We start from the raw sequence: 115,343 nt of genomic DNA on the forward strand, positions 1-115,343 counted from the left end.
CCCGCCTGTAAGAATCAATAATGGAAGTTTTTTTAACCTCAACCGTCACTGTCACACTTGCCGAAATAGGCGATAAAACCCAGCTTTTATCGCTCCTGTTAGCCGCCCGTTTTCGTAATAAAGGCGCGCTTATTCTTGGTATTTTAGCCGCAACTTTACTCAATCATGGTTTATCAGCATGGTTTGGGCAGTGGTTAACTAATAGTTTTTCTTCTGAATACTTACCTTGGCTTGTAAACATCAGTTTTATTGTCGTTGGCCTTTGGCTATTAATTCCAGACAAAGACGAAACTGTAAGTAGTAAATATGATAGCTACGGGGCTTTTTTAGTCGCTTTTGTATTATTTTTTATTGCAGAAATTGGTGATAAAACACAAATAGCCACCGTACTATTAGGCGCACAATATCAGTCTGTGTTTTGGGTAACAGTAGGAACCACGTTAGGTATGCTAATTGCTAACGTGCCTGTTATATACGCCGGAAATGCATTGCTAAAAAGAATATCACTAAACACTGTACGTGCTATTGCTGCTTGTGTGTTTGTCTCATTAGGTATTTATGGCTTAGTTACAATTTAATCAATATTAAAGCTCGCAACTATTGATTAAAGTGCGAGCTTTAGTTTATCGATACGTTATTTATGCATTATTTACACAGTAACATCCCTTGGTTTGTGTAATTAAGAGATTTGAGTTAAAACCAGCAGCTAAATTAGTGACCACAGTTTCAACAAAACCACTTCCTTGGGCGCAAGCTAGACCTTCGGAGAGCGGCCCTGCATAAACAAATTCACCCGCTTTGTTAATAATAACAGCAGCAGGAGTAGCTGGAATAACGTGTTTAAGAATTGGTGTTAATTCAACTTGCACAATCTTCATGCCTTTATTTGTAGCAAAAGAATTTAACGATGAAATATGTGGTTTAGCTTGTATAGTACACCCACAGTTTTTTTCTGTTATAATCACTAAAGACGGCTCACCAGTATCAACCCAATCTAATTGCTTTTTAAAATTACTAAACCAATGTTTTTGCAATAAAATTTTTGAGCTATCAAACGGTTTAAGCTGCTCTAATTGAAAATAAACTAACCCTGCAACAACACAAATAAGCCATGTAGCTATAAGCGAAAATACGAAAGTGTTAGATTTATTTAAACTTGGCAATGCTTTGCTCTAACAAATCAATACTTACGTCTATTAACTGCACCTTAGCAGTTAACTGCTGCACTATTTGCGTATCTTGGTACTGATTTTGGCGCATAGTATCAGTACTGCTTGCTATTAATTCAGTATTACCTGCCTGCTCAGCTACAACTTGTGCAACTGAATCAGAGCTTGAAGATACTGCAGCTATTTGCTCGCTCATTGCTGAAATATTCTCTTTCATCGCAGCACTAATACTTGTTAAATCCACTACAAAACTTACACACTGACTCATTGATTGCGTTGACGTTTTACTATTATTAACGAGATCTTTTAATGTTAAACTAATTTTATCTGTTGTTGCTTTACTATGATTAGCCAAAGATCTCACCTCATCAGCAACAACAGCAAAACCTCGACCATGCTCGCCTGCACGGGCAGCTTCAATAGCAGCATTTAAAGCAAGTAAGTTAGTTTGCTCGGCAATACCTGATATCTCATTAAGAAGACCTGAAATAACATCACCCGCAGCCACTAAGTGGTTAATTTTTTCTTCGGTATGGTTAAGTAGTGTTAGCAGCTCTCTACTTTTAGCGTCTGTTTGAAGTACTTCTTTTAATGCATCGCTCGCAGCTTGTGTAATATGGTCTACTTGACGCTTAAGCACCTCACTTTCTTCTTCTACAAGTTTAAAACCATTAGCAACTTGAGCGCCAGAATTAGCAATATCATCAGTTTGTTGTGTACGCTGTACTGCGCCACCCGCCAACTGATCATGAACATGAATAAGCTCTTGTGAGTTTTTTTGCAGTGATTCTGATTGAGTTTGTACCTGTTTAATAACATCAGATAAGTAATCTAGTAACGTGTTAAACCCTGCTACAGCCTCACTTTTAGTGTCATCAGCGCGTAGAGAGAGTTTAATGTTTTCGGGGTCTTTCATTATTTGCTCTGTCGCATAACTTAAAGATAAACCCGCACGACGTTCGCGTTGCAACGTTATAGCGATGTAGCCTGCAACTAGCACCTCAACTATTGCGTATCCAGCATGAATAAGCACCGTAGTAAAAGCAAGCCTATCAGGGTCAAATACGTAAAACCCTGTATTTTGAGTTTGTAAATAATAAAAAGATAAATGATGAACAGCTACAAATACAATTGTAGTAATAAACACTCGCCACTGTACAAAAACAATTAACATGGGCATTAAAATAAATATTTCAAAATGGACTTCAATCAACCCAAAAGTTTGTTGAATGTGCAAAAAAGAAAACATCATTATGGCGGCAGCTACCACATGCGGGGTAACAGGACTGTCCCCTTGTGTGTTTAAAAGCCATATAGGTAATAAACACAATGGCAAACCTATCATAAAGGCCTGCGCTAATGTGTCGAAATACAAGCCAATAGCGATAGATTCGACAAACAAAAGACTAAAAATAATTGTAAATAACCGGCCAATACTAGACATAAGAACCTTAAAATTGTTGTTTGCATTGTTGTTTTATAAAGCAGTTTGCAATATACGTATCAAAACGAGTTTCAGTTTACTGAACACAATAATAAACTACCGACACATTAAAAAATAATACATTTAATTTACATTACATACATGCGGTCTACTTAATTATAGGCAGTATTTTTTTAAACGTAGGTGTTGCTGCTTTTTTTGTCCATTGAAAAATAACTATTTCAGCGCATGAAATTACCGAACCAGCTTGGCGTAGCTGTTCAATCGCCAAATTTTTATGTTGCGGATTTCTCGAGCCAACTCCGTCGTGTACGATAATAACTTCAAAACCATTTTCTATTAAATCTAAGCATGTTTGTAAAACACACACATGTGCTTCAGTGCCAACAACAACAACTTGCTTTTTACCATAGCTTTTTAACTTATCAACAAAGCCAGGCTCTGCACACGCACTAAAGTACGTTTTATGAAAATACGTAGCATTAGGTAACGTATTTTTAATTTGCTGATTAGTCTCGCCCAACCCTTTGACATATTGCTCGGTTATTAAGGCCGGGACGCCGTGAATAATACCGGCCTGCACTAACTGCAATGTACTTTTTAAAATATTCGGAAAGTCTTTAATTGCAGGAGCAAGCAACGCTTGTAAGTCTATTATTAATAACACGCTGTTTTTTGCATCAATATTAGATAAAACCACTATACTCTCCTTATGAACATTAGCTGTTATCTATATAGATTAGCTCACTATTTGAAAATAGAGCTTTTAACTTTACGTATATTATTTGTAATTAAAAAATAAAAACTTATGCTATATTTACTATCTAGCTAAGTATCATCCTATCTTCCACTGAGAGTGTTTATAAGTGCGTTTGAGCAAACTTTTTTTTCATATCACCATTGTTTTTTTACTATGCATCCAAAGCACTTTTGCATCACAAAACTATGCTCAACAATTACAACGAATTTCTACTGACGAAGGTCTCTCGCATGGTTATGTTGTCAACATTCAAGAGGATGATATCGGCTTTATATGGGTAGCGACTCAGCAAGGTTTAAACCGTTTTGATGGGTATCAAGTTACCACGTTTGACGGCGGTTTTGGTTTAGATAAACATTACATATATGCATTATTAAAAACAAATGATGGTAAGTTGATAGTTTCCACCGATATTGCAGGTGCATACATTATTGATCCAATAACGCTAAAAACAGAAAAAATTTACTCTGGACAAATAGATAAAGAAAAGCAGCTTTACTCTCCTATTTCAGCAATAGCTGAACAGCATGGTCTTTATTATTTAGCCATAGATGAACAAGTATTCAGATACGATAAAGCAAGTAAGCTTTTTGTATCAATATTAAGCTTACCTAGCAAAGATGATTATATCCGAGCATTAAAAATCGACAAAAATACACTCTATGTGGGCGCTAATAGTGGTTTATTTACTGCAAACTTAGCGACTAACCAATTAGTTGAATTGCCATTTCATTCCCCTGAGAAAACAACCGCAGACAATAAAAATGTAAAGTTTTTAAACGTGGATGACGAGTTAGGTTTACTCGTCGGTACTGTTGAAGGTATGTACCAAATTGCCTTTAATGATAATAAAGAAATAGACAGTTCAAATATAACAACCATAATCCCAGACTATAATATATGGGAATACATCAATAGTATTTACGGCGAATTTGTTGCGACAGAAAAAGGTTTATATAGCTACCATCGAGAAACTGGAGAGTTTGAATTCATATTAAGCTTTGATAAAAGTAAGTTTGATGTAAGTGAAAACTCTATTAATGATATTATGATCGATAAGTCTGGTACACTTTGGCTTACCTCAAGAACCCAAGGCGTATTTACTTGGCCAATTAAATCACGCCGATTTAAACATATACTTTTACCTGGTAACAATACCATCCACAAAATTTATCAAGACAAAGATAATATCATATGGCTTGCTACCGATGATGGCATTGCCCGTTATGATCCACTCACTAAACAAACCGATATTTTTCTCAATACCACCGATCCCAAAGCTGCATTTGGTAATGCTGCTATTTACGATATATTTCCATCATCAATAGGAGACGATTACCTATGGTTATCAACTTTTAATGGTTTTCAATTTTTTGACAAGAGAAGCGGCGAAATTATTGAAAACACAGGTGCTAATAAAGGTTTATTAATACGATATGATATATTTGGTTTCGCTCAAATAAAATCGAATGAATATGCATTTTTAACTGATAAAAACTATTATGTACTCGATGAAAAAACGGGCAAATCTAGAGTTATAAAAGGTCTTAAAGAACTGTTAGACCCCATTAATGCCTACTCGTTTCATACCCCATTAGAAAGCCACCCGAATGAATTTGTTATTGGTACAAATAAAAACCTATATAGGTACAACGAGAAAACACAAAAATTAACACGTATCTTTCAAACTCTAAACCCTAAGAATGGCCTTTTTACAACGATAGAAAACTATTATTTAGATTCAAAAAGAAATATTCTCTGGTTAGCCAGTACCTATGAAGGTTTATTTGGTGTAGACCCAATAACCTACGAAATTAAGCATCACATTGGCTCAAAAAATGCTGTTAATACTGACGAAATATATTCCCTCTTACCTGACGAATATGGTTTTTTATGGATTAGCACTAAAAATGGGTTATATCAGCTAAACCTCGATACGCTTAGTTTGGCAAGTTACTCAACAAAAGACGGCTTAGTTACGAACCAATTTTCAGCTATTGCCGCAATACCACTAAATGATGGTCGGCTTATGTTTGGGACTAACAACACAGGCGCTATTGTATTTGACCCATCGGACTTTTTAAAACAAGAACAGCTTAGCCATCAAAAATTAGCCATTACAGATATTAACCTTTTTACGAGAGAGCTGAATTATATACCTAATAAATATCTCAACATGCCTCTTGAGTTAGATTATGAGGATATGGGCTTAACCGTTAATTTTTCCACCTTTGCATACCCGAATGTCGAAAAAACGTATTATAAAGTAGTTCTTGATGGACCCACTTCGCTTTCCTACGAAGACTTAAGATCTAATCATGTCTTTTTCACTAAACTCCAACCCGGTAATTACTCGCTAACAATATCGGCACATACTAAAGAAGGGCTTAGAACCAGTGATCTGATAAGCATTCGAATAAATGTAGCCTACGCACCATGGAAGTCGCCCTTTGCTATTGCCGCCTATGTAATTTTAATAATTGCCGTGTTGTTTTTCATTTTTTGGCAATACCGCAGCCGCCAAGTTGCAATAGAACAAGCGCATAGAGCCACTATTCATTCGCAAAAGCAAACAGAACTCGCGCTTAAAAATAACAAAAGCGGCGTGTGGGATTATAATTTTAAAGATGCTTCCGTAAGTACGCTCAGAGGAAGTGAATTAGGCTATACAGGCTTACCTGTACGCGTACACATAGAACAATTTTTAGCGCTAATACACAAAGATGATCGACGTCGTTTTGAAAACCAATGGGAAAACTACTTCAAGTACAAAAAACAGCAAAACTGGCAAGCAACTTATCGTTTACAGCATAAAGAAGGGCATTGGTTATGGTATCAAGATACAGGACAAGTTATATACGATCCTCAAACAAATGAGCCGCTATATGTTTCTGGCATATATACCAATATCACTGAGCAACGGGCTAATGAGCAACAAGCAAAAATTTTAGGTGAAGCGTTTAGCCAAATAAACGACTGGTTACTTATACTCGATAAACATTTAATGCCATTTTCTGCGAACAACAGTTTTATTGAAACGTTTTCAAATGAACAAGCAGCCACTAAAATTAGTCCAAAATTATTTATTAGGGCCATTGGTAAAGATAAATGTAGAGAGTTTGCAAATATTCTAAAAAAATTAAAAGCTACAGAAAACTGGCAAAGTGATGCTTATATAAAAACAGCAAAAAGTAACGAACATCCAATACATATAAGCGCCACAGCCGTAACAAAAGATACTGCAAGCTACTACGTAGTTGTTATTACAGATTTAACTGAGCAAAAACGTGCTGAAAACGAATTGCGCTATTTGGCTAATTTTGACCCTCTAACACATCTCCCAAATCGTAGTTTAATGTATCAAAACATTGAAAAAGCGATTAAACATGCCAATGAGAGTAATACACAATGCGCATTATTATTTATTGATTTAGATAAGTTCAAACCTGTTAATGACTCTTTTGGCCACGCAGTTGGCGATAAGCTGCTTTGTAATATTACCCAAAGAGTAAACGGTATGCTTGGCGCAAACGCAAAACTTGGTCGCCAAAGTGGTGATGAATTTTTAGTGCTGATTCAAAATATAAAATCGCTTCAGTCTCTTCGCGATACAGTAAGAAAAATTAGTAATGAGTTAGCTAATAAAGTAATTATTGAAGACTTCTCTATTAATATTTCAGCCAGTATTGGCGTAGCTCTATACCCATTCGATGCTGTAACCACCGATATACTTATCCGTAATGCCGATGTTGCGATGATGCACGCTAAACAAGGCGGGAGAAACGACTTTAAGTTTTTTAGCGATGAAATGAATGAGCTGATAAAACAAAAATTACTGCTCGAAAATGATTTAAAAGATGCAGTGAAAGACAACCGATTTTTTAATCACTATCAACCCATTATCGACATAGAAGAAAAAACAATAAATGGCGTGGAGTTACTCATGCGCTGGAAAAATGAAGGCCAGTTAGTATCCCCAGCACTTTTTATTCCGGTAGCAGAAGAAACCGGTTTAATAGAGCTCCTTACTGAGCAAGCATTGCAACGAGCTCTTATTGAAATTGCACCTATACTAAGCGCAAACCCATTGTTTTATATATCTTTAAACTTATCTCCTAAACACATTTTAAAAACAAACATAACCCAGCGGCTAATGTCCATATTAGCGGACTCTCAAGTTCATCCAAGACAATTAAGACTTGAAATAACAGAGAGTATTTTACTAGAAGATAAACTCAAAGCAGCCAAGCAGCTACAAAACTTAAAAGCTGCTGGGTTTAAATTACTACTTGATGATTTTGGTACTGGTTACTCGTCACTCACCTATTTGAGCCAATTTCCTATTAATGTTATTAAAATAGATCAAAGCTTTGTAAACAGTATTGGTATAGATAAAGGTGATGAGTCGATTATTAAAACCATTCTTTCGTTGGCCGAAAACCTAGATCTTTACTGTATTGCAGAAGGAGTAGAAACGCGCGAACAGATGATCTTTTTAGCCGAGGTTGGGTGTACTGTACTGCAGGGTTATTACTTTGCAAGGCCAATGGATGCTAAAGACTTACGTAAAAGCGATTGTTTTAGCAATATCTTTGATTTGATTTGATTTGATTTGATTTGATTTGATTTGATTTGAAACATTAAAAGCGTGCTAATCATTATTACACGCTTTTATATTAATTAGATGCTACTAATGGATGTGATGGCATTCGTGGCTTTCTATTTGTAATACACTATTGCGTACATTAAATTTTTCAGCTAACAGTTGTTCTACCTTCATACGACATGCTTCATCGTGTTTTTCAATAGTACAATGCTCTTTAAGTACAACGTGCGCCCCGACTACTACACCCTTATATTTACGCGTTACAGTGACGTTATGGACATTGTGAACATGCTCCATATCTGTAATCTCACTTTCAATATCTGCTACTTTAGGGAGTTTTGCCTTATTTAAGCGTAAACCTTTTATACAACTAATAATAACCTTAATACCGGTAAACAACACGAAAGAGGCGATTAACATGCTCGATAAAATATCGATAACAACCCAGCCCGTAAAATATATAAGAATACCAGCCACAAATGTCGATACGGTAGAAATCAAATCAAAGAATGAATGTAAAAATACCGCGTAAACATTAATACTCGCTTTGCGGCCTTTATATAAAACCCATGCAGCAGCACCATGAAACAAAAAACCAATAGCAGCAATAACCGACATTAAATAACTATTAATAGCCAGCTCATTTCCTTCATGCTGGTGTATATAGCGCTCACCACCTTCATACAAAATAATTAAACTGATTGCTAGGTATAAAAATCCGTTCACCAGACCACCCAAAAGCTCGGCTCTTTGATGACCATCGTTATAGGTTTTAGCAAAATGAATAGCGAGACTTGATGCAATCAGTGCGATGAATAACGAGCTATTGTGAACAAACAAATGCCCCGCATCGGCAAGTACAGCAAGCGAATTAGAATAATAAGCACCTATAACCTGAATTACCATAAACGAACACGTAATTGCTAGCGCAATAAGTAACCGACGACGAGAAGCTTGGTGTGTAGTGATTTCTGTCATGAAATGCTTGAATAACCTATACTTAAAGTGCAAATAAACCAAAGATGGCTTAGAGTAGAAAAGGGTAATGATATACAGTATCAATTATAATACGTACCGCCCTCAAACGCACTAAAAACTTAGTAAATCAAAAAAAATGTGCTAATAATTAGTAGGGCTTGTTGAACTTCGGTGGTTGAATTTGCAGTAGTATTTTTGTTTTTTAGGCAAGGCAGAGTCTATGTAGTGTGGCTATTCCCCATAAATAGGCAATAACGCAGTATAAATACAAAACATGCGCTGCCCTTTGAGCTCGATCTAAGGACGATTAACACGCCCAAGTAAAAACAATAAAAAATACAATAGATAACAATTTAATTGTGGCTTAAACACATGGAGAGTTGAGTGAGTAATAACCTATCAGATGAAATATGGCGAAACTTGGAGTTACTGCCGTTTTGTGTATTACTTTATGATGCCAATGAAAATATATTTAAAGTTAACAGCCAAGCACAGGACTTGTTTGGCTTAAAAGACCAATCACATTTTAATAAAATTGATTTTGCACACATCACTTTGACCAATCATCACAGTAAAAAAGAACTGTTAATCGAAGATCTATTCTTAGACTATTTTACAGCAAATAATCAATGCCAGTTTGCTTTATCAAAACAAACATCTAAATTACTACTCAATGTAAAATTTGCAAAATTACCTAACTCACATTCAATTATTATCATTGATATATTAAATAACAATGTCGAAGAACAATATGATTTTGATAATATCATTTCGAACATATCAACTGACTTAATTGATATTCAAAACGACGACGTTGATAAGCATATCAACTATGCATTAAAAGCTATTGGTACCGTATGCCACGCAGATAGAAGTTATTTATTTAAGTTTGCCGAGGACGGTAAAACAATAAATAACACTCACGAATGGGTAAATAACGATATACAAGCATTTAAAGACGACTTACAGGACCTTCCAAAAAGCGACCTCCCTTATTTTTTTACTTTAATGGCCCGTACTCACTTATTTAGAGTTAACGATGTAACGTTGTTACCTATCCAAGCAACGAGCGAAAAAATAATTTTTCAGCGACAAAAAATAAAATCAGTACTTTGCATCGGGTTACGTTATGACAAAGAGCTCGTTGGCTTTATAGGCTGTGATTGCGTTGTTCAAAAGCGAAACTGGACTGATTTAGACCTTATTCGCCTAAGGTTAGTAGGTGAAATGCTTGCTAATGCTTTCAAAAATTTAAATTATAAGCAAGAGCTACAACAAGCTCAACAGCAACTCATTAATGCCAATCATAAACTTAACAAACAAGTTAATACTGATGGCCTTACAAACATTGCTAACAGACGCTGTTTTGATCAAACTTTAAAATGCGAAATAAAGCGCGGCGCACGTAATAAAGAACCCATTAGTTTAATAATGTGTGATATTGATTTTTTTAAGCGTTATAACGATAACTATGGGCATCAGCTCGGAGACGAAGTGTTAAAACGAGTTGCCAAAGCGCTGCATGATCTTTGTAAACGTGAAGGTGATTTAGCCGCTCGTTTCGGTGGTGAAGAATTTGCGATAATTTTACCTGCAGTCGACACAGATCATTGTCAAAGGTTTGCTGTTCTTATTCAGGAAAAAATCGCAGAACTCGCAATTGAACATAATTTTTCAAGTGCTAGTAATTACCTCTCTTTGAGTATTGGATTTTATAGCCTTATACCCAATCAAAAAACAACACCTAAAGAAGTAATAACTAACGCCGACATAGCCCTTTATAACGCAAAAGAAACAGGCAGAAATAAAATAGCCAGTTTTTAAAAAACCGACTAAGTCGGCGCGCTACAGTGAGTTTTAGTGGTTAAAAGTTCGCTGTAGTGATAATCTATACACGCTGAAATTATAAACAATACAACCACTCAGCGTTTAATTATTATAAGGAATGTTTAAATGGATCCAGTCACACAAATTCTCGATATGGTTTTTACTGTTGAGGCTTTTTTACTTGTTTTTGTTATCGTGCTTTTAAAAAGTAGCGTTAAATTTGTACCACAAAACCGCGCCTGGTTAATCGAACGTTTTGGTAAATACCAATCAACTAAAGAAGCCGGCCTTAACTTTATTATTCCATTTATTGATAGAATCTCGGCTGATCGTAGCTTAAAAGAACAAGCTCAAGATGTACCATCGCAGTCAGCTATCACTAAAGATAACATCTCACTTATAGTTGATGGCGTACTGTACTTTAGAGTACTAGACCCATACAAAGCAACGTATGGCGTTGACGACTATACGTTTGCAGTTGTACAACTTTCACAAACAACAATGCGTTCAGAATTAGGTAAAATGGAGCTTGATAAAACATTTGAAGAGCGTGATTTACTTAATACCAACATTGTTGCAGCTATAAACCAGGCATCTGAGCCTTGGGGTATTCAAGTACTTCGCTACGAAATTAAAGATATTGTGCCGCCTAACTCTATTATGGAAGCGATGGAAGCACAAATGAAAGCTGAGCGTGTTAAACGAGCTCAAATTTTAGAGTCAGAAGGTGATCGCCAAGCAAATATCAACGTTGCTGAAGGTAAAAAACAAGCACAAGTACTTGCTGCTGAAGCCGACAAAGCCGAGCAAATTTTACGCGCTGAAGGTGAAGCAACAGCTATTACTACAGTTGCAGAAGCACAAGCAAATGCACTTATTAAAATAGGTGAAGCTGCAGATACAGAGCAAGGTCAAAAAGCAATTCAGCTAGATTTAGCAACTAAAGCAATCGCGGCTAAAGAAGCTATTGCTCGTGAATCATCAATTGTATTACTACCAGACAACGCGACAGATGCAAGCTCAATGGTTGCCCAAGGTATGGCAATCATTAATAGCTTAAATAAAAAGCATCTGGGTTAATAACTAAATAAAGAGGTTTGTATGGATTTTATTACGCAAAATTTACCGCAAACACTTATGGTACTTGGTATTGTTGCTTTAATAATAGAAGTAGCAGTACTTGGCCTTTCTACATTTATTTTGTTGTTTTTTGGATTATCGTTATTCCTTACAGGATTATTAATGAGTTTTGGTATTTTGCCTGACTCATTAACAACAGCCCTTTGGAGTAATGCAGTTGTAACAGCTGGCTTGGCCGTTGCACTTTGGAAACCATTAAAACAAATGCAAAATCGCGTAGATAAGAAGCAAGTGAATAGTGATTTTGCTGAACTTACTTTTGTACTTACTAGCGATGTAACAGAACAAGGTTTAACTACACATCAATATTCAGGTATTAGCTGGAAACTCAAAAGTGAGCAACCAATTAGCGCCGGTACTGAGGTTTTAGTAACCAAAAAAGAAGTGGGTGTTATGTGGATTAAGCCTAAAAGCTAATCATCACTTTAAAACAAGCACTGTGTATAATAAATTACAGTAAAACGGGCGGCTCAAACTGCCCGTTTTTTATGCCTGAGATTTGAAATACAGCGCCTTGTTCACTAACAGTATTATTAATCGATTCATCAAATGCCGATGTCACAAGTAACAATTCAGCATTTTCACCACCAAATGCGGTGCATGTCGGTTTTATTGCACAAAGCTTTATTGTTTTAATTAGCTCACCGCCTGGGGATAAACATATAACACACCCCATTCCCCAAACAGCTAGCCACAAATTACCTAATTGGTCGGTTACGCAGCCATCGGGGTCAACATCAGTGTTATTAAATTGATAAAAAACACGTGGCTCAGAGCAAGGTTCGCCAGTTTGCTCATCCAAATCTAATACATAAATACAACTCGTTAAAGAGTCGCAGTAATAACCGCGTAAACGTGGCTTATCAAAGCACAATCCATTTGGGATACTCAAACCACTTACAACGGCTTTAAGCTGGTGTTTATAATAACGGTATATTTTACCGTAACCTTTTTTAGCATTTACGTTCATTGTACTTAACCAAAAACCACCCCATGGATCAGCGCGGCCGTCGTTTGAACGCCTATTTAGTTGTGTATTTTCAATATTAAGAATAAGGTGGCGAGTGCTCGAATTAATATGGTATTTATATAAACCAGTGCTTGTACCTAGCAACAAGTGCTGCTCATCAATCCACGCTATTGCACTGAGCGTATCGGGCATATTAACTGTTTTTGGTTGGCTTTCGCTGTGTATTTTTTTGCTTAAAAGTAATTTTTTATTTATGTCGACCCAAAAAAAAGTATTCAGCATAGGGTGCCAAAGAGGACTTTCTGCAAGCTGATTCTGTGTGCTTTCAAAAATGGTTACGCTAGGGTCAAACATAAATACTTATTCTTTATTATTAACAAAGCCTTGTAACCCAAACCTTACCAGAAAACAGTGAATTTCGCGATGTGTACCTGGCTTTAATTTATCAACACGCCCTAGTGACTGCAAAATCAATATCATTGGACCACCGGCTAATTTTAAAGTTGGGCGTACCACTAAAAAGTTTGAAATACTTAATAGTGGTTACAACATGGGAGTTGATACTGCTAAGGCCTTTTTAGCTAAATAACTGCATTATTTAACCTAATAATTGCGGTGCTTTACCCGCAATAACTGCGGTTAGTAAACCAGCTAACATAGCTCCCACAACGGTGCATATTGCACCGCCTAAAATACCGTAAACACTCATAAAACATATCAGCGCTAAACCAAATAGCAGTGCACTTAAAAATGTTTTAGTCGCTAATGTAAGTGTGTTTTTTCGTAGGTTGAGCATCATTAATAATAAACTTACCATCGCAATTGTAATTAGTAGCTCGTTCATGCGGGTTGTACCTCAATTTGTAATTTTTGTGTGTTTTTTATTTTTAAGACAACAAACATACACACGATACCCACCACCATAAAGCTTATATCTACTACCGCGACAAGCGAGCTATTAAGGTTAATAACATTGCTAACGCCAAGTAAAATATTAAGTGGCAGCACCAAAGCAAGCGAAGCGCCGCATAGTAAAAGAGTCAGCTTAAAGTAGTTTTTATAACCTATGGGTAATACACTTAAGAGTAACCATGCCAACCACGTATAAAAGAACACGGGTCCAAAAAAGCTATTTTGCGCCACACCAACAACGCTATAATTAAGTAAAACTTGCACAGGAAATAGCACAAAGCTTGCTAATACCAAACCGCCACAACTGCCAATAATAAAACGATTCCAGCGTGCATATGCCTGCATACTCAGTGAAGGGCTACTGCCACGTGTGCGCTTTGTTAGCCACATCATCATGCCCGAAATAGGTAAAAGCGCAGTACTTAAGCCAAGCAATACCCAAAGTAATTTTACAAACACTCCTGCAAAGTTCCCAAAGTGCAGCGGAAACATCAACTCAATTACTTTTATCGAAACACCTGAAATATCACCAAAACTACTCATCGACTGCACAAACTCACCATTGCCCTGATAATGCAGTAACTGAGAAGCAACAGCCTCGCCACCTAACAAACGCAAATATACCTGCGCATTCGCATCGTTATGCGCCATTATTGTGACATCCCTAATTATTGCTTCAGGGTAACGACTATGAGCATGCTCTAAAATAGTGTCTATTTTTGTAGGTTGCTTAATGTGGCTAACTACAGGCTCAGGAATAGCGGTAAACGTTTCTATTAACTTATCTTGATCGCCACCAAAGCTCACAAACGCAGCTGCTGGTAGTAAAATAATGGTTGCGAGCCCTAAAAATGATCCTGTAAAACCAATCACAATATTAAATACGCTGCCCCAAATACCTATAACCTTATGAGCATCGCTTACTGCAATATCTAACCCTTTATCTCGCCTAAACGTAAAGAGCTCTTTTATCAATTTGCGATGAATAAACAAGCCTGTCACTGCACTTACTAAAAGCGTTAAACCTAAAAACCCAGTGAGTATTAACCCAATTGGTCGCCCTAAATGCAAATCTGCATGAAACTCACCTATATAAGTTGGCGCATCCGTTTTTTTATTGGCGTAAAACTCTTTACTAGGCCCATAGTAAGTATTTTCCAGCGCCAACGTATTGGGATGAAATTGAAATACTCTGGCCACCTCTTGGTCGTAATTTTCATCGCCATGGTGAGATTCAAATACCAACGTTAACAAATGAAAGTTATGCCCACTTGGTAAAAACACATGAATGTTTTCGCCAAATTCACTAGGTACTTTTTTATGGTATTCGTTTACTAGTCGGTTAATTTGCGCGCTGGCAACGTATTGGCTAGATTGTAGTTCTGGATTAGCCCATATTTTTAACTCAGGTCGCGACAGAACTGCTAACGCCCCACTAAATGCAACAATAAATAGCAGTACCGCAGTAATAATTCCTACCCAGCTATGTAATAAAAATAGCTTTTTTAAAGTAATCGACTTCATCCCTGCCCCTGCGTTAACGCCCAAAAACTCAATAAACCATGTAATACACACAATGCAATCATTACTACAAAAGGTTGCCATACTTTTTGCGCCAAATACGCATAAATAAACAACGCAGTCCAAATAATAGGAAAGAGTAAAATAGGCAGTAATATTTGTTCATTCATTTGAAACGGTAAATAGGTTGTCATACCCGGAATCATTATTACCGCTGTAACTAGCGCTAATACACACGCAATTAAGTGCCTTCGCCGTGTAGCTGTAAACGTTTTTTTATTATTCATTATTCGCTCAATAAATTTGCCCAAACATATACAAAACAGCACATGCAAATGATAACAATTGTCATTATATTGTGCATTTAATGCTTAATGCAATTTATTAAACAAATTAAGCCTAAAAACACTGTTGGTTTGCCTTAAGAGCTTTTATGCTACGCCTCGCAATTTAGGTACGCAGTAATGCGTCATTTCAGTTAAGCCGAGTTCGGGCTTTTTAATTTTTCAGGAAGCAGTAAACCGTGGATATAATTAACGCAATTATTTTAGGTATTATTGAAGGTATAACAGAATTTTTACCCATATCATCAACTGGGCACTTAATTGTAGCGTCAAAGTGGTTAGGCATTGAATCAACAGACGCTAACCTCGCCTTCGAAGTAATTATCCAGCTTGCCGCCATTTTAGCGGTACTAGCCAACTATAAAGACAAGTTCAGCCCTAAACATTTCAATTTATGGGTGAAAGTTGCCATTGCATTTATTCCTTTGGGTATTATTGGTTTTATATTTAGTGATGTAATAAAAACACTGTTTAGCGTACCGGTAGTAGGTGTTATGTTTATTGTAGGCGGTGTGATTTTTTTACTATTAGAGCGCAGTTATAAAGAGACTCACTGCACAACTACCGATGTAACCAAAGTTACTTATAAACAAGCTCTTTGGATTGGCGTAGCACAAGTATTTGCGTTAATTCCAGGGACTAGTCGTGCTGGAAGCTCTATTGTTGGTGCCATGTTGTGTGGTTTAAACCGAAAAGCCAGCGCTGAATTTTCATTTTTACTTGGTTTACCTGTACTTGCAGCAGCCTCAGGGTACGACTTACTTAAACATTACCAACTGTTTAGCTTAGATGACCTAACTGCCCTTGCTGTGGGTTTTTTAACGTCTTTTATAGTCGCTTACTTTACTATTAAACTATTCATACGCTTTCTAGAAAATTTCACTTTTGTTAGTTTTGGTCTTTACCGAATCGTATTTGGTGTTATTTTATTAACTAACCTGAATTCTGGTTAAGAGATTTAAAAACACTATAAATAATAACGATATTTAAGTCTGTTTCTCTCTAGCTAGAAATTTTTGGTGAAAACAAGGCGAATTTACGCGTCAATAGCTGGTCTATTGCAAGGAAATTCAACGCAGTTAGCGCTAAAAATAGCTGCTTGAGATAGATTTATTATCCAGAACTCAGGTTAGCTATAGCCTACACATAAGAGAATATTATGAGCGAAAAAATAAACGAAGAAGCACTCCACGCCCTAAAAATAGCTTTTACTTACATGCCTAAAGCGATTGAGGTGACAAAGTATGAATATGGCGAGCGCTACCAAAGCGTGCTTGATCACATTGAAGCTGTACGTGAAACACTGCTTATTAACGATGTTGACCCAGAGGAAGTAGGCGGCGATATCAACCCGCAATATACCCCAAATTCAACGTATTAAAAGTATACCGCTGAGTATTATATGCTCGGCGGCATGTTGCGCTATATACAAGGGCCTGTTTATCTTTCGAGGTTAAATTTGCAGCAGACTGTTTGGTATTTAGGCAAGGCAGAGCCTATGTAGTGTGGTTATTCCCCATAAATAGGCGATAACGTAGCATAAATGCCAAACATGCGCTGCCCTTTGGGTTCTGCCTAGGGACAATTTACTCTTTGTTGCTCGGTTTTTACTTAGCCCAACTACTATTAATAAACCACTAACTTAGTTCATAAAAACATAAGGTTATAAAATTTAATACGTATCAATTTTAGTTATTAGTAATTAAAACTGCTAAACTGGATTTTAAACTAATACCAGTGCCCTAATTGGCCTATGTATTATATAAATTGAACAAAAGCTTACGGGGTGTTTTCTTTTGAATTTTTTACGATGTTTTCACGATATAGTTTCTAATCAATCTCTTGATTTTGAAAATAAAATTAATAAGCTCTTAGTGTTTGGGTTAGAAGTATTTGACCTTGAGCTAGGTATTATTAGTAAAGTAGATGAAAACAGCTACACCGTTTTATATGCCAAAACCCCTGACAATTCACTTTTACCCGGTACCGTGTTTGAATTACAAGGCACCTATTGCGTACATACGCTCGCTGCAGGCTCTGCACTTGCCTTTCATAAAGCATCTCAAAGTGCAATTGCAAACCACCCATGTTATATAAACTTTCAGTTAGAGTCTTATATTGGCGCGCCAATAAAAATTGGTGATAAAATATTTGGCACCGTTAACTTTTCATCCGCAAAAGACTCCCTCGCTTTTAACGATGATGCTTACGACTACATCGAATTATTTGCACAATGGCTTGGATCGGAATTTGCTCGCACCCAAGCTAAAGAACAACTAATAAAAAATAGTAATACTTTATTAAAGTTAGAGCACGTTGCAAATATAGGTACGTGGGAGGTTGATCTAGTCTCCGATAAAATTACCTGGAGCGAGCAAACATATCTCATACATGAAGTGGATGAACAATTTCAACCGCAAATGAATTCTGCAATCGAGTTTTATAAAGAAGGCCCAAGTCGTGAAGGCATTACTCGCGCGGTAGAATTAGCCATAGAAAAAGGCAAAAAATGGAATCTAGAACTAGAAATAGTAACCGCTAAAAATAAACACTTATGGGTGGCTACCTTTGGTGAGGCCGAATTTGATGAAGGCCGATGTGTCCGATTATTTGGCACCTGCCAAGATGTAACCGAATCAGTAATGCTACGAGAAGAGCTTAAACAAAAGCAAGCTCAAGCAGAGCGCCTACTTGAAGACAGAAGCATGCTCTTTGCTAAAATCAGCCACGAATTAAGAACCCCACTGAATGGCATTACAGGTATGCTAACCACATTAGTTGATGAACACAGTGAAGAAGTTCGCGCTGAAAAAATTAAAATAGGACTTAGAAGCGCCGATATTTTACTTAGTATTATTAACGAAGTGCTCGATTTTTCTAAAATTAATCATGGTGAGCTAAAGCTTGAACCTACTGACTTTTTACTAAAAACAATTTTTACCGATTTAACTTCTTTATATACACCTCTATTTAAAAACACGCATGTAACGCTACAAGTAAGTAATACAATTGATGACAACTGCTGGGCGTTTAGCGACAACACACGCCTTAGCCAGATTGCTTCTAACTTACTGAGTAATGCACTTAAATTTACTGAAAATGGTTCAGTTACACTAAACACCAGCCTTTCTAAAATAAAAAATAAGCTAAGTTTAAATATTGAAGTGTCTGATACAGGTCGAGGAATGAGTAAAGGCTTTTTAGAATCACTGTTTTCTCCTTTTTCTCAAGAAGTAGATGCTAAAAATTCAAAAGGTGGAACAGGCCTTGGCCTTGCAATAGTAAAAGAGCTTGTTGAATATATGGGCGGAAAAATAAAGGTAAAAAGTACACCTAATAAAGGCACTACGTTTTTAGTAAATATTCCTATTGAGAAAGGGACAGAACAAAAACAAGAAAGCCTTAAATCAACGTTAGATATCAATGGCAGTGAACTATCAGTGCTTGTAGTCGATGATAACGATATTAATAGGTTGGTGCTTCACGCTTCTTTAGGCAAACTTAATATTAAAGCCGACTCTGCAGTTGATGGCCAAGATGCTGTATTAAAATGTCGCCAAAAGCATTATGACCTTATTTTTATGGACTGCATAATGCCCATACTCGATGGATTTGAGGCAACAAAGCAGCTTAGATCAGAAAAAATCTGCTCGCATGAAGAAACCTACATAGTGGCTATAACTGCTAATACTTCATCACAAGATAAACTTGCCTGCAAACAAGCCGGTATGGATATGTTTATATCAAAACCTTTTAAACTACCCATACTTGAAAAAGCAGTTATTAACGCGCTTGAGCATACCGCTAAAGTTAGCTAACGTTTGTAGTCAACTGATTGGTTAAATAAGGATATAAAATTAAAAACATAATTAGAACTATATTACTAACAGTGCTTATTGTTGCGGTATTTAAAGCCGTTTCCACTGGGCAATGGAGCTCATCAATAACAATAGTTATCGTATCTGGCGTATTGCTGTTAGTTACATTTATCAGTGCTAAGTCATCACGTGGATCATCCGCTTATACTGGCGGTGGGTGCGATTAAATCGTGTGCTAATTCTTAAGCATTAAAAAAGCCGCCTTTGGAGAAGGGCGGCTTGGGTTAACAAACAGCTATGGGTGTAGCCTTGCTGTTATATCAAGAGAGTTTTTACTAATTACATTAAGCAGCGCTTTGATCAGCTTCTTCAGAGTGACGAATTAAATAATCAAATGCACCTAAACTTGCTGTTGCACCGCTGCCCATTGCAATAATAATTTGTTTAAACGGAGTATTGGTTGCATCCCCCGCGCCGTAAATTCCTGGTAGTGACGTTGCGCCTTTAGCATCAATCAGTATTTCACCAAATTTACTTAATTCAAGGTCGCTGTCTTTTAACCACTCGGTATTTGGTATTAAGCCTATTTGTACAAATATACCGGCAAGTTCAAGCTCTTTGCTCTCTCCCGACACTCTATCTGTGTACATTAAGCCAGTTACTTTTTTACCATCACCAAGTACTTCGGTTGTTTGTGCACTTTTGATAATAGTAATATTAGCCATGCTTTTAGCTTTACGAATAAGCACTTCATCAGCACGTAGTGTGTCTGCAAATTCAAGTACCGTAACGCTTTGCACAATATTAGCTAAATCGATTGCCGCTTCTATACCTGAATTACCACCGCCAATTACGGCAACAGGTTTACCTTTAAATAAAGGGCCATCACAATGTGGGCAATATGCCACACCATGGCCGCGATATTCTTGCTCCCCTGGTACGTTCATTTCGCGCCAGCGTGCACCAGTGGCAAGTACGAGCGACTTAGCTTTGAGTACTGCGCCATTTTCAAGTGTAATTTCGTAGCCATTGTTATAACCAAGTGCCGCTGCACGCTGATTATGCATTACATCTACATCGTATTCTTTAACGTGCTCTTCAAGCTGGGCAACCAATTTTGGCCCTTCAGTCGCCTTAATCGAAATAAAGTTTTCTATTGCTAATGTATCTGCAACTTGTCCACCAAATCTGTCGGCAACAATACCTGTATTTAACCCTTTTCGTGCTGAGTAAATCGCAGCCGATGCGCCCGCAGGCCCGCCACCAATTACAAGTACATCAAATTTATCTTTTTTACTTAGCGATTCAGCTTGGCGCTGTGCCCCTTTGCTATCTACTTTATTGAGTATGTCGGTAAGGCTTAGTGCACCTTGGCTAAATGGTTCGCCATTTAAATATACAGCCGGTACAGCTAAAATATTTCGCTCTTCTACTTCATCTTGAAATAATGCGCCATCAATCATGGTCGCTTTAATATTGCTGTTTGTCGCTGCCATAGTATTAAGTGCTTGGACTACTTGCGGGCACGTTTGGCAACTTAAACTTATATATACTTCAAAGTTAAGTTCTTGAGTAAACGATTGTATTTGTTCAATGTCTTCGCTTTTAGCTTTACTTGCGTGTCCGCCAGTATGTAAAAGAGCTAACACTAAACTTGTGAATTCGTGGCCCATAGGTACGCCTGCAAACGTAATATGAGTGTTTTTAATAGGTGAATGTACAACCATTGACGGGCGACGCGCGCTTGTATCTGGGTTGTTCATTACCGTAAATTTATCGCTCAGTGAGGCTAAATCGTTCGCTAAGCTTTCTACTTCTGCTGATTTTTTGCTGTCATCCAAGGCAATAAGCAGCTCAACAGGTTGAGTAAGCGATTCAAAATGGCTTTTTAATTGATTTTTTATGTTGTTATCTAACATGGCTTAACCCTTTTAGGAAAATTTAAACAGCAAGCCTCCCATGCCAAATAATGCATGTGCTTAAACAAGTATATTGATATAGGAGGCACCAACAAACGGATGTTCGTTGATTTAAGGGCAGTTACCTGCCCTTATAGTAGGAATAAATCTATACTTAGATTTTACCAACTAGGTCTAGTGAAGGTGCAAGTGTGTCTTCACCTGGCTGCCAAGATGCAGGACAAACTTCACCGTCGTGAGTTGCAATGTATTGTGCAGCTTGTACTTTACGAACAAGTTCTTTAGCGCTTCGACCAATACCTAAATCGTGAGTTTCGATAATTTTAATTTCGCCTTCTGGGTTCATTACAAATGTTCCGCGAAGTGCTAAGCCTTCTTCTTCAATCATTACGCCAAAGCTACGAGTAATACGTCCTGTTGGGTCGCCAATCATTGGGTAAGTAATTTTACCAATTGTGTCTGACGTATCGTGCCATGCTTTATGAGTGAAGTGAGTGTCAGTAGATACTGAGTAAACTTCTACGCCCATTTCTTGAAGTTGTGCGTAATAATCTGCAACATCACCAAGTTCAGTAGGACATACAAATGTAAAGTCTGCTGGGTAAAAGAAGAAGATTGACCATTTACCTAGAACATCTTTTTCAGACAATTCTACAAAGTCACCGTTGTGGTAAGCGGTTGCATTGAATGGTTGTAATTTAGTATTGATTAATGAAGTGCTCATGGTATTTCCTCATCTATATTTAATGTATTTAAAAAGTAATCAACGCTCTCGTTTAAAACGACCTTCTGCGTTGGCTTGGTTAATACAATAAGGCTAATGGATAATTAAATAAAATTGATTGTTTAGATTAAAGCAATCGGTTTTTTGGATTGAACTATATAATCCCTGTTATCGTAAGCATTACTTGGATTGTAAACGCTGGCGAATTATTAAGATCGCTAATCGCAATACTGCTACAATAGCCGCGCTTCAAATAAGTCATTAAATATAAGGCACGCCGTAATGGAAAAATTTTTTAACCACATACAACTAGGTTACTTAGGCTTAATCCCGTTTTTAGGGTGTGTGGGTTGGCCGCTTATGTTTGGCAGTAATAGCCTTAACTTAGAGTTTTTTACTTTTTACAGTATCGCCATTTTAGCATTTATGGCAGGTAGCTTGTGGCGTGCCGGAGAGCAAAGCTATAGCAATGCAATTAAAGCGGTATTACCTGTTATCCCAGTTCCATTTTTATCATTTTTACCTGTAGAGTGGGCACTGGCTTGGCTAGGTGCTAGTTTTTGGTTAGTACTTATATTTGAAAAAGCCACGCCTCAATGGAAAACCTATCATAAAGATTATCAAAAAATGCGTGTAGTACTTACCTCTGTTGTGTTTGTGTGTCATATCCTTACTATTGGTATGAGTATTTACCCTAAATAGTGGCTGCAAACTTAAATATTGCGTGGTAATAAGGTAATATCCGCGCACTGCTATTTGAGGACACACCATGATTGACCAACTACGCCAACAACTCGACGAACTTGGCGAAAACTACGTAGAAAAAAACGCTGCATTTAAAATCAAAGTGATCCCATTTTTTTGTGCTATACGCATTAAAAAAGATCATAAAAGCGAAGGTCGTTTAAGCTTTTATTCAAGTCAATTACTCGAAATATTTTTAGTCGTCTTATTTTTGCTATTTGGTTTAACACTGTACGATACAGATGCAGGATTTACTCACGGCCCTATTCATATTGCCTTTGCCATTTTAATTACCTTTAATCTTATTATTAAACAAATCGCAATTGAAGGGTTAAAAACCAGACTTGCGTTTCATCGTTTACTAGCAAAAGACTCACAAACAAATAGCGATATAAATAATACTTCTACAAACATAAACGCTAAATAAAATATGTATTTAAATCCTCAATGGCGAATACTCACCGTAGGCGATGGCGATTTATCTTTTTCGAACGCTATTTACACTCATCTATCGCCAAAAGCTTTGGTTGCATCCACTTACGATGAACAGGCAACTATTGAGCAAAAGTATCAGCACAATGCACTTAGTAACCTAAAAGCGCATAACGTTGAGATACTTAATAGTTTTGATGTAACAAATCCCGCGTGTTGGCAAACTCTAAGTGAAAACCAGCACAGCTTTGACGTGGTTATTTTTCAGTTTCCGCTTATACCTGCGTTTGTTGGCCGTGAAGCATTTGAAAACAACACGCGCCAAACCAGTATGAACGTATTAAACCGCGCTTTACTGCATCAATTTATTAAATACGCTAACGAATACGCGCTTGATAAAAATGGTCCAATGCTGTGTTATATCACTTCAAAGGATGTAAAACCTTATCGAGAATGGAATATAGAAGGGAGTTTAAATAACGGTTTAAACGCTGATTATTTAGGCCAAATCCCATTTGATATTAGCCATTTTGAAGGTTATAAAATTCGTAATGTTGACCGCGATAAACACGTAAAAGACACCAGCGGCATAACTTACGTTTTCAGCCCAAAAAGTATTGATACACATACTAGCGAATTAAGCTCACGTCTTACCAAGCCTGCATACTTTACATCTAACCATTGCCCCCTTTGCCGCGTTGGACCCTATATGGCAAGCGAGGACGAAACCAAGCATCTAAACGCTAAAAAGCATCAGCAAATGCTGCACCTGGAAAGTGATTGGCAACAATGGCTAAATGAGTTTTATAGCTAATTAATAGCCATACTACAGTTTATTTAATTACACCTTTTCGTGTTTAATTAAATCAGCCGCTTTTTCAGCAATCGCAATTACCGGTGCATTTGTGTTGCCGGTAATAATGGTAGGCATAATCGACGCATCGACTACGCGTAAGTTACTTACCCCGTGTACTCGTAAATTAGTATCCACCACTGCCATTGAGTCTTGCCCCATTTTACATGTCCCTACTGGGTGATATTCGGTATCTGCAGTTTGGCGTATAAACTCAATTAGCTGATCATCATTATTTATATCAAGCGGATAGAGCATTTTACCGCGTATGTTATCAAAAGCTTTGCTTTGCATAATAGCGAGTGTTTTTTTAAGACCAGCAAGCATTACAGTTAAATCATCTGGATGGCTTAAATAATTAGGGTCTATAAGCGGTGCACTACGCGGGTTGTTATCAGCTAATGTAATAGAGCCTCGGCTTTTGGGGCGCATAATACTGCTGTGTATACTGTAACCATGCCCAGTGTGTAATTTACGACTATGATCGTCCACCAGCCCAATTACAAACTCTAGTTGCACATCGGGCGCTGGCGAGCCTTCAAATAATTTAATAAACGCGTGCGACTCTGCAAAGTTACTGGTTAATCGCCCTTCTCGTTTACTAAACCAATTAACGCACCCTTTAAAAATACTGGCAATGCCTAGCGGGCTTATACCAAATGTGCCTTTATTTGTTTTTGATTTATAAAGTGGCACCACCGTTAAGTGATCTTGTAAATTAGCGCCAACACCTTCAAGTACGTGCTGAACCTTAATGTTATGTGCGCTTAACTGCTCTTTAGGGCCAATACCTGAAAGCATTAATATTTGCGGCGAATTAATAGCGCCTGCACTAAGTATTACCTCTTTTTTAGCACGTAAATTAATAGCCTCTTTATTACGCTCTATTTGCACACCTTGCGCTATCTTATTGGTTACATTTATTTTATTAACGTGGCTATGGGTTAATACCGTTAAATTGGGGCGGTTTAAATGCGGGGTTAAATATGCTTTTGCTGCACTACAACGCTCGCCATTGTGCTGAGTTACCTGCGATAGACGTGCGCCGCTTTGCTCTTTGCCATTTATATCGTCGCTTAAATTAACGCCCTGCTCAGCACAGGCATTTAAAAAGTATTGGTTTACATCGCTTGGGTTATTTAGCTCTTGTATATGTAGCGGACCTTTTGTCCCGTGCAGCTCATTATTTGTAAATGCTTTATTGTTCTCAGCTTTAATAAAGTACGGGAGTAAACTCTCAAAATCCCATCCCGTATTGCCATTAGCAGCCCATTGGTTGTAATCGTACTTATTACCTCTTATGTAAACCATTGCATTAGTCGAGCTTGACCCACCCAGTACTTTGCCACGCGGCACAAAACCACATCGGTTATTAAGCTCTTTTTGTGGCACCGTATTGTAATGCCAGCTATTTATGCCATAAGGCACACTCGCTGCTATGCCTGCTGGCATTTGCACAAATACACTGTTATCACTGCCGCCAGCTTCAATTAAGCACACACTTACATTTTTATCCTCAGCCAAGCGCGATGCCATAACGCAGCCGCCACTACCTGCGCCAATCACAATGTAATCAAATGTTGTATTGTTCATGGTGTACCTTCATAAAAGTTTTAAACGGCTTTTGCAGTAATAGTGCATAGAAAAACTCAACAAAACTTGATATTTTTAGACATCGTTTATTTGAGGTTAACCATGAGCAGCCTAATCAGAGCCACGTCATTACAAGGTATAGATACCCTAATTAGCGAATTTGGCGGCGATCCGCATGAAATAATGCAAAACTGTAATATTAATAACGTTGACTTTAAAAATCTCGATAACCAATATTTACCTTATCGAGATTACGCTGAGCTATTAGAGTACTGTGCTTGTAAGTTCAATTGTTCTAGTTTTGGCCTTAGGCTCGCAAGTAGACAAAATTTTGATATTTTAGGGCATATTGCAATAGCAGCTAAAAGTAGTACTAATTTAGGTGATGCACTTAATTGGGTTATTAAATACCTTCACTTGCACAGCCCTGCACTTAGCTTAAACTCGCACCCTTTAGAGAATGATAAAAGCTTGTTTTTATCATTCGAAATTAATTTAAAACCATTACCGAACATCAACCAAGTGATTGAGCTAACTATTGGTTTAGCATTGGCTGTTATTAAAAAGCTGAGTAATAACCGCTGCAAACCAATTAATATATTTTTGCCAAAAAAAATAAGTACTAATACTCGTGCCTATAACACTTACTTTGGTTGTAACGTTATAGAGCATCGCAACAGCGCTGGTATTGTAATCTCAAAAAGTGATTTAACTCTTGAGCTTGATCACCCTGAACTAAATAAAGTACAAGCGGCGCTAAGCTTCTTGGCAAAAAACAAAGAACACACACAACCATTGCCCAACCAAGTTAGTGCACTAATTAGGCCTATGCTTCCTATTTATCAATGTAGTAACCAAACTATTTCAGCTGCGCTGGGTATGCACCCGCGTACTCTGCATCGAGAACTTATCAAACATAATACGAGTTTTGTAAAACTTAAAGATGCCACTCGTCGCGCTTTAGCTGCACACTATTTAGCGCAAAACCAATTTACAATCTCAACCATATCTGAGCTTTTAGGGTATCAGGAGCAAGCAACGCTAAGTGTTAATGTTAAACGCTGGTTTGGATGTTCTCCTCGAGCATATAGGACTAAAAAGATGTTAAACTAAACACTCTTATTATTTTTATTTAAGCTAAGGAGTGAGCATGAACTTTGTTATTGTTGGCACCAATTTTATTAGCGACACACTGTTAGCCGCTGCAAATACATTAAACGATTTTAATTTATATGGGGTGTGCTCGCGCGCAGTATCAAGCGGCGAAGCATTTTTAGCCAAACACCCACAAAATGCACAAGCAAAAATTTTCACCTCAATCGAGCAAGTATGCCAAGATCAAAATGTTGATGCTGTCTACGTAGCCGCCCCTAACAGCTTACATAAGCAATATGCCGTTATGTGCCTAGAAGCAGGTAAACATATCCTTGGCGAAAAACCATCAGCAGCCAATTCTAAAGAGCTTGCAAGCATTATAGCTACAGCAAAAAAACATCAGCGCCTTTACATGGAAGCCATGATGACCACTCACTTGCCTAACTTTGCACGACTGCAACAGGCAATGGTAAAAATTGGCACACCACGTAAATATATTGGCCAGTACAGTCAATATTCATCGCGTTACGATAAATATAAAAATGGCGAACGTCCAAATACGTTTTTGCCCGAGTTTGCTAATGGTGCTTTAGTTGATTTAGGGATTTACCCACTGTATTTATTAATTGCACTTTGGGGAGCACCGCAAAGCGTAAGTGCCAGTGGCGTATTACTTGATACAGGTGTAGATGGTGCGGGTGATGTATTACTAAACTACGCTGATAAACAAGCCGTTATTAGTTACTCTAAAATATCGCAAGGCGACAACATAACCGAAATACAAGGCGAACTTGGACGCATACGTATAGAAGCCGTATCGCAACTTAAAAAGGTGGAGTTTATTGCTAATAATGGTGAGGTAGAGATTATATCCCAGCCATTTGATGAGCACTTTATGAAATACGAAGTTGAACACTTTATGGCATTAGTGAAGCGAAATATCCTTGAGTCACCCGTTAATACGCACATTTTAGCCAGTAACGTAATGAGCGTTCTTGATGAAGCGCGCAAACAGCTTGGGGTTGTGTACCCTAACGACTAATTAAATAAAATATGGGCGTTAACCAACGACAGTTAACGCCCAGAAGAAAGCTTAAATAGCTCTCGTACAACTACACATTTTACAAAACACACTTTAAAAACACATTTAAATAATAGCGATCCCCATCCATGGGCAATCAAATACTTCTACAATAAAAAACTTAACACTGACAACCCAACTCGGTTTATTACCAATATTTATTACTCAATAACCTTAAATCTAACCTAACACATAAAAACATTACCAATCAAGCTGGCCAATTACATTATTTTAAACTAAATTGGTAATACAAGAATACAACCATTAGTGTATAGTAGTTTTTAACCATAACATCGCGTTAGAATTTTGACATAATAGTGAATTTTAAGGTAACCTCTGATATTAACAGTTGGTTTTGACTTTTAGGCCCCAGAGGCCATTATTCCTTAAGGTAATGAAGGTAAAGTATGGGTAATCGTCGCTTATTTTGGCGCATAGTTGATAAAATTGAGTCTTTAATAAATCAAGGCGAATTTTCTGCTGGGAGTCGTTTACCACCTGAACGTGAACTTGCAGAAATGTTTGATGTAAGTCGCCCTACCATTAGAGAAGCTATTATCGCATTAGAAGTACGTGGCCGAGTTGAAGTTAAAACCGGCTCTGGTGTTTACGTAGTAGAACAAAAAAATGCATCTATAAAATCAAAAGAGATCAGTGCATTTGAACTTACTCAAGCTCGCGCATTAATTGAAGGCGAAATTGCCGCTTTAGCTGCTCAAAGCATTACAGAAGAAGAACTAGAGCAACTAAATAAAACATTAATTGCCATGGAAAAAGGCCTTTATGTTGAGCAAGCCGACCGTGAGTTTCATGAAATTATAGCTAGAGCAACGCGCAATAAAGCACTTGAATTCGCAGTGTCTAACTTGTGGGATTTACGTTTAACAAACCCACAAATTGTTGCTGACTATGGCAGTGTGTGTAAAAACAATAACGAGTGCGTTATGGACGAACACACCGCTATTTATACAGCCCTAAAGTCGCATGATGCAAATGCAGCGCGCACCGCAATGCACAAACATTTTAACCGCTTAATTAATGCTTTATTTGACGCTGTAGAATCGCGTGCACTTGAAGAAATTAAACGCAAAAATGATGAAAAACGAGGCCTCTACTCACTTGATGGCTTAGTTAATAAAAGTGCCCACTAAGGCCTTTTAACCAACTGATTAAAGTTAGCAAACGCCTGTTTGCTAACTTTACCTCTTACTTTATTTACCCGCCCTATTTAATATACTTTTAATTGCGCTATTTTTGGTCGCAAACACTTACCTATAAATTTAAAAAAAGATACTATGCCGCCATTAATATCGGGCGGGTTTAGCTTTTATACTCCCTGCATTACAATTTAACTAATTGATAGAGTTACTCAACTCAAGGATAAAAATGCAAGCATCTTCAAAAAGTTATTTACTGGCTATCGTGTGTGTACTGCTTGCAATGATGACCATTCAAACGGGCGCGTCATTTGCAAAACAGCTTTTTCCTATTGTTGGTCCTGAAGGCACGACAGCCCTTAGGCTTGGTTTTTCTGCCTTTATACTTTGCTTAGTGTTTAAACCTTGGAAACACTTACCTACTTCGGGTAATCGTATTCCTATAATTGTGTATGGTTTAAGTTTAGGCGGCATGAACATTTTGTTTTATTACGCCATTGAACGCATTCCACTAGGCATTGGTGTAGCACTTGAATTTACAGGCCCGCTTGCTGTTGCCTTATTTTCATCACGCCGTAAACGTGACTTATTTTGGGTTGCGTGTGCTATTGCCGGTATTTTACTTCTGCTTCCTGATATGAGCGGCCAAGACAGCCTTGATCCATTGGGTGTAGCGCTTGCGCTTGGTGCCGGTGCATGTTGGGCAGGTTATATATTATTTGGTAAAAAAACGGGCACACAAAGCTCTGGTGGAGCCACTGTTGCATTGGGTATGACCGTTGCCGCTATAGTGCTAGTACCTTACGGCGGCATTATGCAAAGCGCCGCGTTTACGTGGGAAATTATCCCACTGGGTATTGGTATTGCTATTTTATCAAGCGCACTGCCTTACACACTTGAAATGGTTGCACTGCGTAACATGCCTTCACAAGGGTTTAGCGTAATGATGAGCTTAGAGCCTGCAATAGCTTCGCTCGCAGGGTTTATTATACTGGGTGAGTTACTTACTTTATGGCAGTGGCTCGCTATTTTACTTGTAATTATTGCATCTGTTGGTAGCTCGTTTTCAAACGCAAAAAAACAGGCTACTTAATTAACTACCAAATAACCTAAATAAAGTCACCACGTAACATGGTGACTTTATTGTGTTGTATCCGGTAACTTTTTAACTCACAGCCTTACTTTGCTTTTTAGTTGTAACCAAATAGCCAATCAACGAAATAAGCGGCATGCCCGTAGCAACCAGTGCAATACCTGTCCACCCGCCCGCTTCATATAATGGGCTGGCAATAAGCGAGCCTACTGCGCCACCTACAAATATACTCGTCATGTAAATAGCGTTTAAACGCGCACGGCTTTGTGGCTCTAGTGCGTACACAGCACGTTGACCCAATACCATATTGGCCTGCACAGCAAAATCAATAAACACACCGGTTAATGCCAATACTATAATGCCGTAAGGTAGCTCAAATAAGCTTGGTAAAAAGCACACTGCTGCAATTACTTTGGCCAGTAACGATACCTGATGCGTATAGCCTTTATCTGCCAAGCGACCAACAATAGGGGCAGCTACAGCACCTGCCGCACCCACTAATGCAAACAATGCTATTTCTGATTGCGATAAACCATACTCACGGGCAAGCACAACCGGTACGCTCGTCCAAAATAAACTGAATGATGCAAACATTAATGCTTGAAAAAGTGAACGTTGGCGCAGCACTGGTTGGCTTATCATTAACTGTTTAAGCGATTTTAATAACTTAAAATACGTTGTTTTATGGGTAGGTTGCCTGCTTGGAATAGCAAAATAAATTACGCCTGCAATAAACACCATACACCCTGCTGCAAAGTAAAATACAGCGCGCCAACCAAAGTGATCGGCTATTAAGCTCGATATAGGTCTTGCCAGCAAAATACCTAGCAAGAGACCCGCCATAATATTGCCAAGAACCTGCCCGCGCTTCTCGTCAGACGATAAATGCGCAGCAAGCGGAATAAGCACCTGAACAGAAACCGAGCTCATACCTATCATTAAACATAAAATAAGCATTACATTAGGTGAATCAGCAAGTGCCGTCCCCACTAAACTCAAAAACGACACAGCTAAAGTAATAAGCATTAAACGCTTATTTTCAATTAAGTCAGCTAATGGCACTAAAAAAAACAACCCCAAAGCGTAGCCTATTTGTGTAAGCGATACGATAAGGCTAGCACTGTGCGCACTTAATCCAACTTCTGGGGCAAGCAACTCAATAATAGGTTGAGCGTAGTAAATATTGGCAACAATAAGACCGCAACACAAAGCAATAATAGTAACGAGTGTATTGCTAAGTGGTTGCGCTGAAACGCCTGTTTGGGTCATGTGTATCTCTACTTTATAAAAATAATAAAACCCAACCAGCAAACGCGGGTTGGGTTTTTACAAAAAGCTTCGTTTTACTTAATTGGTGATGGCTGCCCATGTGGGCTTGAGCGTAAATACTGTTTAGGTGCAGTTACTGTAGCGCCAAGCTCTGCAGCTGCATGCCACGGCCAATGCGGGTTATATAAAATGCCACGCGCCAGCGCTACACCATCGGCTTGCTGCTCACTAATAATATCCTCGGCTTGTTGCGCCTGTGTAATTAAACCCACCGCTATAACAGGCATATTCACAGCTTCTTTTATGGCTGTTGCAAACGGTACCTGAAAATTAGGTTTTACTGGTATTTGTTGCTCAGGGCTTAAACCCGCAGTACTTACATGAATAAAGTCACAGCCGAGTTCATCAAGCGCTTTACTAAGCACTATCGATTGATCTAAATCCCAGCCGCCTTCAACCCAATCAGTTGCCGAAATACGTACACCTACCGCTTTTTCACTAGGAAATACCGCTCTTACCGCTTTAAACACATCAAGCAATAAACGCATTCTGTTTTCTAGGCTACCACCGTAGTTGTCATCGCGCTTGTTTGAAAGTGGCGACAAAAACTGGTGTAACAGGTAACCGTGCGCACCATGTAGCTCGATTAAATCAAGGCCGAGTTCATCAGCGCGTTTAGCTGCACTTACAAAATCTTTAATTAGTGAGTCAATGTCGTCTTGGCTCATTGCTTTTGGTACTGGGCTGCTATCGTCGTACGCAACTGCCGAAGGTGCCACGGTTTGCCAGCCATTAACGTCATCAGGTGCAATAGCATCGCCACCGTCCCATGGTTTTTCAGTTGATGCTTTGCGCCCAGCATGCGCCAACTGAATACCAATAGGCATAGGGCTATATTGTCTTACTGCTTTTAGGCTTTTGCCCAGGGCTTGCTGGGTTTCGTTATTCCAAAGCCCTAAATCGCCGTAGCTAATACGCCCTTCTGGGTTTACTGCTGTTGCTTCTAAAATTAGCAATCCTGCACCACTTAAACTCAATTGGCCCAAATGAATAGTGTGCCAATCGCTAGCAGCGCCATTGTTTGCTGAGTACTGGCACATGGGTGCAATAATAATACGGTTATCTAACGTTACTTGCCCAAGTGATACAGGCGAAAATAGTTGGCTCATTGTTAATCCTTAAAAACACGCACAAAAAAGTGCGGACAAAACAAAAAAGAGTATACGAAGCGGTAATCAAACACGCTCACTCAATAACTTACACAGTTACTTATAAATACGACTACCACTCTTAATGGGGATAAAAACATACTTTAATAGTGCTGATAAAAGCATAACTAATGACATTATAAACTATCAATTTTAATGTAATAATTTGTTTAACGAGCACGTCATAAAGCCATCTTTAAAAAATGAATGACTATTTACCTTTAAACAAGGGTGTGATTTTTAACCTAACTGTACCTAATAGCACTAAGCTATTGCTTATATTGCCTATTAACTAAATAAAAACCCCATACACAAACCATATTTATTCTGTAAAAGTGAATTAAAATTCAATTTAAATATTCCCAGCTACTTCACTCCCTGATAAACTGCTTAACTTAATTTACTAATGTAAAACATTTGAACTGGGGATCACTTTTTATGTTTAAACCAAGCTTGTTAACCTTGGCTATTTCGAGCGCTGTTTCTAGCGTATTTTTATTGCCTAATGCCGCACTTGCTCAAGAGGAAGTTGCAGCTAAAAACAAATCACTCGAAGTAATCGAAGTTACAGCAACAAGGCGCAGCGGCTCTGTGCAAAATGCACCGCTAAATATTACAGCCCTTGATGCAGATATTATGAAAGATCAAAATATCAATGAGCTTGCGGATGTAGCACGCTGGGTACCTGGTTTAACAATCACCGATCAAGGTGGTCGCTCTGGATCGCCTATTATTGTTCGTGGTTTAAATACTAATTCATCTGGTCCATCATCAGATGGCGGCACAGTATCTACTTACATTAACGAAATTCCAGTTTCGGTAGATATGCGCCTAGTAGATATTGAGCGCGTTGAAGTACTCATTGGGCCACAAGGCACCCTTTATGGTGCAGGCACATTAGGCGGTGCAATTCGCTACATGCTTAAACAGCCTGAGCTTGATTTTACATCGCTTGAAGTATACGGCGACCTATTTCAAACAAAAGAAAGTGACTCTTTAGGTGGCGAAGGCGGCTTTATATTTAACCTTCCTATTATCGAAGATAAATTAGCAGTTCGTGCAAGCTTAAACGTATATGAAGACCCGGGTTTTATCGATTACGGCTACGTAGTACGCGAGCCAGGCGTATCACTGCCAGATCCAGATTGGAGCGATAGCTCAGCAGTTAATAACAACCTTAAAAATGTAAAAGACGCCAACGGCGAAACCACCACAACAGGTCGTATTTCTGTTCGCTTTAAACCAAATGAGTCGTTTGAAGGTACGCTTAACTACTTTTACCAAAACCAAGACAGCGAAGGCCGCTCGATTGTTCATTACAACAGCCTTAATGCAAACAACGGTTTAAGCGACGTAATAGGTAAATACGAATCAGCTTATCGCTTTGAAGAGCCTCGCGAAAAAGAAGATCAATTACTAAGCCTTGAACTAAAAGCCGACCTAGGTTTTGCAGAGCTAGTATCGGCAACCGGTATTTCGAGCTTTGATGCCGACGGTCAACGCGACCAAACAGACTTACTTATTCGTCTTGATTACGGCTATGAAGAATTCCCTTCGTTTTCAACGTTTACCCGTGAAATAGACGAAGAAGATACCTTCACTCAAGAAATTCGCTTAGTGTCGCAAGGCGACAGCGACTTTAACTGGATTGTGGGTGGCTTTTACAACAAAACAGAAACCGAAGCGTCAAGCCGAGAGTTTACGCCTGGGTTTGACCAATTCGCTATCGATAACTTTGGTGGCGAGCAGCTAAGACCTGACTCATTAGAATACTTAGAGCTTACAAAAAGTACCGTCACTGAGTCTGCACTATTTGGTGAAGTTGGCTACCAAGTTACCGACAAATTAGATGTGACCATTGGTGCCCGTTTTTACAAATACGATATAGAGTCGCAAGCGGCTTTTGACTTCCCGCTAGCAAATACATTGTATGGTGGAGTAGATCCTGATGTAACCACCGTTGCATACGAAAAAGACGAAGCAGGCGATAACGGTAACTTATTTAAATTTAATGCTAAATACCAGTTCACTGACTCAGTAATGGGTTACGTAACAGTAAGTGAAGGCTTTAGAATTGGCGGCTCAAACGGTTTAGTGTCTTGTCCTGATCCAATTGTTGAGGATCAACAAACAGGTTGTGGTAAACCTGACGAATTATTATATGAAGCCGACACCACAACAAACTACGAGCTAGGCTTTAAAAGTACATGGTTTAGAAGCCAACTACACTTTAACGCCGCGTTATTTAACGTAGATTGGGATGATGCGCAAATCACTGGCGCTACAGATATAGGTCAATTAACGTACCTTTCAAACGCAGGCAGCGCTAATGCAAAAGGGGTAGAAATTTCGACTCGTGCAATTTTATCTGACTCGTTTTCAGTTTACGCTACGTACGCTTACACAAAAGCAGAACTAACATCAGACGCACCATTTTTGTTTAATGCCGATGGTACCGGTGGCGCAGAAGACGGCGACCGTTTACCTGGTTCACCTGAAAACCAATTTTCGATGGGTGTAAACTATCAAACAGATGTGTTTAACGACAAAACGCTTGATATTAACTACGGTTTAACCGCGCAAAGCGACGTTCTTTCAAGAGTAGGACTTCGTGATAACGGCGAAACACTACCAGGTTACAGCTTAAGTAATATATCAGCTAAATTAACGGCTGATGCATGGTCAACTACGCTATATGTTGATAACCTATTCAACAAATACGCGGTTACATCCGTTCGTCGTTCAGATGCCGATATAACATCCGCTAATGGCGCCGACATACAACGTAACTACGGCCATTACATTAATCGCCCGCTTACGGTAGGTGTTAAATTTAACTACAAATTTGAAATATAATTTATAGTAATTTTTAAACAGTCTCACTTTTTAAACACTGTTTTAAGGCTCAAATTTATTTGAGCCTTTTTATTTTCTTTTACAAAATAATAATTACCAAAACCATGCAGCCAAATTTAAAGCAACTTCATCAAAGCGCAATACACTCCCTAAACCAAGGTAAAATAGAGCAAGCACACAAAGCCCTAGTGGAGTTAGTTACACTCAAACCAGACTTTGCTGATGGGTATTTTTTGTTAGCTATGGTTAATTTAACTGTTGGGCAAATACACAAAGCAATAAAGCTCATCGAAAAAGCCCTTACCCTTGGCCAAAGTATTGAATACACCGCGCAACTTGCTAAATGTTACGCACTTACTGGCGAATTACAAAAAGCAAAAAACACCGCACTATCGGTGCCATTAAAGCAAATAACTAAAGCACTTGATGCCGACACACTCGGCGTTGCACTTACTCAAGCAAGCATTCACGAACACGCACTTAACTACTTTGAGCGCGCTATTAAACTGGCTACAGCAGCTAACAAAGCTCAACCACCGTTTTATTATAACTACGGCGTAAGCGCTAAATTTTTAGGACTATTTGATAAAGCCCAACACGCTTTTGAAAATGCCATAGCGCTTAACCCGCTGCACCATCAAAGTCATTTTGCATTAAGTGATTTAACTAAAGTAAGTAAGCAAAACAACCATATTGAACGCTTAAAAAACGTGTTTGAACAAGTAACGCACCCCGATGCAAAACTGCATATTGGCCATGCTTTAGCAAAAGAGTATCAAGATATTGGTGAATTTTCAGAGGCTTTTAACGCGTTAGAGCAAGGTAAAGTAGCAAAACGTGCTGTGCAGCCGTTTGATCATAAAAGCTCAACTGAGTTATTTGAACATATTAAACGCTTAAGTGAACAACACAAACAAGCGCTAACACAAGGTAACCCAACGGCCGAACCTATTTTTGTATTAGGTATGCCCCGCTCTGGCACCACATTAGTTGAGCGTATTTTATCGAGCCACAGCGACGTGCAATCAGCCGGTGAATTACAAGACTTTGGCCTAAGCGTTAAAAAGCTAAGCCAAACACAAACACCTCACGTGCTCGACACTCAAACGCTCAGTAAAGCCTACGAGCTTGATTTTAATCAGCTTGGGTCAACCTATTTAAACGCAACACGCGTAATAACAGGCAGCCATAAGCACTTTATAGATAAACTCCCGTTTAACTTTTTTTATATCGATTTAATAACCAAAGCACTGCCAAACGCTAAAATTATTTGTATGCTGCGCGACCCAATGGACACCTGCATTGGTAACTACCGCCAATTATTTACCATTAATAACCCCTACTACGCCTACTCGCTGGATTTACTCGACACAGCAAAATTTTACAGTCGTTTTTACAAACTAACGCAGCACTTCAGCATGCAACACAGCAATATAAAATTAGTAAAATACGAAGAGTTAGTCGCACAGCCCGAGCAACAAATTAAAGAGTTAGTCAGCTTTTGTAACCTAGAGTGGCAACCCCAGTGTATAGATTTTCACTTAAACACCGCACCAGTTTCTACTGCAAGTAAAATGCAAGTACGCCAACCACTTAACAATAAAGCAATTGGCCGTTGGAAAGCGTTTAGGCCCCATACTGATGAAATTGAAGATTACTTTTTAAAGCAAAATATCAGTTTTGAGTAAGCGTTTTATAGCTGGGAGTTAAATGGATGGACTTAGGGATAGTCCGCTTTGTGCCAATAAGCGAAGCGCCATCCGACACAGTAAAATACCTTGCCAATTATTTTCAACATTTTATGTTGTCGAGTGGTTGGAGAGTGGCCATAAGCTGACCTTCATTATTCAGTCAATTCAAGAGGAAAAGACCAGGTTATACATACAGGTACTGCCCCAGTATAAAACGTTCACTTTCGGGCAATTAAACCGTGTATTGATGTTTACACAACTCACATTTTTACCCAACGTGCTGGCCACTTTGTCCCGTCTAAGACCGCAGCGGGACAAGAGATACGCGCCAATTTTATTTAACTATTAACACTGGGCAATCAGCTTTATTGGCGATCGTTTCTGCAACGTTAATATTCAAAAAATGAGAAAGTCCGGTTCTCCCATGACTGGCAATTACCACCATGCCTATATCACCGCTATTAGTCTCATCTAAAATCTCATTAATGGCATCACCATGTCGAATAACCGTTTCAATCTTTAAATCAGTATTCAACTGACCTAATAACTCATGCATTTTACTCGCCGCAGCGTCTTCCATATTTTTAGCTAACTCTTGGGGAGTTATCGCAAGGATCATATAATTCTCATTATCTGAAGGCTGATCAACAATGTGTAAAATACGAATGCCTACTTGATATAAATTCGCCATTTCAATGGCATATTGCAAAGCATGTGATGCAGTATCAGAAAAATCTGTAGGCCATAAAATATTACCTGTTCGCATATTATTCTCCTTCACAATCTAAAATCATATTTTTCAATGATATTACCAACTCCATAAGAATAGACTCGGCTCCATCTCAGCAAGTTAAGTGTAGTGAGTATTAAAGGGTTATCTATTGATTACGATCAATAAGGCACTAAACATCAATTTATGCTTATTGATTAGGCTGTGATTGCTGGGTTTATTATTCTGGTTGTCGTTGTTGTTTCTTTTATAAAATAATCAATATTTAGAATAATTGGGGCTGACAGTCAGTTTTTCGCTCACAGTTGAACTTCACAAAAGTGCCATTTCCGGACGTTCGTAACGCCGCACTAAGCGGACTAAAACAGTGGGTTATAATGTGTAGCAAATCGAAACCTAACCCACTGTTTTAGTTGCATTTAAGTGCCTTATTAGCAGGCTTTTGCTTAGCCAACTTTAGACATAACCGATAATACAAAGATAAAGAATTAGAGGCATCAGTAGTAGATGGCGAAAAACAAGATATCGACGCTCTTAATGCCGAGATAAAGCATAGAAAGTCAATTGCACCAATTGCTTTATAAAAATTTATAGCCTCTCCATAGTCACTATCTGTAAATGCACCATGCAAAATCCCATGTCGATTAGTATTGTCACTGAATGGGTATTTTTTGGAATTTATATATAAGTTGCTATCAGTGAAATTGATAAATGCATCAAGCATAGAGATAATCCCATTAACAGCACCAATCTGCTTATCAGTTACTTCCTTTCTGCAGTCTTCCGCTAAATTGACAAAAACACTTCTAATACTGCCTACTTCTACATTTCGGCTTTTCGCAAGTTTTTTACCTGCACCTTCAATGACAGGCATAAGACCGGAAACGGCGATATGATCAAGGCCGAGAAAATGAGCCTCCACTGATTCAGATATAATTTCCTGATACTCATTTACGAAAGGGACAGTATGATAACGCTCCGAAACCATTGCGGCTAAATTTTCGGGTGAATATATCTGCGCCAAGTATGGCTCGAGAGTTTTCTCACAAACAACGTCATCATCTATCTGCTTTGCCACGCGTTCCAAAAAACCGACTTGAACGTATGCAGGCAAAAACCACCCTACTTTATTAAACGCATTTTTTAGATAATCCACTGAGCCTCCTTTGCCTGCTAACATCTACATAAGGGGCAGTAACACGTGGGCTAAAATCCGAGCGAAGCGACAGAGCCCACGTGTTACTGTCCCAGCGAGCGGCTTAATGTTTTTGTTAGCTCATGATGTTTGATATTACAGTCAGACCGGCTAATAAGGCTGTGATAACTCCTAGCAACTTCACGACCTGTTTTTTCTTTGGAATATCTTTTGTTACAAAGATTAGTAAATCAACTGTGATTATGTAAAAGAAAACCGTAAGAACAAATAATACATAAGTCGATAAGTCGATAAGTCGCTAAAATTAAACCAAGGAATGCTTTCAATCGATACTTTGGCTTTTATTGTAAAGCCCGCCAGGTACACAACCATTAGTCCAAAAGAAAAGTCAAAACTAGAATTCGATGCCCAATGAAAAAACACCTTGAGTGGGTTGAATAGCTTTGATTTTCTGGTTAACCAACTAGATAAAACAAACAAGAAAGCGAAAAACGTAAATGTTAATATTGAGAAGAAAAACAGGCTTTCATCGAAAAGTACTCTAATAATTTTGTCACTATCATATTCTTTGTAGAAAATGGTTTTAAAGTGAGCAAATCCCAACGTAAAATAACTGAGGAAAAAGAACATTTTGAGTAAATGGTATCCCCTCTTTTTTAACTCTAAGGCCATAACGTCATATTTCTTTGACCATTCTTTATATCTTTGAAACATAGCTACTTCCATTGATTATCCATATTAGTGAGCTAACGATCCTGTAGATTAACTCGTTTTTAATTTATTTTTATTGATGGTTTAACCATAGCTGAGTTCCTATTTTGGTTCAATCGATTACAGTGTTTTATGCAGAATATAAAGTGGGAGTTTGGTGTTGTTTTAATTAGTGTTTTGAAAGGGGTTATCGATATTTGAGTAATTAGAGAAGAGGATTACCATTCGAGGTGATAAGGGCTTACCACCATTATTTACTAACAGTTGTCATCGTTCTATTGGTTATGTACAACAATTACTGTTTAAGTATAAATTAATATGGGTGTCATCCTAATTTTGGCACTAGTGGTGTTTTTAGAAGTAAACCAGCACTCCCGAAAATCTCTCGATAAGATGTTTTTTTTCATAAAGTTGAGTATGATGGATTCTATAATATTCTGACATTTAAAGAATATAGGGCACAGGTACACATTTTTGATAAGCGCTTAGGGAAAGGCAATGAGTAAAAAATACGTTGATTTAACTCCTGTAAATACCGCTGATAGTGAGGGGCATTATGCTGAAGCAATAAAAATAGCATTAGATAATAATAATGTGACAAATATTGCATTGACAGGATCGTACGGTTCGGGGAAAAGCAGTATTATTAATTCCTTTGAAAAAAAATTCTCATTTCCTCTACCAAGCTTCAAAGAGAAATTAAAAACATTCCTTAGATTCAGTTCTTCCGATAACAAGGGGGATAAAAAAAGCGTATATAATTTCATGAACATTTCACTGGCGTCATTTTCTGAGAAGAAAGAAGATACTTCAGACATTCTTATTGAAAGAAGTATTTTACAACAAATGACATATGGAATATCAAGCCGAAAAATACCTTTATCTCGTTTTAAAACAATAACAAAAGATAAACTCGAAGACTGTAAAAGTTATTTTTTCATTACTTGGTTATTGACTACGATAATATTCGTGAGCACGCTATCTATTGGTCTCTTTTCAAAATTTATAGCAATCGCTTCTTTGGCTGGCTGGGGTATCACAACTTTTAGTTTATCTGGTCTTATACTTTACTCTATCAATGTTTACCGGCATATTAACCGCAAGTCTTTTAAGAAAGTCAATGTAAAAAGCGGTGAAATTGAGCTTGGAGAACAAAGCAAAAACTCCATTTTAAATCGCTATCTAGATGAAATTTTATACTTTTTCCAATGTAATACTTTTGATGTTGTCGTTTTTGAGGACTTAGATCGATTTGGCTCATCTGAAATATTTGTAAAATTAAGAGAGATAAATACATTAATAAATAAGTCGGAAGATATTAATCGACGTGTTGTATTTTTATATGCGATCAAAGATGAAATGTTTGCTCACAAAGAAAGAGCTAAGTTCTTTGATTTCATTATTCCCGTTATCCCCATAATCAATTGCTCTAACTCCTACGAGAAATTACAAGAAAGACTACCAGATACAAAATATTCAAATATGAATATTGGAAGGTTAGACCAAGACTTCTTGAAAGAAGTTTCTATCTATATTGATGATATGCGTTTGCTTAACAATATAGTCAATGAAATGAACTTGTATTATAGCGTCTTGTTTAGTGACCACATCAAGCCTAGCAAATTACTGGCTCTCATTATATATAAAAATGTTTATCCTGAAGATTTTTCTAAATTACATGAAAATAGAGGTCTGGTTTATGAGTGCTGTAATAACAGAAATAAATTAATTGAGTTTCACACTGCATCTTTGCTCAGCAATATTGAGATTGTTAATGGCAAATTACAGTTTATATACAATCAAATTCAGCAACAGAAATCTATGTCTATATTGGATTTAAATAGCATTTATATACATAAGATTATTGAGCAAGATTATGGTCATGACTACTCCGTTAATATTAACGGTAGCTTTGTCGAGTTGGAAAAATTAAAAGTGGAAGATAACTTTAATGCATTATTAGATATTGACGACATAACAGTTAAGTTTATAAGAAACAACCATTGGGTAAATCGATCCTTAAACATGTCTTTTAATGATATTGAAAATAAAGTTAACTCTGAGTTTAGTTACCTTGAACGGAAAAATTTGATACTAGGTAATAAAACAGCTCAACAGGAAAAATTAGAAGAAGAAAAAGCTAACTTAATCAAGCAAAAGTCAGAACTAGTTAAATTATCGCAATATAAATTATTACAAAAGGGTAGTGATTTCTCATTATTTTCAAAAGATGGGTATGCTGATGATAGCTCTTATAATTTACTCCGATATTTACTGCGTAATGGACATATAGATGAGTATTACCAAGATCATATATCGCACTTTTATGATGGGCGTTTATCTCATAATGATATGAATTTTATTAAAGCCGTAAGGGACTTCAGACCCTCAAGTTTAACTCTCCAACTTACTTATATTGAAGAGATAATTAAGAATAGATTAAGAGAAAATGACTTCAAAGAAAAGTATATTTTCAATATTTCATTACTAGACTATTTGGTAAAATATAAGAAAGCTCATAAGCATAAACTAACCCTCTTACTTGAAAATATTAGTAATAACATTGAAAGCTTGTGGGACTTTTTACTTGTCTTCATTGATGCTACGCGGTCTGTTGAGCGGTTTATACAACTGCTATCGCAGCAATGGCCTAATTATGCATCGACGATTACTGAATCAAATGAAATTAATGCCTCACAAAAAAGCTACCTATTGAAATTAATACTGCTACATGTTGAATCAGAATTCATTTATAAATATATGAATAGCGAGGAAACCTTCACTAACTACTTAGCGGTTAACCCTGAAAGTATTTTAGATCTCCAGCCTGCAGAGCAAATGCAGGTGTATTACAAACTCACTGATTTAAATATTAAATTTAAAGAGCTTGAAGAGTGCGCTGGTGATGACAAATTATTAAGTCATATTTTTGACCAATCTCTTTACGAAATCACTTCTGAAAATATATGTTTGATACTGAAAAAATTAAACAAACAACAAGATGAGATAGAGAAAAGTAATCTGAGCGTTATCTATAATAGCAATATTGAAAACTTCATTTGTTACATTGAAGATAATATTGAAACCTATATTAACAAAGTATTTTTAGCTCTTCCTGTCAATAGGGAGGAAAGTGAAGAAACCATTATTAAATTACTTAACAATCCAGCCATAAGTAGTGAAACTAAAGAAAAAATAATTAAGAAGCAAAACCATGTATTTGAGTCACTTTCAAATATACCAAGTGTTTTTTGGAAACTATTATTGGTTGAATCAAAATTAGAAATAAATTGGGGCAATTTAGCTGAATTTAATAATGAGTTTCCTGATGATAAAAGTCAATTATTTGAAGTGCTTAATCAAAAAGCTCAGTGTCTCTCTATTTTGAAAATAAACAAAGATTCAAAGTTTGAAGAAAGTATTTCTGAAATAATTCAAATGATATTAGTGGATGACTTAATAAATAACGCGGCTTTTGCATTGCTTATTAAAGGGCTTCCTTACAAATATAAAACGTTAAATCGTTACGATATTCCCAAAGAAAAAATGGAAGCTTTACTAACAGAAAACCTATTATCTTTATCTGAGACTAACTATAGCAGCCTTACTGAGCACCATCCTGAATTAGTAGGCCTGTTTATATTTAATAATCTTTCTGACTATTGGAATAAGTCCAATGAATATGAACTTTCACCTGATACATCATTATTTTTATTAAATGCAATTACTTCGTTGGTAGACCAAGTTGCCTTAGTAAAACTATTGAATGAGGGTAATTTGGAAGATAATCATAACTTAGCTAATAATATTTTACATATATTGTCTAAAGTCACTGATCTAAAGCAATTTGAAGAAAGTTTGTTATATATTGCAATTAAACATTCAACTGGAAAAAATCAAGCTATCACTCTATTTCTTAAACTTATTAATACTTTTAATAAAGAAGAGATAACAGATTTACTTAAGTCAATGGGGCAACCATATTCTCAAATAGCTTCTTTTAAAAATAACCCTAACTTGGTAAATAATCGCCTTCATAAAGATTTAGCAATAGCATTAGAGGACTGTGGATATATCTCTAGTCAAAAAATCAAGGACAATAAAATTGCAATATATACTAGACGATCTTAAATGAATGTTGAATTAGCTTTTCCAGTAAACATTATTAGAGGCATAGTAACCAAATGAGGGCTGTTTGCCTTTTGCTTCTAACCCGCAATAGGGGCGAAAGCGGGCTAGCCTTTATAAGTGTAAGTAAGTAGAAATTACAAATTTACGCGCACATCCTAATATTTTTGCTCATAGCTTATATATTTTTAACGTAAATAAAGCCAAGGGTATAAAGAAGGGTGTTTCGAGCTTTAAATTTAAAATACACATTGATATCAACCACTTATTTACCACTGTGCAGCATGATGTATATCGCAATAGTCTGTGGCGTGGTGTAGTGAAATAGTTAATTTTGCCACGAACTAAAAGATTAAAACAACAGTGGGTTACGCATGTGATGCCCAACGGAGTGAGGGCATATGTGAGATTCCTTCACTACCCCAACAAACCTTAATGAGTATCACTATTGACTAGTACAATAACTCTAAGAAGCTTTTGTTCAAAAACGGGTTTATCGACCGTCTGGTTATCGCTCTAATCCGACTAATAGCTACATGCAATTTGCAGATACTCAATACTTTAACAAGCCTTTGCTGTATACCAAGCTGAAGGGTAACTCCAACTGCATACTATTTTGCGATTATAAGAGCTTGTTATTCTGTTTTTAAAACTATACCTTTCGATTGGGCAAATATTACTAGCGCAAATACTATTTCGGTTATCCCGCCAATAAAGGCGCCGATTACAAAATTGGCATTTAATACAATACATGCCAGAAAACATAAGCGAAACACCTAAAATCCAGTACACTTTCATGCCATATAAAGTGTTGAAAACTAAATAGCGAACACCAATTATCATCAGCATTATTGAATAAAACCATTCAGCTTGAAGTTTTGCTACATAAAACGCTAAAAACAAACCAACAAATAAAATAATAGTGCTTTCTAAGGCCAATTTACCTAATGGATTTTTAGGATCATGATTGCCAGAGCGTTTAAGCGCTTTTGAAAGTAGCATGGCTAAAGGATGTATAAACATACCACCAAAAAACAAAGTAAGCATACTCGATTGATTTGAATGCAGTAATGCGACAAAGCCAGCTATACACCAAACCAAGCCAGACACTAATACACCGGTTCCACCACCGAAGTATGCGAGGTTCATATTTTGTTGCGCATCTTCAAACTTCATAAAAATCCTTAATTTTAGAAATATCCCTAATTTAATATTATCGCATCGTTATTAGTTACAAATCGTTACTCGAATACACACTTAAAATAGGGAATTTATAATCGGCAAACGATACAGTTACCGATTGTGTTTCGTTGCCTTTAAAACCGAGTTTAAATTCCATTGGCATGAATCGGCTGCCGTCAGCAAAAAGTGCAAGTAAGTGCTCCTCGCCTAATTCGCGATTGCCCGACGATAAGTTAGTTAGCGTTATAACAGCCCAGCGTTCGCCCTCTTCATTGCTCATTAATACATAATTAACGATTTTAAAATCCCCTTTTTTAGGGGTTATGTTGCTATCGTTTGCAAACGATAAGTGCATGCTATTTGGTACTGCACGGTCAACATTTAGCGCTTTGATAGAGTCGGCTTGGGTTGCCCACGAAAGCACCAATAAAATGATCACTAAGGCTTTATTCACTGTTAGTTCCTTTTTATTACCTAGTAAAATACCTAGTAAATTACTTAACAAATTACATAACAATAACTGTTTAAATTATATTTCGCATTCCATACCTATTATGTAAACAAACAATCATCGTTATTTACCCAGCGCTTTGGCTGCGCCATTGCAGACTAAGCGCTCATTCAGTGTGCTTGCGCTACTTTAGGGTAATAACGAGTGATAAGAGTAAATAATTCAAAGCTAACTTAAAGTAAAAAGCGCGATTAAACAGGAGTATAAACGTATGGCAAGCACACATAAAAACTCAACAATGGATTTATCTGATCCCAGTAATAGCATTCAAGTAAGAGGGGCGCGCGTTCACAACTTGAAAAATGTAGACGTTGATTTACCTCGTAACGCATTGGTTGTTTTTACAGGAATATCGGGCTCTGGAAAATCGTCGCTTGCGTTTGGAACGCTGTTTGCTGAGTCGCAGCACCGTTATCTTGATTCAGTATCGCCTTACGCCCGTAGGTTAATAGATCAAGTTGATGAGCCCGATGTTGATTCTATTGAAGGGCTACCGCCTGCCGTTGCTTTGCAGCAGCAACGCGGCGCGCCCTCGGTTCGCTCATCCGTTGGCAGCATAACAACTATTTCTAACGCGCTACGCATGCTTTACTCTCGTGCTGGCGAATACCCCAAAGGGCAAAGCATACTTTACGCCGATGCGTTTTCGCCGAATACGCCACAAGGTGCGTGCCCAGAATGCTCAGGGATAGGCCGAGTGTTTGAAGTAACCGAAAAGCTACTTGTGCCAGACGATACAAAAACTATTCGCCAGCGCGCCATTGAAGCGTGGCCACCAGCATGGCAAGGTAAAAACCTAAGCCGTATTCTTACTTCCCTTGGTTATGACATAGACACACCTTGGAACAAACTTTCTAAAAAAGCACGCGATTGGATTTTATTTACCGACGAAACACCTACTGTGCCGGTATACCCAGAATACACCTATGAGCAAACACAAAATGCGATAAAAAATAGCGAAGATCCAAGCTACATGGGAACTTTTTCAAGCGCTAAACGCTTTGTTTTACAGTCTTTTGCTACTACGCAAAGCCCGCGTACAAAAAAGCGCGTATCACAGTTTATGCAAATATCGCAGTGCCCTACTTGCCAAGGTAAAAAATTAAAACAAGCATCGTTAAGTGTTAAATTTGCAGGGCTCGATATTGGCGAGCTATCTCAACTTACCTTAAACGAACTTGCTAAAAAATTAAGTAACGCCGCCAACACCAAAGTAAATAAAAATACAAAAAATCCAGAGCAAGCCATTGTTACGCAGCGCATTGCCAGTGACATTCTCACTCGTATTGAAGCACTAACCATGCTTGGTTTAGGGTACTTGTCGCTAGAGCGTACAACGCCAACGCTCTCACCCGGAGAACTACAACGATTGCGACTTGCCACACAAATTCGCTCTAAATTATTTGGGGTAGTTTACGTGTTAGATGAACCATCTGCGGGTTTACACCCTGCCGACACACAAGCACTTTTAAAAGCGCTCGATGAGCTAATAGCGGCTGGCAATTCTGTATTTGTTGTTGAGCACGATGTTAGCGTTGTTAAACACGCCGATTGGATTGTTGATGTAGGCCCTGATGCAGGTGTGCATGGTGGCGACATTATTTACAGCGGCCCTGTTGAAGGGTTAAGAAAAATAAAAAATTCGCACACCGGTCGTCACCTTTTTGCTAAAAACGCCAGTCAAGAGTCTACTCAAAACAGCGCGCAAAAAAAGGAGCATAGGCAGCCAAAAGCGTGGTTAAAATTGGCTGATGTTGAGCGTAACAATCTTAAAAAACTCAATGCAGAATTTCCATTAGGTGTTATGACAACAGTTACTGGGGTTTCGGGCTCTGGTAAATCAAGCCTAGTAAGCCAAGCGTTAGTAGAACTTGTTTACGAAGCACTTGGGCAAAAAGTAGTAACACAAGCGCCAACCGACGAAGCCGACTTACTCGAACAAGAGCTGCAAACACACACCAGCGGAAAAATCATTGAAGGTATAAATAATATAAGCCGCCTAATTACCGTAAATCAAAAAGCGATTGGCCGTACCCCTCGTTCAAACTTAGCTACCTATACGGGTTTGTTTGATCACGTGCGTAAACTATTTGCTTCAACACAAAAAGCAAAAGAGCGCCGTTACGATGCCGGTCGTTTTTCGTTTAATGTTGCTAAAGGTCGCTGTAAAAATTGTGAAGGCGTTGGCTTTGTGAGTATAGAGCTACTGTTTTTACCTAGCGTTTATTCACCTTGCCAAGTATGTCATGGCAAACGTTATAACGAGCAAACGCTTGAGGTTACATATCGTGATAAAAACATAAGCGATATCCTCAATTTAACGGTTGAATCGGCGTATACCTTTTTTGAAAACGAACCTGCAATACTACGATCACTCGATGCACTTATGCAAGTAGGTCTTGGGTATTTGCGTTTAGGGCAACCTGCAACTGAGCTTTCTGGCGGTGAAGCGCAGCGTATTAAATTAGCAACCGAGCTGCAACGTGCACAGCGCGGCAACACGCTTTATATTCTCGATGAGCCAACTACGGGTCTGCATCCATCTGATGTATCAATGTTAATGTCGCAGTTAAATAAATTAGTTGATGCTGGCAACACCGTTATTATGGTTGAACACGATATGCAAGTAGCCCGTAATAGTGACTGGGTAATTGATGTAGGCCCAGGCGCGGGGCAACAGGGAGGCGTGATAGTCGCACAAGGTACACCGCAAAAGGTGTCTGAGTCAAAACAAAGTAAAACTGCGCCATTTTTAAAAGCGCAATTAAGCCACACACACTCTGGTTAAGCGGTTTATCGTCAGTTTGCGTGTAATAAAAAAGAGCCAGAGGCTCTTTTTTATTAATCAAGGGCCAACCAAACGCCCACAAGTATCATTAAACTGCCTGCTATACGGTTCATCCATTTAATATTATCGCCACGGGCTAAAAATAAACGTAAGCTTTTACCGCCTGTTGCATACGCTAACATACTTAAAAATTCGGTGGTCATTATAACGCCAAGCAATACTAAAAGCTGAGGAGCTACAGCATGGTCAACACTTATAAACGGCGGTAATAACGAGATCATAAACGCCCACCCTTTAGGGTTAGCAATTGCGGTTACAAAACCCTGAGTAAATAACGACTTCCTACTTACGTCACTTGGTTTTGAGGTATCGACCGACATTTTGCCTTTGGCTCGCCACATGTTAACGCCAATGTAAATTAAGTACGCACCGCCTACCCACTTTAAAATGGCAAATGCATCTGGGTAATTTAGCATTACGCTTGCAACGCCTAATACCGCAGCTATGGCAACGGTTGCTACGCCTAACAGCTCGCCTATCATCATCCATAATGTGCGGCGCACGCCAATGCTCATACCGAGTGTCATGGCAAGGGTCATACACATACCTGGGGTGATAGACACAAAAAAGAACGTAGGAATAAAAACCGCAAGTGCTGATACATCAATCATTAATTTACTCTTATATTAAAAGCAAAAACGCGGCTATAAGTAGCCGCGCTGTTGCTTACTCATGTTTATTACTATTGCCCAGTACTTACCACGGGTTCAGTAATAACCTCTACTGGCTCTGCTGTATCATTTAGCAAATACTTATCTAACCACTGTTCTTGTTCCCACAATACATGTAATAAGCTTTTACGCGCACGGTAACCATGTGCTTCGTAAGGGAGCATTACTAAGCGAGCATCTTTACCTAAACCTTTTAGCGCTGCGTACATGCGCTCACTTTGCATTGGGAAGGTTCCTGAATTAGGATCTTCTTGACCGTGGATCATTAGCATTGGCTCGTTAATTTTTTCAGCGTGAAAAAACGGCGACATATTAGCGTACACACTTTGTGCTTGCCAAAAATCACGCTCTTCTCCTTGAAAACCAAACGGCGTTAATGTGCGGTTATACGCGCCACTGCGGGCAATACCTGTTTTAAATAAATCGCTATGAGCCAATAAGTTAGCAACCATAAATGCACCGTATGAGTGCCCTGCTATGGCAATTTTGTTTTTATCGGCAATGCCTTTTTTAACCAATACATCAACAGCTGCTTGCGCACTTGATACTAACTGCTTTCTAAAGTTATCGTTTGGCTCGCTGCCATCAATACCCACTATTGGCATTTTAGGGTCGTCAAACACAGCAATCCCTTTAGCAAGGTAAGGCATTGGCCCCCAATAACCAATGTAGGTAAATGCATAAGGCGATTCGCGAACTTGCGATGCTACGGCTTTATCTTTGTATTCAAGTGGGTAAGCCCACATAAGTACCGGTAACGGCCCTTGTGTTTTATCGTACCCTGGTGGTAAATAAAGCGTGCCCGAAAGCTCAACACCGTCGTCGCGTTTATAACGTAATTGCTCTTTAGTTACGCCTTTAAATGCAGGGTACGGGTGCTCAAATGTCGTTAATTGCGTTAGCGTGTCGTTATCTAAATTGCGTATAAAAAAGTTAGGTTGCTCAGTTTTAGATTCGCGAATAGTAATAAAGCGCTCACCTTCGTCGTCAAGCAGAGCGCGTACACGCTCGTAGTATGGCGCTTCTGATTGCCATAAACGCTTGCTGCTATTTGTTTTAACATCGTATTGGTCTAAAAACGGGATATTACCTTGCTCTGAAGCTCCATTACCGCGCAGGTAAATATAACGCCCGCCTACAATTTTAATTACGTTTGCGCCTAAATCGTTGCGCTCGTAAATTGCATTACCAGGGTCTTTATACGCATCGTTGTAACTACGCTCTGAAAATAGCACGCGGTTTCTGTCGGCATTTCGTGGTTGTACTATGTAAGTACGTACTTGGCGATCGCTAAAGCGCCAGTCTGTCAGCATGGCTACGTTTTCGTTGCCCCACTCAATACCAGAATAACGGCGTTCTACTTTGGCAAATAATTTAGGCTCGCGTTTAAATGGTGCACGTAAGCTGTGAACATAATCATGATGCTCAACGTCGGTTTTCATGTCGCCGCCATCTTGTGCTTCTGCCCAAATAACTTCAGCGCCTTGATCGGCTCGCCATTCAAAATCACGGCGGCCAGTGCGTACACTGTCGTAACCTTGTGGAATGTTATCGGCAAGTGGCTGTTTTGCCAGCTCTGCTAATGCATAGCCGCGCATGCCCCATATTTGCCACGTGCTTGCAAAGCGGCTGTAAGGCACTTGATACGAAAACGGCTCATTAATACCGGCAACTAAAATATTGGTAGAATCAGGTGATACCGAAAACGATTTAAATAAAGAAGGGCTACCTATTGCTTGAGTATTGCCATCAAGCGTTACGTAAGCCAGCTGCCCTTGGCCGTAAAACTTAAATTGTGCTTCATCAAACGGGCTTGTTAATAAATTTTGGTAAGTACGTGCTGGTGCTTTTTCGCCAGTACTTTGTTGAATAACAGGCACTACATTTTGGCTGTTATTTTCAAGCCTTGGTTTACCAAAATTAACAGCAAGATTTGCAACAATGGCGCTGCTATCTGGCAGCCATTTATATGGTGAGGCAGTTAGTACCGAATTTAACGCAGCACTAGTTAACTCTTTTGCTTGTTTGGTTTCAACGCTGTAAAGCCATAAGTTGGCTTGGGTTGGTTGCTCAACAACAAAGGCTAAATATTGACTATTAGATGACCATTTAGGTGAGCGAATAATGCCATTAGGTAAGTTGTTAATACTGATAACCGACCCGCTTTGAACATGCTTTAGCTCCACGGCGCTAAATTTGGCACTCACACGAGAGCGCGAAAAATTAGCGGGGTTTAGCTTAATACCAGCAAGCTTAAGCTCTTCTTTTGCAAGTTCATCAAGGGTTACTACACGTTTGCGTTCAAAAAGCGCTAGCCACTGGCCATCGCTCGATAAGTAACTAGTGGGTGCTAACTTAGCGTCAACCAATGCTGCAAGTTCAGGTGATGGGGTTTGATAGCCCTGCTCGGCGTAACTTGTTGGTACTAATGCCGCACAACAAATAAAGGCAACTAACAGCCTAAAAGCGCTCATGTTTTTATCCTTTTGTTATTTTTACTCTTATAAGCGTATATAAACACGTTTTGCTTTGTTCATAAAGTATTAAGGTAAGTTAAACACCTCTAAAAGATGACTTAATAGTGCTGATTAAGCTAAACTACAGCGCTATTTATTCACCACTGCGGTACTTAAAAGACAATGCATAACAAAGCCAAATCAGTCACTATTTTTGATGTTGCAGAGCGTGCTGGTGTATCAAAATCAACCGTATCCTTGGTACTTACCCAAAGCGATAAAGTGGGCAATAAAAGTAAACAAAAAATACTAAAAGCGATTGATGAGCTTGGTTATGTTTATAACCGCGATGCCGCTGCTATGCGCTCAAAGCGCTCAAATTTAGTGGCCATAGTAATAAACGATTTAACTAACCCAACTATGGCGCAACTTGCTACCAGCCTACAACTTCTGTTAAACGAAAGTGGCCTACAAGCCATGATTGTAAGCAGTAATAATAGTCTTGAACTACAAGCAAACGCAGTTAAAAACTTAAAAGAATACAACGCTGCTGCATTTATTATTTGCCCCGTTGCTAATACTTGCCCCAAATGGCTTGATACGCTCAGCGCGCAACACAAAGTAATTACCGTAATGAGCGAAGTGCCTTTTAGCGCAGCTCCTTGTGTATTACCCGACTATAAAAAAGCCAGCCACGTAGCCAGTATGCATTTGCTCTCACAAGGCGTGACAGACATTGCATTTATAGGCAGTGAACTTACTTTAAGTGATTCACAAGCACTACAAAGTGGCTTTAATACCGCTTGCGCGCAGCACAGCATTACACCATTAGCACCCATTCACTGCGCAGTAAACACAGCCCTTAGCGCTAAAAATGCATTTATAGAAGCATATAAACACAACCCAACATTAAACGCAGTGGTGTGTGCAAACGATATTATTGCTCAAGGTGTTATTGCCGCTATTAACTCATTAACACATCAATGTATTAAAGTGGTGAGCTGCCACCATATTCCTAATAGCGCGGTTATAAATGATCACTTAACCACTGTGGCTATAAGTACAACTGATATAGCCAAGCGGTGTCTTTTAATACTGCAAGAGCTACTACAAAATACAGCCCCGCCAGTAAAAACACTGGTAAATGTAAACTTACAAATTAGAGATTCTAGCCAATGAAAAAAGTGCTGGTAATTGGCTACGTATGGCCAGAGCCAAATTCGTCTGCTGCGGGAACGCACATGATGTCGTTATTAAATGCCTTTAGAGCGCAAAACTGGGACGTTGAATTTGCAACGCCCGCACAGCGCACCGATCATATGGTAAACCTTGACGACTTCGGCATAACCAGTCAAAGCATTGCACTAAACTGCGACAGCTTTGACGAATACGTTAAAGCCTATAATCCAGATATAGTCATGTTTGACCGTTTTATGATGGAAGAACAATTTGGCTGGCGCGTCGATAAACATTGCCCACACGCAATTAAAATTTTAGATACCGAAGATTTACAATGTCTGCGTAACGCTCGCCACGAAGCGTTTAAAGGTGAGCGTGAGTTTACAACCAGCGATTTACACTCAGACATAGCAAAACGCGAAATTGCCGCTATTTTACGCTGCGACCTAAGCTTAATTATTTCAAGTTATGAAATGAGCCTGCTAAACAGCGTATTTAAAATAGAGCCAAGCTTATTACACCATTTACCGTTTATGGTCGATTTAAGCTCACTGCCTACAAGTACAAAAACGTTTGAGCAGCGCCAGCACTTTATGACCATAGGTAACTTTAGACACGCGCCAAACTGGGATGCTGTACTTTATTTGCAAAAAATATGGCCACTTATTCGCAAGCAACTACCAAAAGCAGAACTACATATTTATGGCTCTTACCCACCACCAAAAGCCACGGCACTAAATAACCCTAAAACAGGGTTTTTAATAAAAGGCTGGGCCGATAATGCGTTTGATGTAATGCAAAGCGCACGCGTATGTTTAGCACCACTGCGCTTTGGTGCAGGGATTAAAGGTAAATTGCTTGAAGCTATGATTATGCAAACACCCAGCGTTACCACCAATATTGGCGCAGAGGGCATGCATAACGATTTACCATGGCCGGGTAAAATAGCCAACACCGCCGATGACTTTGCCAATGCTGCCATTGAAATGTACACCAATCAAAGTGACTTTGAACAAGCGCAGCAAGATGGCAACACGCTCCTTAATACGCTCTACAACAAAGTACAATTGAGCGCTGCGTTAATTCAAAAAGTAGATTCAATAAGTAGTGATTTAAACGCTCATCGCGAAAAAAACTTCACAGGCCAAATGCTCAAACATCATACAATGCGCAGCACTCAATACATGTCCCAATGGATAGCCGAAAAAAATAAAAAATTAGATTAAAAATGACTAGACACACACCAATTAGTGTTTAAAATCGCGCCCATCAAACGTGGGCATTTTTAGCTGTATTGTCTATATTTTTAGCTTAGTTATCGCAATATTTGGTCCAAAAAGATTTGAAAACTGCAACCTTTACAGAAAAACGCAAATTTATCGTTAAATTGGGTAAGATGCTTCACAAGTATGGTACGCCTGCTTACCGCCTAGAAGCCCACCTAATGGAAGTGGCTACATATTTAGGACTTAAATCGTCGTTTGTTATGTCGCCAACTTCGGTAACGTTTGTTATTTGGACCGATGGCCACGAAGACGAGTACACCCACGTTGCACGTGTAGACCCTGGCGATCACGATTTAGGCTCACTTGCCGACACCGACGACCTTGTAAACCAAATGCTTGACGACAAGCTAAGTTTACAAGAAGTTGATGCGCAACTAGACGCTATTTTTGTAATGCCAAACCCATACAACAAACTTGTTACGGGCGTTGCGTTTGCAACTTCTGGTGGTGCGTTTGCAATGTTAATGGGTACTAGCTGGACTGATGTTATTTGGTCATCGCTACTTACTTTAGTTGTTTATGTGTTTGTGCTTTGGTCTGGGCGCTCAAAACGCGTAGCTCATATGCTTGAGCCATTAGTGGCCATAATATCAGCCATACTTGCCTGTGCAGTAAGCGTATATATAACACCTGAAATAAACATACGCTTGGTGGTACTTTCGGCCATTATTGTATTTATACCCGGTTTAGCACTTGCGCTTGGCTTAGCAGAGCTTGCAGCGCGGCATTTAGTGTCGGGTACAGCACGAGTCATGGACTCGTTTATGCTGTTATTTAAACTCTATTTTGGCGGTTTTATTGGCATAGGTATTGGCTTTGCACTCTTTGGGCAAGCTGACTTTGTACAACCTGAGCCATTACCAAAGTGGACCGCATGGCTGGCTATATTTTTACTTTGTAGCAGCTTAATCGTTATTTTTAGAACCAAACTTAAGCACGCGGTTTGGTCTATTGCATCAGGGTTTATAGCGTATGGCACCAGTATTGGCTCGGCTATGTACCTTGATTACACGTTAGGTACGTTTGTAGGTGCTTTATCGGTGGGTATATTTAGTAACTTGTTTAACCGCGTTGCTAATGCGCCGGCCTCTATTGTTGCCATGCAAGGCCTGATTGTATTAGTACCAGGAAGCAAAACGTATATTGGCTTAAACTCACTAATTGAAGGCCAAGACTTTGTATATGCAGAGCACATAGGCCAACAAACGTTTTTAATATTTATGTCGCTTGTTGCAGGACTAATATTTGCAAACGTAGCTCTTCCGCCTAAAAAGAGTTTGTAAGTGATACTGAGCACTCGCTTTACTTTGATTGAGTAAAGCGAGTGAAGCGTTGAACTAAAAACTAAAAACAACTACCAAGTAGCAATTGAGGCCAATGCTAAGTGTTTTAGCTCATTACATTGCACTTGAGTCAAACTCAAAAACCTCATAGTGATTCCAACGTAAAAACAGTTCACCGCTTTCAAAATACAGATTTATGTCATCACTTGATGAATAGCAAAAATCATCCCAGTGATCACAAAAAACTAGCCAAGGTAGGGTTAATGCTGTTTCTTGATCCCAGCAAATTGTTACTTTTTTTGAGTCATTTACTAAGCCCTTTAACCATTGGCGTGTTAATTCACTCCCTTGTGTGGAGTCGAATCTTTTTGCACCAACAGGAAAGTTAATGGGTGTGGCGGCAATTAATGCTCTTGCTTGATCTTCACTCAATGGGTTGAGTTTATCTAGGGTATCTTTAGAAAAATTACCGTGGGACGCACTAATCCAGCGCCATGCTAAAGAAAAGTCTTCAATTTTAATCAACACTCTATACCTACTTTTACAAACACGTAATTGACTCTACAATACTATTACAACGTTCTAAATACCCTATTAATTCTGGGCCTTCGGGGTAGTCAGAGCAATTGCCTATTATAAGGCCTGCAACTTTACCTGCGGGCTCTATTTCTACGTCCATGTATGATGCAAATACAGAGTTGTTTTTGGTTTTTGACCACGTAAAGTGATAGTGAGTATTGTGTGTACTAAGAAATTTACGATCTGGTTTATTAAACTTACTGGTTGTTGCTGTCAGCAAAGTATTTTTGTTCTTAACAGTAATTTCAGCGCCGCTTATAGCCCAAGATAATGGCCACCCTCTTGTAACCTCCGTAGAAATTTCACATTCGCCAAGCACACTAACCTTATCTAAATCAGAAATTATATTTGCGTATTCATTGGTGCGTAAACTGTTTTGCTGGGCTTGGATAAGCCATAAAACAACTAGCGACAGTAAAACTGATTTCCATTTCATTATTGCTCCGCTCCTCTATGAAGCAGAGGCATTTTATGCGTATTTTTATTAATTTAATGATAAACCATATATGATTTTCTATTTTTGTTCAATTACTTACAAGCAACCATCACTTATTAATGGTCGAGAATGACAGTGAGGATTATTACTTTGGCACTTCCCTATTGAGCAAAATACTCAATAGGGAAGTAACTAACTAGCGTGACCAGTTAGTTTTAGCAAGCTCTATAATTTCGTTTCCTTTGCCGTTTATCAGCGCTTTCATCATGTAAACGCTAAAGCCTTTTGCTTGCTCTAATTTGATTTGCGGTGGCATTGAAAGCTCTTGTTTTGCGGTATCGACTTCTAAAACAACAGGTCCTGAGTGGTTCATCATTTCGTTCATTGCCGATGGTAATTTTTCAGGGTCGTCCACATGAATCCCTTTTAAGCCACAGGCCTCTGCAATTTTAGCAAAACTTGGGTTTTCTAAATCGGTATCGCTTGATAAAAACCCACTGGCTTTCATTTCCATAGCCACAAAACTAAGTGAGCGATTATTATAAACAACAATCTTTATTGGTAAATTAAGCTGCTTAAGTGAGATTAAATCGCCCATTAACATCGAAAAGCCACCATCGCCACACATTGCAATAACTTGGCGATCTCTATCAACAGATTGAACCCCCATTGCCTGCGACATCGCATTTGCCATAGAGCCATGATTAAACGAGCCAATTAATCTACGCTTTCCATTCATTGATAAATAACGCGCAGCCCACACTGTTGGCGTACCTACATCGCAAGTAAAAACAGCATCGTCAGCTGCTTGCTCGTTGAGTAAACGTGTTAGGTATTGCGGGTGAATTAAATTTTGCGAGGTTTTTCCACTGGCTAATTCATCGAGATCTTGTCGAGACTCTTTGTAGTTTTTAACACTTTTTTGTAGGTGCGAACTTGTCCGTTCACCTTTAATATAATCAAGTAGTGTGGTCACTGAATTTTTTGTATCGCCTAACACGCCACAATCAATTTGCACGTGTCGCCCGAGTGACGCAGCCTGATTATCAATTTGCAATATGGTGGTATTTTCAGGATAAAAAGCACGATAAGGAAAACTAGTACCAATCATTAATAACGTATCGGCTTCTTGCATTGCATGATAGCCCGACGCAAAGCCAATAAATCCAGTCATACCAACATCGTAAGGGTTATCGTACTCAATAAATTCTTTACCGCGCATAGCATGTACTATCGGTGCTTGTAATTTTTCGGCTAGCGCAACTATTTCGTCGTGGGCATCCTTACAACCAGCACCACACAATAAGGTTACTTTTTTACTTTTATTAAGATGAGTCGCCATTGCTTCAATATCAGATAAAGCGGGGGTATAAGTTGCTAGTTTTGGCACGTTCCATTTTGGCTTGATAGCTTTAGGCATATCTTTTAATGCAATGTCGCCAGGTAGCACAAGTACACTCACGCCTTTGTTTAATATTGCTTGTCGCATTGCAGTTTCTAGCAGGTACGGCATTTGCTCGGGGCTCGAAACCATTTCACAATACACACTGCATTCTTTAAATAATTCTTGCGGATGGGTTTCTTGAAAATAGCTGCTGCCAATTTCAGATGAAGGAATATGTGCGGCAATAGCTAATACCGGTACATTATTGCGCTGACAATCAAATAAGCCGTTAATTAAATGAAGATTACCTGGCCCGCAAGAACCCGCACACACCGCAAGCTCGCCTGATAAATGCGCTTCGCCACCGGCTGCAAATGCGGCAACTTCTTCATGTCGCGTTCCTAGCCATTCAATTGTTCCCATTTTTCGCAGGCTTTCACTAATGCCGTTAAGTGAATCGCCAGTTACTCCCCAAATGCGCTTTACGCCCGCTTGTTCGAGGGTTTTAGTGATAAAACTTGCGATATTTTGACTCATAATATAGAACTCCTAAATATTCAGTTATTCTGCAAATTGATTTTTTGCCTCTGCTCTATCAAGTAAGTCATCGTTTCGAAATGCGCTCAATTGTTGAGAATCGATAGGCTTAAATATTTTGATAACGATAGATATATTACTACTGAGACTTTACTAACAAACGCCTGGGTTTGCTGCGCCCCCATACTGATACATAAAACATGAATGTCCGCTTTAAAGTGTTTATGAATATGCGGGTGCGAGATTTTTAGTGGCTTAACTATGAATATGTTATTATGCGCTCAATTATTTTACTGAATGCTTTTCTCTTACTTCTATGTCAAATTCTGCTTCGTGCTTTACATTATTTTCTCAAAATATTGATTCTCTCGCGCTTCCGGAAAAGTTTACTTTCCCTTTTTATTACGAGCCGCAACCATTAGCTGTAGCAGCCACAAAACAATTACAGCAACAACTTGAAACGTTAACGCATTTAAAAGCAGAAAATGCCGGTAAAATGTTTGGGGTTTTAGTGGTGCAAAATACTAAGCAACAATTAGGCTTTTTAAGTGCTTATTCGGGGCAAATTGAAGGTGATAAAGCCAATATTAGCTTTGTACCGCCAGTTTCTAGCATGCAGCTGCAAGACGATAGCTATTTGACTCAAAGTAAAATAATTAACGATATTAATGCTCAAATTGAGCAATTAGAAAATAGCGAACAACTGCATGAAGTTAATAGCAAACTTGATGATGCAACACAAAGCTACCAGCAAGCACTATTAGCCCAACAGGCAGTAATGCAAGCCGGTCGCCAGCAACGTAAAATACAACGTACCGAAGGCGAATTAGAGCTTAGCGAAAGTGATTTTGAGCAGTTAAAAAATAAGCTTGCAGGGCAAAGCATCGTAGAAAAAAAGCAACTGTTGGCACTTAAATCCTATTGGCAAAATATAATCGAGTCACTGCAGCAAACACACATCAATATTTCTGATGAAATTACTCATTTAAAAAAACGCCGTAAAACGCTTTCTAAAAGCTTACAAAAAAAGCTATTTGCACAGTACCAATTTCTAAATGCAAATGGTGAAACTACAGATTTAAATGCTATTTTTGCAGCATTACCTGAGCACACTCCTCCTTCGGGGGCTGGCGATTGTGCAGCGCCTAAATTATTACAATACGCCTATAAGCATGGTTTAAAACCACTTGCTATGGCAGAATTTTGGTGGGGAGCAGCGCCTAAATCAGCAATTAGGCAGCATAAAAACTACTACCCTTCTTGTTACAGTAAATGCCAACCAATACTTGGGCACATGCTAAAGGGTTTAGATGTTGAAGATAATCCGCTACTTACCAACCCAGCTCAGGGTAAAGATTTAAGTATTGTTTATAAAGATGACGACTTACTTGTGGTAAATAAGCCCGCTGAGTTTTTATCGGTACCTGGCGTTAATATTGATGACTCAGTTTATATGCGAATCAAAACGCAGTTTCCAGAGGCATCAGGCCCACTAATTGTACACAGATTAGATATGTCGACTTCTGGATTATTGATGATCGCACTTAATAAACGCGTGCACAAAGCACTGCAAAAGCAGTTTATTGAACGCACCATAGATAAACGTTATGTCGCATTAGTTAATGGTAACGTAGCTGAGGATAGCGGAGTAATTGATTTACCCTTAGTGCTCGACTTTGATGATAAACCGCGCCAAATGGTGTGTTACAAACATGGTAAGCCGTCGCTTACTACCTGGCAGGTTTTAGAGCGTAACAACAATATTACCCGACTACAGTTATACCCTAAAACAGGGCGAACTCATCAATTAAGAGTGCATTGCGCGCACAGTTTAGGTTTAAACATGCCAATTATAGGCGACACACATTACGGGCAAAAAGCCGATAGATTACATTTACATGCAGAATACTTAGCATTTACTCACCCAATTACACTTAAACGATTAGAATTTGAAGTAGCCGCAGATTTTTAACAAAAGCACATAAACCGCTACCACTAAAACGTACAAATATTGGCTTTTATTAATTAAATTGATATTGTTTATGGTCTTATTTTTCAATGATGAGTATAAGAAACTGTTCAAACCCAAGTTTATTAAGCAATGCGAAAAAGTATTTCAATAATAAAAATAAGTCAGCAAAGGATTAACATGGCTAACAATACACAAATAAAGATTTTAGGTAATACTTTATGGGCAAAGTATATTGTTCTCATTTTATTTTTACTTTTAAGTAAGCTTGCCTCAGCTAACGGCAATTCATTAAGTGCAACTTTACATGCGCTAGACTTTGACACGACTCAAACTCTCATCAATAACATAAAACAGAATGAACTAGACTATCTTCAAAATGAAGACAAACTCACTCAAGCGTTTGAAATAAGCAAAGAGCAAAATTGGGAAAACCTTCATCTAGAAGCGGCCGCTTTGTATGCGGAGTTACTTTTTAGACAAGAAAAATACGAAGCGTTAAACACACACTTATCCTATTACTTAAAGAACAAAGAGTTACCAAATCAAAAAAGTGTATATTTATTATTTCTCGAATCACAACTCAAGTCTCTAGCGAGAGAGCCAAACCCAGCTCCAGCACAAACGCTAGCCACAAAATTAGAAGAGAGCTTGCAACAGCATTCAACTAAAGAAAAAATCATTATTTTACGAGCACTTGCTTACTATTACACCGATACAGATGCATTGAAAAAGACCCTAAATGTTGCACTAGAGGGGTTAGAATTAGCATTAAAAGATGATGATTCAGCATCTCAAGGATACTTTTTTAGAAAAATAGCCGATGCATATAATTATCTAAACGAAAAAGACAAAGCCGTATATTATGCAAAAAAAGCGGTTGCGGCATATGAGCAAACACAAGATGGGCTTTTTACCTCAAAAGCATATTGGAGCTTAGGCAATGTATTGCTGGAGATTAAGAAACCTAAAGATGCCTTAATATACCTAGACAAAGCATTGCTCTATTTCAAAAAAGTTAATATGCAAAAAGGCTTAACCTTTGCTCAGTACTCAATTGCCAGTATTGAGTACTTACAAGCAAATTACGATAAAGCTTTAACTCTAACTAAAGAAAACATTGAGCTTGCTCGTTCTGCAGGTGTTCACGACATGCAACTCGCATCGCTCATTTTGTTAGCTGACATATATATAAAACTAGATTTACTTGATCAAGCAAATGAAGCAAACGATGAGGTGTTTTTTAAATTAGATAAATTCAGCCGCAGTATTTATAAAGCCGATTTTTTAAGTAAACGCTATGAGCTAAAACGACGCCTTAACTACACTGACGAGGCTTTTGAAGCAATTGAACAAAAGCTCCTTTATACAAAAAAACACTACGAAGCTACCAGTGAAAATAATATAAAAACACTACAGATACAGTTTGAAGTAAAAGAAAAAGAAGAAAAAATACAGCAACTAGAGTACGCAAAAGATATTAGTGAGCTACAAGCTAAAGAAGAATATCATCAAAAAATAATTTGGCGACTTAGCGCTGCTATTGCGTTTATTTTAGTTATTGCTTCATTATTATTATTTTATCGGCAGGCTCGACAACGTCAAAAATATCACAATATTTCATTAACAGATTACCTAACAAATTGCCCTAATCGCAGAGGAATAATGCGAGCAGCAGAAGCAAAACTTGGTGAAGGTAAAATGACTATAGCAATTGTTGACTTAGACTACTTTAAAAAAGTTAACGACCATTTTGGTCACGATGTTGGCGATTTAGTTCTTATTGCCTTTGCAAAAGCTGCAAGAGAAACACTATGTAATGATCATCAGTTTGGCCGTTACGGCGGCGAAGAATGGTTATTTGCACTAAATACGGCTGATGAACGAATAATTCGCGATATATTTAACCGACTCGCCATTAGCTTCGCCGAGCATTGCAGTAATATAGAAGACTTTCCTACAGATACAAAAATCACTTTTAGTGCAGGAGCCTCTGTAAGTAGCCCTTTAAAAAGCACACTGGATATTCTTATTAAGCATGCAGATAAATTACTTTATAAAGCAAAAGAAAACGGAAGAAACCAAGTCGTAGTTGATTAAATAAACACAGCTAAAAGTATTGGCTCATTTACTTGACTAAAGTCCGTCTAAAACCATTTGTTTAATTTTATGTGCTTTTACAAAATGATCTAATTTATGGGTGTGTATCCACCAAGTAGCAGCTTCCATAAGTAGCTCTGGGTCGTCGTTTTTATTAGCAAAAAAGGCATAAAAAGAAAGCCCTACATTTTCGCCTTTAACTGCTATTTTTTTATCGCATACGGTAATTATTTTTGCTCTTAGTTCTTCCCTCATACATACCTTATTTAGTTATATTTTTACTGTATATGTACTATTGAAATACGCCATTTAAAAAGCTAACGATTAGCTGTAAAAGACTTCTATCAACCAAACCGTGATTCTCAAGCTCTTTATTAGGCGTATTTACTTTTGCAGCTTTGCATTCATTATCTAATGTTTCATTTTTACGTGTATCGGTTTCGTATGCAATATCTGCTTGTTCCATACATTTTGCCGAACCTGCGTAAGGCTGTGCCGCACAAGCGCTTAGTAATAAAAAAAGTGGAATTACTATCAATAATTGCTTCATAACTAATCCTATTTTTACGCAACTTATTTACTTTAAATTACAGCTGCAAGTTAGCCTATTTACTTTTCTACCACCATTACAAAAAATTCAAAAAAGAACGTACCGATAGCATCAAAAAAAGTGTCATTTTTTTCATCCTTTTTAATTTGTGCGCTAATGCATTGATTATAAACTTCTGAGCTTGTTTGAGCGCCATTTCGAGCAACCGTTTCAGCCTCTTCAATGCATAAGTTAGGGTCAGAACGTGGGGCTGTACTACAGGCACTTAGTAAAGCGCACAGCAATAATGCGGCGATGGGGCTTTTTATGTTCATCCTTAAACTATCCTATTAAGTTAACGTGCTACCTGCATTTATACCGATTGGTATTATATGTGGGAGTAATACATATAGGTTGTACCTAAATAATGTTGCTACTTTATCACTGCAATAAAATAAACAACCAGTAAATATTTGTAAGGTTCTGTAGGGATTTATACTCACTTTATAATTGAACTACGTAAAAGCCTGAAATTATTGCATTCATATCACTGTAAAATTTACAGTGATAGCAGCATAAAAATAAAAAATCAAAATAAAAGCAATAAAATACATCAACTTAATATTTGGCATTTAGTTTGCTAGTTAATGGTATAAGCAAATAAATTGTAAAAGGATTAGTTATGAATATTTTTGAAGCACTACGTCATGACCATGACAAACAAAGAAAATTAGTAGATGCACTTATTCAAACGCACGGCGACACAGAGCAGCGCCACACGCTAATGGACGAGCTAAAAACAGAATTAGAACAGCACGCAAAGTTTGAAGAACGTTACTTTTACAACCCACTTATGTTTGATGACTTAACTCATGAAAAAGCGCGCCACAGCGTAGCTGAACATCACGAAATTGATGAATTAATTGAACAACTTGAAGATACCGAAATGAGCTCGTCTGCATGGTTAGTTGCAGCTAAAAAGCTGCACCATTTAGTACATCATCATTTAAGTGAAGAAGAACACGAAGTATTTCAATTAGCGGGTAAAGCACTAACCGAAGGGCAAAAACAAAGCTTAGCAAAGCAATACAACGACGCTATGCATTAACGTATAAACCGACTTCCGCACTCCCTGTGTACTTATTGGTTATAAGCCTTATGGCTTATAACCAATTTTTTTGCATGTACTTTATTACTTTACAGTAAATTTCACGTCTTGGTCGCGTAACAAGTAAAGTGCGAAACACGCAGCCCACATTGGCCATGCAGTGAAGAATAATAAGTTATTAAAGCCATCTATATACTGGTTGTACGAAGAAAGCGTTGATAAGCCATGCATTACAAAAATGATACCGTAAGTTATACGCTTTTTAATACCCGCTAAAAATGCCAATACTAATACAAGTTGTAGAGCACCGATAACATAAGCAACTATGTCAGATGAGCCACTAATACCGTAAAAATGTTCGAAAATACGTGCGCTATGACCAGGGTTTACGAATTTATCGAACGTCCACATAACCATTACAATAAATACGCCTAAACGCAAAGATAAAAGTGACCATTGCAAACGGTTTTGCACATCAGAACTCATTGAACCTGTCATAAAATTTCCTTAAATGAATATTAATAAACGTTGAAGTAACCTAGACCGTATAAGTTATTTTTTATTTCAAAAAAATTTAATTATTTTAACTAAAAAAGTAATTAAGCTTTGTAGTAATAAAAGTGAAGCTTATTTTAGGAATTAAAAAATGCTGCGTAAAAGTTAACAACTTTAAAATGTTAGCAGGTGAAAAGTAGTCTATAATTTAAAAAGCCCATTAAAAGCAAATATTTACATTCACTCTAATACAATCGCTCTATTGATATTTTATCGACTGATAAAACTATAGTACTTAATTACCACCTTTATAATACATCTGTTTTGTTATGTTCTAAAAAACAAAAAGAATCGAAATTTTACTGAAATTTATTTTTAATCCTTTCGGTCTTTATCGCCAACAACATTTTAACCGTAGAGAGAAAACGTTTGAAACACGCATATTTAGCACTTTCCCTAGCCACTATATTAAATACACCACTTAATGCTTTTGCAGCCGAAGAATCAAAAACAACAAAAGATGGCGCAATAGAGCGCATTGAGGTGGCAGGCCAAGCTATTAAATCTCAAGGTCTTTCGGTTAAAAACGCCACTGTAGACGGCCCTTTTGGCGACAACTTAGCCCTACAAGATATAGCCCGCTCAGTCACACCAATTTCAAGCGAGTTAATAGAGCAACTCAATATTACGACTTTACAAGACGTGCTCGCAGTAAGCCCTAATACCTATTCAGCCAGTGGTTTTGGCGCACCTAGTTTACCTACTATTCGTGGGCAATTAGGTGAGCTTTTTCAAGATGGCACACGCCGACAAGCCGGTAATAACGGCTTTGGTGTGCCCTTATCGTTCAACTCTATAGAACAGATAGACGTGGTAAAAGGCGCGCCGCCGGTATTATTTGGCTCAAGCCAACGCAACGGTGGTTTTGTAAACTTACATTCTAAAAAAGCATCAACTGACGAAAGTAAAGGCAAAGCAACGGTATCTGCAGGTCGATGGGATCAGTACAGTGTTTTAGTGGATTACAGTGCACCCATTGTAAAAGACAAAGTAGGCTTTAGAGTAAGCGCTGAACACATAGATAACGGCAGCTACTACGACTTTTCAGGCACAAAGAGCGACAGCTTATTTGCATCATTACGCGTATTACCCGATGACAAGAGCAGCTGGGATATTAACTTTGAGTTATACCAAGTTGAATTTACCGATAACGCAGGTATTAACCGCCCTACTCAAGCGCTAATAGATAATGGCCTTTATATTACCGGCCAAGGCGTGCAAGCAAACGGCAGTACTGTACCGGCAGCAGGTTCAATAATCTCACCAACTGGGCAAGTAAAAATAGACCGTAGTACAGTACTTACCGATCCTGATAATCAAAACGAAGCCACTACTTATTTACTACACAGCATTTATAAGCGTGAACTTTCCAACAACGCATCAATAAAAAACATTACGTATTTTCAGCACTTACAACGCGAAGAAATTGCACAAAATAGCTTTGTTGAAATTATAGATGGTGCCGATACCGCGCAAAACCGTACCGAGCTTACCTATCTTTGGAATAGCGACCAGCAAACAATTTTCGCATTTGATGTGCGTTATAACCGCGTATTAGGCTACAGCCAATTTACAACAGAAGCCGACTTACCTATTGATTTAACTGGCCCACTTTCAAACCGCCGCATTCCTTTAACTGATGCACAACAAGCACGTTTAATTGAAATTAGCTCAGGTGTATTTGTATCCCCTGGTGGTCAATATGATATTAATAATGACGGCAGTGGCGACTTTAACTTATCAGACACTACCGATTCGCGTTCATGGCAAACAGGTTTTGCTATTCAGCAAGATTCTGATTGGACAGATAAGTTTCATACAAGTGTTGGCTACCGCATTGATTTTTATGACGTAGACGCGCACGACCCAATAGCACCAGAGGGTGAAATTGCAGCTCGCGATAGCATTAACGATAAGCTACATTCTGGGCAAGTAAGCTTTAACTACCGATTAAACGGTGATTACACCACTTATGGTGCAGCAAGTTACAACGAAGCCACATCAAATAGCATGGCTGGCGGCACGTCTCTTGGTGGCGACAACACGATTAGCGCACAAAACTTTTCAACCGAAAATACCTTAGTTGAATTTGGTTTGAAATACGCACCAACCGACAGTGATTGGTACGCCGATGGTGCGGTGTTTAGCCAACGTCGTAGTTTACGTAATCGCGATGGTAGCAATACTGGCATTCGTACTACCGGCTTTGAAAGCCAAGTATTTTATGATGCTTACCCTTATTGGCTAAGTGCTGGCTACAGCTATATAGATGCTCGCTACGATAATTCTGCAAGTAGCCAAGATTCAGCACAAGTCGCTGATGCATTTGACAACTCACGTCCAGATATTATTGAAGGTACCAGTGTTGGCGCACCTAGCTTTACCGCTTTTGCACCTTCAAACACCCGTGTACAGGGCATTCCTGAGCAATCGTTCAGCTTTAACGGAAATTATTCAATTAATTCGAAATGGCAAACGGGTTTTTCAGGTCTATATACAAAGAGTTACCCATTAGACTTTTTGGCGACAGTAAAAATTCGTGATCAGTACACACTAAACGTAAATACTAGCTATGCTTTTACGCCTAGTACCAAGTTACGATTAGATGTGAACAACGTAACGAATCAAAAAAACTGGCGCCCAGTATTTGAAGGCGGTTACTTTGGTGCAACTTTAGCTTTTCCTGAGTTGCCAATTAACGCCAAGCTAACCCTTACGCATAGTTTTTAAGAGAGAGAACATGATTAAAAAAATATTTTTATTATTGATTGCAGCGGCCGCCGTCGGCCTGTTCTTTCATTTTGACTTACACCAACTACTTACGCTTGATGGCTTAAAAGGGTCAATGGATCAGTTTAGCGATTACAAAGAGCAGTCACCGTTGTTGGTTATTGGTGGGTTCTTTTTACTGTACGTAGTAGTAACAGCTCTCTCGTTACCGGGCGCGGCTATTTTGACACTTGCAGCAGGTGCATTATTTGGCTTAGTTGAAGGCTTATTGGTTGCATCTTTTGCCTCAACTATTGGCGCAACACTTGCCTTTTTAGTATCGCGTTACTTACTACGCGACACTATTAAACAACGTTTTCCTGAGCGCTTAGCCGCAATTGATGCAGGCGTTGAAAAAGAAGGTGGATTTTACTTATTTACCCTTCGTTTAGTGCCGGTGTTTCCGTTCTTTTTAATCAATTTACTAATGGGTGTTACCTCAATAAAGTCATGGACTTATTACTGGGTAAGCCAAGCAGGTATGCTAGCCGGTACATTTGTATTTGTTAACGCAGGTACGCAACTGGCGCAAATAGAGAGCTTATCTGGAATTTTATCATTCAACTTAATCTTATCATTCGCTTTATTGGGCATTTTCCCATTCATTGCTAAAGGAATCTTAAACGTGTTTAAAAAACGTCGCGTATACAAAAACTACACTAAGCCTAAAAAATTCGACCGTAACATGATTGTTATTGGTGCAGGCGCAGGTGGTTTGGTAACAAGTTATATAGCCGCTGCTGTTAAAGCAAAAGTAACCCTTATTGAAGCCGGCGAAATGGGCGGCGACTGTTTAAACTACGGTTGTGTTCCAAGTAAAGCAGTTATTAAAAGCGCTAAAATTGCAGAGCAAATTCGCCACGGTGAAAACTACGGTCTAGAAAACGCAACACCACAGTTTTCGTTCAAAAAAGTAATGGCACGTGTACACAAAGTAATTGCCGATGTAGCACCACACGACAGTGTTGAGCGTTACACCGACTTAGGCGTAGATGTTGTAAAAGGTTACGGTAAATTAATCGACCCGTGGACTGTAGAAATTAAACTTAACGATGGCGGCACGCAAACACTCACTGCCCGTACTATTGTGATTGCCACTGGCGCACGCCCATTTGTACCGCCACTACCTGGTATTGAAGAAACAGGCTATGTAACAAGCGATACATTGTGGAATAAATTTACAGAGCTAGATGAGGCACCTAAAAAACTTGTAGTACTAGGTGGCGGTCCAATTGGTAGCGAATTAGCACAAAGCTTTGCACGTTTAGGTTCAAGTGTTACGCAAATTGAAATGAGCGAACGCATCATGATCAAAGAAGACCTTGAAGTGTCTACTTTTGCTCACGAAGCGTTAACCGAAAGTGGCGTTAATATTTTAACATCGCACCAAGCACTTCGTTGTGAAACACGCGATGGTAAAAAATATATTGTTGTTAAACATAACGACAAAGAAATAGATATTGAATATGACGAGCTATTATGTGCCGTTGGTAGAAGTGCGCGCCTTAAAGGTTACGGTCTTGAAGAGCTAGGCATAGAAACAAACCGCACAGTAGTAACTAACGAGTACCTTGAAACACTGTACCCTAATATTTTTGCAGCAGGCGATATTGTAGGTCCATACCAATTTACACACGTGGCAGCCCATCAGGGTTGGTACGCAGCTGTAAATGGCTTATTTGGTCACCTTAAAAAGTTTAAAGTAGATTACCGTGTTATTCCGTGGACTACATTTATTGACCCAGAAGTAGCACGTGTTGGCTTAAACGAGCAAGACGCAAAAGACAAAGGCATAGATTACGAAATTACTCGCTTTGAATTTGAAGAGCTAGACCGTGCAATTACCGACAGCGCTACAAAAGGCTTTATTAAAGTGATTACACCCAAAGGCAAAGACAAAATACTCGGTGTTACTGTGGTGTCTGAACACGCTGGCGATTTGATTGCTGAGTTTGTACTGGCAATGAAACACGGCTTAGGTCTTAACAAAATACTCGGTACTATACACAGCTACCCTACTTGGGCTGAAGGTAACAAATACGCAGCAGGTGAGTGGAAACGCGCTCATGCACCTGAAAAAGTGCTTAACTTGCTTGAAAAATACCACACTTGGCGTCGAGGTTAATTATGTTTAAAACACCTCTAAAAGCATTGCTACTTGGTTCGGCTTTAGTTGTAACATCGTTTGCAACGTCATTTTCGGCCCAAGCCCAAAACATGCACGATAGCTGGAATGCATTGTTAAATAAGCATGTTGTTGCTATTAACCATAATCACAGTACTGAGGTTGATTACGCTGCTATAAAACGTGAGCATGCACAGCTAAAAACGTATTTAGATTCGTTAACGGCTGTAACGCAAAGCGAATTTGACGCATGGGAAAAGCCTAAGCAACTCGCTTTTTTAATCAATGCTTATAATGCGTGGACTGTTGAGCTTATTTTAACTAAGTACCCTGATCTCAAGTCAATTAAAGACTTAGGAAGCTTTTTTAGCTCACCATGGAGTAAAGAGTTTGTGCCATTACTTGGCAAAACTCGCAGCCTTGATGGTATAGAGCATGGTTTAATACGTGGCAGCGGTAAATACAACGACCCACGCATTCACTTTGCAGTAAATTGCGCGAGTATTGGTTGCCCAGCGCTTCGAGAAGAAGCGTATACAGCCACTGATTTAGAAAGCCAATTGCAAGAGCAAACGGTGCGCTTTTTATCAGATATGACACGTAATATGGCTCAAGAAAATACGCTAAGCGTGTCTTCAATATTTAAGTGGTACGGCGACGACTTTGAAAAAGGCTTTAGAGGTACAAATACGCTACAGCAGTTTTTCTTGCAATACAGCGATGCACTTAAACTGATACCCGCTCAGCAAAAAGCACTTAAAAATGATGACATGAAAGTTAAATTTTTAGACTATAACTGGGATTTAAATGTTCGCCATTAAGTTTTGGCAAACACAGGCGCGATACAGCTTTTGCTGTGTCGCGTTTTGCGTTTGTACAATCGCAAATTTAGCTGCTTTTTCGAGCACCGCGTTTGCTAATACCGTTATTAACTCAAATAGTAAAAGTAATTTAGTAATTAACACACAACAGGGATCTGGCTGGCAACAAATTCAAACACTTGGTAGCAATCAAGATGTATACTTTTATGCATGGGGCGGCGACGCGCAAATAAATGCTTATATTCAATGGGCAGCGCAGCAAGTTAAAACTAAGTACAACATTAACTTAGTGCATGTAAAATTAAGTGACACCAGCGAAGCAGTAAGTCGTGTACTTGCCGAAAAATCAGCAAACAATAACAACCAAGGCAGCGTAGATTTAATGTGGATCAACGGGGCTAACTTTGCCACCATGAGTGAGCACTCTCTGCTTTTAAAGCAATGGGCGAGTAAACTTCCCTACTTTGCATTAACCGATCCGGCTAATAACCCTGCTGTAACATTTGATTTTGGTTTACCTACCAATGGGATGGAGGCTCCATGGGGGCAAGCGTCACTTACGTTTTATTACGACAGCATTGCAATAAATGGTAAGGCAAACAATAAATTGCCGACGACATTAAACGAATTATTAAACTGGAGCGCGCAAAACCCTGGTCGCTTTAGTTACCCAAAGCCGCCTGACTTTTTAGGTATGAGCTTTTTAAAATACGCCTTAGTTGTACTGCATCAGCAAAGCAGCGAAAATATTAAAGCGCAGCTAAACCAACCAGCTACAACTAAAAATACAGCGCAAGTGTTAAACTCACTGTGGGACTTTTTAGATAAACTACACCCAACTCTTTGGCGTGGTGGCACTCATTTTATGCAAAGTGGTGCTCAAATGCGCCGCCTTGTGGACGATACAGAGTTGAGTTTAGCCTTTACTTTTTCAGCACCTGAAGTACCGGCAGCTGTAAAACGCTATGATTTACCAAACAGCATTCGCAGTTACGCAATGAGTGATGGCAGTTTAAGTAATACCCATTTTGTGGCAATCCCTTACAATGCAAGCCACCAGCAAAGTGCGCAATTAGTGGCTAATTTTTTACTCAGCCCTGAAGCGCAAGCTCAAAAGCAAAAAGCGCATATATGGGGCGATAAAAGCGTACTTATTCAATCAACGTTAACGCCTGATCAGCAAGCCTTATTTAAAACAGCTAAACCGCATCCAAGTGCACTGCCTTTAAACAGTATTAAACGCACATTGAGCGAACCTCATCCAAGCTGGGTAAACGCCATTATGCAAGGTTGGCAAACCCGTTATGGAGTAAGCCAATGAGCGTTATTTCAAAAAGTGTACCAGTAAATACCAAAGCAACAACGCAGTGCAGCACCGATATGTTTACGCGCATTGTAAAATTTAGCCCGCGATTTTTACTCGCTTTACTTATACTACCCGTACTTGGTGGCTTAATTAGCGTATTGCTGCCTGCCTTTGGTTATGCGCCCGTACTTGAGCAAACAACGTTTAGCTTGCAAGGTTTTAATGCCCTTTGGCAAACACCTGGCCTTACTCAAATGGTTACCTTAAGCGTTGCAACGGGCTTAATAAGTACTCTGCTTGCATTTATCATTACCTTAATGATTTTAGCTGCGTTTTTTAATAGCCCGTGGCTTAACCGAATTCAGCGTTTATTGAGCCCTATATTAGTGATACCTCATGCCGCCGCGGCTATTGCAGTAGGGTTTTTAATTGCCCCTTCAGGTATGATTTCACGCTTAGCGTCGCCTTGGTTAAGCGGCTGGGAACTTGCGCCAAACGGCATGTTTCCGCATGATTCGTTCGGTATTAGTATTATTTTAGGCTTAACACTAAAAGAGCTTCCCTTTTTATTATTAATGGCACTGGGCGTACTTGCTCAACCTGAGCTTGGCAAAAAATTACGCCAACAACATAAGGTTGCGCTTAACTTAGGTTATTGTCCAATGACCGCCTTTTTTAAAGTAATACTGCCAAGTCTTTATCCGCTGCTGCGCTTACCCCTTTTAGCAGTGCTTGCCTATGCAAGCGCAAGTGTAGAAATGCCTCTTATATTAGGCCCAAATACACCACCCACGTTGGCCGTTGCAATAATGCATTGGTTTAACGATGTTGATTTAAACCTGCGTATTAAAGCCTCAGCAGGTGCTTTATTACAACTGGCTGTTACAGGCGGGTTATTAGCGCTTTGGCTTGGCGGAGAAAAAGCCGTAAAAGTATTATTTAGCGACTCGCTCACTAATGGGGTGCGCGAATACGGTGGATTTTATTGGCAAAAAATAACGGTAGTACTCACCACATTAGTAATTAGCTTTATACTGTTGTCACTTATTGGTCTAGTTATGTGGTCGGTTGCAGGTTTTTGGCGTTTTCCAGATGCAATGCCTGAGCAATTTACGCTACTGCATTTTAAAAGTGCGCTAATGCAAATGGGCAGCCCGCTTTTTAATACGCTAGCAATCGGTTTAGTAACCACACTATTTGCCATTATTCTTACTTTATTGTGTTTAGAATCAGAGCAGTTGAGTGACAAACCTATTTCTCGTTTTACCAGTTTAATTATTTACTTACCGTTATTAGTACCCAGTATTGCCTTTTTGTTTGGGCTAGTATGGATACAACAATTGGTAAATAACCAAGCTGCATTTTTTAATGTAGTACTTACTCATTTACTGTTTGTGTTGCCTTATGTGTTTTTGTCACTTGCGAGCAGCTATAGGCGCTTAGATCCTCGTTTTGCTCATGTTGCAGCAAGTCTAGGCGCAGCGCCATGCAAGGTGTTTTTTAAAGTAAAACTACCTCAGTTGTTTGCCCCTATTTTAATTGCAGCCGCACTGGGCTTAGCAATTAGTTTTGGACAATACCTCCCCACGCTTTTAGCTGGCGGCGGGCGCATAGCCACAATAACAACCGAAGCTGTTACGCTTGCCAATGGCGCAAGCAGACGCACCAGTGCCGTGTACGCTATTATGCAAATGGCGTTGCCACTTATTGGATTTATACTGGCATGGGGTTTACCTAAATATTTTTTCAAAAGTGCACGTGTTTAAAAGTACGCAAGTTTAAAAGTGCACATATTTAAAGCACCCATGTTTAACACTATCAGGGTTAAGGTTTTTTAATGCAGTCATCGTTACAGATTAAAAATTGTCAGCTTTATCGCCAAAATGAGTTGCTACTTAGCTTAAACGAGCAAGTTAATGGCGGTGAAATTCTGACTATTATGGGCCCATCGGGCAGTGGTAAATCAAGCTTATTAAATTGGCTTACGGGTACTTTACCAAGTAGCTTTAAGGCCAATGGAGAGGTGTGGCTTAATGGTCAAAATATCGATAACACCCCTCCACACTTACGCCATATTGGAGTGCTTTATCAAGACGCTTTATTGTTTTCGCATTTAACTGTTGCTGGTAACATTGCCTTTGCAATGCCCAAAGGTAATAAAAAACAACGTCTTGAAAAAATAGAACATGCACTTGAGCAAGTAGGTCTTAAAGATATGGGCAATCGTCACCCCGATAACTTATCGGGCGGGCAACAAGCCCGTGTTGCATTATTACGTATGCTGCTGAGCGAACCTAAAGCCATTTTACTCGACGAACCCTTTAGCAAACTCGACACCCAATTGCGTGTTGATACACGCGAACTCGTGTTTAGCCAAATACGCGATCATAAGCTACCTGCAATTATGGTAACTCATGACCATAGCGACGCCGACGCTGCAAATGGCAAACTCATTACTTTAAGTAGCGCACTTTAATACATAGCTTTAATACGCATAAGGCAAAAAACATGCTAGACAAATTTATCACCCCTGTAATTAAGCCACTTTTAACACCTGTGGTTATGCTTATGCATAAACGCGGCATAACCGCCGATCAGCTCACTGTTGTAGGCTTTTTAGTTGGCTTATTAGCCGTGCCATTACTGGCGTTTGAAATGTGGTACGGCGCATTAGTTGCCATTGCTTTAAATCGAATTTTAGATGGACTTGATGGCGCATTAGCACGCTATGCAAACCAAAGTTCAAGCGCGGGTGGCTTTTTAGATATCACACTCGACTTTTTATTTTACGCGGCTATTCCGCTTGGCTTTATTTTGGCAAACCCTGAGCAAAACGCGATAGCGGGTTCGATATTACTTGCCACTTTTATTGGTACGGGCTCAAGCTTTTTAGCTTTTGCGATTGCCGCCGAAAAATTTAAACTCGAAAAACCGCAATTTAAATACAAAAGCTTTTACTACTTAAACGGCTTAACCGAAGGCACTGAAACAATAGCGCTATTTATTGCATTTTGTATTTGGCCGCAGCACTTTGCGGTTATGGCGAGCATTTTTGCTATTGCGTGTGGCATAACTATTTTTACCCGTATACATGGCGGTTATCACACGCTTAAGCAACAAGAAGCCGATGCTAACAAAGCAGCTGAAAACATGCCTAGCAGTGCAAATTCTGAGGTAATAAATGACTAATGAAGTATGGTGGCGACTCGGCAGCTTTTTTAGCATTTTAATTATAATGATGCTGCTTGAATGGCAAAAGCCTGCTCGCCAAGCACCTATTAAAAGCAGTACACGTTGGTTTGCTAATTTTGGGTTAGTGTTTGCTTCATCAGTTATTGCGCGCTTAGTGGTCCCTATTGGGTTAACCGCTGTTGCACTTTACACTCAAGAGCACGGCATTGGCTTATTTAATCAAATAGCCCTACCAAGCAGTTTAATTATTATATTGAGCATACTTTTACTCGATATATTAATTTATTGGCAGCATAGATTATTTCATCAAGTGCCTATTTTATGGCGTTTGCACCGTGTACACCACGCCGATGCACATGTAGATACAAGTACTGGCTTGCGCTTTCACCCTATCGAAATTGTGCTGAGCATACTTATAAAACTCATTGCAGTAACTGCTCTTGGCGTACCTGCCATTGCGGTACTTATATTTGAAATAGCACTTAATGGTTTAGCATTATTTAATCATGCAAATATACGCTTACCTAATGCCATTGAAAAACCACTGCGTTTAATATTAATGACGCAAATATTGCATCGAATTCACCATAGCCAAGTGGTTAGCGAAACTAACTCAAACTATGGTTTTAGTGTAATTTGGTGGGATAAATTATTTGGTAGCTACAAAGATAAAGCAAAAAAAGCCGACGCAGATATAAATATTGGCTTAAAAGAATACCCAAGCCAAAAGCAAAATGCCTCGCTTTGGGGATTACTTTCAATGCCTTTTAAAAACAAGTAAAAACAAGCATATTTTATCTCATACAATACCAATCCACTTAAAATTACTTTTATGTAGATTGGTATAAACAAAATACTCTTTAAATACTATAAATATACCTGTCACTAACCTTTTAATTGTTAAGTCCTTTCCTACTTTTTGACGTAAAAAATATTCCGTTCTTGCTCCCATCAAAAAACATAAATAGTATAACCCTCTATTTTAAATGATAATTTACACACCCATCCAAATTGGTAAACTGGTCTTACCGTAAACTAATTGTAAATAAAATAAACAAATATGTTGACCATTTGCGTACTCCACAATATCATTTGTAAGCGCTTACAAAACACATATCAAAATGTAAGCGCTTACAGCACGAAAAAACAAAGCTCAAAAAAACAATTAATCTGACAATAATCTGTTGAAACCGGGGTTCAGTTATGAACATTGAAACAACGCACATTACACGTTTACTTGCCGCTATCTCTTTAGTTACGTTAGCTGGCTGTGGTGGCGACTCTGCCACTAAATCAAATTTTGAAAATGTAGATGCCTCTGAACCAGTATCAGATTGGCAAATGGTTTGGAGCGACGAGTTTGAAGGCTCAGCCATTGATACAAACAAATGGAACTATGAATTAAACTGCAATGGCGGTGGTAACAACGAGAAACAGTGTTACACCGACAGCGAGCAAAATGCATTTATTGCAGACGGTGTGTTAAACATTGTTGCCCTACCCGCTGAAGAAGGTGCAGAAAAGCCTTACACTTCAGCGCGCTTAAATACGCGTTACAACGCTGACTTTACGTATGGTCGCTTTGAAGTGCGCGCCAAACTTCCATCAGGACAAGGTAGCTGGCCAGCATTTTGGATGCTGCCAACAGATGAAGTTTACGGCACTTGGCCTCGTTCTGGCGAAATAGATGTTTTAGAATCAGTAAATCTTAAAACACCGGATGAAGACGGTGGAATAGAGTCAAGCATCCACGGCACACTTCATTACGGACGCGCGTGGCCAGATAACAGCTCTACGGGCAAAGAATTTAAATTCCCTGAAAATACTAACCCGGCAGATGATTTCCACACGTATGCTGTTGAATGGCAAGAAGGTGAAATTCGCTGGTACGTAGACGGTTACCTTTATGCAACTCAGCGTCAATCTGAAGTTCGTACTAATGCAAGTGACGAGGCTGTAGGCCTAAAACATCGCGGTTGGTTTGCAGAATACTTTGAACAAGGTTCTGGCGAACTTACAACACATTGGGATAGCGCGCCATTTGATAAAGACTTTCACTTATTGCTAAACCTAGCAGTAGGCGGTGACTGGCCTGAAAACGTAAATGATTTAGGTGTAGATGCTAGCGCATTTGAAAACGGCCAAACCTTTGCTATTGATTACGTACGCGTTTATCAATGTGCATCAAACCCTGAAACAGGTAAAGGCTGTGAAACTATTCGCCCGGGTTACAATAGCCTAGACGATGCTTTGCTTGAAGGCGATGCACCAATTCCTAGCCCACCTTCGACAGGCATTGCAACACCACTGACTATTTTTGGTGAGTCATTTAATCCAAATTGGCCTGCATGGGATTGTTGTGGAGGATCTACTCCCGCTATTGTTGCAGATGAAACCCAAGGTAATGTAGTTGAATTTGTAGTAGGTGCAGAACCCACTGTAATGGGCTTTATTAGCCGTGAGATTTTTATTACTGACGAAGCAGGAAAAGCCAGCCCGTTTGATGCATCTCCAATGCTGGATGAAGGTTACGTTCGTTTTAAAATGAAAGTAACAAATGCACCAGGCACTGCTGATGCAGCTTGGCTTGTAAAACTTGAAAGTAATGAAGGTTCTAGCGCATTAGAAATGCCGATTACAGATAGCATTGAAGGCGTAAGCCCTGTTGTTGGCCAATGGCAAACTTATACATTTTTACTAAAAGATTTAGATGCTGCAAATTTAGATATTAGTGCAATTGATGTGATCATGGTGTTTCCAGCATGGGGCGCAGGTGAAGGCGCTGTTTATTTAATCGACGATGTTGAGATTACTCAAGATAACTTAGGCGTATCACCTGAGCTTACTATTTTTACTGATGAGCAAAACCTAGCATGGCCAATGTGGGATTGTTGTGGTGGCTCAACGCCTGTTGAAGCTATGGATGATGAAGAACATGGTTTAACCGCAGAGTTTAGCATTGGTGCAGAACCTACTGTAATGGGCTTTAACAGCCGCACTGATGCCAATGGCGCAGGTGAGTCATTTGATGCTAGCAGCATTTTAGACGAAGGTGTTATTCAGTTTGATTTAAAAGTAACGTCTGCACCGAGCGACCCAGCAACACCGTGGTTATTTAAAGTTGAATCAAATGGCGGCGACTCAGCAGTAGAGCTTGAACTTACGGCAAGTGTTGAAGGCGTAGCACCAGTTACTGGCGAGTGGCAAACATATACATTTAAACTGTCTGATCTTGCAGCTGCTGGCTTAGATGTAAGTACTATAGATGTACTGATGATTTTTCCAGCATGGGGTGCAGGTGAAGGCTCTGTTTACCGTGTAGATAACGTTAAAATTTATAATCCAAATGCAGCGCCAGCTGCAACGGGTGAGCTTACTGTATTTAAAGATGCAGCGGCCGAGCAATGGAGTATTTGGGATTGTTGTGGTGGCTCTACACCAACAACAGAAACCGATGATGACGCGCATGGCGCAGTAGCGCAATTTAGCATTGGTTCTACTGCTACAGTAATGGGCTTTATTGCTGATGAAGACGTATCGTTCGATGCCTCTGCAATACTTGAAAATGGTGTAGTTCAATTTGATATGAAACTAGTCTCTGCGCCTTCAGATATTGACGCACAATGGCTATTTAAAATTGAATCAATTGGTACATCGAGTGCCGTAGAGCTTGCTTTATCTAGCAGTGTTGAAGGCCAAGTACCTGTAACGGGCGAATGGCAAACATACACCTTCCCTCTTCAGCAATTATTTGATGCCGGCCTAGACATTAGCGCATTAAACGTAATTATGGTTTTTCCTAGCTGGGACATGGGCGATGGCGCGCTTTACCGTATAGACAACGTGATTATTGCAAATCCATAAAACACACACCAATAGGCGCTTAGCGCCTATTGCTACACAACAACATTTTATAAAGCAGAGCTATTATGAACACATTTAATTTTAAAAAGAGTCGACTTGCGGCTTCTGTGTCTCTCATCATTGCTGCGAGCACATTAAACACAGCTATTGCGGCAGAAGCACAAACAAGCGTTTCATCTGATGTAGAAGTTATTGAAGTAAAAGGTATTCGTGGTTCACTTATTCGTTCTATGGATATGAAACGCGACTCTTCTGGTATTGTAGATGCCATTTCGTCTGAAGAAATGGGTAAATTCCCAGATACCAACTTAGCAGAATCATTACAACGTATTACCGGTGTATCGGTTAGTCGCGCAAACGGTGAGGGTAGCCAAATTACAGTACGTGGTTTTGGTCCTGAGTTTAACTTAATTACCTTAAATGGTCGCCAAATGCCGGGCACAGGTTATACACGTTCGTACAACCTTGAAAACATCGCCTCTGAAGGCGTAAGTGCGCTTGAAGTATTTAAAACAGCACGTGCAGACGTGCCAAGCGGTGGCTTAGGTGCAACAGTTAATATTTCTACTGCGCGCCCTTTTCAAAAGCCGGGTCAAAATTTTTCAGCAACCGTTAAAGCAAATCACGACTCGTCGAACGAAGCTGGCGATGACGTAACACCAGAGTTCTCTACTGTTTACAGCAATACTTTTGTAGATGACACTTTTGGTTTTGGTTTTTCATTTTCACACCAAGAGCGTGACTTTCAAAAACAAAGTGCCAATATCCAAGGCTGGCAGGCAAATGTAGACTTACCTGATTTAGATAGCAGCAACGTAGTTGATAACCGTACAAACCCTGCAGGTAACTACTACTTCCCTAAAGACATGAACTACTCTATTGAAGATGTAGAACGTGAACGTACAAACGGACAAGTTACTTTTCAGTTTGCACCAGTAGATGGCTTTGTAGCAACACTTGATTACACTGCAAGTAAAGCTGTAACAGGTTCTCAGAGTATTGGTTGGGGTATTTGGAACGACTTTGGTAGCAATCTTAATGGCTACGAATTAGATGAAAATGGCACAGCTGTTTATGCTGATATTAGCGGTAATGACGCGTCATTCACAGCTAATAAAGGCACTTCAGAAGTAAAAGCGCGTTCTATTGGTTTAAACTTAGATTGGGAAATTAGCGACACGTGGCACGTAGAGCTTGATTACCACGACTCTAAAAACGAAACTGATAACGGCGCCGACAATGGGCTGGGAAGTGCCGGTCAAGTAATTTTAGGTTCTGATCAGCTAGCTAATAAAATTTATGATTACCGTACGGGCGAAGTACCCAGTGCACAAGTTAATTGGTTAAATGGCACAAGTGAATTAACGCCTGGCGAAATTGATTCAAACTTTAGTCAGTTTATTCATTCACCTGGTGAATCAAACATTGAACAATTACAACTGCATACGACATGGTATAACGAAAGCTATGACATTGGTTTAGTTAAAGTTAAATTTGGCGCATCACGTACAGAACAAAACACCGGTGGTTACACCGCGTGGAGTGGTTTAGTAGGTGGTCCAGGCTTTAACCCATCGTATACAGAAATATTCCCAGATAGTATGTTTACCCGCAACGATACATCAGGCCTTTTAGATCAGTTTGATGGCGGCGGCAGCGACTTACAACCTGGTTACTACTATACCTACGATTTTGACGAAGCTGTTGCACGCCAAATTGCGTATTTAACGGCTGATGTAACAGGCGGCGATGCATATACAGCTAATGCATACGCAGACGGAATAGATAGCGAGAGCTACGTAGAAGAAATCACTGATAGCTTTTATGTTCAATCAAGCTGGGAATTTGACGTAAGTAACTACTACGTAAAAGTAAATGCAGGCCTACGCTATGAGCAAACAGACGTAACCAGTACTGTGCGCCAACGCGTTGAAGATCAAGTTAATTGGATCAGCGCTTCAGAGTGGATCATGCAATACGCTGCTGGCGGCGATGATAACTTCTTAGAGCAACAAGGTGATTACGATGTTTTACTGCCTTCAATCGACGTAAGTGTTGATTTAACTGAAGACGTAGTAGCCCGCGTATCTTGGGGTAAAACAATGTCGCGTGCACCACTAGGTAATCTAGCCGGTGGTCGTAGTTTAACAGGCAGCCCAAAACCAGGTTCTCGTACAGGTGGCCAAGGTAATACAAACTTATTACCGTTTGAATCAACAAACCTTGATTTATCACTTGAGTATTACTACGCAGAAGGCAGCTACGCGTCTGTTGGTTACTTTAAAAAAGATGTTGATAACTTTATTCAAACCACCATTACGCAAATCACTATTGATGGCTTACACGACATTTTAAACGGCCCTCGTTATTTACAAGCCGTGAGTGAAATTGAATCACGTGGTGAGCAAGCAACAACCGATGCTATTTTTGCACAAATGATTGCCAGCGGTTACGGCAATGCAAATGGCGTTATTGAACCAAACAGCGACGATCCGCTAATTACATGGAATATTAGCCAACCACAAAATACCGACAGTAAATCGGTAGATGGTTTTGAAGTTGCAGTACAGCATCTAATTGGTGAAACCGGTTTTGGTATTGGTGTTAACGCAACATTTGTAGATGGCGACGTAGAATTTGATAGCGAAAGCCTTGATCAACAAGCACCGCTTACAGGCTTAAGTGACTCAGCTAACTTCCAAGGCTTTTACGAAAAAGACGGCCTATCAGTTAAAATTACTTATGCATGGCGCGACTCATACCTAATTGGTGTTGGCCAAGCGCAAGGTTCAGCTGATGCGCCTCCGCAATATGCTAAAGCGTATGGCCAATGGGATATGAGCGTTAACTACGATGTAAACGAAAACGTAACGGTATTTTTTGATGGCATAAACTTAAATAATGCCACCGAAGAAGGTTACGGACGTTACGAAGAGCAATTCTTATTTGCTAATCAATACGGTCCACGTTACTCAATTGGTGCTCGTTACACGTTCTAAACTATTTCCTAGTTAGAAGATCAAGCCGCTTGTTATAACAAGCGGCTTTTTTATAGCGTTTTTATTTGCTCAAGCAACACATTAGTTGTCCAATCAATGCCGTTATACGCAACGTCCGGCTTGTAGTAAGCCCCTGCCCCTCGCGCTCTGTTTACGTATACTTTGTTAGGTACAATCACTTTGCCTAAGCCTGAAGGTAAATCAGCTAAACGTACCTCCATATACATAGAATCAGCACTACTTGGCGCACCAAACAACGTTGTATTTTCAAAAAGCTTAAACTTATCAAGTGCATCTAAACAAGCACTCGCACATTGCGGCGGCACTATAACAAACACCTTGGTTTTAAAGTCACTCACTAAAGGTGTATGTGGTATGTTATTTAGCGTATTAGTCTTTTCTTCTACATAAAACGGGGCATCATTTTTAAGTGATAAAGCCATACCCGCTGCTACAGTTTTTACGATTTTCAGTAGTTCAGGCTTATCCTTTACGACCTCTAATAAAGACTCTACAAAGTCAGTATTATCTTTTGAAGCTCTCCACCACACTTGCTCGTTTTGAGTAGTACCAGCTGTTTTTTGTTCTACTACTTTTTGGCCCCATAATCCTTTTCCTATTTGTGAGCTCCAGTAAGATGAGCCGCCTTGGTTATGGCGCAAATCTAATACCACGGCTTTTGCAGTAAGTAGCTTGCTACGTTGCTGTTGTATTTTTTCAAACACTTTATTGTAGGCAGTAGTTTGTTTATCGGTTGATGAAAAGCTAGGCATAGCAATCCAACCAATGTTTTTTTCAGGCCAGGTTAAATCAATGGGGAGTTCATCACCGTTATAAGCATTTTCTAAATGCTTGCTTGCTGACTTAGGCCTCTCAGACCAATTTAATACGTGTGTATAGGTATCGCCATTGGCTTTAACAAATTCGCATGCTTTTAGGGGAGTTAAAAATGGATTGCCCTCGTCAATTAGTAACCGCCAACCTTGCTGCCACCAATGCCCAGGTTGTGCCACCTCACCATGAAACTTAAATATTCTCTCACGCATTAAGGTATCAGTGCTTTGCCCATCACATTGGCTTACAACATCACCTTTACTAATATTTTTGGTTTCGCTGTAATACACTTTTAGCGCATCACCTCGCCATACAGCTCTAAAGCCCGGCCAGCGGCGCGCGGGTCTATCTACGCTTGAAAACGCGCCAGCATGACCATCTTGTAACACAGTACTAAAACGTGCAATTGACGCAACATGAACCTGCGGCCCACTCGCTTGTGCCGACAATGCAAGCGCCTCTGCTTTTGCTTGTTTTAATAAATCAGGGAAAGTTGGGTTATTAACATCAAACATACCAGGGTGATTATGTGCAGTAATACTATAAGCCGCGTTAATATCGCGCTCTGTTATACTGCGCCACTGCGCTTTTGTTGTAGGTTCTGCGTGCTCTTGTGCGGCATTTATAATTGGTGATAGTAGTAAAGCGCAGAGCAATACATGATTGGTTATTTTTGTTTTTATAGTCATAAAAATCCGTTTAATTATTAACTTTTAAATATAAGCTGACAATAGTACAAAGTTTACTTTTATTTATAATTAAGAACTAGTTAGCTAACTGAAGCGTTTTTAAAAAATTAGTCGGGTAACGTGTTTTCGCTAAAAATGAAGTACTACACACTAATCAGTAATAAATTATTTTTATTGTACATCTGATTTAGCGCGTGCAATATAATCTGAATACTCAGCAGAGATAGGCATAGCTTTAAAGGGGCTGACGTTTGCCCCGCCTGTGTTACCGCTGGGAATTAATCCAAACGCAGTTTTGGTAGCAGCTCCAACAATACGAAATATTTGTCCTAAAAGCTCACGTAAATCGTTTTGCTTAAACGCCCAGCAAAACATCAATATATGCACTTTAACATGAAAATAAGTAGATTCTTGACCGAGTACATGAGCATTTTCTAAATGCTCAAATGCCTCTATAAACTTGCCATTTTTATTAGCTAAATGAGCTAAATCTAATTCGGCATTTACATATGGTTTTATATTTTTAGTGAATTGACTAAACATACTTCTATCCTTGTAAGTGTATAACGAGTATTTAAAGCAACTCGTTTATAACCTATGTTTATGAATACTCAAACAATAACCGAGTTCCTATTTTGGTTCAATCTATTGCTGTACTTTTACTCAGCATATAAAAAAGAGTTTAATGTTGTTTTAATTGGCGTTTTAAAAGGGATTACGGGTGTTTGAGTGGCTTTTATTTAGACTAAAAAAGTAAGGTTTATGATAGGTGTCTAGTTTAATTTTAAAAAATAAACATTATATTTACAAAATAAAAACCATTAGATAGTATAGAAAGCACCCAATTTAGGGTTTGCATTTTAAATGGAGATTAAAATGATAAAACACCTTCTAAAACTAGCTTTTACTGCATTACTTTTTACCCATATGAGTAGCTTTGCCAAGATACAGATCACTGAAGAAATGAAAAGCTTTACTGATAAAGCCAATAAAGTAGAACAGTGGCAACTCGGCACTACCAAGCGCTTTGACACCTTCGAACAGTTTTTTTTAAATGCTGGCGGTTACGCAACTTACCAAACCGGCTACCTTTTTGATATTCGCAACACGCATTGGCTCAGTTATGAAGAAGCAATTAAAGTCGCCCCTGATTTAAAAAGTGTCTTAAACAATGAGCAACTCAACGTTAATATCACCCGTGAAGAGTTTCTCGCTTTTACAAATATACAAGTACCTGCAAACGCCCACTATTTGTATTTATACTTTGATACACCAACTGACCCAAAAGACGGCACTTATCTGTATTCAGAAGGTGGAGCTTTTACCAAATTATTAATCGAAGCCAATAAAAGACGAAAAAGTGCTGCACTTACTCTGAAAAAGCATGCAACTATCCCGTGGTATTTAATTGAGATCCCATTAATAGGATTCAACCCGCAATAGTGTTTAATTTTTTAGCGCCATGCGTGCTTAGTAGCTAAAAGGGCAATAAATGTTAACTATTCCAAAGCAAGATTCTAACTTAATAAAATCGCGAACTGTTTTACTGTTTGCTTTGGGTGTATTGTTATTAGTGGCAACAATTTGGCTTGTGCTGACGGTATTATTTAGTGATAAAGCTTACGAAATCAAATATTCAGCGGTAGAAAAAGGTGCAGTACAGCAGCAAGTTGCCGTGTTTGGTCGGTTAAAACCCCGCGTGTCAAGTAGTTTAGTGGCACAAATTGATGGCCATGTAAGCCAATTAAATGTGCTGCCGGGTAGTCATTTAGCCAGCAATACCGTTGTACTTACGTTATCTAACCCGCAGTTATTACGCCAATACGATATAGCAAAATTAAACTGGCAAAAAGCACAAGCAATGCATGTATCAGCACTAGCTAAATTACAGCGCGAAGCAACGCAACTGGCTAACGACGTTGCTATGGCGCAAAGCGAACTAAAATTTGCAGAGCAAGAAATTGCCACTTTAGATGTATTACATAAACAGCAGCTACTAAGTGAGCTTGATTTTTTAAAAGCTAAAACGCGGCTTGAACAAATTCGCTTAAAATTAGATTTAACAAAACGCAGTGAAAAAGCTTTTTTAACGGCGCGTGAGTATGAGGAAAAAGCATTAGACCTAACCCTTGAATCTGAAAAACAACAGCTCGCCCTCACATACAGCGATGTACAAAATCTTGAAATAAAAACCTCACAAGGTGGTATTTTAACAGAGTTGCTTGATGAAATTGATGTTGGGCAAGCCGTGAGTAAAGGAACGGTACTGGCTAAACTATCAGATAAAAATAGCCTTTATGCCGAATTACTCGCCCCCGCAAGCGCAGCTGATACTATAAAAATAGGCATGCCTGTGAAGGTTGAAATTAAAGGCACTTTATATAACGCAAAAGTTGTGCGGGTGTTTCCAAGTATTGAGGCGAATCAAATAAAACTAGAAGCTGCATTTATACAGCAAGTACCTACATCTGCAATCAGTAACTTATCTATTGCTGCCAACGTATTAGTAGCAGACAAAGCAAACGCATTACGTATCGCCAAACCCATTTATTTAAACCCTCGCCAACTAACACAAAATGTATATATATACGAAGAGGGAGAAATTTTTGCTAAAGAAGTAACAATAGGCTTACAGGGTGAGCAATATATTGAAATTTTAGCTGGGTTAAATGAAGGGGATTTAGTATTAAGCACACTTCCAAATGATTTAACTGAATTATAAAAGCGATGTAAAAATAAAAATAGGTATAACAATAAAAACAACAACCCCAGCTAAGGAGCGCACAGTGGAGCAGTTAATTACGTTAGAGCAAGTATCAAAGTCATTTTCAGCCAATGCCAAGCCTGTATTGGAAGACATTAATTTAACAATTAATGATGGTGAATCAATCGCCATTTTGGGCCCTTCTGGTAGTGGTAAGTCAACTCTATTATCTATTATTGGTTTACTCGATGAACCAACGGCTGGTGACTATTTACTGCGTAGTGAAAACATTACAGCGTTGACCCGTAAACAAAAGAGTTTGGTGCGCAATGCCCACATAGGCTGGATATTTCAAAACTTTAATTTAATAGCCAGTATGACAGTGCTGGAGAATGTAGTGCAGCCTATGCGCTTTAATAAAGCCATAAAATCTAGTGAGTACATTGACCGTGCAAAAGAGGCGCTTAATGATGTGGGGTTACTAGACAAACACGCCACCACGCCAGATAAGCTTTCGGGTGGCCAACAGCAACGTGTTGCCATTGCAAGGGCTCTGGTAAATAAACCTGCGCTGATATTAGCGGATGAACCGACGGGAAACCTTGATCAAGCTACGGGTGATGAAGTAATTGCGTTATTACAGACGCTATGTGATAAAGGCAGCACACTCATAGTCGTTACACACGATGAAAGCGTTGCACAACGCTGCAAGCGCCGGATCAGAATTTTAGATGGGCGGATAGATTATGATGGTAAGTAATCTAGGCTTTGAGCTGTTGACACAATGGCGACGTTGGCGTGGGCAATATTTAAAACTGGCTATATTATTATTAGGCTTTGCTTTAACCGCCGCCCTTTTAAGTATCGCGTTGCGCTTAGGCAGTATGCTTTTTTATGAAAACCCAAGCTGGACCAATACAAATAAGCCTTTGTATACATTAGGTAGATTAAGTGAAGATAACCGTTTAAGTGCAGTTAGTAAACAAGCGCTTGATCAGCTAAAAACACTACCAATGGTTGAAGATGTGTCATGGCTCGTGTTTAAAGAGTTCAACTTTTCGGTTGATAACGCAAAGTTAAGCAATGTCAGAAGTGCTATTTTTTCACCTAATATGGCCGACAATTTAGCGATTGACGTGCTAAAAAATAACAAAGTGTCTGGTGCGTGGATCACTGAAAAGTTTTGGCGAGAAACACTCAAAAGTGATGCCAATATTAAAGGAAAAATACTTTCCTATAAACGCCTTGAGCGAGGTATACAAATTCTTGGTGTTTTAAATAAAAAATATAATCAAGTGGGAGTTAATCATGTCGATGTATGGCTACCAGAAGATATTTTGCGCTATTCCACTCCTTTTACCAATGACTCAATGGTAGACCGATTTTTACAAGCTGCACCTTTATATTATGGCGTGTTCTCTGCAAAAATGTCTTTTGATCCTGAGCAAACAAAAAAACAATTGGAGAGTATAGATTTAAGTGTTAAAGGTATGTCTTTTGGTAAATCACCATTGCCGCTAGTTATTTTTTCGGGCATAAATTTTGACCCTAAGTCATATCAGCATATGGTACTACTATGGCAGTTATTATTAGGTTTAATTGTTACACTGTTTTTTATTTTAACATTTAGTTTGTTTTCAATTTCCAGCAGTAAAGCAATTGTGTTTGCCGATGAGTATAAAACCTTACAGTTGTTAGGCGCACAATCGAACGACTTTATTCGACCTGCGCTCCTTTTTTCATGTCTGAAAATCGTGGTAATAAGTTTGCTTAGTGTATTAAGTCTATACTTACTTAGTCAGTTAATAACTAGCAGTACCAGCTACCAATTATTATTTACTGATAAATACTTGTCTGTAGATAGTGTAAGTTTTATCAGTGCAATCGCAATGATAACTGTGAGCGTAATTTTATGTTCACTCATACCCCTTGTAAATTTGCTCAAAGGATCATTGTTTACTCGTATGGCAAATACGCGAGTGTCGTTGTTTCAAAAGGCGTTAGCCGGAGGAATTTTAGTCATTCAATTAAGCGTTGCTCTAACAGCCACCTATGCGCTGAGTAATGTTGCTCTCTCTCAGTGGCAAAAATATAAACACAGCAATATTAACTTATCTGTTGCTCAGGTAAGTGTAGACTCTGGACACTTTGCGATTTCTTGGCGCCAAGCCTTAAATAAGATACAGCAAGTAGACCCGCAAGCAGTAATTTTGTCATCCCCTTTTGAAAAATTACAACAGTATACGCTTGCTGGGCAAGGTGCAAAGGAAGCTATGGATATCAAAACAAGCTATGTGAGTAGCCATTTTTTTGATTTACTTGATGTGGATGTTCAAGGGAAACAATTAGCTAATTGGCAAAATGGTGTGATCATCAACCACGCCCTTGCTAAGCATTTAAGTAGTACGCAAGAGCTGAGTTCACTCATTGGCACGACGATTAGTTACGGTTTAGAAAACCAGCAACTCACAATTATTGGGATCAGTGAGGATATCCCTCATTGGGGTCGCAGGCAAAGCATTATGCCCACTTTATATTTACCCTTGAATATATATGATGAGGAAGTGTTAAAAAATTTTTCAATTCTATCAAGCAACATTGACGCACTTAGTAACAACAGTGACTTTAATCGTTGGTTAAGCGAACAAGCCTCAAATATTAATATCCATAAAGCAGCAACATTAGCAGATATTTTGGCCAAATTTGATCAACAATCAACTGATTTACTTTGGTTTGGATTAATAATTACACTGATCATTCTTGCAGGGATCTTTAGTGGCTTATGGTATCAAGTACTCGCGCAACTTAGGCTAGATAAACAATCTATTTGTGTATTGTTAGCTATAGGGGCTACTGACGGTTTTATCGTTTTTAATCGCTGCAAACAAATACTCTTTGCTTTTATATTGGCGCTCATTACGTGTTTTATTTTTTATAAATTGATTGGATCAACTTTACTTGGCTTTGACTTACTTGCATTATTCATCGCACTTTTAACCACACTAATATTGTGTGTAACTGCAACTTTGTCGCCTTTAGTTAAATTACTTAAAACCCCTATTCAGCAAGCTTTAAGAGACTTGTAGGTGATATTAGGCTGTGTGTGGATATACATAGCCTAATGTAGCAATCACTTATTATTTAGTCCCTTTTGCTAATGGGCACAACTAGACAGCCACTCTAGTTGAATAAACAAAGCTTTACCCTAAATTTACTTTTTTAAGTTAAGCACTCGCTTTTTTATATCGTTACGCACGCGCCACACATTAAACAAGCCATTATCACTGTTAAGCCTAAATTACACGCATCGTATTGACTGCATGATGCAGTTTTAATTTTTTACTGAGTAGTTTACATTTTATGCGAGTAGCTTTTCGCAGTAACTTGCTTGTGAGATAGGCCTGCCTACTGCACCACAGAATACGCGCGTAAATTACGTAGTGAGTTTTAACCAGTTTTCGGGGGCAATGTTGACTCTTGGCAGTAAGGGTCAATGTGTACTTTCAATATACCCGCGTTTGCCTTCTCATATACAACGCCCAGTTAGTTCAAGGTACGATGTAAGCTCAAACGGAAGTCCTTTTGGCATTGTTTGATGTGGCATAGCTGAGCTCCTATTTTGGTTCAATTGCTACTTTTTTTTTTAGTTTTGCGAGCTCTCTTGATTTAATTTTTAGCACTTTAATTTTAGCGCCGTACCAATTAGCCATAGGTGCTGCTGCAATACCGTGTATTAAAGTGCTCATCCATACAGCGTTAATTGCAATAATTAAAACTGAGTGACCGTATTCGCCCAATATATCTTTAGAAATAATAAGTGCAAAAAGTGCTGTTGCAAGGCCCCTTGGACCAAAGAAGCCCATAAACACTTTTGTTAATACTTTAGCTTTAGTGCCAATTAACGATAGGTAAATAGCAAGAGGTCGTACAATAAATATACTCACTAAAATATAACCAACAACAGGGAGGGTTAAATGCTCAATAGCTGAAGGAAGTAAGCCAAGTCCAATAATAACAAACGAAGTCCATATTAATATTTGCCCTTCACTTTCAGTAAATTGGTAAATAAATCGGCAATGCCCTTTTACAATATTACCAAAGGCCAAACCTGCAACAAACGCTGATATAAATCCATTTCCGCCCAGTAAACTTGCCATTAGGTATGATGTGCCCGTTAATGCTAAAACACCAATGCCTTCATATATAGTCGATGATATTTTTTTTGACTCAGTATATAAAAATAAACGTCCGCTCAAGAACCCCATAAATGCACCAACCAAAATACCTATAAATATTTGGCTAAATCCAAACACTAACCATGACATTTCATTTTCTTGAGAGCCGGTTTCCATAGCAACTATACTGGCAAAAAATAAAATAACAGGTAATGCCAGTCCGTCATTTAAACCGCTCTCAACTGATAAACTTTGTCGCTCGTTTAAAGGTACGCTCTCATTGCTAACAACCGCTTGACCTAAAGCTGCATCAGTCGGTGCTAAAATTGCCGCAACTAGGGCTAGCATTGCCCAAGGCCACTGTGGAAAAAACAAATAAGCAAAGCCTGTACCAATCAAAATACTCAACGGCAAACCTATCAATAGCATTCTTAAAGGCCACGTATTTTGCCTTTTTAATCTACGTAGGTTTATTTGTGAAGCATCTAAAAATAATAATACAACTAGCGATATTTCTGCTATTAAGTACACGGTTTCATGTGCATCGCCTATATTAATAAGTCCAGCCTGTGATACGGCAAAACCAATACCCAAAAATACCATTGGTGCTGTGATAATAGTGGTAGAGAGTTTTTTTGCTAGCATAGAGTAAGCACTAACTGAAAAAAGAAGAATGAGTAATCCTATTTCCATTGGGAGATCCTATTAGGCATGGCTTAGTATTTTTATTAGAAAATATCAGGGCTGGGGTTAGTTATATTAAATCAGCACAATTTATTGAGTTAATTTGTATTCGTTTACCTAATCTAAAATAATAACCGGCACCTAAATAACATTAACCTGCCGGTTACGTTTAACTTTTAATATGCAAAAGCTTATTTAGCTGCTGCACGTTTTGCGTCTAAACCAAGCAACTTATCAATAGATAAAAAGCCAGGTCCACGAGCAAAAATTACTAATAATGAAACAGCCCACCACGATGCAGGATTAATCCAATGATCGAGTGTTGGAAAAACTGCAAGCTGAATAAACAGTGTCATACCAATAAGGCCTAACGCTGCAAAGCGAGAAAACAAACCGATAATCAGTAATACTGGGAGTAACACTTCAACAACACCAGCAACCACAGCAAGCGTTTCAATTGCTTTTACAAGAAATGAGCCATCAACATAATCTAAGGTTTTTGGATCACAAAGCTGCAAGGCACCTTCTCTAACAGGATCAGGACAGAAAAATTCGTATTTAAATAGGTCGTATTTATCAACATTAAATTGTAAAAAGCCATCCCATTTGCTCAACCCCGAGTCGAGGAATACCTTAGCGACCATAAAGCGAAGAAAAAACAGTGCAATAGGTTCTAAGAACCGCAATAACTGCTCTCCCATCTGCACGTACAGTTGTTGTATTTTTTTTACCATGCCCATATTTATTCCTACTCTTGTAATGTGTACTAATTGATTTGGATTTCTAATAACTCATTTTGCAAGCATGCTGTAAAAGCTTCGCTCACTTCAAAGTTTTCATCTACTGTTACTGCTGCATCAAAAGCGTCACCCAACGACCTACCTGTACCTTGTAGAGCCTGCATAAGTTTAACTTCAGCAGAGCAAAGGGAACGGGCTTGCACCGCACCTTGCAAGCGCCATAACATAACAAAATCGTCTGTAGGGGATTTTGCTTGATCAACGCCGTAATTATTTGTTTTTAGTGAAATCCATTCAAAAAAAGCAGAACCATTCACACTAAGTAATTGTACGCTGGGGCTAAGCTTTACATTAAGCTCGGTAAGCTCAATACCTTGTTCCATTAGTTGAGTAATATGCTCTATAGTTAGGGCTTCACTTGAATCAGCGCTCATCAAACTCATTAGCCACGCGTAATCTAAATGCGCAATATCAACTAAGTTCATATATAAATCTGATGCACTTTGCTGATTTACAGTGACTTCAAAAATATGCTTATTTTCAAATTCACTATCTTTAATCAAGCCTGCAATAAAGTCTGGAAAACTTAATCCGTATCCGACCAAAGTGCCCTGCTCTGGCGGAAAACGGTCAACATAAAGTCGTGCCATTTTTCGAAAGTTCTCACTACCCACTTTTTTTTCACACATAGGAAAGTTAGCTATTAATGCATCAACGCAGCCTTTATAAAACCCGTTTCGATATACAGCTAGTCTTTTAATGTGCGATGGATTTTCGCAAAAATGCTCCATTGCACTTGGATCGCCCGTTCGTAAATAACGAGTAAAAGCATCAATATATTGATTGGTACTCATTAGCGAACCACTTCTTTGTGAGATATATTTAAGCGACTTTGTAACTCACTTTGATTCAAATAGCTTTGCGCAGTTTCTCGCTCGCTCATAAGCTCTGTAAACGATGGAATATTAGCATCTCGCTCAACAAGTACTGGTCGCTGACCAAATATCTCAATTGCTTGTGCTAACAAATCCCATACAGGCGTTGCCACCGGTGCTGCATGGCTGTCTATCAATAGTGACTGACCAAGAGCGGGGTCCGGATCGTGCCCTGCAATATGAATTTCTCCAACAAGCTCAGCCGGGATCTGCTTTAAATAATCAACCGCATCAATACCCGTGTTTTTACTACTGATGTATAAGTTATTAATATCGATTAATAAGCCACAACCAGAGCGCTTAGCTGCCTCAACTAAAAACTGAGGTTCATCCATATCACTTATAAAATCTAAATAGTTACTTGGGTTTTCTACTAAGATTGACCGATCTATGCCCGTCTGGTAACAATCAATCCCATTAATTAAAGACTCAAGTGCATCTTGGGTGCGAGGTAAAGGCATTAAGTCTGCAAAATATTTTCCGTCAGACTTAGACCACACTGCATGTTCAGATACCAGTGCTGGTTGAAATTCATCAATTAACGCTTTAACTCGTTTAGTATGAGCAAGCATGGATTTATGATCAGAACCTAGTGAACCACCCACACCATGAAAACTAATATCAAAATTTTCACGTACAGCTCTCAAATAATTTAACCGAGGTCCACCTGCTACAAAATAATTTTCTGTATGCACTTCAAACCAAAGATTATTATTTGTAACTAGCTGTTCTACTGGTAAAGCTAAAATGTCGTCAAGATGTTCTGGCTTTAAACTAAGACCTGCGCCTAATTGCTCCCCAGCAACAATGTACTGGGGAAAACCTGCTTTATTAACCTTCAAGCGAGCCTTTACCATTAGGAGTTACAACTGATTCACATACACCTTTAGGTGCATATGTCCATGCGTTAGCTTGGAAGTCTGTCGTTGAAGTGCCTTCACAACTCGTTCCTGCACCTGCTTTACAATCATTTTCACCCGCTAAAGCAATACCAAAACATTTATCTTTACGACCGCGAACTTTATCACCAGCTACCCAGCCTTTAAATTGCTCTTGTACTTTTGCTGAAGCACCTTCTGCAACGGTTAATTGACTGTTTGGACCTGCCACAGCACCCGCACTTAAAACTGCTGCTGATGCGCCGATTAATAAAGCCTTAGTTAAATTTACTTTTTTCATTTTTATGCTCCGGATTAAAATATTTTTTCTTGTTTTATCAATGATTGTTAATAATACCAATCCGCAATAATACTTAATCATTTTGCGGGGCTAAACGTGTCGCTACCTGCGTTAAAAAATTCTCATTTAGAACAACTAAATAGCGAATTTTTTGCCTAGCTATCAACACGTTTTTCCATCCTCAAAATAAATCACTTAATTAAGCGAATTGGTATAAAAACACTCATATTTTGATAAACAAGCACAATGGAGATAAGCAATATCGCCGTTTTATCAATTTAATAGACCTATCGTTGTTATAAAAACTTTCAGATTATTCGCTTACAACGAAAAAACAACTGTAAACAAGAAGTAAATATAGTGGACTAAGCAGTTAATACAAACATTAGAAAAGCTAACCTAATTGTTTTGATAATGAATAAGCTTGGAAAAGTTCATATTTAGTGGATTAGATGCATTGAGGCACTTTGTTTTGGTAATGATCTACAAATAGAAATTTACTTAACTGAGGAAGGATAAAAATATTATTTAATGGCTCCTTATATTTATACCACTCTATACTCGCTAAATTAGCGTTTTTTAAGTAGGACTCGTAAACACCGCCATTATAATGTTATTTTCTGCAACGCTAAAATGTTGGACTATATGGCCATTATCAACGGTTGATTGCCTATAAAAAAAGCGCTACAAATAGGTAGCGCTGGCATTATTACTTAATGGTTGTTTATTTAAAAGAAGCCGAGCGGATCTTCGCTGTAGCTCACTAATAGGTTTTTAGTTTGTTGGTAGTGCTCCAGTGCAAGTTTGTGCGTTTCGCGCCCTATTCCTGATTTTTTATAACCACCAAACGCAGCGTGTGCTGGGTACATGTGATAACAGTTAGTCCACACTCGCCCTGCTTCTATTTTGCGACCCATACGATAAGCACGATTCATGTTTCTGCTCCACACACCTGCACCTAAACCAAACTCAGAGCTGTTGGCAAGCTTGAGTGCTTCGGCTTCATCTTTAAAGGTCGACATTGAAATAACAGGGCCAAAAATTTCTTCTTGGAACACACGCATGTCGTTTGTGCCCTTTAATAACGTAGGTTGTATGTAGTAACCACCGTTTAAGTCATCACTTAGCTGCTCTACATTACCGCCAGTGAGTACTTCAGCGCCTTCTTTTTTGCCTATTTCAATGTAGCTCAGTATTTTATCAAATTGCGCTTTTGAAGCTTGTGCGCCAACCATAGTTTCGCTATCTAGCGGGTTTCCGCGTTTAATTTTTAAGGTACGTTCGAGTATTCGCTCAATAAACTGCTCGTAAATGTCTTCTTGAATAAACAGCCTTGATGGGCACGTACACACCTCGCCTTGGTTGAAGTAAGCAAGCACGGCGCCTTCAATCGCTTTGGATAAAAACGCATCGTCTTTTTCCATTACATCATTAAAAAATATATTAGGTGATTTACCACCGAGCTCGACCGTTGAAGGAATAATATTTTCAGCAGCGCATTTCAAAATATGTGAGCCCACAGGCGTTGAACCTGTAAATGCAATTTTAGCGATACGCTTGCTTGTTGCCAGTGCTTCACCCGCTTCTTTACCAAAGCCGTTTACTATATTTAATACGCCTGCAGGGAGTAAATCGCCAATTATCTCCATTAAAACTAAAATAGAAGCTGGTGTTTGCTCAGCCGGTTTTAAAATTACACAGTTACCTGCAGCAAGTGCTGGCGCTAGTTTCCAGGCGGCCATTAAAATAGGGAAGTTCCACGGAATAATTTGCCCAACAACCCCTAGTGGCTCATGAAAATGATACGCAACGGTGGTTGCGTCTATTTCACCTATAGTGCCGTCTTGCGATCGTAGGCACCCTGCAAAGTAGCGAAAGTGATCTGCCGCTAGCGGAATATCAGCAGCGAGTGTTTCACGAATTGCTTTACCGTTATCCCATGTTTCGGCAACAGCTAGTAACTCTAGGTTTTGCTCAATTCGGTCGGCTATTTTTAGCAGTATGTTACTTCGGTCGGTCACCGACGTTGTGCCCCATTGCTCTCGCACTGCATGCGCTTTGTCGAGAGCCAGCTCTATGTCGTCTTTGTCTGAACGCGGTATTTGGCAAAATACCTTACCGTTTACTGGGCTTATATTATCAAAGTATTGGCCATTTACTGGCTTTACCCACTCTCCGCCAATGTAGTTTCCGTATTGTTGTTTAAAGTTTACGAGTGCGCTGTCGCTACCTGGATTTGCATATATCATGTGTGTGCTCTCTTTATTGTTGTTAGCTAAAGGTCGAACATTTATATAAAACAAAATGCTTTATATTTAATCGACATTAAACTAACAAGCGCCTAAAAACTTGATTAGCTGTCCACAAAAGTTGTCTGTGAGTCCAAACTAATAAAAACCTAAAGGATTGATATGCACACATCTCAGTTAAACAAAAAACGCCAACAACTTGATGTATTAATAGAAAATAAAGTCACATTCGCTGCAGATAGCAGTGAGTTGAGTATTTACGACACGTATCAAAGCGCGCAAAAGGTGGCACTGCACTCAAACGAGCTGCTGTTTTGTGCCATGCTTAGCGGCAAAAAGGTAATGCACGTAGAAAGCAGCCAATACCATAAAGCATTTTTACCACACGAGTCGTTTGTATTAGCGCCAGAGCAAGGTGTTTTAATTGATTTTCCAAAGGCATCAATGAGTACACCCACCACCTGTTTAGCGATTGAAATTAGCAAAGATAAAATAAACGCTGTGGCGAATGCACTTAACATGCAGCAAAACTTTGCACACGATGGCTTATTTGAATATGTACCTCAGTTAGTGCATACCCAACATAATATTCAAACGCAGCAATTATTAGAGCGCATGGTGCATTTATTTAGCGAACAAGGTGCACAGCGGCATTACTTGATTGACTTGTCATTAAACGAATTAATCACCCGTTTATTACAACAACAAAGCCGCGAGCTATTGCTGGCTAGCTGCGATAAGCCACGCCTTAAAACAAAAGTCAGCGATGCCCTGCTTTATATTGAAGAACACTTAAGTGAAACGCTCGATATAAACACCTTGTGCAAAATAGCCTGTATGAGTCGCAGCAAGTTTTATCAGCAGTTTAAACTTGCATTTGGCACTACCCCAGCCCTTTGGCAGCAACAGTTAAGACTAAAAAAAGCGCGTACTCAATTACTACAAGGCCATGCAATTAGTAAAGTTTGCTTTGATGTTGGATTTAATAGCGCGAGCCACTTTAGTCGCCTATTTAAACAAACCTTTGGCATTGCGCCTAAAGAGTGTCGACATTAGCCCTAAAATCTTATTTTTTTACTTTGCTAACGCCCTGAATATGTTAGTTTATTAACATGAGTATTGAGTAAAGAATTGGTATGAGTAAGCAAACCCGCTGGACCCTTAAAAGTATTGCTAAAGAGTTAGGTGTGTCTAACGCGACAGTATCTAATGCGTTTAATCGCCCTGATCAGCTATCGGCTAAACGCCGAGACGATATTCTCGCAGCGTGTAAAACTTTGGGCTATTACGGGCCTAATAAGGCCGCGCAATCATTGCGTAATGGCACATTCAATATTGTCGCTTTAGTGCTGCCCGATAGTGTGGAGTATATGGTGTCGGACCCTGTAGCTAGTAGCTTTATGCGCGGTGTTACCTCAGTGCTCGAAAAAAACGGCATTAATGTTTTATTGTTTTCAGGTAATAGCGATAACCTTAACAACGTGGTCGACTTTGTAGATGGCTTTATTTGTTATGGCCGCCCTCGTAATAACGCGTTAGTAGAACAGTTAAAAACAGTGTCTAAACATGTAGTGACAATTGATTTTGATATTGCTCGCAATGCCTCTGTAAATATTAATAACGAGCAAGCAAGTTACGAAATAGCTAAACACGTACTGCATAATCAAAACGATAAAGTGGCTATATTAGGGCTTAGATTACTTGATGAAAACGTATTATGCCGCGTGTATGAGCATCACGAATTTGAAACCGGACAATCTATTTCGCATCAACGTTTACGTGGTTATCAACGCGCTTTAAGCGAGGCAAATATTACGGTAGCTGACGATCGCATTTGGAACATTCCTGAAAGTAGCGAACGTTTTGCCAATATTGCTGCAAAAGAAGTACTTAGTGCATCACCGCGTCCTAACGTTATTATTTGTATGAGTGATTTAATTGCGCTTGCCACAATGCGAGAAGCAATAAAACAAGGCATAAAAATAGGTGAAGAACTGCGTATTGTGGGCTTTGATGGTATTGATGAAGCAGCCCGGTTTGTACCTCGCCTCACCACTATTCATCAAAACAGCCAAGAAAAAGGCGTTATAGCCGCCGAATTATTTATTTCTAAAGAAGAAAAAACTCAGGAAGTCAGTTACGAATTAGAGATTGGTGCGAGTAGTTAGCTTACAAACCTTGCAATAGTTTTATGTGTTAAAAAGCCAAGCTACTTAAGCTTGGCTTTTGCTTTACATGGCGTTTGTAAATTACTTTTATAGTATTAAGCTAAAAATGAATTTAAGTTAATCGTTGTTTCTTCATCACCGTTTACTTGCGTAATAAGCGCATGGCGTAATTTAAAATCAACAGTAAGTGAAATAGTTTGCTCATCTAGTTGCCACGATAAACAACATATACTGCCTTCACCTTGGGCACTAAATTCACCTGCAAACGCGGGGTGTGAATTGCGAATTTTAATTAATTCAATTAAACCTTTTACTACAGGCTTATTTAAGGCTTTGTCGATTATATTTGCATCTAAATATGGGCGGTTAATATCACGGCCAACATTTGTATTTGTCAGTAATTCCATGTCGTTTTCGCAAGCAAATAGGCCGCCGTAATACACTTGTGGTACACCTGGTGCAAAAAATTGAATTGCACGCGACAGTAAGTAATCAAAGTCTTTAGCGCCTAATGCGTTGTAGTACGTACAGTTAACTTGATATAAGTCGACATTACTCGCCGCAGCGCCCGTAGCTTGGCGGCTTTGGTTGTTACTGTTGGCGTGCATTGTTTCGACTAGGTTATCAATCTGCTGTGCATTTAAAAGCCCTGGCTTGTCGCCCATTGGACCTGCGTCAATAATGCCAATACCGTCGTGTGTATCAAGTACGGTTAAGCAATTGCGTGGCGAAATTTGTAACCATTTGAGCAGTGCATCTACATCGTTGTTAAATAAGCTGTGTAAAATAAGCGGTGGTAACGCAAAGTCGTAAACCATATTTACGCGTTTTGCCACTTCTACCTGAGTTTGATAATGGCTATGAATTTCTGCAATGGTTTCCATGCCTGAATCGTTTGCCTGCTTAGATAAGTTATCTAGGTAGCCAAACGTTTCATCAAGCATAAAGCAGTTAGTACCCGCTTGCTTAATGGCGTAACCCGCCGCATCTAAACGAATAATATTTACATTGTTAGCCGAAAATTTAGTAAGTACGTTACTTAAATACGCAACACCGGCTTCTACTTTTACATTTATATCGATTTGATTGTCGGTAAATGTGGTCCAAAAATCATAGGTTTTACCATCACCACATTTCATTGAGGTAAAGCAACTGCCAGGACGCGGGCGGTAAATTGCTTTTTGCTCAGCTTCGCTCATACCACCGGGAAAAACATCTTCTTTGGTTAAAAACAAATCCCAAAATTCTGATGCCTTACCTTTAGCTAATACATCTTGAAACTGAAAAGATTGCGCTGATACATGGTTAACAATTAGGTCTGCCATTAAGTCGAGATCTTTGCCTAATACTTGTATGTCTTCCCAAGTGCCTATTCTAGAATCAACTTCACTATGATCAATAGGGTCAAAGCCAGCATCGCTGCCATCAATAGGATTGTAAAATGGCAATAAGTGCACACCACCAAATACGCCTTTTAAAGGGCCGTTTAAAAGTGTGGTTAGCGCGCCTATATTTTGGCCAGTGATTCGATCAGCATATGTGATCAATTGAACTTTATTCTTCATCATTATGTGATTACCATGTTGAAACTTAATCGATTAAGATATATCTTTAACTAGCGAGTAAGAATTTACAAGTAATTTTTAATAATTTTACATACAAATTTCGTGGCTCACGTAATACTACAGTAAGCAACTGACTGACTTACGAAGTGTTAATAGAGAATTTAACGAGGAATAAACACATGACAAAATCACACACACACGTAAGCAGCGACCCACTGCAACAAATACGTTGGCTTACATACATGATGTTTTTTATGTTTGCCATGACCTCTGACGCAGTCGGCATGATAATCCCCGAACTTATAAAAGATTTCGGTTTGAGCATGACTCAAGCTAGTGCATTTCATTACGCTCCCATGGCATTAATAGCCTTTAGTGGGTTATTTTTAGGCTTTTTAGCTGACAGCCTTGGCCGTAAAAAAACCATTATGCTAGGTCTATTAATATTTTCTGCGAGTTGTTTTTTATTTGCATTTAGCACCAGTTTTACCTTCTTTTTAGTATTGCTTTGCTGCATAGGCTTGGCCATTGGTTTATTTAAAACCGGCGCACTGGCATTGCTTGGCGATATTTCACATAGTAACGACGACCATACTAAAACCATGAACAAGGTTGAGGGCTTTTTTGGCATTGGCGCTATTGTAGGCCCTGCCCTAGTTGGTGTTTTATTAGTGCAAAACGTAAGTTGGACATACCTGTATATTATTGCGGGCGTAATGTGTTTAATTCTTGCTTTATTAGCATGGCGCGCAGACTACCCTGACGTAGTTAAAACAACTGAAAAGCCAGCCTCTTTGGCCACCACCCTGAAAATGGTAAAAAACCCTTATGCACTTGGCTTTTCTTTAGCTATTGCACTTTATGTAGCGACTGAAGTGGCTATTTATGTATGGATGCCAACGCTATTAAAGGACTACACAGGCTCTTGGCCGCTCCTTGCCACTTATGCACTTACTATATTTTTTATACTACGTGCTGCAGGTCGTTTTATTGCCGTATGGTTACTAAATCGTTATAGCTGGCAAGGTGTTATGGCTTATTTAAGCTTAGGCATTGCGCTTTGTTATGTGGGTACACTTATTGGTGGCGTTGACTGGGCTGTAGGGTTACTACCTCTTTCAGGTTTATTTATGTCTATGGTTTATCCAACTTTAAACTCTAAAGGTATCTCGTGTTTTCCTGCAGAGCGCCATGGAGCCGTAGCCGGCGTTATATTATTTTTTACCGCATTATCAGCTGCTTTAGCTCCTTTATTTATGGGTATGATCAGCGATTACTTTGGCCATGTGCGCTATGGCTTTTACTTAGCCACAGGGTTTGCCGTGATTTTATTTATAGCTATGTTGTTCAATTATTTACGCGACCCATCAATGAGTGCTTTACAAGAAAGTAACCCAACAGCTTAATAAACTTGTATCTCAATACAATAAAAAAACACTTTTAAAATCAATACATGAATAATAAAAGAGCAAATTAAACACAAAATGATTTGCTTATTGTAAAATATTTGTTATTTTTACTTAATCGATTAAGTAAAGACAACAAATCCTACTGGGTTCAACACAACGAGGCGTTCACATGACAACACACAATACACCTTTATATTTAATCAGCGCTTTAGCACTTGCCGTAAGTCAAGGCGTTAACGCACAAGAAACAGACCAAGCAACACCTGAAGCATCACAAAACAAAGGTCTTGAAACAATTGTTGTAACCGGCGTACCACGTCGAACAACAATCATGGCTTCAAGCGTATCAGTTAGTAGCGTATCACTTGAACAAGTTCAAGTGTCTACTCCTCGCTCAACAGCCGAGGCTTTTAGAATAATCCCTGGTATTCGTGCAGAATCTACAGGTGGCGAAGGCAATGCAAATATTGCTGTTCGTGGCCTGCCAGTTGCTTCAGGCGGTGCAAAATTTTTACAATTACAAGAAGATGGTTTACCTGTAATGCAATACGGTGATATCGCTTTTGGTAATTCAGATATTTTTATGCGATTAGATAACACTGTGCAAACTATCGAATCGATTCGTGGTGGCTCAGCATCTACTGCAGCAAGTAATGCACCTGGTGGCATTATTAACTTTATCTCTAAAAATGGCGAAAACGAATCTGGCAGTGTGTCTACAACACTTGGCTTAGATTACGACAGCGTTCGTACAGACTTCGAATACGGCACTTACTTAACCGATAGCGTGCGTTTTCATGTTGGTGGTTTTGTTCGACAAGGCGAAGGCCCGCGCGAAACAGGTTACACGTCTAATAAAGGTGGCCAAATAAAAGCTAACCTTACTAAAGATTTCGACAACGGTTACGTGCGCCTTTATTACAAACACTTAGACGATAAGAGTGTTGGCTACCTTCCTATGCCAATGTACTCAAATGGTGACTCTATTGCTGGCTTTGATGCACAATCAGACACACCTCACTCAGCGTTATTTACTAAAACAGTACGTTTAAATGGTGAAAACCAAATCAGTAGCGGCGATATCCGCGATGGTATGAATCCAAAGGTTGACTCTGTTGGTTTTGAAGCTGTATTTGATTTAGATAACGATTGGCGTATCGAAAACCGTTTTCGTAAATCATCAATAAGCGGCAACTTTAACTCGCTTATTCCTGCTGAGGTTGGCAGCGCATCATCTATTGCACAGAGTATTGGTGGTGTAGGCGCAACACTCAGTAACGCAAACACGGGCGCTGCATTTAACGACGACCTCGCTATGCGAATTCATACGTTTGACGTAACAATGAACGACTTCGATTCGCTAGTTAACGACTTTAAACTAACTAAATCGTTTGATGATGATACCAGCATTACCTTTGGTTATTACGCGTCAACTCAAAACATTGCTATGTCGTGGTTATGGAATTCATACCTTATGGAGCTTAAAGGCGACAATGCAGCATTATTAAATGTTACTGCAGCTGACGGTACTGAATTTTCAGAAAATGGTTTATATGCATATGGCACACCTTACTGGGGAAACTGTTGCCAACGCGATTACGACACAGAGTACGACACGCGTGCACCATACGTTGCATTCTCTACTAAATTAGGCGACGTAAGCATTGATGCAAGTGCCCGTTACGACAGTGGCGAAGCTCGCGGTAACTATGCAGGTGCTGTAACATCAACTGTAGATATGAACCGCGACGGTGAAATATCAATCCCTGAGCAAAACGTTGCAGGTATTGATATTGCCAACGCCAGTCCAGTAAATTACGACTGGAACTATTCTTCTTATTCAATTGGTGCTAATTATCAAATTGATCCAAGCCTTGCTACGTTTGCACGCATAAGTAAAGGTGGGCGCGCAAATGCTGACCGTCTTTTATTTGGTAAAGTACGCGCCGACGGCTCTGTTGCAAAAGAAGACGCTGTTGATGAAGTGAACCAATTTGAGTTTGGTGTTAAAAAGCGCTTTGATTCATTATCAGTGTTTGCTACTGCGTTTTTTGCCGAAACTGAAGAGCAAAATTTTGAAGCAACATCACAAACATTTTTTGACCGTGAATACGAAGCAAAAGGGATTGAAATAGAATCTACTTACTTTATTGATGCATGGGATTTTCGCGGTAATTTAACCTGGACCGATGCAGAAATAGCAAAAGATGCGCTTAACCCAGATGTGGTAGGTAATACGCCACGTCGTCAAGCCGATTTAATTTACTCATTAATGGCACGTTACAGCTATGAAAAAGGCGCTGCAGGGGTAAGTTTCATTGGTACTACCGATGCATACGCTCAAGATAATAACGATCTACAATTTGACGGCTACACACAGGTAAATGGCTTTGTAAGCTATGACTTATCTGAAAACCTTAATATTGCGCTTAATGTGAATAACCTATTTGATACAGTAGGTATCACTGAAGCAGAAGAAGGCTCAGTACCTGAAAACAATATTATTCGTGCCCGTACTATTAACGGCCGCACAACGTCGGTAACTTTAAAATACGCTTTTAACTAAATGTGTGTATTACGCTGCGGTGAGTAATCACTGTAGCGCCTTTTAAAGTATGAATAAATAACACCCTTCACGTTTTTAGCCTAGCCTTGCTAGGCTTTTCAGGATATTCCAAATGACCAAACTTCTGTGCTTAGGCGAGCTATTAATTGATATGCTGCCACAAGATGCTAATAACTCGGCCTATTTACCTATACCAGGTGGCGCACCTGCCAATGTAGCTGTTGGCTATGCAAAACTCGGAGGTGAAGCTGCATTTTGTGGTGGTAGAGGGGACGATCATTTTGCCAATCAATTAAGTAATGCATTAGCGCAATACAATGTAAATACAGACTATTTATTTACCATTGCAGGCTCACAAACCGCCATGGTTATAGTAAGCCTTGATGAAACCGGCGAGCGTAGTTTTGGCTTTTATCGCCATAATACAGCCGATGTACTATTAACCCAGGCGCATTTAGCGCATATATATTGGCAAGAAATAAGCACACTACACTTTTGTTCAAACACATTAACCGAATCAGCAATTGCCAACACAACGGTTAAAGCGCTAAAACTTGCAAAAGCGAATAATAAGCTCGTCAGTTTTGATGTAAATTTACGCTACAGCTTGTGGGAAAACACAAACGATATAGCAAGCAATGTAAAAGCTTGTTACACCTATTGTGACATAGTAAAACTCTCGCGTGATGAGCTTAATTTTTTAGCCCAGCATAGCGATACAAGCGGTGAAAAATACATTCAAATGCTATTAAATACCGGAGTAAAACTGGTGTTTTTAACCGATGGACCAGAGCCTGCCAAGGTTTACCACAGCGCATTTATACTTAACGAATCGGCACCAAAAATAAACGCCGTAGATACAACAAGCGCGGGTGATGCATTTATAGCGGGGGTTTTATACTACTTAAATAACTTAGGAAGTGATTTACCACTAGCAGATAAACTAAATGATAAAGCGAGCGTAAAAGGCGCCCTGCACTTTGCTCTTAAATGTGGCTCTAAAGCGTGTTTAGCTAAAGGGGCATTTCCGGCATTACCTGTGCTGGCTGATGTAATTTAAATGATTAAAGCCCCATGTTACGGGGCTTCAAGTTAGAGTTATATCTATTGCTTTATAAAAGTGACACCTTTTGGTATTTCATCTTGGGGTAACCGAGTAGAGTGCATTTGCGATAACAACCATTTGTCGCCCACTTTTGATACAACGGCACTTTCTAACCAATAAATATCAATACTTCTTTCGGTGCTTTTAATATTGGCTTTATTCCAGTAATTAATAAATGCAACATCACCCACTACACGCGAATTTATAACACTAAAATAATTAGTTCTTATAAAGTCAGAAGGCTTAACAACATTTATAAAGTCATTAATAGTCCACACTTCACCGTGCTCTAAAAGTAGAAATGAATCATCAACGGCCGCACGCATTTGCGTGTGATCAACGTTAGAAACAGCCAAAAAAAGATCGCTAACCGGCGTGAATATGTTGTTATCTTTTGCATGTATTGATGTAGAAAATATCAGGAATGTAATAAAGGTAAGTACTTGTTTCATTGTTTTTATAATGTGTAGTTTGCTCAATAATAATTAGTGTATTTTAATAGAGCAGTATTAACAATTGAAATAAACCGAATGTAACTACCTAACAATGTTACTCATAGAGCAAAAAAGCACTCTATAAGAGTGCTTTAATTTAATTTTTTCAATCAAGCTATTCATCTAGCCAATCTATGGCTGCGGTAGCATTTTCAAAGTATTGAACCTCACCCGATATGAACCAGTTACCTATTTTTGCCATTCGAGCTTGCCACTCTTTATTACCGTAAATAGCTACTTTTTTAAATTCTTTAGAGTGCTTAACACCTAACTTTAAGTCATCCCACGCTGCGCGTAGTTCCCAACCTTCAAGTTCGCTACCATCTATTAAGGCGTTCACGACTGGGTGCTTAACTTCGCCAAGAGCTGAGTTTATCATTGGGGTAATTATTTTATAATCGTCGTGAGTAAGCGTACCAACGGCTTTAAGTTTTAAAAAAAACTCTCTTCCTGCACGTTCAAGACCAATCGATAAACCATGTGTTGTGTGTACCATTACTGCTCTCCTTAAATAGGCTGAGTGGTAAAGTACACCTTCTAAAATTAATTAGTCCTGAACTAAATCAATAAATAATCTCAAATAAACGACTCAATTACGCATTTTGTACGCGAGATATCTGGTTTTCTACATCAGTTAAATGGCCCGTTTTAAGCCATACTTTTGCACCATTACTTCCCGCTTTAACGTTAACAGAGCTATTAATAGGCACTCTTAACCAACTGTTTTTTACAAAGGTATCGGCTTGCTCATCAAATGAGCCTTCTAGTACTAAGAACTCTGCTCCACCTTTTGCGTTTATAACCATGCAAGCGTTAGGCTTAAAGTGCAACAAGCATACGTCTTCAAAGTCGTCTTGGTATAAAGGGGTTACGGCTACATTTTTAAAACTAGGATGCACCGTACTTTGCATCAAGTCTGTTTGCAAACGCACGTGCGTTCGATCATCTGGCTGAAACTGCCATAACTTTACAAATATAACGCAGCCATTTTCAGACCCCGGTTTATGCTTTGATTGCGGTGGATTACGGATATAAGAACCTGCCACAAAGTCACCATGTTCATCTTGAAATACCCCTTCAAGCACAACAAACTCTTCACCGCCTGTATGAACATGCGGCGAAAATTCACTGCCAGGTGCATAACGAACAATAGTCGTTGCGCGAGCAACTTCGTCGCCCACACGGTCCAGTGCTCGTCTATCAACACCCGCCATTGGCGATGCAACCCACGGTAGCGTTTCGCTATGTACAACAACTCGTTTACTAAAATCGGCAGCAATTTTCATATTTGGCTCCTAACCGTAACTCCACTTAAACTTTAAACTAACAACCTAATTAAGCCGCAACACTTGGGCGTTCTGCTACTTTTTCTTGCCATGCAACTAAATGGGTTAACTTATTCGGGATTGCTATTTGTGCAAATCCAGCAAATACCAGACCAGCATACAATGTAATATCAGCAATACTAAACTGCTCACCAGCAACAAACGCCGATTGCGCTAGTACATCATTAAAATAGCTAAACCCTTGGCGTGCTTTTTCGCCTTGTTTTTCACCCCAAGCCACATTTTGATACGTTTCAAGCTCTGGACCTAAGCCATCAGTTGCATGATGAAAGTAAGTTGCCACAGCGTCAAGCACCATAGATTCTGCGCGTTTTTGCATCATGTTAATTACTGCACGCTCTTTTGCGGTTTCACCCATTAAAGATGGGCCTTCAAATGCGGTATCAATATACTCAGTAATAGCGGTACTTTCTGATATAAACGTGCCGTCATCTAGCTCTAATACGGGCACACCTGCTAATGGGTTTTTAGCTAAGAAGGCTTCTGTTCTGTGCTCACCATTTAATAAATCAACAGGTACAAACTCAACATTTGCAGTGGCATTTTTTTCAGCTAAAGCGATACGAACACGAAGTGGGTTTGGAAAGTTTTCTACATCATAAATTTTCATAGCAATCTCTATCTTTATTGTTTAAAAGTGAATTAATGGCAGCAACCTACCTACCGGTAGGTAATTTATAATATTAAACTAAATTTAAGTCAACGTTTAAATTTTTCTGATTTATAGGATTTAACTTAATTCATAATAAAATTAGGGGGTTGCTTAAAAATAAAAACGCTTGTAAATAACTACCTACTGGTCGATAATTTTGCTATACCAATTGCATTAAATAAGTGATCTATTATTGCGCTAAGAAAATAGCGCAATAACAACAAGGCGAAAATTATGACATCTAGTTATTCTATATGAATAATTTTTAACGCAGTTAGTGAGTTGTTTAATGCGATACAATGATCATGTTTTAATAAAATTGGTATTACTGCAGATAGGAAAATATTAAAAGTGAGTAAAAAAGAAGCGTTATTAAAAGCAGCTGAAAACAAGGTGCGCCTTGGCGGATACAGTAATTTTAGTTTTAGAGAGCTCGCAAGCGAAGTTGGAATTAAGAGCGCCAGTGTGCACTATCACTTTCCGACTAAGGCCGATTTAGGTGCTGAGCTTGCTCATCAATATACTAATTCTTTTTTAGCTGCGTTAGGCGAGCCAAACGAGCTTAAAGCAAGCGGTAAAAATCCTATTGATGTGTACACTCAGCTTTTTAGAAGTGCATTAGTAACCGATCGTAAAATGTGTTTATGTGGTTTGCTAGGAGCCGAAAGCGATAGCCTTCCAGATAAAGTACGCCTTGAAGTAAAACGCTTTTTTAATCAAAATTTAACATGGCTTAGCGCTGCGCATTTAGCTAATGGTGACCTCAACCCTACTAAAGCGGCTATTCAAACAGTGAGCTTGCTTGAGGGCGCTATGATGATAAGCAAAACGCTCGACGATAACAGTTACTTTGAACTTGCAACTCAGTAATACCTTAATTTAGTACACAAAAAAAGCGAGCTATTCATTATGAATAGCTCGCTTTTTTAATGCTTGAAATAACTTATGTGATTATTATTAAACCGCTGTTGGTTTAACTTTATGCTTAGAGTGCACAATAGCTAAAACAATTAAGCCAATCACTGTTACTACAGCACCAATAGGTTTACCTAAATCACTTGATAAGTTAAGACCAATTGCGGCAGTACCAATATAAGAAACCGTTACCGCAGTTGCTATAACAGCAGGAACACTCGCAATCCAATGGAATGTACCACGGTCAAACAAGTACTTAGTGGCAAGCCATAATACGCTTGTAGAAAGCAGCATGTTTGAAAATGCAAAGTAGCGCCAAATTAATGAAAAATCGAGTTTCGTCATAAAGTAAGCAATAGTAAGTATAGGTACAGCCACTAATAAGCGATTACGTAAACTTTGCGGAATATTAAACGCATCAACAACTGTTAAACGTAATGAGCGGAACGCTGTATCACCAGAAGTAATTGGGAAAACGGCTACTGCAATAATTGCCATTATACCGCCAAATACACCTAAGTAACTGTTAGCTACATGGTTAACAACTAAACCTGGACCACCTTGATCAAGCAATGCTTTTAAGCCAGCGTAACCATCTGGGAACGCTGCAATACCTGCAAGTGCCCATACACAACCTACAATACCTTCACACATCATAGCGCCGTAGTAAACTGGACGTACGTATTTTTCGTTAGTTAAACAGCGCGCAATAATTGGCGCTTGAGTAGAGTGAAAACCACTAATAGCACCACAGGTAATTGTTATAAATAACAATGGCCATGTTGGTAATCCATCTGGGTTTGGCTCTAAAAAGTCATGTGCGTGATCAGCTTCAAAGTAAGCTAAAAAGTCACTTGGTACCGGTAAGTGCGGCGCATTAATTAGTAATGAAATAGCAATTGCCACTGTCATTACAATCATTAGCGCACCAAAAATTGGGTAAAACTTCGTGATAATTTTATCAATTGGTAGCAAGGTAGCTAAAAAGTAATACGCTAAAATAGCGAGTACCCAAAAGGTATTATTTGCCAGTATTGTACCTTCAAAAAAATCAAGGTTACTTAGCAAACCTGCAGGGCTCATAATAAATACTACACCTACAAAAAACAGTAGCATGGCAGTAAATACAAGCATAAAGCCTTTAAATACGACGTTGTAATAATGGCCTGCGATTTCTGGTAGGCTTTTACCGTCTTCTTTTATACTCATTACACCTGAGAAGAAGTCGTGTACAGCGCCACCTAAAACATTACCAAGTACAATCCATACTAGTGCAACTGGTCCGTATAAAGCACCTAAAATTGGGCCAAATATTGGACCTACGCCAGCAATGTTTAAAAACTGAATTAAAAATGCTCGTACAGGGTGAATAGCTACGTAATCAACACCTTCGCTAAAGCGTTTTTGTGGTGTGTCAGCAGTTGAATCCAAACCGGCTTGTTTTTCAACAAATGGGCTGTAAAACTTATAGCCCAGTATTAAAATAGTGAGGCAGATAAAAAAGATGATCATAAAGCACGTTTCTCTTTTTGTATTTTAGTTATAGAGCGCATTGTGTGTCGCCCCGCCTTTTCAATCCGTGAATAATCGACGAACAATAACAAAGCTTCAACCCTCAAACAATAAGACGTTTAGCTAATACAATAATCGATATAAGCCACTATTTACGCAACCTGCACACTAAACGTTCCACATTGAATGTTTATTACACACGTCTTATTTTGGGCACAAAAAAAGCGGTTAAACTTTTACGTTATAACCGCTTTCACACACAATGTTTTTTTAAAGTGGGTTCATAAACTCACTAATTTGTTGATGCGTTAAAGTAGGTGTTGCGCCAGAACTTTCGGCGACCATTGCTCCAACGGCACATGCAAAGTCAACGGCATATTGCGCGTCGTCGTTGCTACAAAGCTGATAAATTAACGAACCTAAAAACGAATCCCCTGCGCCAACAGTGTCAATTACGCTAATTAAATAACCTGAATTATAAAAATTCTCGCCTTTGATTGTTAATAAAGCACCGTGGCTACCTTTGGTTACACATAAGTAATCGGTATTTGTTTGCTGTGCTATAAACGCTAAATTTTGTTCAAGCGAATGAAACTTACAACCCATCGCTTTTGCTATTTCGTATAGCTCTTCATCGTTTAATTTAATAAAGTCTGCTTTATTCATTAAATCTACAAGTGTTTCTAGCTTGTAATGCGGTGCACGTAGGTTTACGTCAAACACTTTGAAGTTTGCTACATCAACTAATTGATTTAACGTTGCTAAAGACGCTTCGCTTCGCCCAATTAAGCTGCCAAATACAAATACATCACTACTTTTGACTTTACTAAGTAACTCATCAGTAAGCGCTATATTATCCCACGCAGTGTCTGCCACTATTTCATAACTTGCTGAGCCACCACTGTCGAGTGTTACCTCAACCGTGCTAGTTTTTTTGTCACTATTAATAGCAATGTATTCGCAGCTTACGCCTTTGCTAGTAATTTCGCCTAGTAACTCAGCGCCTAACTCGTCGTTACCAACAGCGCTGATCATGTCGGCTTTAATGCCTAGTGAGTTGATACGCACACACATATTAAGTGGCGCGCCACCTAAGCGTTTACCTGAATCAAAACAATCCCACAGCACTTCGCCAAAGCAGCTAACACTTACGTTTTCGCCTGATTTATGATTAATTAAAATGCTCATAATTAGTTACTCTTTTGATCAAGTACAGCCTGCATAATGGCTTTAATTTTACTATTAGGTGCATACAACGCAGCAATCGACTTTTTATATTCAGCAGTAAACGTTTCGTTATGCTCAAGCTTACCAAACAAGCTCGTTAACTTTAAAAATGCAGACGGGCTAGTTTGAGTCTCTTGCGCGTAAGAATTAAGCTCTTTGTGCATCGCATCTTGAATTTCAAGTTGCTCGCCGTTTTCACTTAAACCCTTATCGCTGTATAAGCACCAAGTAGCAATAACAAGCGTTGCCAGTGATACATCGCGACCTTGTACTAGGTTTTCGTTAATTGTAGCAATTAAAAACTTAGGCAGTTTAGCTGAGCTTTCACTACAGATACGCGCTAGGCTGTCTTTAATATTAGGATTAGCAAAACGCTCTATTAACGTATCTTTGTAGCTTTCAAGGTCAATACCTTCAAGTGGTTCAAGATTTGGCGTTACTTCTTTATCCATAAAAGCACGCAGGTATGTGGCAAATAATTCATCAGATACCGTTTCGTCTATAGTGCCATAGCCATGGATTGAACCTAATAAACCAAGTACAGAATGCCCTGCATTAAGTAAGCGTATTTTCATGGTTTCATAAGGCGTTACATCAGTAACAAACTGTGCACCAACAACGTCCCAATTTGGGCGAGAGTCACTAAATGTGTCCTCTATTACCCATTGTGTAAACGACTCACAGGTAATTGGCCACTCGTCGCTAACACCATATGCATCAACCACATAATCAATATCACTCTTTTTAGATACCGGTGTAATACGGTCAACCATCGCATTTGGAAACGATACGTTTTGCTCAATCCACTCACTTAGGTCTTTGTCTTGCTCTGTAGCAAAGGCTAAAAGCATTTTACGTGTTACGTTACCGTTGTGCTGAATGTTATCGCACGACTGCACTGTAAATGCGCCTAAGCCTTGCTCTTTACGCAGTTTTAACGCAGCCGTAATGTAACCAAACGCTGTAATTGGGTCGTTCGGGTTATTAATGTCGTTAATAATATCTGGATTACTGTAATCAAACTCGCCCGTTGCAGGGTTAAAGTTGTAGCCGCCTTCGGTAATAGTAAGCGACACAATTTTAGTATCGCTGTGCGCTAACTTATTAATTACCGCTTGTTTGTCCTCTGGAGCAAACAAAAAGTCGATCATTGAGCCAATTACTTTGTTATCTATTTTACCGTCTGGGTGTCTAACAGTAAGCGTATAAAGGTAATCTTGCTGCTTTAAAATATCACGCAGACCACGGTTACCCTCTAAAAGGCCAACACCACATATGCCCCATTGCTCAGAGCCTGGGGTTTTTAAAAGCTCGTTAACATATACCGCTTGATGAGCACGATGAAAACCGCCCACGCCAATATGAACAATACCGGCTTTAACTGCGCTACGGTCGTAGGTTGGTGTATCAACATGGCTTGGTAATTGAGCCAAGCTTTGTTGGTTTAGCCCTGTAACTAGAGCGTCAGTGTGTTGATGTTGCGTCATGGTGCGACCTTACTAAACAAAAATAAAATATAAATTACGATACTGTATTACGATAAGTAATTACGATGCTGTATTGAGTACTTTATGGCGTTTTAACGACCAGTACGCAGTAACAAAATAAATAACAGTACAAATAAAACAGGCTATTTCGAATTGCGATTTATTAGCGCTGTACATACTCATAGTTTCACTGAAAAACATCACCTGGCTGGCAAATATAAAAATAATAACCAGTGAAACCGTAGAAACCGCATTAAGTACTTTGGTAAATACAGAGCTGTCAATTACTGGCTTTGGAATGTCTTTAGCTTCAGCAGCTTGATATTCTTTAATATCACGTTGCTCTTGCTCTTCTGCTTCAATCTCTTGTGTGTAATCTTCACCGGCGCCGTATTTTTTAGCTAAAAGCGTATAAATAACGATTGTGAAAATCCACGTAGGAATAAACAAGTAGTAAAACGACATTACATCAATAGCATTTAAACCAAAGCCAAACACAAGCGCTAACGCCCAAGATGCTATAGCCGGTACGCTGCGGGTAATGTTTTTATATTTAGCCCAGTAACGTGTTAGGCCAATTTTAGGAAATAACACATGTTCAGCAAACACAATGCCGCCTACTGGCACAACTAATAAGCCTGCGTAGGTAAGTAGCGGAAGCATTTGTGAAAATACAAACGGGAAACACGCAATAATCACGGTTACAACACCTACAATAGCGGTTGTGCGTTCACGTGATTGATTAACAAATATAGATTGTGCTGCAAGACCTGCACGGTAAAGGTTTGCGTTAGCTGTAGTCCAACCGGCAATAATTACAATAACAAAGCCAGTCCAACCTAATGCATGGTATGCAACATCGCCCGGATCAAGTGATGAAATAGTTGTTTTAAGTAATACCGCAACACCTGCGCCCATAATACCGGCAGAGATCCACGCTAAGTAATGACCAAAAAACATGCCCACGCCAGAAAACAAGCCATAGCTTTTGCGTTTAGCAAATCTAAAAATAGCCATGTCGATTAAACCAAAGTGAGTAATTGAGTTAGCAGCCCATGCAAAGCCAATCACTTCTAATAGGCCAATGCCTTTTTCACCATCGGCATTGGTGCCCGTCCATATGGAGGAGTCGCCTATGGTCATAAAGTCGCTAAAGCTAGTTAAAGAGGTAGAACCTAATACGTGATTTGAAAGCTCAGGGAATAACGCGAACGAACCTGCAATAAATATAACAAATAGCCACGGCGCGCACAGTTTCGAAAAGTCAGCAACCGTAGAAAAGCCATACATCGCAACAAACACAACAATAGAGCCAACAGCTAAAACAATGGCTACAAACCAAAAGCTATTTGGATACCAATCAAGTTGCGCAGGTATATCAAACAAAAACCGCACGGCGGTGGAGGATACCGTGATCATGGCGGCCGATATAACACTAAAAATAACCACGTTAGCCCAGTTATAGAGCTTGGTCATTGAGTTACCAGCGATTTTGTTTAAGTAGTTATATAAACTTAAGCGGGTTTCTACTGCAATGGGTGCAGTAATCAGCCACCAAGAACACATTGCTAACAGGTTACCTATTAATAAACCCAGTAGAATGTCGATGGTTGAAGCGCCTAATGCAACAAACGTTGCACCAATAACAAATTCAGTAGCCGCAACATGTTCGCCGGCGTATAGCCCTGCAAAATGCTTCCAGCCGTGAAGCTTATTATTAGCAACAGGAAGTTGCTCTTCGTTTACATCTTTAAATGTTTGTGTGTGTGGACTCGTTGCCATGGTATTTCCTATTGTTAACAGCAAAGTACTTAATACCTAAATACTTCGCCTTTTATAATTTGGCTTATAAACGCATGATGTTTTGCCATGTTTTGTTTTATTTTTAGTAAAGCAAAACCATCTACATTTATATTTTGCGTTTGCTTGCCTGTCAGTGTGTAAGGCGAGCAAATCGCGTTTAAAACTTTGTTTATTTAAAAAGCTGCGTGTTTACTGCTTTTTAAGTGCAGGGTATGCACTAAAAAAATCTTGCCAATGCGTTAAATGATCAACATTTGGGTAAGCACTGTGTACATGATTAACAGAGCCTTGCATATGTTGCCCACCGCTGTAATGCAGTACTTGCATGTTGGCGTCAATTCCTGCATTTACGCCGGCTTTACTGTCTTCAATCACTAAACAATGCTCTGGCTTTACACCCATTTGTTTAGCTGCATGTAAAAATAAATCGGGTGCTGGTTTGCCACGCTTAACTTCGCTGCTGGTAAAAACCGTATCGCTAAAGTACTTACTTAAACTCACTACGCTCAACGCTTTTGCGGTGCGTGCTGGGCTGCTGCTAGTAGCTATACAAATAGGCACAGCTAAATTGTTAAGTACGTCTTTTATACCGTCAGTCGTGGTTAGCCCTGTTTCAAATTCGTTTAACAGTGCTTCGCGGTAGTCACCTTCAAAGCTTTCAGGAAGAGTGACATTAAATGCATCCGCTATTTTTTGGCTTACTGTTTTAAAATTGCAGCCTAAAAAGTGTTGCTGTACATAAGCACGGTCAATATCAACGCCTTTTTCAACAAGCATATTAATGAGTACTTGTGCGCTTAAAATTTCGCTATCAATAACAACGCCATCACAATCAAATATCACTAGCTCAATGTTAGTATTCATCTTGTCACCTTATTAAAACTGTTTGGTTTAGCTAATTTAAGTATAACGAGTTAAGCGCGATTAATATTGTGCAGCTTTTTAGTGCAACTCAATAATGAGCATAAGCCCACCGATTGAGCATATTCCCTTTATTGCACGAATATGTCAACACACTGTAAGTATAAAACGCACCAGCTTGGTGAAAATACACTCAGATAAAACTAAAAACCTTTGTATTTAATCAACTTTATAAAAGCATATTGCGACCAAGGTCGTAGTAAAAAAATTCCGTTAACGTAAAAAGTGCTCCTGTTAATTTATTTCATCTATTTTACAAATCACATCAATCTAATTAATCAGTTTTACCGAAGTTAATAAAATCAATACTATCGTTAACAGATTAACAGCCTGCACCACTGCCGGCACTTTTAAATAGATGAGGTC

91 protein-coding genes and 1 pseudogene are annotated in these 115,343 nt (G+C 39.0%); 46 read left to right on the top strand and 46 right to left on the bottom strand.

All coding sequences use genetic code 11. The annotated features are described in order from the left end of the window. Positions 1-20: 20 nt before the first annotated feature. On the top strand, positions 21-578 hold the full coding sequence (locus L659_RS0121465) for a TMEM165/GDT1 family protein (RefSeq protein ID WP_024591865.1): 558 nt from the start codon (positions 21-23) through the stop codon (positions 576-578). A gap of 60 nt (positions 579-638) precedes the next feature. Here the strand turns inward: L659_RS0121465 and L659_RS0121470 are convergent, their stop codons facing one another. The 3 genes from L659_RS0121470 to L659_RS0121480 all read right to left on the bottom strand — a co-directional run bounded on the left by L659_RS0121470 (position 639) and on the right by L659_RS0121480 (position 3,313). Continuing rightward, complete coding sequence (locus L659_RS0121470; protein WP_024591866.1) at positions 639-1,163, bottom strand: DUF6436 domain-containing protein; 525 nt, start codon at positions 1,161-1,163, stop codon at positions 639-641. Then, on the bottom strand, positions 1,147-2,613 hold the full coding sequence (locus L659_RS0121475) for a methyl-accepting chemotaxis protein (RefSeq protein ID WP_024591867.1): 1,467 nt from the start codon (positions 2,611-2,613) through the stop codon (positions 1,147-1,149). Before L659_RS0121475 ends, L659_RS0121470 begins: the two co-directional genes overlap by 17 nt. Before the next feature lie 148 nt (positions 2,614-2,761). Next, positions 2,762-3,313 (bottom strand): isochorismatase family protein, encoded by a 552-nt coding sequence (locus L659_RS0121480; protein ID WP_024591868.1) that lies wholly within the window; start codon positions 3,311-3,313, stop codon positions 2,762-2,764. Positions 3,314-3,479: 166 nt separating this feature from the next. Here L659_RS0121480 and L659_RS0121485 point away from each other — a divergent pair, with 166 nt between their 5' ends. Then, positions 3,480-7,979 (top strand): EAL domain-containing protein, encoded by a 4,500-nt coding sequence (locus L659_RS0121485; protein ID WP_024591869.1) that lies wholly within the window; start codon positions 3,480-3,482, stop codon positions 7,977-7,979. A gap of 84 nt (positions 7,980-8,063) precedes the next feature. Here the strand turns inward: L659_RS0121485 and L659_RS0121490 are convergent, their stop codons facing one another. Then, positions 8,064-8,957, bottom strand: coding sequence for a cation diffusion facilitator family transporter (locus tag L659_RS0121490; protein ID WP_024591870.1), 894 nt, complete (start codon positions 8,955-8,957; stop codon positions 8,064-8,066). Between the two features lie 384 nt (positions 8,958-9,341). Between L659_RS0121490 and L659_RS0121495 the strand changes: the two genes are divergently transcribed. From L659_RS0121495 to L659_RS0121505, 3 genes are all read left to right on the top strand, one after another. Next, positions 9,342-10,781 carry a diguanylate cyclase domain-containing protein gene (locus tag L659_RS0121495; protein ID WP_029769960.1) on the top strand — a complete coding sequence of 480 codons (1,440 nt, stop codon included), beginning with the start codon at positions 9,342-9,344 and terminating at the stop codon, positions 10,779-10,781. A gap of 129 nt (positions 10,782-10,910) precedes the next feature. Further along, positions 10,911-11,864 carry a slipin family protein gene (locus tag L659_RS0121500; protein WP_007581832.1) on the top strand — a complete coding sequence of 318 codons (954 nt, stop codon included), beginning with the start codon at positions 10,911-10,913 and terminating at the stop codon, positions 11,862-11,864. 21 nt (positions 11,865-11,885) lie between these two features. Further along, the gene (locus tag L659_RS0121505) at positions 11,886-12,341 is read left to right on the top strand and encodes an NfeD family protein (protein ID WP_024591871.1); all 456 of its coding nucleotides are present in this window, start codon (positions 11,886-11,888) and stop codon (positions 12,339-12,341) included. Positions 12,342-12,375: 34 nt separating this feature from the next. On the opposite strand, the gene L659_RS0121510 is transcribed toward L659_RS0121505, so the two are convergent. Next, positions 12,376-13,248: an SMP-30/gluconolactonase/LRE family protein gene (locus tag L659_RS0121510; RefSeq protein ID WP_024591872.1), complete on the bottom strand. Its 873-nt coding sequence runs from the start codon at positions 13,246-13,248 to the stop codon at positions 12,376-12,378. Between the two features lie 61 nt (positions 13,249-13,309). Here L659_RS0121510 and L659_RS1000000123990 point away from each other — a divergent pair, with 61 nt between their 5' ends. Further along, on the top strand, positions 13,310-13,483 hold the full coding sequence (locus tag L659_RS1000000123990; protein WP_407072740.1) for a DUF6363 domain-containing protein: 174 nt from the start codon (positions 13,310-13,312) through the stop codon (positions 13,481-13,483). 9 nt (positions 13,484-13,492) lie between these two features. Here L659_RS1000000123990 and L659_RS0121520 read toward each other — a convergent pair whose 3' ends face one another. From L659_RS0121520 to L659_RS0121530, 3 genes are read right to left on the bottom strand one after another with little or no spacing between them, the layout of a single operon-like run. Beyond that, a complete protein-coding gene (locus L659_RS0121520) occupies positions 13,493-13,738 on the bottom strand; it encodes a hypothetical protein (protein ID WP_007581829.1) in 246 nt (81 codons plus the stop codon). After that, the gene (locus tag L659_RS0121525; protein WP_024591873.1) at positions 13,735-15,330 is read right to left on the bottom strand and encodes a PepSY-associated TM helix domain-containing protein; all 1,596 of its coding nucleotides are present in this window, start codon (positions 15,328-15,330) and stop codon (positions 13,735-13,737) included. Before L659_RS0121525 ends, L659_RS0121520 begins: the two co-directional genes overlap by 4 nt. Beyond that, entirely contained in the window at positions 15,327-15,614 is a 288-nt protein-coding gene (locus L659_RS0121530) for a hypothetical protein (protein WP_024591874.1), read from the bottom strand. The genes L659_RS0121525 and L659_RS0121530 overlap by 4 nt, the downstream gene beginning before the upstream one ends. 236 nt (positions 15,615-15,850) lie before the next feature. On the opposite strand from L659_RS0121530, the gene L659_RS0121535 reads away from it, so the two are divergent. The 3 genes from L659_RS0121535 (at position 15,851) to L659_RS0121545 (ending at position 19,489) form a co-directional block, all read left to right on the top strand. Next, positions 15,851-16,624, top strand: a complete 774-nt coding sequence (locus L659_RS0121535; protein WP_024591875.1) for an undecaprenyl-diphosphate phosphatase — start codon at positions 15,851-15,853, stop codon at positions 16,622-16,624. A gap of 206 nt (positions 16,625-16,830) precedes the next feature. Continuing rightward, positions 16,831-17,052, top strand: coding sequence for a hypothetical protein (locus L659_RS0121540; protein ID WP_007581825.1), 222 nt, complete (start codon positions 16,831-16,833; stop codon positions 17,050-17,052). A 415-nt stretch (positions 17,053-17,467) separates the two neighbouring features. Beyond that, entirely contained in the window at positions 17,468-19,489 is a 2,022-nt protein-coding gene (locus L659_RS0121545) for a GAF domain-containing hybrid sensor histidine kinase/response regulator (RefSeq protein WP_024591876.1), read from the top strand. Between the two features lie 344 nt (positions 19,490-19,833). Here the strand turns inward: L659_RS0121545 and ahpF are convergent, their stop codons facing one another. After that, complete coding sequence (gene ahpF / locus L659_RS0121550) at positions 19,834-21,408, bottom strand: alkyl hydroperoxide reductase subunit F (protein WP_024591877.1); 1,575 nt, start codon at positions 21,406-21,408, stop codon at positions 19,834-19,836. Positions 21,409-21,562: 154 nt separating this feature from the next. Next, positions 21,563-22,132 (bottom strand): alkyl hydroperoxide reductase subunit C, encoded by a 570-nt coding sequence (gene ahpC, locus L659_RS0121555; protein ID WP_007581822.1) that lies wholly within the window; start codon positions 22,130-22,132, stop codon positions 21,563-21,565. A gap of 282 nt (positions 22,133-22,414) precedes the next feature. On the opposite strand from ahpC, the gene L659_RS0121560 reads away from it, so the two are divergent. From L659_RS0121560 to L659_RS0121570, 3 genes are all read left to right on the top strand, one after another. Beyond that, on the top strand, positions 22,415-22,834 hold the full coding sequence (locus L659_RS0121560) for a DUF3429 domain-containing protein (RefSeq protein WP_024591878.1): 420 nt from the start codon (positions 22,415-22,417) through the stop codon (positions 22,832-22,834). A 67-nt stretch (positions 22,835-22,901) separates the two neighbouring features. Further along, the gene (locus L659_RS0121565) at positions 22,902-23,303 is read left to right on the top strand and encodes a hypothetical protein (RefSeq protein WP_024591879.1); all 402 of its coding nucleotides are present in this window, start codon (positions 22,902-22,904) and stop codon (positions 23,301-23,303) included. A gap of 3 nt (positions 23,304-23,306) precedes the next feature. After that, on the top strand, positions 23,307-24,122 hold the full coding sequence (locus L659_RS0121570) for a class I SAM-dependent methyltransferase (protein WP_024591880.1): 816 nt from the start codon (positions 23,307-23,309) through the stop codon (positions 24,120-24,122). Between the two features lie 27 nt (positions 24,123-24,149). Here the strand turns inward: L659_RS0121570 and L659_RS0121575 are convergent, their stop codons facing one another. Then, positions 24,150-25,754 carry a GMC family oxidoreductase gene (locus L659_RS0121575; RefSeq protein ID WP_024591881.1) on the bottom strand — a complete coding sequence of 535 codons (1,605 nt, stop codon included), beginning with the start codon at positions 25,752-25,754 and terminating at the stop codon, positions 24,150-24,152. A 102-nt stretch (positions 25,755-25,856) separates the two neighbouring features. On the opposite strand from L659_RS0121575, the gene L659_RS0121580 reads away from it, so the two are divergent. From L659_RS0121580 to L659_RS0121595, 4 genes are all read left to right on the top strand, one after another. Beyond that, positions 25,857-26,867 carry an AraC family transcriptional regulator gene (locus L659_RS0121580; protein WP_024591882.1) on the top strand — a complete coding sequence of 337 codons (1,011 nt, stop codon included), beginning with the start codon at positions 25,857-25,859 and terminating at the stop codon, positions 26,865-26,867. Between the two features lie 37 nt (positions 26,868-26,904). Then, positions 26,905-27,891, top strand: coding sequence for a Gfo/Idh/MocA family protein (locus L659_RS0121585; RefSeq protein WP_024591883.1), 987 nt, complete (start codon positions 26,905-26,907; stop codon positions 27,889-27,891). Positions 27,892-28,337: 446 nt separating this feature from the next. After that, complete coding sequence (locus L659_RS0121590) at positions 28,338-29,081, top strand: FadR/GntR family transcriptional regulator (protein WP_024591884.1); 744 nt, start codon at positions 28,338-28,340, stop codon at positions 29,079-29,081. 235 nt (positions 29,082-29,316) lie between these two features. Next, positions 29,317-30,180 (top strand): EamA family transporter, encoded by an 864-nt coding sequence (locus L659_RS0121595; RefSeq protein WP_024591885.1) that lies wholly within the window; start codon positions 29,317-29,319, stop codon positions 30,178-30,180. Between the two features lie 72 nt (positions 30,181-30,252). Here L659_RS0121595 and L659_RS0121600 read toward each other — a convergent pair whose 3' ends face one another. Both L659_RS0121600 and L659_RS0121605 read right to left on the bottom strand, forming a co-directional pair. After that, complete coding sequence (locus L659_RS0121600; RefSeq protein WP_007581814.1) at positions 30,253-31,449, bottom strand: MFS transporter; 1,197 nt, start codon at positions 31,447-31,449, stop codon at positions 30,253-30,255. A gap of 74 nt (positions 31,450-31,523) precedes the next feature. After that, positions 31,524-32,618: an NADH:flavin oxidoreductase/NADH oxidase gene (locus L659_RS0121605; protein ID WP_024591886.1), complete on the bottom strand. Its 1,095-nt coding sequence runs from the start codon at positions 32,616-32,618 to the stop codon at positions 31,524-31,526. 477 nt (positions 32,619-33,095) lie between these two features. Between L659_RS0121605 and L659_RS0121610 the strand changes: the two genes are divergently transcribed. Then, positions 33,096-35,513 (top strand): TonB-dependent receptor, encoded by a 2,418-nt coding sequence (locus L659_RS0121610; RefSeq protein ID WP_024591887.1) that lies wholly within the window; start codon positions 33,096-33,098, stop codon positions 35,511-35,513. A gap of 104 nt (positions 35,514-35,617) precedes the next feature. Beyond that, entirely contained in the window at positions 35,618-37,201 is a 1,584-nt protein-coding gene (locus tag L659_RS0121615) for a tetratricopeptide repeat-containing sulfotransferase family protein (RefSeq protein ID WP_024591888.1), read from the top strand. A gap of 337 nt (positions 37,202-37,538) precedes the next feature. Here the strand turns inward: L659_RS0121615 and L659_RS0121625 are convergent, their stop codons facing one another. From L659_RS0121625 to L659_RS0121635, 3 genes are all read right to left on the bottom strand, one after another. Continuing rightward, positions 37,539-37,970, bottom strand: a complete 432-nt coding sequence (locus L659_RS0121625; RefSeq protein WP_024591890.1) for a universal stress protein — start codon at positions 37,968-37,970, stop codon at positions 37,539-37,541. A gap of 373 nt (positions 37,971-38,343) precedes the next feature. Then, positions 38,344-39,090: a hypothetical protein gene (locus L659_RS0121630; protein ID WP_024591891.1), complete on the bottom strand. Its 747-nt coding sequence runs from the start codon at positions 39,088-39,090 to the stop codon at positions 38,344-38,346. Positions 39,091-39,330: 240 nt separating this feature from the next. After that, positions 39,331-39,816 carry a hypothetical protein gene (locus L659_RS0121635; RefSeq protein WP_024591892.1) on the bottom strand — a complete coding sequence of 162 codons (486 nt, stop codon included), beginning with the start codon at positions 39,814-39,816 and terminating at the stop codon, positions 39,331-39,333. Positions 39,817-40,299: 483 nt separating this feature from the next. Here L659_RS0121635 and L659_RS0121640 point away from each other — a divergent pair, with 483 nt between their 5' ends. Beyond that, complete coding sequence (locus tag L659_RS0121640) at positions 40,300-43,932, top strand: YobI family P-loop NTPase (protein WP_024591893.1); 3,633 nt, start codon at positions 40,300-40,302, stop codon at positions 43,930-43,932. Between the two features lie 558 nt (positions 43,933-44,490). On the opposite strand, the gene L659_RS01000000123140 is transcribed toward L659_RS0121640, so the two are convergent. Beyond that, positions 44,491-45,105 carry a DUF7010 family protein gene (locus L659_RS01000000123140; protein ID WP_231388463.1) on the bottom strand — a complete coding sequence of 205 codons (615 nt, stop codon included), beginning with the start codon at positions 45,103-45,105 and terminating at the stop codon, positions 44,491-44,493. 55 nt (positions 45,106-45,160) lie between these two features. Beyond that, positions 45,161-45,565 carry a hypothetical protein gene (locus tag L659_RS0121650; RefSeq protein WP_007375644.1) on the bottom strand — a complete coding sequence of 135 codons (405 nt, stop codon included), beginning with the start codon at positions 45,563-45,565 and terminating at the stop codon, positions 45,161-45,163. A gap of 268 nt (positions 45,566-45,833) precedes the next feature. Here L659_RS0121650 and uvrA point away from each other — a divergent pair, with 268 nt between their 5' ends. After that, positions 45,834-48,410, top strand: a complete 2,577-nt coding sequence (gene uvrA / locus L659_RS0121655; protein ID WP_024591894.1) for an excinuclease ABC subunit UvrA — start codon at positions 45,834-45,836, stop codon at positions 48,408-48,410. Between the two features lie 53 nt (positions 48,411-48,463). On the opposite strand, the gene L659_RS0121660 is transcribed toward uvrA, so the two are convergent. Then, positions 48,464-49,081, bottom strand: a complete 618-nt coding sequence (locus L659_RS0121660; protein WP_024591895.1) for a LysE family translocator — start codon at positions 49,079-49,081, stop codon at positions 48,464-48,466. Between the two features lie 71 nt (positions 49,082-49,152). After that, positions 49,153-51,615 carry a S9 family peptidase gene (locus L659_RS0121665; protein WP_024591896.1) on the bottom strand — a complete coding sequence of 821 codons (2,463 nt, stop codon included), beginning with the start codon at positions 51,613-51,615 and terminating at the stop codon, positions 49,153-49,155. A gap of 165 nt (positions 51,616-51,780) precedes the next feature. On the opposite strand from L659_RS0121665, the gene L659_RS0121670 reads away from it, so the two are divergent. The 3 genes from L659_RS0121670 (at position 51,781) to L659_RS0121680 (ending at position 55,345) form a co-directional block, all read left to right on the top strand. Beyond that, entirely contained in the window at positions 51,781-52,776 is a 996-nt protein-coding gene (locus tag L659_RS0121670) for a LacI family DNA-binding transcriptional regulator (protein WP_024591897.1), read from the top strand. Further along, complete coding sequence (locus L659_RS0121675; RefSeq protein ID WP_024591898.1) at positions 52,773-54,002, top strand: glycosyltransferase; 1,230 nt, start codon at positions 52,773-52,775, stop codon at positions 54,000-54,002. Before L659_RS0121670 ends, L659_RS0121675 begins: the two co-directional genes overlap by 4 nt. Before the next feature lie 116 nt (positions 54,003-54,118). Continuing rightward, on the top strand, positions 54,119-55,345 hold the full coding sequence (locus tag L659_RS0121680; RefSeq protein ID WP_010553647.1) for a threonine/serine ThrE exporter family protein: 1,227 nt from the start codon (positions 54,119-54,121) through the stop codon (positions 55,343-55,345). 114 nt (positions 55,346-55,459) lie between these two features. Here L659_RS0121680 and L659_RS0121685 read toward each other — a convergent pair whose 3' ends face one another. The 3 genes from L659_RS0121685 to poxB all read right to left on the bottom strand — a co-directional run bounded on the left by L659_RS0121685 (position 55,460) and on the right by poxB (position 58,281). After that, a complete protein-coding gene (locus tag L659_RS0121685; RefSeq protein WP_231388464.1) occupies positions 55,460-55,873 on the bottom strand; it encodes a hypothetical protein in 414 nt (137 codons plus the stop codon). A 13-nt stretch (positions 55,874-55,886) separates the two neighbouring features. Beyond that, positions 55,887-56,360, bottom strand: coding sequence for a hypothetical protein (locus tag L659_RS0121690; protein WP_024591900.1), 474 nt, complete (start codon positions 56,358-56,360; stop codon positions 55,887-55,889). 196 nt (positions 56,361-56,556) lie between these two features. Continuing rightward, entirely contained in the window at positions 56,557-58,281 is a 1,725-nt protein-coding gene (poxB, locus tag L659_RS0121695; RefSeq protein WP_024591901.1) for a ubiquinone-dependent pyruvate dehydrogenase, read from the bottom strand. A 316-nt stretch (positions 58,282-58,597) separates the two neighbouring features. Here poxB and L659_RS0121700 point away from each other — a divergent pair, with 316 nt between their 5' ends. Continuing rightward, on the top strand, positions 58,598-60,253 hold the full coding sequence (locus L659_RS0121700; protein ID WP_024591902.1) for an RluA family pseudouridine synthase: 1,656 nt from the start codon (positions 58,598-58,600) through the stop codon (positions 60,251-60,253). A 177-nt stretch (positions 60,254-60,430) separates the two neighbouring features. Further along, the gene (locus tag L659_RS0121705) at positions 60,431-62,350 is read left to right on the top strand and encodes a tetratricopeptide repeat-containing diguanylate cyclase (protein ID WP_024591903.1); all 1,920 of its coding nucleotides are present in this window, start codon (positions 60,431-60,433) and stop codon (positions 62,348-62,350) included. Between the two features lie 36 nt (positions 62,351-62,386). Here L659_RS0121705 and L659_RS0121710 read toward each other — a convergent pair whose 3' ends face one another. From L659_RS0121710 to L659_RS0121720, 3 genes are read right to left on the bottom strand one after another with little or no spacing between them, the layout of a single operon-like run. Further along, positions 62,387-62,605, bottom strand: coding sequence for a DUF6500 family protein (locus L659_RS0121710; RefSeq protein ID WP_024591904.1), 219 nt, complete (start codon positions 62,603-62,605; stop codon positions 62,387-62,389). 37 nt (positions 62,606-62,642) lie between these two features. Beyond that, positions 62,643-62,900, bottom strand: coding sequence for a hypothetical protein (locus L659_RS0121715; RefSeq protein ID WP_024591905.1), 258 nt, complete (start codon positions 62,898-62,900; stop codon positions 62,643-62,645). Between the two features lie 59 nt (positions 62,901-62,959). After that, positions 62,960-63,214 carry a hypothetical protein gene (locus L659_RS0121720; RefSeq protein WP_024591906.1) on the bottom strand — a complete coding sequence of 85 codons (255 nt, stop codon included), beginning with the start codon at positions 63,212-63,214 and terminating at the stop codon, positions 62,960-62,962. Positions 63,215-63,561: 347 nt separating this feature from the next. Here L659_RS0121720 and L659_RS0121725 point away from each other — a divergent pair, with 347 nt between their 5' ends. Further along, complete coding sequence (locus L659_RS0121725; RefSeq protein ID WP_024591907.1) at positions 63,562-63,987, top strand: hemerythrin domain-containing protein; 426 nt, start codon at positions 63,562-63,564, stop codon at positions 63,985-63,987. Positions 63,988-64,071: 84 nt separating this feature from the next. Here L659_RS0121725 and L659_RS0121730 read toward each other — a convergent pair whose 3' ends face one another. Continuing rightward, positions 64,072-64,485 carry a hypothetical protein gene (locus L659_RS0121730; protein WP_007581772.1) on the bottom strand — a complete coding sequence of 138 codons (414 nt, stop codon included), beginning with the start codon at positions 64,483-64,485 and terminating at the stop codon, positions 64,072-64,074. Positions 64,486-64,911: 426 nt separating this feature from the next. Between L659_RS0121730 and L659_RS0121735 the strand changes: the two genes are divergently transcribed. The 10 genes from L659_RS0121735 to L659_RS0121785 all read left to right on the top strand — a co-directional run bounded on the left by L659_RS0121735 (position 64,912) and on the right by L659_RS0121785 (position 81,618). Further along, complete coding sequence (locus L659_RS0121735) at positions 64,912-67,272, top strand: TonB-dependent receptor (protein ID WP_024591908.1); 2,361 nt, start codon at positions 64,912-64,914, stop codon at positions 67,270-67,272. A gap of 10 nt (positions 67,273-67,282) precedes the next feature. Then, positions 67,283-69,436, top strand: coding sequence for an FAD-dependent oxidoreductase (locus L659_RS0121740; protein WP_024591909.1), 2,154 nt, complete (start codon positions 67,283-67,285; stop codon positions 69,434-69,436). A gap of 2 nt (positions 69,437-69,438) precedes the next feature. After that, a complete protein-coding gene (locus tag L659_RS0121745; RefSeq protein WP_024591910.1) occupies positions 69,439-70,257 on the top strand; it encodes a DUF547 domain-containing protein in 819 nt (272 codons plus the stop codon). Beyond that, the gene (locus tag L659_RS0121750; RefSeq protein ID WP_024591911.1) at positions 70,244-71,578 is read left to right on the top strand and encodes an ABC transporter substrate-binding protein; all 1,335 of its coding nucleotides are present in this window, start codon (positions 70,244-70,246) and stop codon (positions 71,576-71,578) included. The genes L659_RS0121745 and L659_RS0121750 overlap by 14 nt, the downstream gene beginning before the upstream one ends. Then, a complete protein-coding gene (locus L659_RS0121755) occupies positions 71,575-73,329 on the top strand; it encodes an ABC transporter permease (RefSeq protein ID WP_024591912.1) in 1,755 nt (584 codons plus the stop codon). The genes L659_RS0121750 and L659_RS0121755 overlap by 4 nt, the downstream gene beginning before the upstream one ends. 71 nt (positions 73,330-73,400) lie before the next feature. Next, complete coding sequence (locus L659_RS0121760) at positions 73,401-74,039, top strand: ATP-binding cassette domain-containing protein (RefSeq protein WP_008165767.1); 639 nt, start codon at positions 73,401-73,403, stop codon at positions 74,037-74,039. Between the two features lie 32 nt (positions 74,040-74,071). Further along, positions 74,072-74,752, top strand: a complete 681-nt coding sequence (locus L659_RS0121765) for a CDP-alcohol phosphatidyltransferase family protein (protein ID WP_024591913.1) — start codon at positions 74,072-74,074, stop codon at positions 74,750-74,752. Then, positions 74,745-75,536, top strand: coding sequence for a sterol desaturase family protein (locus tag L659_RS0121770; protein ID WP_024591914.1), 792 nt, complete (start codon positions 74,745-74,747; stop codon positions 75,534-75,536). The genes L659_RS0121765 and L659_RS0121770 overlap by 8 nt, the downstream gene beginning before the upstream one ends. A gap of 422 nt (positions 75,537-75,958) precedes the next feature. Continuing rightward, on the top strand, positions 75,959-78,619 hold the full coding sequence (locus L659_RS0121780; protein ID WP_024591915.1) for a glycoside hydrolase family 16 protein: 2,661 nt from the start codon (positions 75,959-75,961) through the stop codon (positions 78,617-78,619). A 65-nt stretch (positions 78,620-78,684) separates the two neighbouring features. Next, entirely contained in the window at positions 78,685-81,618 is a 2,934-nt protein-coding gene (locus tag L659_RS0121785) for a TonB-dependent receptor (RefSeq protein ID WP_024591916.1), read from the top strand. A 50-nt stretch (positions 81,619-81,668) separates the two neighbouring features. On the opposite strand, the gene L659_RS0121790 is transcribed toward L659_RS0121785, so the two are convergent. Both L659_RS0121790 and L659_RS0121795 read right to left on the bottom strand, forming a co-directional pair. Next, complete coding sequence (locus L659_RS0121790) at positions 81,669-83,141, bottom strand: S41 family peptidase (protein ID WP_024591917.1); 1,473 nt, start codon at positions 83,139-83,141, stop codon at positions 81,669-81,671. A 171-nt stretch (positions 83,142-83,312) separates the two neighbouring features. Beyond that, positions 83,313-83,684 carry a DUF3703 domain-containing protein gene (locus L659_RS0121795; protein ID WP_008165755.1) on the bottom strand — a complete coding sequence of 124 codons (372 nt, stop codon included), beginning with the start codon at positions 83,682-83,684 and terminating at the stop codon, positions 83,313-83,315. 333 nt (positions 83,685-84,017) lie between these two features. Between L659_RS0121795 and L659_RS0121805 the strand changes: the two genes are divergently transcribed. The 4 genes from L659_RS0121805 (at position 84,018) to L659_RS0121820 (ending at position 88,931) form a co-directional block, all read left to right on the top strand. After that, positions 84,018-84,584, top strand: coding sequence for a hypothetical protein (locus tag L659_RS0121805; RefSeq protein ID WP_024591918.1), 567 nt, complete (start codon positions 84,018-84,020; stop codon positions 84,582-84,584). Positions 84,585-84,633: 49 nt separating this feature from the next. Next, the gene (locus L659_RS0121810) at positions 84,634-85,863 is read left to right on the top strand and encodes an efflux RND transporter periplasmic adaptor subunit (protein ID WP_024591919.1); all 1,230 of its coding nucleotides are present in this window, start codon (positions 84,634-84,636) and stop codon (positions 85,861-85,863) included. Between the two features lie 64 nt (positions 85,864-85,927). Continuing rightward, positions 85,928-86,605, top strand: a complete 678-nt coding sequence (locus L659_RS0121815; RefSeq protein ID WP_024591920.1) for an ABC transporter ATP-binding protein — start codon at positions 85,928-85,930, stop codon at positions 86,603-86,605. Next, positions 86,592-88,931, top strand: a complete 2,340-nt coding sequence (locus L659_RS0121820) for an ABC transporter permease (RefSeq protein ID WP_024591921.1) — start codon at positions 86,592-86,594, stop codon at positions 88,929-88,931. Before L659_RS0121815 ends, L659_RS0121820 begins: the two co-directional genes overlap by 14 nt. Positions 88,932-89,203: 272 nt before the next feature. On the opposite strand, the pseudogene L659_RS1000000123995 reads toward L659_RS0121820, so the two are convergent. From L659_RS1000000123995 to exaC, 7 genes and pseudogenes are all read right to left on the bottom strand, one after another. Continuing rightward, a pseudogene (locus L659_RS1000000123995) lies at positions 89,204-89,461 on the bottom strand (hypothetical protein); the annotation flags it as partial. Then, the gene (locus tag L659_RS0121825; protein ID WP_024591922.1) at positions 89,460-90,713 is read right to left on the bottom strand and encodes a cation:proton antiporter; all 1,254 of its coding nucleotides are present in this window, start codon (positions 90,711-90,713) and stop codon (positions 89,460-89,462) included. The gene L659_RS0121825 and the pseudogene L659_RS1000000123995, both read right to left, overlap by 2 nt. Positions 90,714-90,895: 182 nt before the next feature. Beyond that, on the bottom strand, positions 90,896-91,444 hold the full coding sequence (locus L659_RS0121830; protein ID WP_024591923.1) for a DoxX family protein: 549 nt from the start codon (positions 91,442-91,444) through the stop codon (positions 90,896-90,898). Positions 91,445-91,470: 26 nt separating this feature from the next. Further along, complete coding sequence (locus tag L659_RS0121835; protein WP_024591924.1) at positions 91,471-92,298, bottom strand: HvfC/BufC N-terminal domain-containing protein; 828 nt, start codon at positions 92,296-92,298, stop codon at positions 91,471-91,473. Next, positions 92,298-93,221: an MNIO family bufferin maturase gene (gene bufB, locus L659_RS0121840; protein ID WP_024591925.1), complete on the bottom strand. Its 924-nt coding sequence runs from the start codon at positions 93,219-93,221 to the stop codon at positions 92,298-92,300. The genes L659_RS0121835 and bufB overlap by 1 nt, the downstream gene beginning before the upstream one ends. Next, complete coding sequence (locus L659_RS0121845) at positions 93,211-93,558, bottom strand: BufA1 family periplasmic bufferin-type metallophore (RefSeq protein WP_024591926.1); 348 nt, start codon at positions 93,556-93,558, stop codon at positions 93,211-93,213. The genes bufB and L659_RS0121845 overlap by 11 nt, the downstream gene beginning before the upstream one ends. Positions 93,559-94,286: 728 nt before the next feature. Next, positions 94,287-95,807 (bottom strand): acetaldehyde dehydrogenase ExaC, encoded by a 1,521-nt coding sequence (exaC, locus tag L659_RS0121850; RefSeq protein WP_024591927.1) that lies wholly within the window; start codon positions 95,805-95,807, stop codon positions 94,287-94,289. 162 nt (positions 95,808-95,969) lie between these two features. Here exaC and L659_RS0121855 point away from each other — a divergent pair, with 162 nt between their 5' ends. Together L659_RS0121855 and L659_RS0121860 are read left to right on the top strand one after the other, a co-directional pair. Then, a complete protein-coding gene (locus L659_RS0121855; RefSeq protein ID WP_024591928.1) occupies positions 95,970-96,863 on the top strand; it encodes an AraC family transcriptional regulator in 894 nt (297 codons plus the stop codon). 80 nt (positions 96,864-96,943) lie between these two features. Then, entirely contained in the window at positions 96,944-97,975 is a 1,032-nt protein-coding gene (locus L659_RS0121860; protein WP_024591929.1) for a LacI family DNA-binding transcriptional regulator, read from the top strand. Positions 97,976-98,070: 95 nt separating this feature from the next. Here the strand turns inward: L659_RS0121860 and gtfA are convergent, their stop codons facing one another. Next, positions 98,071-99,543 (bottom strand): sucrose phosphorylase, encoded by a 1,473-nt coding sequence (gene gtfA / locus L659_RS0121865; protein WP_024591930.1) that lies wholly within the window; start codon positions 99,541-99,543, stop codon positions 98,071-98,073. Positions 99,544-99,719: 176 nt separating this feature from the next. Here gtfA and L659_RS0121870 point away from each other — a divergent pair, with 176 nt between their 5' ends. The 3 genes from L659_RS0121870 to L659_RS0121880 all read left to right on the top strand — a co-directional run bounded on the left by L659_RS0121870 (position 99,720) and on the right by L659_RS0121880 (position 104,575). Beyond that, positions 99,720-100,946 carry an MFS transporter gene (locus tag L659_RS0121870; protein WP_024591931.1) on the top strand — a complete coding sequence of 409 codons (1,227 nt, stop codon included), beginning with the start codon at positions 99,720-99,722 and terminating at the stop codon, positions 100,944-100,946. A 172-nt stretch (positions 100,947-101,118) separates the two neighbouring features. After that, positions 101,119-103,515 carry a TonB-dependent siderophore receptor gene (locus L659_RS0121875; RefSeq protein ID WP_024591932.1) on the top strand — a complete coding sequence of 799 codons (2,397 nt, stop codon included), beginning with the start codon at positions 101,119-101,121 and terminating at the stop codon, positions 103,513-103,515. A gap of 112 nt (positions 103,516-103,627) precedes the next feature. Then, on the top strand, positions 103,628-104,575 hold the full coding sequence (locus tag L659_RS0121880; protein WP_024591933.1) for a carbohydrate kinase family protein: 948 nt from the start codon (positions 103,628-103,630) through the stop codon (positions 104,573-104,575). A 44-nt stretch (positions 104,576-104,619) separates the two neighbouring features. Here L659_RS0121880 and L659_RS0121885 read toward each other — a convergent pair whose 3' ends face one another. From L659_RS0121885 to L659_RS0121900, 4 genes are all read right to left on the bottom strand, one after another. Next, a complete protein-coding gene (locus tag L659_RS0121885) occupies positions 104,620-105,072 on the bottom strand; it encodes a nuclear transport factor 2 family protein (RefSeq protein WP_024591934.1) in 453 nt (150 codons plus the stop codon). A 157-nt stretch (positions 105,073-105,229) separates the two neighbouring features. After that, complete coding sequence (locus L659_RS0121890; RefSeq protein ID WP_002960091.1) at positions 105,230-105,610, bottom strand: STAS/SEC14 domain-containing protein; 381 nt, start codon at positions 105,608-105,610, stop codon at positions 105,230-105,232. 97 nt (positions 105,611-105,707) lie between these two features. Further along, the gene (locus tag L659_RS0121895; RefSeq protein WP_024591935.1) at positions 105,708-106,400 is read right to left on the bottom strand and encodes a cupin domain-containing protein; all 693 of its coding nucleotides are present in this window, start codon (positions 106,398-106,400) and stop codon (positions 105,708-105,710) included. Between the two features lie 49 nt (positions 106,401-106,449). Continuing rightward, entirely contained in the window at positions 106,450-107,070 is a 621-nt protein-coding gene (locus L659_RS0121900; protein WP_024591936.1) for a glutathione S-transferase family protein, read from the bottom strand. 393 nt (positions 107,071-107,463) lie between these two features. Here L659_RS0121900 and L659_RS0121905 point away from each other — a divergent pair, with 393 nt between their 5' ends. Then, positions 107,464-107,982: a TetR/AcrR family transcriptional regulator gene (locus tag L659_RS0121905; RefSeq protein WP_024591937.1), complete on the top strand. Its 519-nt coding sequence runs from the start codon at positions 107,464-107,466 to the stop codon at positions 107,980-107,982. Between the two features lie 87 nt (positions 107,983-108,069). Here the strand turns inward: L659_RS0121905 and L659_RS0121910 are convergent, their stop codons facing one another. The 5 genes from L659_RS0121910 to L659_RS0121930 all read right to left on the bottom strand — a co-directional run bounded on the left by L659_RS0121910 (position 108,070) and on the right by L659_RS0121930 (position 114,920). Next, on the bottom strand, positions 108,070-109,539 hold the full coding sequence (locus L659_RS0121910; RefSeq protein WP_010553606.1) for a carbon starvation CstA family protein: 1,470 nt from the start codon (positions 109,537-109,539) through the stop codon (positions 108,070-108,072). Between the two features lie 270 nt (positions 109,540-109,809). Further along, complete coding sequence (locus tag L659_RS0121915; RefSeq protein ID WP_007584308.1) at positions 109,810-110,727, bottom strand: carbohydrate kinase family protein; 918 nt, start codon at positions 110,725-110,727, stop codon at positions 109,810-109,812. A 2-nt stretch (positions 110,728-110,729) separates the two neighbouring features. After that, on the bottom strand, positions 110,730-112,253 hold the full coding sequence (locus L659_RS0121920; protein WP_024591938.1) for a mannitol dehydrogenase family protein: 1,524 nt from the start codon (positions 112,251-112,253) through the stop codon (positions 110,730-110,732). Between the two features lie 60 nt (positions 112,254-112,313). Continuing rightward, positions 112,314-114,035 (bottom strand): purine-cytosine permease family protein, encoded by a 1,722-nt coding sequence (locus tag L659_RS0121925; protein WP_024591939.1) that lies wholly within the window; start codon positions 114,033-114,035, stop codon positions 112,314-112,316. 210 nt (positions 114,036-114,245) lie between these two features. Next, entirely contained in the window at positions 114,246-114,920 is a 675-nt protein-coding gene (locus L659_RS0121930) for an HAD family hydrolase (protein ID WP_024591940.1), read from the bottom strand. Positions 114,921-115,343 lie beyond the last annotated feature (423 nt).

It is taken from the genome of Pseudoalteromonas sp. S8-8 (assembly GCF_000497875.1).
GTDB classification, from domain to species: domain Bacteria; phylum Pseudomonadota; class Gammaproteobacteria; order Enterobacterales; family Alteromonadaceae; genus Pseudoalteromonas; species Pseudoalteromonas arctica.

What these genes read in the sequence shown, in the direction of transcription:
- L659_RS0121465 (WP_024591865.1), top strand. Translation starts at nt 21, where the DNA reads ATGGAAGTTTTTTTAACCTCAACCGTCACTGTCACACTTGCCGAAATA.
- L659_RS0121475 (WP_024591867.1), bottom strand. Translation starts at nt 2,613, where the DNA reads ATGTCTAGTATTGGCCGGTTATTTACAATTATTTTTAGTCTTTTGTTT.
- L659_RS0121490 (WP_024591870.1), bottom strand. Translation starts at nt 8,957, where the DNA reads ATGACAGAAATCACTACACACCAAGCTTCTCGTCGTCGGTTACTTATT.
- L659_RS0121500 (WP_007581832.1), top strand. Translation starts at nt 10,911, where the DNA reads ATGGATCCAGTCACACAAATTCTCGATATGGTTTTTACTGTTGAGGCT.
- L659_RS0121505 (WP_024591871.1), top strand. Translation starts at nt 11,886, where the DNA reads ATGGATTTTATTACGCAAAATTTACCGCAAACACTTATGGTACTTGGT.
- L659_RS0121510 (WP_024591872.1), bottom strand. Translation starts at nt 13,248, where the DNA reads ATGTTTGACCCTAGCGTAACCATTTTTGAAAGCACACAGAATCAGCTT.
- L659_RS0121520 (WP_007581829.1), bottom strand. Translation starts at nt 13,738, where the DNA reads ATGAACGAGCTACTAATTACAATTGCGATGGTAAGTTTATTATTAATG.
- L659_RS0121525 (WP_024591873.1), bottom strand. Translation starts at nt 15,330, where the DNA reads ATGAAGTCGATTACTTTAAAAAAGCTATTTTTATTACATAGCTGGGTA.
- L659_RS0121530 (WP_024591874.1), bottom strand. Translation starts at nt 15,614, where the DNA reads ATGAATAATAAAAAAACGTTTACAGCTACACGGCGAAGGCACTTAATT.
- L659_RS0121540 (WP_007581825.1), top strand. Translation starts at nt 16,831, where the DNA reads ATGAGCGAAAAAATAAACGAAGAAGCACTCCACGCCCTAAAAATAGCT.
- ahpF (WP_024591877.1), bottom strand. Translation starts at nt 21,408, where the DNA reads ATGTTAGATAACAACATAAAAAATCAATTAAAAAGCCATTTTGAATCG.
- ahpC (WP_007581822.1), bottom strand. Translation starts at nt 22,132, where the DNA reads ATGAGCACTTCATTAATCAATACTAAATTACAACCATTCAATGCAACC.
- L659_RS0121560 (WP_024591878.1), top strand. Translation starts at nt 22,415, where the DNA reads ATGGAAAAATTTTTTAACCACATACAACTAGGTTACTTAGGCTTAATC.
- L659_RS0121565 (WP_024591879.1), top strand. Translation starts at nt 22,902, where the DNA reads ATGATTGACCAACTACGCCAACAACTCGACGAACTTGGCGAAAACTAC.
- L659_RS0121570 (WP_024591880.1), top strand. Translation starts at nt 23,307, where the DNA reads ATGTATTTAAATCCTCAATGGCGAATACTCACCGTAGGCGATGGCGAT.
- L659_RS0121575 (WP_024591881.1), bottom strand. Translation starts at nt 25,754, where the DNA reads ATGAACAATACAACATTTGATTACATTGTGATTGGCGCAGGTAGTGGC.
- L659_RS0121580 (WP_024591882.1), top strand. Translation starts at nt 25,857, where the DNA reads ATGAGCAGCCTAATCAGAGCCACGTCATTACAAGGTATAGATACCCTA.
- L659_RS0121585 (WP_024591883.1), top strand. Translation starts at nt 26,905, where the DNA reads ATGAACTTTGTTATTGTTGGCACCAATTTTATTAGCGACACACTGTTA.
- L659_RS0121590 (WP_024591884.1), top strand. Translation starts at nt 28,338, where the DNA reads ATGGGTAATCGTCGCTTATTTTGGCGCATAGTTGATAAAATTGAGTCT.
- L659_RS0121595 (WP_024591885.1), top strand. Translation starts at nt 29,317, where the DNA reads ATGCAAGCATCTTCAAAAAGTTATTTACTGGCTATCGTGTGTGTACTG.
- L659_RS0121600 (WP_007581814.1), bottom strand. Translation starts at nt 31,449, where the DNA reads ATGACCCAAACAGGCGTTTCAGCGCAACCACTTAGCAATACACTCGTT.
- L659_RS0121605 (WP_024591886.1), bottom strand. Translation starts at nt 32,618, where the DNA reads ATGAGCCAACTATTTTCGCCTGTATCACTTGGGCAAGTAACGTTAGAT.
- L659_RS0121610 (WP_024591887.1), top strand. Translation starts at nt 33,096, where the DNA reads ATGTTTAAACCAAGCTTGTTAACCTTGGCTATTTCGAGCGCTGTTTCT.
- L659_RS0121615 (WP_024591888.1), top strand. Translation starts at nt 35,618, where the DNA reads ATGCAGCCAAATTTAAAGCAACTTCATCAAAGCGCAATACACTCCCTA.
- L659_RS0121625 (WP_024591890.1), bottom strand. Translation starts at nt 37,970, where the DNA reads ATGCGAACAGGTAATATTTTATGGCCTACAGATTTTTCTGATACTGCA.
- L659_RS0121635 (WP_024591892.1), bottom strand. Translation starts at nt 39,816, where the DNA reads ATGGAAGTAGCTATGTTTCAAAGATATAAAGAATGGTCAAAGAAATAT.
- L659_RS0121640 (WP_024591893.1), top strand. Translation starts at nt 40,300, where the DNA reads ATGAGTAAAAAATACGTTGATTTAACTCCTGTAAATACCGCTGATAGT.
- L659_RS01000000123140 (WP_231388463.1), bottom strand. Translation starts at nt 45,105, where the DNA reads ATGAAGTTTGAAGATGCGCAACAAAATATGAACCTCGCATACTTCGGT.
- uvrA (WP_024591894.1), top strand. Translation starts at nt 45,834, where the DNA reads ATGGCAAGCACACATAAAAACTCAACAATGGATTTATCTGATCCCAGT.
- L659_RS0121660 (WP_024591895.1), bottom strand. Translation starts at nt 49,081, where the DNA reads ATGATTGATGTATCAGCACTTGCGGTTTTTATTCCTACGTTCTTTTTT.
- L659_RS0121665 (WP_024591896.1), bottom strand. Translation starts at nt 51,615, where the DNA reads ATGAGCGCTTTTAGGCTGTTAGTTGCCTTTATTTGTTGTGCGGCATTA.
- L659_RS0121670 (WP_024591897.1), top strand. Translation starts at nt 51,781, where the DNA reads ATGCATAACAAAGCCAAATCAGTCACTATTTTTGATGTTGCAGAGCGT.
- L659_RS0121675 (WP_024591898.1), top strand. Translation starts at nt 52,773, where the DNA reads ATGAAAAAAGTGCTGGTAATTGGCTACGTATGGCCAGAGCCAAATTCG.
- L659_RS0121690 (WP_024591900.1), bottom strand. Translation starts at nt 56,360, where the DNA reads ATGAAATGGAAATCAGTTTTACTGTCGCTAGTTGTTTTATGGCTTATC.
- poxB (WP_024591901.1), bottom strand. Translation starts at nt 58,281, where the DNA reads ATGAGTCAAAATATCGCAAGTTTTATCACTAAAACCCTCGAACAAGCG.
- L659_RS0121700 (WP_024591902.1), top strand. Translation starts at nt 58,598, where the DNA reads ATGTCAAATTCTGCTTCGTGCTTTACATTATTTTCTCAAAATATTGAT.
- L659_RS0121705 (WP_024591903.1), top strand. Translation starts at nt 60,431, where the DNA reads ATGGCTAACAATACACAAATAAAGATTTTAGGTAATACTTTATGGGCA.
- L659_RS0121710 (WP_024591904.1), bottom strand. Translation starts at nt 62,605, where the DNA reads ATGAGGGAAGAACTAAGAGCAAAAATAATTACCGTATGCGATAAAAAA.
- L659_RS0121715 (WP_024591905.1), bottom strand. Translation starts at nt 62,900, where the DNA reads ATGAAGCAATTATTGATAGTAATTCCACTTTTTTTATTACTAAGCGCT.
- L659_RS0121720 (WP_024591906.1), bottom strand. Translation starts at nt 63,214, where the DNA reads ATGAACATAAAAAGCCCCATCGCCGCATTATTGCTGTGCGCTTTACTA.
- L659_RS0121725 (WP_024591907.1), top strand. Translation starts at nt 63,562, where the DNA reads ATGAATATTTTTGAAGCACTACGTCATGACCATGACAAACAAAGAAAA.
- L659_RS0121730 (WP_007581772.1), bottom strand. Translation starts at nt 64,485, where the DNA reads ATGACAGGTTCAATGAGTTCTGATGTGCAAAACCGTTTGCAATGGTCA.
- L659_RS0121740 (WP_024591909.1), top strand. Translation starts at nt 67,283, where the DNA reads ATGATTAAAAAAATATTTTTATTATTGATTGCAGCGGCCGCCGTCGGC.
- L659_RS0121745 (WP_024591910.1), top strand. Translation starts at nt 69,439, where the DNA reads ATGTTTAAAACACCTCTAAAAGCATTGCTACTTGGTTCGGCTTTAGTT.
- L659_RS0121750 (WP_024591911.1), top strand. Translation starts at nt 70,244, where the DNA reads ATGTTCGCCATTAAGTTTTGGCAAACACAGGCGCGATACAGCTTTTGC.
- L659_RS0121755 (WP_024591912.1), top strand. Translation starts at nt 71,575, where the DNA reads ATGAGCGTTATTTCAAAAAGTGTACCAGTAAATACCAAAGCAACAACG.
- L659_RS0121760 (WP_008165767.1), top strand. Translation starts at nt 73,401, where the DNA reads ATGCAGTCATCGTTACAGATTAAAAATTGTCAGCTTTATCGCCAAAAT.
- L659_RS0121765 (WP_024591913.1), top strand. Translation starts at nt 74,072, where the DNA reads ATGCTAGACAAATTTATCACCCCTGTAATTAAGCCACTTTTAACACCT.
- L659_RS0121770 (WP_024591914.1), top strand. Translation starts at nt 74,745, where the DNA reads ATGACTAATGAAGTATGGTGGCGACTCGGCAGCTTTTTTAGCATTTTA.
- L659_RS0121780 (WP_024591915.1), top strand. Translation starts at nt 75,959, where the DNA reads ATGAACATTGAAACAACGCACATTACACGTTTACTTGCCGCTATCTCT.
- L659_RS0121785 (WP_024591916.1), top strand. Translation starts at nt 78,685, where the DNA reads ATGAACACATTTAATTTTAAAAAGAGTCGACTTGCGGCTTCTGTGTCT.
- L659_RS0121790 (WP_024591917.1), bottom strand. Translation starts at nt 83,141, where the DNA reads ATGACTATAAAAACAAAAATAACCAATCATGTATTGCTCTGCGCTTTA.
- L659_RS0121795 (WP_008165755.1), bottom strand. Translation starts at nt 83,684, where the DNA reads ATGTTTAGTCAATTCACTAAAAATATAAAACCATATGTAAATGCCGAA.
- L659_RS0121805 (WP_024591918.1), top strand. Translation starts at nt 84,018, where the DNA reads ATGATAAAACACCTTCTAAAACTAGCTTTTACTGCATTACTTTTTACC.
- L659_RS0121810 (WP_024591919.1), top strand. Translation starts at nt 84,634, where the DNA reads ATGTTAACTATTCCAAAGCAAGATTCTAACTTAATAAAATCGCGAACT.
- L659_RS0121820 (WP_024591921.1), top strand. Translation starts at nt 86,592, where the DNA reads ATGATGGTAAGTAATCTAGGCTTTGAGCTGTTGACACAATGGCGACGT.
- L659_RS0121825 (WP_024591922.1), bottom strand. Translation starts at nt 90,713, where the DNA reads ATGGAAATAGGATTACTCATTCTTCTTTTTTCAGTTAGTGCTTACTCT.
- L659_RS0121830 (WP_024591923.1), bottom strand. Translation starts at nt 91,444, where the DNA reads ATGGGCATGGTAAAAAAAATACAACAACTGTACGTGCAGATGGGAGAG.
- L659_RS0121835 (WP_024591924.1), bottom strand. Translation starts at nt 92,298, where the DNA reads ATGAGTACCAATCAATATATTGATGCTTTTACTCGTTATTTACGAACG.
- L659_RS0121845 (WP_024591926.1), bottom strand. Translation starts at nt 93,558, where the DNA reads ATGAAAAAAGTAAATTTAACTAAGGCTTTATTAATCGGCGCATCAGCA.
- exaC (WP_024591927.1), bottom strand. Translation starts at nt 95,807, where the DNA reads ATGATATATGCAAATCCAGGTAGCGACAGCGCACTCGTAAACTTTAAA.
- L659_RS0121855 (WP_024591928.1), top strand. Translation starts at nt 95,970, where the DNA reads ATGCACACATCTCAGTTAAACAAAAAACGCCAACAACTTGATGTATTA.
- L659_RS0121860 (WP_024591929.1), top strand. Translation starts at nt 96,944, where the DNA reads ATGAGTAAGCAAACCCGCTGGACCCTTAAAAGTATTGCTAAAGAGTTA.
- gtfA (WP_024591930.1), bottom strand. Translation starts at nt 99,543, where the DNA reads ATGATGAAGAATAAAGTTCAATTGATCACATATGCTGATCGAATCACT.
- L659_RS0121870 (WP_024591931.1), top strand. Translation starts at nt 99,720, where the DNA reads ATGACAAAATCACACACACACGTAAGCAGCGACCCACTGCAACAAATA.
- L659_RS0121875 (WP_024591932.1), top strand. Translation starts at nt 101,119, where the DNA reads ATGACAACACACAATACACCTTTATATTTAATCAGCGCTTTAGCACTT.
- L659_RS0121880 (WP_024591933.1), top strand. Translation starts at nt 103,628, where the DNA reads ATGACCAAACTTCTGTGCTTAGGCGAGCTATTAATTGATATGCTGCCA.
- L659_RS0121885 (WP_024591934.1), bottom strand. Translation starts at nt 105,072, where the DNA reads ATGAAACAAGTACTTACCTTTATTACATTCCTGATATTTTCTACATCA.
- L659_RS0121890 (WP_002960091.1), bottom strand. Translation starts at nt 105,610, where the DNA reads ATGGTACACACAACACATGGTTTATCGATTGGTCTTGAACGTGCAGGA.
- L659_RS0121895 (WP_024591935.1), bottom strand. Translation starts at nt 106,400, where the DNA reads ATGAAAATTGCTGCCGATTTTAGTAAACGAGTTGTTGTACATAGCGAA.
- L659_RS0121900 (WP_024591936.1), bottom strand. Translation starts at nt 107,070, where the DNA reads ATGAAAATTTATGATGTAGAAAACTTTCCAAACCCACTTCGTGTTCGT.
- L659_RS0121910 (WP_010553606.1), bottom strand. Translation starts at nt 109,539, where the DNA reads ATGATCATCTTTTTTATCTGCCTCACTATTTTAATACTGGGCTATAAG.
- L659_RS0121915 (WP_007584308.1), bottom strand. Translation starts at nt 110,727, where the DNA reads ATGAGCATTTTAATTAATCATAAATCAGGCGAAAACGTAAGTGTTAGC.
- L659_RS0121920 (WP_024591938.1), bottom strand. Translation starts at nt 112,253, where the DNA reads ATGACGCAACATCAACACACTGACGCTCTAGTTACAGGGCTAAACCAA.
- L659_RS0121925 (WP_024591939.1), bottom strand. Translation starts at nt 114,035, where the DNA reads ATGGCAACGAGTCCACACACACAAACATTTAAAGATGTAAACGAAGAG.
- L659_RS0121930 (WP_024591940.1), bottom strand. Translation starts at nt 114,920, where the DNA reads ATGAATACTAACATTGAGCTAGTGATATTTGATTGTGATGGCGTTGTT.